99 protein-coding genes and 1 tRNA gene (2 of these 100 running past the window's edge) are annotated in these 115,343 nt (G+C 63.6%); 81 read left to right on the top strand and 19 right to left on the bottom strand.

Features of this window, described 5'->3' with window-relative positions; all coding sequences use genetic code 11:
- From QP415_RS01045 to QP415_RS01035, 3 genes are all read right to left on the bottom strand, one after another.
- On the bottom strand, nucleotides 1–1,181 hold the 5' portion of the coding sequence (locus tag QP415_RS01045; RefSeq protein WP_048677188.1) for an alpha-glucosidase. 589 nt of this gene lie to the left of the window's left edge; the window shows 1,181 of its 1,770 coding nt (coding positions 1–1,181); its start codon is at nucleotides 1,179–1,181; its stop codon lies beyond the left edge, outside the window.
- 19 nt (nucleotides 1,182–1,200) lie between these two features.
- Nucleotides 1,201–1,974, bottom strand: a complete 774-nt coding sequence (locus QP415_RS01040) for a hypothetical protein (RefSeq protein ID WP_048677190.1) — start codon at nucleotides 1,972–1,974, stop codon at nucleotides 1,201–1,203.
- A gap of 107 nt (nucleotides 1,975–2,081) precedes the next feature.
- Complete coding sequence (locus QP415_RS01035; protein ID WP_048677192.1) at nucleotides 2,082–2,804, bottom strand: hypothetical protein; 723 nt, start codon at nucleotides 2,802–2,804, stop codon at nucleotides 2,082–2,084.
- A 71-nt stretch (nucleotides 2,805–2,875) separates the two neighbouring features.
- On the opposite strand from QP415_RS01035, the gene QP415_RS01030 reads away from it, so the two are divergent.
- The 12 genes from QP415_RS01030 (at nucleotide 2,876) to QP415_RS00975 (ending at nucleotide 15,901) form a co-directional block, all read left to right on the top strand.
- Complete coding sequence (locus tag QP415_RS01030) at nucleotides 2,876–4,153, top strand: carboxylate--amine ligase (protein WP_048677194.1); 1,278 nt, start codon at nucleotides 2,876–2,878, stop codon at nucleotides 4,151–4,153.
- Between the two features lie 103 nt (nucleotides 4,154–4,256).
- Nucleotides 4,257–5,282, top strand: coding sequence for a lipid II:glycine glycyltransferase FemX (locus QP415_RS01025; protein ID WP_048677196.1), 1,026 nt, complete (start codon nucleotides 4,257–4,259; stop codon nucleotides 5,280–5,282).
- A gap of 72 nt (nucleotides 5,283–5,354) precedes the next feature.
- Nucleotides 5,355–7,388 (top strand): threonine--tRNA ligase, encoded by a 2,034-nt coding sequence (gene thrS / locus QP415_RS01020; protein ID WP_285098045.1) that lies wholly within the window; start codon nucleotides 5,355–5,357, stop codon nucleotides 7,386–7,388.
- Between the two features lie 5 nt (nucleotides 7,389–7,393).
- Nucleotides 7,394–7,987, top strand: coding sequence for an HIT family protein (locus QP415_RS01015; protein WP_016461783.1), 594 nt, complete (start codon nucleotides 7,394–7,396; stop codon nucleotides 7,985–7,987).
- Nucleotides 7,987–8,613: a phosphatidylinositol phosphate synthase gene (pgsA, locus tag QP415_RS01010; RefSeq protein ID WP_285098040.1), complete on the top strand. Its 627-nt coding sequence runs from the start codon at nucleotides 7,987–7,989 to the stop codon at nucleotides 8,611–8,613. The genes QP415_RS01015 and pgsA overlap by 1 nt, the downstream gene beginning before the upstream one ends.
- The gene (locus QP415_RS01005) at nucleotides 8,610–9,536 is read left to right on the top strand and encodes a phosphatidylinositol mannoside acyltransferase (protein WP_285098038.1); all 927 of its coding nucleotides are present in this window, start codon (nucleotides 8,610–8,612) and stop codon (nucleotides 9,534–9,536) included. Before pgsA ends, QP415_RS01005 begins: the two co-directional genes overlap by 4 nt.
- The gene (locus QP415_RS01000; protein ID WP_285098036.1) at nucleotides 9,533–10,711 is read left to right on the top strand and encodes a glycosyltransferase family 4 protein; all 1,179 of its coding nucleotides are present in this window, start codon (nucleotides 9,533–9,535) and stop codon (nucleotides 10,709–10,711) included. The genes QP415_RS01005 and QP415_RS01000 overlap by 4 nt, the downstream gene beginning before the upstream one ends.
- Nucleotides 10,708–11,331, top strand: coding sequence for a hypothetical protein (locus tag QP415_RS00995; protein WP_285098034.1), 624 nt, complete (start codon nucleotides 10,708–10,710; stop codon nucleotides 11,329–11,331). Before QP415_RS01000 ends, QP415_RS00995 begins: the two co-directional genes overlap by 4 nt.
- Before the next feature lies 1 nt (nucleotide 11,332).
- Nucleotides 11,333–12,628 carry a PrsW family intramembrane metalloprotease gene (locus tag QP415_RS00990; RefSeq protein WP_285098032.1) on the top strand — a complete coding sequence of 432 codons (1,296 nt, stop codon included), beginning with the start codon at nucleotides 11,333–11,335 and terminating at the stop codon, nucleotides 12,626–12,628.
- Nucleotides 12,629–12,643: 15 nt separating this feature from the next.
- Nucleotides 12,644–14,437 carry a PrsW family glutamic-type intramembrane protease gene (locus QP415_RS00985; protein ID WP_285098030.1) on the top strand — a complete coding sequence of 598 codons (1,794 nt, stop codon included), beginning with the start codon at nucleotides 12,644–12,646 and terminating at the stop codon, nucleotides 14,435–14,437.
- A gap of 91 nt (nucleotides 14,438–14,528) precedes the next feature.
- Nucleotides 14,529–15,377 carry a PrsW family intramembrane metalloprotease gene (locus tag QP415_RS00980; protein ID WP_285098028.1) on the top strand — a complete coding sequence of 283 codons (849 nt, stop codon included), beginning with the start codon at nucleotides 14,529–14,531 and terminating at the stop codon, nucleotides 15,375–15,377.
- Nucleotides 15,374–15,901, top strand: coding sequence for an NUDIX hydrolase (locus QP415_RS00975; protein ID WP_048677599.1), 528 nt, complete (start codon nucleotides 15,374–15,376; stop codon nucleotides 15,899–15,901). Before QP415_RS00980 ends, QP415_RS00975 begins: the two co-directional genes overlap by 4 nt.
- A gap of 8 nt (nucleotides 15,902–15,909) precedes the next feature.
- Here QP415_RS00975 and serB read toward each other — a convergent pair whose 3' ends face one another.
- The gene (serB, locus tag QP415_RS00970) at nucleotides 15,910–16,593 is read right to left on the bottom strand and encodes a phosphoserine phosphatase SerB (RefSeq protein WP_034475609.1); all 684 of its coding nucleotides are present in this window, start codon (nucleotides 16,591–16,593) and stop codon (nucleotides 15,910–15,912) included.
- A gap of 2 nt (nucleotides 16,594–16,595) precedes the next feature.
- Nucleotides 16,596–17,831 carry a glucose-1-phosphate adenylyltransferase gene (locus QP415_RS00965; protein WP_016461772.1) on the bottom strand — a complete coding sequence of 412 codons (1,236 nt, stop codon included), beginning with the start codon at nucleotides 17,829–17,831 and terminating at the stop codon, nucleotides 16,596–16,598.
- A gap of 171 nt (nucleotides 17,832–18,002) precedes the next feature.
- On the opposite strand from QP415_RS00965, the gene glgA reads away from it, so the two are divergent.
- The 7 genes from glgA to QP415_RS00930 all read left to right on the top strand — a co-directional run bounded on the left by glgA (nucleotide 18,003) and on the right by QP415_RS00930 (nucleotide 26,554).
- On the top strand, nucleotides 18,003–19,226 hold the full coding sequence (glgA, locus tag QP415_RS00960) for a glycogen synthase (protein WP_285098025.1): 1,224 nt from the start codon (nucleotides 18,003–18,005) through the stop codon (nucleotides 19,224–19,226).
- A 36-nt stretch (nucleotides 19,227–19,262) separates the two neighbouring features.
- Nucleotides 19,263–20,051, top strand: a complete 789-nt coding sequence (locus tag QP415_RS00955) for an ABC transporter ATP-binding protein (RefSeq protein ID WP_285098023.1) — start codon at nucleotides 19,263–19,265, stop codon at nucleotides 20,049–20,051.
- Nucleotides 20,052–20,064: 13 nt separating this feature from the next.
- The gene (locus QP415_RS00950) at nucleotides 20,065–20,538 is read left to right on the top strand and encodes an NfeD family protein (protein WP_016461769.1); all 474 of its coding nucleotides are present in this window, start codon (nucleotides 20,065–20,067) and stop codon (nucleotides 20,536–20,538) included.
- A 44-nt stretch (nucleotides 20,539–20,582) separates the two neighbouring features.
- Entirely contained in the window at nucleotides 20,583–21,542 is a 960-nt protein-coding gene (locus tag QP415_RS00945; protein WP_016461768.1) for an SPFH domain-containing protein, read from the top strand.
- Nucleotides 21,543–21,612: 70 nt separating this feature from the next.
- A complete protein-coding gene (locus tag QP415_RS00940) occupies nucleotides 21,613–22,953 on the top strand; it encodes a glutamine synthetase beta-grasp domain-containing protein (RefSeq protein WP_285098020.1) in 1,341 nt (446 codons plus the stop codon).
- Nucleotides 22,950–25,886, top strand: coding sequence for a bifunctional [glutamine synthetase] adenylyltransferase/[glutamine synthetase]-adenylyl-L-tyrosine phosphorylase (locus tag QP415_RS00935; RefSeq protein WP_048677593.1), 2,937 nt, complete (start codon nucleotides 22,950–22,952; stop codon nucleotides 25,884–25,886). Before QP415_RS00940 ends, QP415_RS00935 begins: the two co-directional genes overlap by 4 nt.
- Entirely contained in the window at nucleotides 25,883–26,554 is a 672-nt protein-coding gene (locus tag QP415_RS00930) for a histidine phosphatase family protein (RefSeq protein WP_285098017.1), read from the top strand. The genes QP415_RS00935 and QP415_RS00930 overlap by 4 nt, the downstream gene beginning before the upstream one ends.
- On the opposite strand, the gene QP415_RS00925 is transcribed toward QP415_RS00930, so the two are convergent.
- Nucleotides 26,542–26,775: a hypothetical protein gene (locus tag QP415_RS00925; protein WP_285098014.1), complete on the bottom strand. Its 234-nt coding sequence runs from the start codon at nucleotides 26,773–26,775 to the stop codon at nucleotides 26,542–26,544. The genes QP415_RS00930 and QP415_RS00925 overlap by 13 nt on opposite strands.
- A gap of 32 nt (nucleotides 26,776–26,807) precedes the next feature.
- Here QP415_RS00925 and QP415_RS00920 point away from each other — a divergent pair, with 32 nt between their 5' ends.
- From QP415_RS00920 to QP415_RS00835, 18 genes are all read left to right on the top strand, one after another.
- Nucleotides 26,808–27,290 (top strand): SixA phosphatase family protein, encoded by a 483-nt coding sequence (locus QP415_RS00920; RefSeq protein ID WP_285098012.1) that lies wholly within the window; start codon nucleotides 26,808–26,810, stop codon nucleotides 27,288–27,290.
- 146 nt (nucleotides 27,291–27,436) lie between these two features.
- Complete coding sequence (locus tag QP415_RS00915; protein ID WP_048677591.1) at nucleotides 27,437–28,198, top strand: YebC/PmpR family DNA-binding transcriptional regulator; 762 nt, start codon at nucleotides 27,437–27,439, stop codon at nucleotides 28,196–28,198.
- Between the two features lie 2 nt (nucleotides 28,199–28,200).
- Complete coding sequence (pdxS, locus tag QP415_RS00910; RefSeq protein ID WP_016461761.1) at nucleotides 28,201–29,103, top strand: pyridoxal 5'-phosphate synthase lyase subunit PdxS; 903 nt, start codon at nucleotides 28,201–28,203, stop codon at nucleotides 29,101–29,103.
- A complete protein-coding gene (pdxT, locus tag QP415_RS00905; protein WP_285098008.1) occupies nucleotides 29,097–29,690 on the top strand; it encodes a pyridoxal 5'-phosphate synthase glutaminase subunit PdxT in 594 nt (197 codons plus the stop codon). Before pdxS ends, pdxT begins: the two co-directional genes overlap by 7 nt.
- Nucleotides 29,690–30,319, top strand: coding sequence for a crossover junction endodeoxyribonuclease RuvC (gene ruvC, locus QP415_RS00900; protein ID WP_016461759.1), 630 nt, complete (start codon nucleotides 29,690–29,692; stop codon nucleotides 30,317–30,319). The genes pdxT and ruvC overlap by 1 nt, the downstream gene beginning before the upstream one ends.
- 53 nt (nucleotides 30,320–30,372) lie before the next feature.
- Nucleotides 30,373–30,978 carry a Holliday junction branch migration protein RuvA gene (ruvA, locus tag QP415_RS00895; RefSeq protein WP_016461758.1) on the top strand — a complete coding sequence of 202 codons (606 nt, stop codon included), beginning with the start codon at nucleotides 30,373–30,375 and terminating at the stop codon, nucleotides 30,976–30,978.
- A gap of 4 nt (nucleotides 30,979–30,982) precedes the next feature.
- Nucleotides 30,983–32,023, top strand: coding sequence for a Holliday junction branch migration DNA helicase RuvB (gene ruvB / locus QP415_RS00890; protein WP_193393968.1), 1,041 nt, complete (start codon nucleotides 30,983–30,985; stop codon nucleotides 32,021–32,023).
- A 179-nt stretch (nucleotides 32,024–32,202) separates the two neighbouring features.
- Nucleotides 32,203–32,616 (top strand): preprotein translocase subunit YajC, encoded by a 414-nt coding sequence (locus QP415_RS00885; protein WP_048677604.1) that lies wholly within the window; start codon nucleotides 32,203–32,205, stop codon nucleotides 32,614–32,616.
- 26 nt (nucleotides 32,617–32,642) lie between these two features.
- Complete coding sequence (gene secD / locus QP415_RS00880; protein ID WP_048677587.1) at nucleotides 32,643–34,595, top strand: protein translocase subunit SecD; 1,953 nt, start codon at nucleotides 32,643–32,645, stop codon at nucleotides 34,593–34,595.
- Between the two features lies 1 nt (nucleotide 34,596).
- Nucleotides 34,597–35,685: a protein translocase subunit SecF gene (gene secF / locus QP415_RS00875; protein ID WP_285097998.1), complete on the top strand. Its 1,089-nt coding sequence runs from the start codon at nucleotides 34,597–34,599 to the stop codon at nucleotides 35,683–35,685.
- Nucleotides 35,682–36,221, top strand: coding sequence for an adenine phosphoribosyltransferase (locus QP415_RS00870; protein ID WP_016461753.1), 540 nt, complete (start codon nucleotides 35,682–35,684; stop codon nucleotides 36,219–36,221). Before secF ends, QP415_RS00870 begins: the two co-directional genes overlap by 4 nt.
- A gap of 77 nt (nucleotides 36,222–36,298) precedes the next feature.
- On the top strand, nucleotides 36,299–38,599 hold the full coding sequence (locus tag QP415_RS00865; protein WP_285097994.1) for a RelA/SpoT family protein: 2,301 nt from the start codon (nucleotides 36,299–36,301) through the stop codon (nucleotides 38,597–38,599).
- 166 nt (nucleotides 38,600–38,765) lie between these two features.
- Entirely contained in the window at nucleotides 38,766–40,100 is a 1,335-nt protein-coding gene (locus QP415_RS00860; RefSeq protein WP_016461751.1) for a DUF349 domain-containing protein, read from the top strand.
- A gap of 1 nt (nucleotide 40,101) precedes the next feature.
- Nucleotides 40,102–40,821, top strand: a complete 720-nt coding sequence (locus QP415_RS00855) for an MBL fold metallo-hydrolase (protein WP_285097989.1) — start codon at nucleotides 40,102–40,104, stop codon at nucleotides 40,819–40,821.
- Between the two features lie 29 nt (nucleotides 40,822–40,850).
- Nucleotides 40,851–42,203: a histidine--tRNA ligase gene (gene hisS, locus QP415_RS00850; RefSeq protein WP_285097988.1), complete on the top strand. Its 1,353-nt coding sequence runs from the start codon at nucleotides 40,851–40,853 to the stop codon at nucleotides 42,201–42,203.
- Nucleotides 42,204–43,856, top strand: a complete 1,653-nt coding sequence (locus tag QP415_RS00845; protein WP_285097985.1) for a dynamin family protein — start codon at nucleotides 42,204–42,206, stop codon at nucleotides 43,854–43,856.
- Complete coding sequence (locus QP415_RS00840; protein WP_285097983.1) at nucleotides 43,853–45,442, top strand: GTPase; 1,590 nt, start codon at nucleotides 43,853–43,855, stop codon at nucleotides 45,440–45,442. The genes QP415_RS00845 and QP415_RS00840 overlap by 4 nt, the downstream gene beginning before the upstream one ends.
- Nucleotides 45,443–45,673: 231 nt before the next feature.
- A complete protein-coding gene (locus QP415_RS00835; RefSeq protein ID WP_285097980.1) occupies nucleotides 45,674–47,854 on the top strand; it encodes a DEAD/DEAH box helicase in 2,181 nt (726 codons plus the stop codon).
- Here QP415_RS00835 and QP415_RS00830 read toward each other — a convergent pair.
- Nucleotides 47,842–49,257: an MFS transporter gene (locus QP415_RS00830; protein ID WP_285097978.1), complete on the bottom strand. Its 1,416-nt coding sequence runs from the start codon at nucleotides 49,255–49,257 to the stop codon at nucleotides 47,842–47,844. The genes QP415_RS00835 and QP415_RS00830 overlap by 13 nt on opposite strands.
- 102 nt (nucleotides 49,258–49,359) lie before the next feature.
- Between QP415_RS00830 and aspS the strand changes: the two genes are divergently transcribed.
- From aspS to QP415_RS00795, 7 genes are all read left to right on the top strand, one after another.
- A complete protein-coding gene (gene aspS / locus QP415_RS00825; RefSeq protein WP_285097975.1) occupies nucleotides 49,360–51,165 on the top strand; it encodes an aspartate--tRNA ligase in 1,806 nt (601 codons plus the stop codon).
- 74 nt (nucleotides 51,166–51,239) lie between these two features.
- Complete coding sequence (locus QP415_RS00820; RefSeq protein WP_285097973.1) at nucleotides 51,240–51,857, top strand: L-threonylcarbamoyladenylate synthase; 618 nt, start codon at nucleotides 51,240–51,242, stop codon at nucleotides 51,855–51,857.
- Between the two features lie 4 nt (nucleotides 51,858–51,861).
- Nucleotides 51,862–53,046 (top strand): enterochelin esterase domain-containing protein, encoded by a 1,185-nt coding sequence (locus QP415_RS00815; protein ID WP_285097971.1) that lies wholly within the window; start codon nucleotides 51,862–51,864, stop codon nucleotides 53,044–53,046.
- 87 nt (nucleotides 53,047–53,133) lie between these two features.
- Complete coding sequence (locus QP415_RS00810) at nucleotides 53,134–54,171, top strand: ABC transporter substrate-binding protein (RefSeq protein ID WP_016461741.1); 1,038 nt, start codon at nucleotides 53,134–53,136, stop codon at nucleotides 54,169–54,171.
- Between the two features lie 36 nt (nucleotides 54,172–54,207).
- Nucleotides 54,208–55,203 (top strand): FecCD family ABC transporter permease, encoded by a 996-nt coding sequence (locus QP415_RS00805; protein WP_285097968.1) that lies wholly within the window; start codon nucleotides 54,208–54,210, stop codon nucleotides 55,201–55,203.
- Nucleotides 55,200–56,249 (top strand): FecCD family ABC transporter permease, encoded by a 1,050-nt coding sequence (locus QP415_RS00800; RefSeq protein ID WP_016461739.1) that lies wholly within the window; start codon nucleotides 55,200–55,202, stop codon nucleotides 56,247–56,249. The genes QP415_RS00805 and QP415_RS00800 overlap by 4 nt, the downstream gene beginning before the upstream one ends.
- Nucleotides 56,246–57,040, top strand: a complete 795-nt coding sequence (locus tag QP415_RS00795) for an ABC transporter ATP-binding protein (protein ID WP_016461738.1) — start codon at nucleotides 56,246–56,248, stop codon at nucleotides 57,038–57,040. Before QP415_RS00800 ends, QP415_RS00795 begins: the two co-directional genes overlap by 4 nt.
- Here QP415_RS00795 and QP415_RS00790 read toward each other — a convergent pair.
- The gene (locus QP415_RS00790; RefSeq protein WP_156824705.1) at nucleotides 57,024–57,179 is read right to left on the bottom strand and encodes a hypothetical protein; all 156 of its coding nucleotides are present in this window, start codon (nucleotides 57,177–57,179) and stop codon (nucleotides 57,024–57,026) included. The two genes, QP415_RS00795 and QP415_RS00790, sit on opposite strands and share 17 nt — an antisense overlap.
- 150 nt (nucleotides 57,180–57,329) lie before the next feature.
- Here QP415_RS00790 and QP415_RS00785 point away from each other — a divergent pair, with 150 nt between their 5' ends.
- The 16 genes from QP415_RS00785 (at nucleotide 57,330) to QP415_RS00710 (ending at nucleotide 75,905) form a co-directional block, all read left to right on the top strand.
- On the top strand, nucleotides 57,330–58,376 hold the full coding sequence (locus tag QP415_RS00785; protein WP_016461737.1) for a hypothetical protein: 1,047 nt from the start codon (nucleotides 57,330–57,332) through the stop codon (nucleotides 58,374–58,376).
- Nucleotides 58,377–58,518: 142 nt separating this feature from the next.
- On the top strand, nucleotides 58,519–59,847 hold the full coding sequence (locus QP415_RS00780; RefSeq protein WP_442953446.1) for a type IV secretion protein Rhs: 1,329 nt from the start codon (nucleotides 58,519–58,521) through the stop codon (nucleotides 59,845–59,847).
- A gap of 10 nt (nucleotides 59,848–59,857) precedes the next feature.
- Nucleotides 59,858–61,201, top strand: a complete 1,344-nt coding sequence (locus QP415_RS00775; protein WP_016461735.1) for a replication-associated recombination protein A — start codon at nucleotides 59,858–59,860, stop codon at nucleotides 61,199–61,201.
- Nucleotides 61,202–61,320: 119 nt separating this feature from the next.
- Nucleotides 61,321–61,944 (top strand): 30S ribosomal protein S4, encoded by a 624-nt coding sequence (rpsD, locus tag QP415_RS00770; RefSeq protein WP_016461734.1) that lies wholly within the window; start codon nucleotides 61,321–61,323, stop codon nucleotides 61,942–61,944.
- Between the two features lie 119 nt (nucleotides 61,945–62,063).
- The gene (gene alaS, locus QP415_RS00765; protein ID WP_285097956.1) at nucleotides 62,064–64,772 is read left to right on the top strand and encodes an alanine--tRNA ligase; all 2,709 of its coding nucleotides are present in this window, start codon (nucleotides 62,064–62,066) and stop codon (nucleotides 64,770–64,772) included.
- Complete coding sequence (gene ruvX / locus QP415_RS00760; protein ID WP_016461732.1) at nucleotides 64,769–65,257, top strand: Holliday junction resolvase RuvX; 489 nt, start codon at nucleotides 64,769–64,771, stop codon at nucleotides 65,255–65,257. The genes alaS and ruvX overlap by 4 nt, the downstream gene beginning before the upstream one ends.
- Nucleotides 65,254–66,702 (top strand): endolytic transglycosylase MltG, encoded by a 1,449-nt coding sequence (mltG, locus tag QP415_RS00755; protein ID WP_285097953.1) that lies wholly within the window; start codon nucleotides 65,254–65,256, stop codon nucleotides 66,700–66,702. Before ruvX ends, mltG begins: the two co-directional genes overlap by 4 nt.
- Entirely contained in the window at nucleotides 66,699–67,559 is an 861-nt protein-coding gene (locus QP415_RS00750) for a shikimate dehydrogenase (protein WP_285097950.1), read from the top strand. Before mltG ends, QP415_RS00750 begins: the two co-directional genes overlap by 4 nt.
- Complete coding sequence (locus QP415_RS00745) at nucleotides 67,556–68,248, top strand: prepilin peptidase (RefSeq protein WP_285097948.1); 693 nt, start codon at nucleotides 67,556–67,558, stop codon at nucleotides 68,246–68,248. Before QP415_RS00750 ends, QP415_RS00745 begins: the two co-directional genes overlap by 4 nt.
- Nucleotides 68,249–68,351: 103 nt before the next feature.
- Complete coding sequence (locus QP415_RS00740) at nucleotides 68,352–69,881, top strand: chorismate-binding protein (protein ID WP_285098106.1); 1,530 nt, start codon at nucleotides 68,352–68,354, stop codon at nucleotides 69,879–69,881.
- Between the two features lie 88 nt (nucleotides 69,882–69,969).
- Nucleotides 69,970–70,818 carry an indole-3-glycerol phosphate synthase TrpC gene (gene trpC / locus QP415_RS00735; protein ID WP_285097945.1) on the top strand — a complete coding sequence of 283 codons (849 nt, stop codon included), beginning with the start codon at nucleotides 69,970–69,972 and terminating at the stop codon, nucleotides 70,816–70,818.
- Complete coding sequence (gene trpB / locus QP415_RS00730; protein WP_016461726.1) at nucleotides 70,818–72,113, top strand: tryptophan synthase subunit beta; 1,296 nt, start codon at nucleotides 70,818–70,820, stop codon at nucleotides 72,111–72,113. The genes trpC and trpB overlap by 1 nt, the downstream gene beginning before the upstream one ends.
- Before the next feature lies 1 nt (nucleotide 72,114).
- The gene (gene trpA / locus QP415_RS00725) at nucleotides 72,115–72,924 is read left to right on the top strand and encodes a tryptophan synthase subunit alpha (RefSeq protein ID WP_016461725.1); all 810 of its coding nucleotides are present in this window, start codon (nucleotides 72,115–72,117) and stop codon (nucleotides 72,922–72,924) included.
- On the top strand, nucleotides 72,921–73,880 hold the full coding sequence (lgt, locus tag QP415_RS00720; protein WP_016461724.1) for a prolipoprotein diacylglyceryl transferase: 960 nt from the start codon (nucleotides 72,921–72,923) through the stop codon (nucleotides 73,878–73,880). Before trpA ends, lgt begins: the two co-directional genes overlap by 4 nt.
- A gap of 124 nt (nucleotides 73,881–74,004) precedes the next feature.
- A complete protein-coding gene (gene pyk, locus QP415_RS00715) occupies nucleotides 74,005–75,450 on the top strand; it encodes a pyruvate kinase (protein ID WP_082157768.1) in 1,446 nt (481 codons plus the stop codon).
- Nucleotides 75,451–75,689: 239 nt separating this feature from the next.
- Nucleotides 75,690–75,905 (top strand): hypothetical protein, encoded by a 216-nt coding sequence (locus QP415_RS00710; protein ID WP_016461722.1) that lies wholly within the window; start codon nucleotides 75,690–75,692, stop codon nucleotides 75,903–75,905.
- A 131-nt stretch (nucleotides 75,906–76,036) separates the two neighbouring features.
- On the opposite strand, the gene QP415_RS00705 is transcribed toward QP415_RS00710, so the two are convergent.
- Nucleotides 76,037–76,110 (bottom strand) — tRNA-Leu (locus tag QP415_RS00705).
- A gap of 63 nt (nucleotides 76,111–76,173) precedes the next feature.
- Between QP415_RS00705 and QP415_RS00700 the strand changes: the two genes are divergently transcribed.
- A complete protein-coding gene (locus QP415_RS00700; RefSeq protein ID WP_007588074.1) occupies nucleotides 76,174–76,764 on the top strand; it encodes an ANTAR domain-containing response regulator in 591 nt (196 codons plus the stop codon).
- Between the two features lie 57 nt (nucleotides 76,765–76,821).
- Here the strand turns inward: QP415_RS00700 and QP415_RS00695 are convergent, their stop codons facing one another.
- Nucleotides 76,822–77,298 carry a hotdog fold thioesterase gene (locus QP415_RS00695; protein WP_016461721.1) on the bottom strand — a complete coding sequence of 159 codons (477 nt, stop codon included), beginning with the start codon at nucleotides 77,296–77,298 and terminating at the stop codon, nucleotides 76,822–76,824.
- Here QP415_RS00695 and polA point away from each other — a divergent pair.
- From polA to QP415_RS00680, 3 genes are all read left to right on the top strand, one after another.
- Nucleotides 77,297–80,023 (top strand): DNA polymerase I, encoded by a 2,727-nt coding sequence (polA, locus tag QP415_RS00690; protein ID WP_285097927.1) that lies wholly within the window; start codon nucleotides 77,297–77,299, stop codon nucleotides 80,021–80,023. The genes QP415_RS00695 and polA overlap by 2 nt on opposite strands.
- 171 nt (nucleotides 80,024–80,194) lie before the next feature.
- A complete protein-coding gene (gene rpsA / locus QP415_RS00685; RefSeq protein WP_016461719.1) occupies nucleotides 80,195–81,631 on the top strand; it encodes a 30S ribosomal protein S1 in 1,437 nt (478 codons plus the stop codon).
- Nucleotides 81,632–81,722: 91 nt separating this feature from the next.
- Nucleotides 81,723–81,938, top strand: coding sequence for a hypothetical protein (locus QP415_RS00680; RefSeq protein WP_148332994.1), 216 nt, complete (start codon nucleotides 81,723–81,725; stop codon nucleotides 81,936–81,938).
- Nucleotides 81,939–82,154: 216 nt separating this feature from the next.
- Here the strand turns inward: QP415_RS00680 and brnQ are convergent, their stop codons facing one another.
- Complete coding sequence (gene brnQ / locus QP415_RS00675) at nucleotides 82,155–83,504, bottom strand: branched-chain amino acid transport system II carrier protein (RefSeq protein WP_285097919.1); 1,350 nt, start codon at nucleotides 83,502–83,504, stop codon at nucleotides 82,155–82,157.
- A gap of 91 nt (nucleotides 83,505–83,595) precedes the next feature.
- Between brnQ and coaE the strand changes: the two genes are divergently transcribed.
- The 5 genes from coaE (at nucleotide 83,596) to QP415_RS00650 (ending at nucleotide 91,154) form a co-directional block, all read left to right on the top strand.
- Entirely contained in the window at nucleotides 83,596–84,288 is a 693-nt protein-coding gene (gene coaE / locus QP415_RS00670) for a dephospho-CoA kinase (protein ID WP_016461717.1), read from the top strand.
- Nucleotides 84,289–84,370: 82 nt separating this feature from the next.
- Nucleotides 84,371–86,455, top strand: a complete 2,085-nt coding sequence (gene uvrB / locus QP415_RS00665) for an excinuclease ABC subunit UvrB (protein WP_016461716.1) — start codon at nucleotides 84,371–84,373, stop codon at nucleotides 86,453–86,455.
- Between the two features lie 281 nt (nucleotides 86,456–86,736).
- Complete coding sequence (locus QP415_RS00660) at nucleotides 86,737–87,744, top strand: TerC family protein (protein WP_285097915.1); 1,008 nt, start codon at nucleotides 86,737–86,739, stop codon at nucleotides 87,742–87,744.
- A 31-nt stretch (nucleotides 87,745–87,775) separates the two neighbouring features.
- Nucleotides 87,776–88,774 carry a TerC/Alx family metal homeostasis membrane protein gene (locus QP415_RS00655; protein ID WP_285097912.1) on the top strand — a complete coding sequence of 333 codons (999 nt, stop codon included), beginning with the start codon at nucleotides 87,776–87,778 and terminating at the stop codon, nucleotides 88,772–88,774.
- Nucleotides 88,764–91,154 (top strand): cation-translocating P-type ATPase, encoded by a 2,391-nt coding sequence (locus tag QP415_RS00650; RefSeq protein ID WP_285097910.1) that lies wholly within the window; start codon nucleotides 88,764–88,766, stop codon nucleotides 91,152–91,154. Before QP415_RS00655 ends, QP415_RS00650 begins: the two co-directional genes overlap by 11 nt.
- A 71-nt stretch (nucleotides 91,155–91,225) precedes the next feature.
- Here QP415_RS00650 and QP415_RS00645 read toward each other — a convergent pair whose 3' ends face one another.
- Nucleotides 91,226–91,507 carry a YciI family protein gene (locus tag QP415_RS00645; RefSeq protein WP_034475661.1) on the bottom strand — a complete coding sequence of 94 codons (282 nt, stop codon included), beginning with the start codon at nucleotides 91,505–91,507 and terminating at the stop codon, nucleotides 91,226–91,228.
- Between the two features lie 57 nt (nucleotides 91,508–91,564).
- Here QP415_RS00645 and uvrA point away from each other — a divergent pair, with 57 nt between their 5' ends.
- The 3 genes from uvrA to QP415_RS00630 all read left to right on the top strand — a co-directional run bounded on the left by uvrA (nucleotide 91,565) and on the right by QP415_RS00630 (nucleotide 95,896).
- Nucleotides 91,565–94,429, top strand: a complete 2,865-nt coding sequence (uvrA, locus tag QP415_RS00640) for an excinuclease ABC subunit UvrA (protein WP_285097904.1) — start codon at nucleotides 91,565–91,567, stop codon at nucleotides 94,427–94,429.
- Nucleotides 94,430–94,443: 14 nt separating this feature from the next.
- The gene (locus QP415_RS00635; RefSeq protein ID WP_285097901.1) at nucleotides 94,444–94,938 is read left to right on the top strand and encodes a polysaccharide transporter; all 495 of its coding nucleotides are present in this window, start codon (nucleotides 94,444–94,446) and stop codon (nucleotides 94,936–94,938) included.
- A 412-nt stretch (nucleotides 94,939–95,350) separates the two neighbouring features.
- Complete coding sequence (locus tag QP415_RS00630) at nucleotides 95,351–95,896, top strand: hypothetical protein (protein ID WP_285097899.1); 546 nt, start codon at nucleotides 95,351–95,353, stop codon at nucleotides 95,894–95,896.
- A gap of 51 nt (nucleotides 95,897–95,947) precedes the next feature.
- On the opposite strand, the gene QP415_RS00625 is transcribed toward QP415_RS00630, so the two are convergent.
- The 3 genes from QP415_RS00625 to glnA all read right to left on the bottom strand — a co-directional run bounded on the left by QP415_RS00625 (nucleotide 95,948) and on the right by glnA (nucleotide 101,316).
- On the bottom strand, nucleotides 95,948–97,864 hold the full coding sequence (locus tag QP415_RS00625; RefSeq protein WP_285097897.1) for an AMP-dependent synthetase/ligase: 1,917 nt from the start codon (nucleotides 97,862–97,864) through the stop codon (nucleotides 95,948–95,950).
- A gap of 46 nt (nucleotides 97,865–97,910) precedes the next feature.
- Entirely contained in the window at nucleotides 97,911–99,776 is a 1,866-nt protein-coding gene (locus QP415_RS00620) for an AMP-dependent synthetase/ligase (RefSeq protein ID WP_285097895.1), read from the bottom strand.
- 115 nt (nucleotides 99,777–99,891) lie between these two features.
- Nucleotides 99,892–101,316, bottom strand: a complete 1,425-nt coding sequence (gene glnA, locus QP415_RS00615) for a type I glutamate--ammonia ligase (protein WP_016461707.1) — start codon at nucleotides 101,314–101,316, stop codon at nucleotides 99,892–99,894.
- A gap of 186 nt (nucleotides 101,317–101,502) precedes the next feature.
- Here glnA and uvrC point away from each other — a divergent pair, with 186 nt between their 5' ends.
- The 9 genes from uvrC (at nucleotide 101,503) to secG (ending at nucleotide 111,510) form a co-directional block, all read left to right on the top strand.
- A complete protein-coding gene (gene uvrC, locus QP415_RS00610) occupies nucleotides 101,503–103,518 on the top strand; it encodes an excinuclease ABC subunit UvrC (RefSeq protein ID WP_016461706.1) in 2,016 nt (671 codons plus the stop codon).
- Nucleotides 103,515–104,738, top strand: coding sequence for a formate-dependent phosphoribosylglycinamide formyltransferase (gene purT, locus QP415_RS00605; RefSeq protein ID WP_285097889.1), 1,224 nt, complete (start codon nucleotides 103,515–103,517; stop codon nucleotides 104,736–104,738). The genes uvrC and purT overlap by 4 nt, the downstream gene beginning before the upstream one ends.
- A gap of 43 nt (nucleotides 104,739–104,781) precedes the next feature.
- Nucleotides 104,782–105,777, top strand: coding sequence for an RNase adapter RapZ (gene rapZ, locus QP415_RS00600; protein WP_016461704.1), 996 nt, complete (start codon nucleotides 104,782–104,784; stop codon nucleotides 105,775–105,777).
- A complete protein-coding gene (locus tag QP415_RS00595; protein WP_016461703.1) occupies nucleotides 105,777–106,781 on the top strand; it encodes a gluconeogenesis factor YvcK family protein in 1,005 nt (334 codons plus the stop codon). The genes rapZ and QP415_RS00595 overlap by 1 nt, the downstream gene beginning before the upstream one ends.
- A 46-nt stretch (nucleotides 106,782–106,827) precedes the next feature.
- The gene (whiA, locus tag QP415_RS00590) at nucleotides 106,828–107,811 is read left to right on the top strand and encodes a DNA-binding protein WhiA (protein ID WP_016461702.1); all 984 of its coding nucleotides are present in this window, start codon (nucleotides 106,828–106,830) and stop codon (nucleotides 107,809–107,811) included.
- A gap of 205 nt (nucleotides 107,812–108,016) precedes the next feature.
- The gene (gap, locus tag QP415_RS00585; protein WP_016461701.1) at nucleotides 108,017–109,024 is read left to right on the top strand and encodes a type I glyceraldehyde-3-phosphate dehydrogenase; all 1,008 of its coding nucleotides are present in this window, start codon (nucleotides 108,017–108,019) and stop codon (nucleotides 109,022–109,024) included.
- 107 nt (nucleotides 109,025–109,131) lie between these two features.
- Nucleotides 109,132–110,322 carry a phosphoglycerate kinase gene (locus QP415_RS00580; protein ID WP_285097886.1) on the top strand — a complete coding sequence of 397 codons (1,191 nt, stop codon included), beginning with the start codon at nucleotides 109,132–109,134 and terminating at the stop codon, nucleotides 110,320–110,322.
- Nucleotides 110,323–110,325: 3 nt separating this feature from the next.
- Complete coding sequence (gene tpiA / locus QP415_RS00575; RefSeq protein WP_016461699.1) at nucleotides 110,326–111,102, top strand: triose-phosphate isomerase; 777 nt, start codon at nucleotides 110,326–110,328, stop codon at nucleotides 111,100–111,102.
- A gap of 162 nt (nucleotides 111,103–111,264) precedes the next feature.
- Entirely contained in the window at nucleotides 111,265–111,510 is a 246-nt protein-coding gene (secG, locus tag QP415_RS00570) for a preprotein translocase subunit SecG (protein ID WP_048674885.1), read from the top strand.
- Between the two features lie 132 nt (nucleotides 111,511–111,642).
- On the opposite strand, the gene pgl is transcribed toward secG, so the two are convergent.
- From pgl to tkt, 4 genes are all read right to left on the bottom strand, one after another.
- A complete protein-coding gene (gene pgl / locus QP415_RS00565; RefSeq protein WP_285097880.1) occupies nucleotides 111,643–112,386 on the bottom strand; it encodes a 6-phosphogluconolactonase in 744 nt (247 codons plus the stop codon).
- A 1-nt stretch (nucleotide 112,387) separates the two neighbouring features.
- Nucleotides 112,388–113,329, bottom strand: a complete 942-nt coding sequence (locus QP415_RS00560; RefSeq protein ID WP_285097877.1) for a glucose-6-phosphate dehydrogenase assembly protein OpcA — start codon at nucleotides 113,327–113,329, stop codon at nucleotides 112,388–112,390.
- Nucleotides 113,326–114,852, bottom strand: coding sequence for a glucose-6-phosphate dehydrogenase (gene zwf / locus QP415_RS00555; protein WP_285097874.1), 1,527 nt, complete (start codon nucleotides 114,850–114,852; stop codon nucleotides 113,326–113,328). The genes QP415_RS00560 and zwf overlap by 4 nt, the downstream gene beginning before the upstream one ends.
- A gap of 166 nt (nucleotides 114,853–115,018) precedes the next feature.
- Nucleotides 115,019–115,343, bottom strand: the final stretch of a protein-coding gene (gene tkt, locus QP415_RS00550; protein WP_285097872.1) for a transketolase. The gene runs 1,760 nt beyond the window's last position; the window shows 325 of its 2,085 coding nt (coding positions 1,761–2,085); its start codon lies off the right edge, out of view — the gene reads right to left on this strand; it ends in the stop codon at nucleotides 115,019–115,021.

The following is a 115,343-nucleotide window of genomic DNA, read 5'->3' as shown; positions in this document are numbered from 1 at the left end:
CCGAGCATCCCTATTTCCTGACCCTGATAGATGAAAGGTGTCCCGCGCTGCAGGAAGTAAGCTGTCGCGAGAGCCGTAGCCGACTCTCGCCAATACGCCTCAGCATCGCCGAATCGGGCGACCGAACGAGGCTGATCGTGGTTCTCCAGATACAGAGCGTTCCAGCCGCGTTGCCCGAGCGTCTCCTGCCAACGAGTGAAGACATCGGCGAGCTCGCCCTCCTGGAGGGGGCGAGGTGAGAACTTCCCGTCTTCGAGCCCCACATTCATGTGTTCAAACTGAATGAGCATGTTGAACTCACCGCGCTCCGGCGCGCAGAACAGCAGCGCGGACTCAGGAGACGCGTTCGAGGCCTCGCCGACCGTGAAGGTACCCGGATGATGGGCGAACGTTCGCGCGTTCATCTCCTGTAAGAACTCGTGCAGGCGAGGGCCATCCGCGTAGAGCTCATGCCCGACACCGAATGGGGCGCGAGCCGGGCCACCATCGGGGAGCCCTGGTGCCTTAGAGATTACGTCGATGGCATCCACTCGGAAACCGTCAACGCCACGGTCCAGCCACCAGTTCATCATCTCGTAGACGGCTTCGCGCACCCGGGGGTTCTCCCAGTTCAGATCGGGCTGCTCGCGGGCAAAAAGGTGCAGGTAATACTGGCCTGATCGAGGGTCGTACTCCCAGGCCGACCCACCAAAAAACGACTCCCAGTTGTTCGGCTGCGCACCGGGTGTTCCCGGCTCCATGCCGGGGCGTGCGTCACGCCAGTAATACCAGTCGCGGCGCGGTGAATGAACGGACGAGGCAGACTCGAGAAACCACGGGTGTTCGATCGACGTGTGGTTGACGACGAGATCCATCACAATGCGCATACCGAGCTCATGCGCGCGTGCGACCAGACGATCAAAGGCCGCGAGGTCCCCGAAGAGTGGATCGATATCTCGATAGTCCGAGATGTCGTAGCCGTTGTCTGCCTGCGGAGATCGATAGATAGGGGAGATCCACACGATGTCGATGCCCAGATCTGCCAGGTAGTCCAGGCGCGAACAGATGCCCTCTAGGTCGCCGATACCGTCGCCATTCGTATCCTGAAACGATCGGGGGTAAACCTGGTAGAGGACGGCGTTCTTCCACCAGGGCGAGGCGCTGGTGTACGTGTCGGGGAGCAGTTCCGGGCGGTGGATCATGAGAACTCGCGGGGGCGACTTACTTCGTATCGAGCGTTGCGTTGGCGATATACCGTCCGTTGCTCAGATCCTGGATGGCGTTGCAGGTGAACGCGAACGTGCCATTCTTGCCGGATGCGATCGTCCCTTCGAAGGTGCCCTTCATGACGTACTGCGGATTGCCCTGGTCGGTCTTACCATCGCGCTGAATCGTCCATTCCGTGAGGTTCCCCGATGCCGCGGACTTACTGAGAGCGCTCTTGCACTCGGCGAGAACACTGGACTCCTCGCTATCGGTGAGTGGGTCGTTCCCGTTCTTGTCTCGAGGCTTGGAAGAGCCGTGCCCGGAGCCGGACGATGATCCCGAAGAGGAGCCGGACGACGAGCCCGAGGAGGACCCAGACGAGGAATCCGTGGGGGATGACGCCGTCGGCGTTCCAGACGCGGGTGCCTGCCCGGATGACCGAGGTCTGTTGCTCGTCGCGACGGCAGCAAAAACGATCATGAGGAGGATGACGAGGACGGCGACGATAATGCCGATGATGAGTCCTGCGTGCGAGTCTTTCCTCGGTGGCATACCACCGCCAGATCCGTAGGAGGGGCCACCGGCGGGCTGCATCTGGGGCAGGACAGGCGGTGCGCCGTAGTAGGCGCCCTGGCCCTGCCCATATCCAGTGCCCATCCCGCCTGCGGACCGAGGCGTAGACGGTGCTCCGTACGTCGCCCCACCCTGCGTGCCGACCGGATACTGGCCGTTCGGCGCCTGAGGGCCGCCCCATTGAGATGACTGGTTGGGGGCGTAGGGGTTGGACATGGGGACTCCCTGATGTCGATGGAGCGAGACGTTCGGAGACTGTGGCCGATCCTCCAGTCGCTGAACGCCTCAGAAAGGTAAGACGAGCAACTGGACGGGTGTTGTTTCTACTGGAAGGTCGTCTCAATCAGACCCGTCGCCGGGTCGTAGTCTGCCTTGCAGTTGAAGTCACCGTCGACGGCCTCGTTGTTTTTGGCTTTCCTGCCGGTCACGTGACCCGTGTACTCGTAGGTTTGCTTACTCGAGGTCGAGGAAACAAGGGTGAGCTGCTGATTCGTGATCGATGCGCCCTTGATTGCCGTGTTGATCTGGCTCTCGCAGGTGGACTTAATCATCTTTTCGACTGCCGGGTCGGATCCGCCATTCGAGCCCTTCGAGGAGCCCGTGCCGGTGCCAGATCCCGACGTCGGTGAAGGCTTGGAGCCGTAGGTGGGCGATGAAGAAGGCTGGCTCGTGGGCTTTGATCCGTATGACGGAGAGCTTGACGATGTGGGCGAGGGGCTTGCTGAACGGTCGTCTTGAGCGGAAGACGAGGCGTATGCGAACACCACATAGATGACTATTGCCACGACGAGGGCAACGACAAAAGAGCCAGCAATGATCGCAATGATCTTTCCGTTGTTGGAGCCCGAAGGCTGCGGGCCCATTGGCCCGCCAGGGTAGGCAGGCTGGCCGTACGGGGAAGCACCGTAGCCGACCTGGGGAGACTGCTGGGGGTAGCCGCCCTGCTGGTTTCCGCCCTGAGGGTAGCCTCCCTGCTGGGGGTATCCGCCTGCGCCCTGCTGAGGCTGGAACGGCTGTTGATTGTGCTGCGAAAATGGCGAACTCATAGCGAACTTTCGTAGAGGTGAGAGAGGTCTCAGGGATAGTTCTGTATCCTACCAGGCGCTAGGCTTGGGGCATGACAATCGACTACCTGACCCGGCCTCGCCCCCTGTCGCCCCGCGACGACATTCTGCCTGTCATCATCGGTGGAGACTTCGGCGTGTATGGAATCGGGCGCTGTTTCAACGAAGCATTTGGTTGCCGATGCATCTGCGTCGGCTCCCAACCCACGGAGTCGATCACGCGGTCACACTTTTTTGATGTCCGGCACGTGAGCGCTCACGCGAGCGATGCGCAGCTCCTCGACGTCCTGATGAGCATCGCCGGTGAGCACGCGGATAAGAAACTCATCCTGATGGCGAACCACGACATCTTCTCCGCGTTCGTCGCCCGCAATATGGAGGCGCTGTCGAGGCACTACGCAGTGCCTTTCCCGACCGAAGAGGTCATGGATCGACTTACCGATAAGGAAGAGTTTGCGCGCGCGTGTGAGCGCGCGGGGATTGACTCGCCGGGCACGGTCGCGGTCGATTTTTCCGACGTTGACGACGAGGCCTGGGTCGCCCCGGACATTCCGTTCAGTTTCCCGGTTGTCGCCAAGTCCGCAAAGGGCGAGCCCTACGACGTTCTCGATTTCGACGGTAAGCGCAAGATCTGGTTCATCGATACGCCCGAGGAGCTGGCGCAACTCTGGAAGACCCTGAAGGATGCAGGATTCCGCGATACTTTCCTGGTCCAGGAGCTGATCCCCGGGGACAACACGGCGATGCGATCGATCACGGCCTATGTCGACTCGCATGGGAAGGTGACGCTCATCGGTTCGGCCCGCGTCCTGCTGGAGGATCACGCCCCCACAATGATCGGCAACCCGGTTGCCATGATCACCGAAGACTTCCCCCAGCTGTGGGCCGACGCATGCACGCTGCTCACCGAGAACGGATATCGCGGATTCGCAAACTTTGACGTGAAGATCGACCCTCGCGACGGTCGTGCCCTCTTCTTCGAGGTCAACCCTCGAATTGGCCGTAACAATTGGTATATGGCCGCTGCCGGTGCGAACCCGATGATCCCGATGGTCGCAGACCTTATCGACGGACAGGAATGTGAGCAGGTTCAGGCCAAGGATGAAATCCTGTATACCCTCGTTCCTGACTCGCTGCTCCTGCACTACATCACCGATCCCGAGCTGCGAACGCGCGTCAAACGCATCATCCGGGAGGGGCGCCGCTTCGACCTGCTCCTGAACCCGACGGAGAAAGATCTGCGACGTAACCTCACCGTGTGGCTCCAGAAGCAGAACCATCGTCGTAAGTTTGCCCGCTACTATCCGGAGCCTACCGAGACGTCCTACTGACGTCACCTCTTTTCCGTGCCTAGCCCCGGCCTCGTCGGCGGGGGAGTAGGCCCTGATAGACTGACCCCCTACGCGACCGATTATTCCGACCAACGAGGACACCATGACGACAACCGCACTCGTGCCCATTTCCAAGGACGATAAGATCGCTGCGGTCTCTGGCTTCCAGGACCGTTCACTTCCCATCGAGCAGACGTGCGTGTGGGAGACGTTCGAGGAGTCCCAGGGACACGGGGTGTGGGGTCGCTACGCGTGGTGCGAGGACGACTCGAAGATCGCGTTCATCACGCTCTACAAGTACTCGGTGCGCGGCGTCCACTACCTGTGGGCCAAGTGGGGACCGGCGTGGGTGAAGGAAGCGACCCCTGAGCGCGAAGCGGCACTGCGTGCCGACCTCCTGCGTGAAATCAAGGCGAAGGATAAGTCGGTCGCCTTTGTGCGCCTGCACGCCATCTACCAGCACCCCGATCTGTGCATGCCGCTGCAGACAATCTCCTACGACCGCACCGTCGTCATCGACACCAGCGGAAAGAGCGAGGAGGCAATCCTCGCCGCCATGCCCAAGGCCGGCAAGCGCTCCATCCGCTCGGGCCTGAAGAAGGGCAAGACCGAGGGCATCACCTTCCACGAGGACACCGCGAACGCCGCCGAGGTCATCGACGAGTACTACGCCGTCATGGAGGAGACCGCCCAGCGAGACGGCTTCCGCCCGCACCCCAAGGACTACTACCTCACGCTCCTGACGATCCTCGGCCCCAAACATGCGCGTATCTTCTCGATGCGCGACGCCGAGGGCAACATCTTGTGCTGGGACTTCTGCCTCGTCGAGGGAATCCGCGCGCAGGCCGAGTACGGCGCCTCCACCGAGGCCGGCCGACGCCTGCGCCAGCCCCCGGTCCTGGACTTCCTGGCCGCCGAATTCCTCGCCCGTGACGGCGTGCGCGAATTCGACCTCATGGGTGCGCACTCGCCGCGCTGCCCTGAGCTCTACAGCGTCGGCAAGTACAAGAGCGCGTTTGCCTCACACTTCACAGACGTTCCCGGCGGATGGGACATGCCGATCAAAAAGGCGACCTATCGTGCCCTCAGCGCGGCGAAAGCCGTCAAGGACTGGCGTGCCCGCTCCTGAAGCGTTCGCGCCACGGGGATAGAATCCCACTAACAACACAATCTCGCGTACCTCATGAAACTAGGAGACACAGTGCCCGATATCTCGCTCGTCATTGACGGACATGAACAGACCGTACCGGCGGGGACCACGGGCACGACGTGGTTCGAGAAGTCTCGCGATGTCGTCGCTATCAAGGTTGACGGAACTCCGCGCGACCTCGAGACTCCCTTCGAGGAGGGCACGACCGTCGAGGCCATCACGCTGGCTAGCGAGGACGGCCTAAACATCCTGCGCCACAGCGCTACGCACGTGCTCGCCCAGGCCGTCCAGGACGTTTTCCCGGACGTGAACCTCGGCATCGGCCCCTTCATCACCGACGGTTTCTACTACGACTTCGGCAACATCGACGCAGTCACCCCCGAGCTGCTGCGCGAGCTCGAGAAGCGCATGAAGCGCATCGTCAAGGAGGGGCAGCGCTTCGTGCGCCGCGAAATCTCCGAAGAGGAAGCAGTCGTCGAGCTCGCCGCTCAGCCCTACAAGCTTGAGCTCGTCACGACCAAGGGTAAGGGCGCAGAGGGCGCTTCCGTCGAGGTTGGCGGCGCCACGCTCACCATGTACGACAACGTCCGACGCGACGGCTCCGTCGCGTGGAAGGACCTGTGCCGCGGTCCCCACCTGCCCTCCACCAAGCTCATCGGTAACGGCTTCGCGCTGACCAAGGCCTCGGCTGCCTACTGGAAGGGCGATCAGTCGAACGATCAGCTCCAGCGCATCTACGGCACCGCGTGGGCCACCAAGGAAGACCTCGTCGCCTACCAGGAGCGCATCAAGGAGGCCGAGCGCCGCGATCACCGTCGCCTCGGCGCCGAGCTGGACCTGTACTCTTTCCCCGAGGAGATCGGCCCCGGCCTCGTTGTCTTCCACCCCAAGGGCGGCATCCTGCGCCACGAGATCGAGTCCTACGTCACCGACCGTCACAAGAAGGCCGGTTTCGACTTCGTGCACACCCCCGAGATCTCCAAGGGTGGTCTCTTCCACACGTCGGGCCACCTGCCCTACTACGCGGACACGATGTTCCCGCCCATGCTCGTCGACGAAGAGCGCGACGAGGACGGCAACGTGACGAAGGCAGGCCAGGAGTACTACCTCAAGGCCATGAACTGCCCGATGCACAACCTCATCTTCCGTTCTCGCGGCCGCTCCTACCGTGAGCTGCCCCTGCGCTTCTACGAGCTGGGCCACGACTACCGCTACGAAAAGAGCGGTGTCGTCCACGGCCTGACCCGCATGCGCGGCTTCACGCAGGACGACTCGCACACCTACTGCACCCCGGAGCAGGCTTCCGAGGAGATCCGCACGCAGATCGAGTTCTTCCTGTCGATCCTGTCCGCCTTCGGTCTGAAGGACTTCTACCTCGAGCTGTCCACGCGCGACGAGGACGGTAAGAAGAAGGACAAGTTCATCGGCTCGGACGAGGATTGGGCTGCCGCCACGAAGGCCCTCGAGGATGCCTGCGCTGCGACCGGTCTCGACCTCGTTCCCGATCCGGGTGGCGCCGCCTTCTACGGTCCCAAGGTCTCCGTGCAGGTCAAGGACGCGATCGGCCGGACCTGGCAGATGTCGACGATCCAGTACGACTTCAACCAGCCTGAGCGCTTCGACCTGGAGTACACGGCGGCCGATGGTAGCCGTCAGCGCCCCGTCATGATCCACTCCGCGAAGCTCGGATCCGTCGAGCGCTTCATCGGCGTTCTCACCGAGCACTACGCGGGTGCGTTCCCGGCGTGGCTGTCTCCCGTCCAGGTGCGTCTCATCCCCGTCGCCGAGGCCTTCGATGACTACGTCAAGGACGTCGCTGCCAAGCTGCGTGAGCGTGGCGTGCGCGTCGAGACCGACCTGTCGGACGACCGTTTCGGTAAGAAGATCCGCAACGCCTCCAAGGACAAGGTTCCCTTCACGCTCATCGCGGGTGGCGAGGACGTCGAGGCTGGCGCCGTGTCCTTCCGCCTGCGTGACGGTTCGCAGCACAACGGTATTGCCGTTGACCGCGCGATCGAGCTGATCGTTCGTCATATCGAGGCACGCAACAACGCGGACCAGATCGACGGCCTCGACGAGGCGTGAGAGACATGAGCCGCGACGCCGGTTCCGACTCGATCGGTACCCCGAACGGCCCGTTGCCCACCGAGGACGCCCGCTCGCTCGCGGGTGTCCCGGACGGCTTCGGTCGTTTCTGGACCCCCTATCGGATGGCCTACATCCGCGGCGAAGGGAAGCCTTCGGATGCCTCGGATGTCGGATGCCCGTTTTGTACGGCACCCGGTAAGGACGACCAGTCGGGCCTGATTGTCTACCGGGGACGCACCTGCTTCGTCCTCATGAATCTGTTTCCCTATAACTCCGGGCACCTGCTCGTGTGCCCGTACCGCCATGTCTCCGACTACACGGAGCTCACCGACGAGGAACGCATCGAGCTGGGTGACCTGACGGCCACCGCCATGCGAGTGACACGTGCCGTCGCTGCCCCGGCAGGCTTCAATCTGGGGATGAACCAGGGTGAGGTCGCTGGGGCCGGTATCGCGGCTCACCTGCACCAGCACGTTGTTCCGCGCTGGCTGGGGGATGCGAATTTCCTGCCGATTATCGCTCAGACGAAGGCCGTCCCCGAGCTGCTTGAGGACGCCCGCGCCCGGCTGGCCGCCGCCTGGCCCAAGGAGAACTGATGCTCGGAAACCACGGACGTTCTATCACGAGGGCTATCTTCACTCCGCTCGCACGCGTCCTAGCGCGCGCGGGGGTGACGCCCAACATGGTGACGGTTGCCGGAACGGTCGCGACCGTCGCAATCGCTGTCATCTGCATCCCGCAGGGGTGGATCTGGCAGGGAGGTATCGCTCTCGCGGTCGTGATGTTCGGCGATTCCGTCGATGGGACGCTTGCACGCATGACGACGGGTGGCACTCGCTTTGGTGCCTTCCTTGATTCGACGCTCGACCGGCTGGGTGACGGCGCCGTGTTTGGCTCCCTGACTGCGTACGCGGTCTTCCAGATGGACAACACGTTCGTGCGCACGTGGTCGATCATTGCCGGCATCTGCTCGATCGTGGGCGCGGCTGCCGTCCCCTATGCTCGCGCGCGTGCGGAATCCGTAGGTGTCGTGGCCAAGTTGGGTGTCGCCGAGCGAACCGACCGGCTCATCATCGGCATGGGAACGGCCATGCTCATGAGTCTCGGCCTGCCGGAGTGGGTGTTCGCGTGCGGCCTGACGTGGGTGGCGTTTGCCTCATTCGTCACGGTGTGCCAGCGCATTTGGTTTACTGCCCGCCACATTGACGAAGGAACCCAGTGAGTTTCTCACCCCTGTCGCTCGCTTTTTCTGTTGCGCCCCGCCTTCCGCTACGCCTCGTCATGCGCATGGCGGATGCGGGTGCATTGATCGCGGCGAGACGTGGGGGAGCCATGATCGAGCGGCTTGCCTCCAACATGGCACGGTTAACCGGAGAAAATCCATCGGATGCTCAGGTACGCGATGCGGTTCGCTCCCATATCCGCAACTATGCCGAACAGCTGATGCTCGGATCGCGTCGCGGTGAACCGTTGCTCGAGGGAGTGTCCTTTGAGGGATTCGAGGCCTTGGCACAGGCGAGTGAGGATGGACCTGTTGTCCTCGCCCTGGGACATTCGGGCAGCTGGGACCGTGCAGGTGCGTGGGTCTGCGCGCACGGCCGTCGCATCGTCACCGTCGCTGAGAAAGTTGAGCCTCCGTCACTCTTTGAGCGCTTCGTTTCTCTGCGCGAAGGACTGGGTATGGAAGTTATCGGCGTCGCGAAGGGTGAGTCTGTCTTCTCGACTCTCGTTGAACGAGTGCGCGGGCGGGGCGTGATTGTGCCGCTTCTGGCGGATCGGGACATTTCCGGCTCGGGTATCGAAGTGGATTTTGGGACGCAGCGGGCACTCGTCGCCGCGGGGCCTGCCGCGCTGGCGACAAAGCTTGAGCGCCCACTGTTCGCGGCGTGCATTACTTACGAGAACGAGAGCCCGACAGGGGCCGATGTGCGTGTGCGTTGCGTCGGACCGATTACGGTGGACGAGGCGGCACTGCAGGGATCCAACCGTATCGAGGCGCTCACGCAGGCGTGGGTGGATCAGTTTGCTGCCATGATGGCGTCGAAGCCTCAGGACTGGCACATGATGCAGCGGGTGTTTGTCGAGGACCTTGACCCCGAACGGCTTGCGCGCGCGAGGGCCGAGCACGAGAGGAAGAATCGATGAAGATCGGGATCGTGAATCCCTACTCCTGGGACGTGCCCGGGGGAGTGGGCTTCCATATTCGTGACCTTGCGTTGAAGTTGCGTTCACGCGGTCACGATGTGCGGGTACTGACCCCTTCGACCTCCGATGACCTGCCCGAGTGGATCACATCCGCTGGGTCATCAGTGTCGATTCCCTTCAACGGGTCGGTGGCGAATATTTCTATCAAGCCCAAGGCCCTTGCGCGCACCCGTCGCTGGCTGGCGGACAACGATTTCGATGTCGTGCACGTCCATGAACCCGTTGTGCCTTCGGTGTCGATGGCTGCTGCGATGCTGTCGAGTGCACCTCTCGTGGGTACGTTCCACGCGGCGCTTGGACGGTCGGTGTCTCGCGCGATTGCGTCGGCTCCGATGCGCCTGTACATGGAACGCATTGGCGTGCGCATCGCCGTCTCTGAGGAGGCTCGACGTACCCTGATTGAGCACCATGGGGGAGATGCCGTCATTATCCCGAACGGCGTGGAAACAGCATCGTTCCGCACGGCTCAGCCCCTCGATCAATGGGTTGCGACGGACGAACGACCGGTTATCGTGTTCCTTGGCCGCCTTGATGAGCCGCGTAAGGGGTTGGGTATTTTCGCCGGTGTGATCGAGCGGGTTCTCGAGGCCATCCCCGGCGCGCGTTTCTTGATCGCGGGGCGCGGAGATGCCCCCGATATTCGCGCGGCTGTGGCGCGTTTCGGTGATTCGGTCTCGTTCCTGGGTGGAATCAGCGATGAGGAGAAGGAATCCCTCCTTGCTGGTGCATCGATCTATGTGGCACCGCAGACTGGTGGAGAGTCTTTCGGTATCGTCCTCGTCGAGGCGATGGCGGCCCGAACCACCGTTGTGGCCTCCGACATTCCGGCCTTCCGAGCCGTTTTGGAGGATGGTCGAGCGGGTGCACTCTTCGACACCGGTAGCAGCGACTCGCTTGCTTCAGCGCTTGTGGAGCTGTTGGGCGACCACGAGCGACTCGATGCCCTCGCGGATGCGGGGCAGCGTGCGTCCGCGCAGTACGACTGGGAGGTCGTGGCGGATAAGGTCTTTGAAGTCTACAAGCTCGCTATCGCCATGGGCAGTCCCGCGGACTCGGGTTCGAGGCGCGCGCGTGACCTGATTCGTGGGCGCGACGACGAGGAGTACCTCCGATGATTCACGTCTCTCCTTGGACCGTCGTTCTGATCTGTGTGAGTCTCGTCGTGGCAGCCCTCGTTGCCGGCGTCGCCATCACGCGTGCGCGTCGACTCGATCGCCTCCATCAGCGCATCCTTGCCACGCGCGACGCGCTTTCACGACTGCTGCTGCGTCGTGCCTCGGAAGCGGAACTGCTGGCTCACGCGGCGGGTCTTGAAAGCGCGGGTGGCCCCAGCCTCGTCGATGCCGCACGCACGTACATCCAAGACGGTGGCGATCAGCTCACGACAGACGGGCTCGACCGGCGTACAAGCGCTCAGCGTCAGGCCGATCGCGTCGAGGTCAGCGCCCGGCTCGAGCGAGCATCGGCGTTGACACGCGCGATCCGAGAGACGCTCACACCCGACGTGCGCGCACGTATTGAAGAGGACCCGCAGGCAAAAGCGAGACTCGAGGCACTCGACGCGACGTGCTACCGTATCGAACTCACTCGAAACGTCCACAACGTCGATGTCACGGGAGTCCGCGCCTTGCGTTCCGCACGAATGGTAAAATTGCTCCGGCTCGCCGGACACGCGCCGGTGCCCGAGCCCATTGACTTTGATGACGACACACATATCGGCGGACGGGGATACTGACATGAACACGACCCACTGGGGAGGGCCGGGAGAAGACTACCGCCTGAAGAAAATCAGCAGCGTCAACGTCGACATGGTGAACGGCATGTCCGCGCCCGCCCCCGACGATGCTGCGCCCGTGTGGCAGACGCCGAAGGCGCGGCATTCGTTTCCGTGGCTTGAGGTCATCATCACGACGGTCAGCACCATCGGTTTCATCGCGCTCGTTATCTTCTGGCTGAGCCCGGCGTCATCGGGTGTCGTATCCCTCGTCCGGACGAGCCTTCTCGCGCTCCTTCCTCTGCTCATCGTCGTCAGCTTCATCCTGTTCATCGACCGCTGGGAGCCTGAGCCGTGGAAGACGAAGGGTGCTCTCTTTCTCTGGGGAGCGGGGGTTGCCACGATCTCTGCCGGTATCCTGAACACGGCCCTTCAGGAAAACATCATCCTCTCGATCGGTGACGTCAATCAATCCAACGCTCTCGCCGCCACCTTTATCGCTCCGCTCATCGAAGAGACCCTCAAGGGGTTGGGTGTTCTCATCGTCGTCATCGTGCGTCGAACCAACATCAATTCGATTATCGATGGCGTCGTCTACGCGGGTTTTTCTGCCTGTGGATTCATGTTCGCCGAGGACATCCTGTACTTCGTCCGGGTCGATGATCCCGCAGACAGCGGTCTCCTGTTTACCTTCATTATGCGAGGAATCGCCAGCCCCTTCGTGCATGCCATGGCGACCTCGATGACAGGTATCGGCCTCGCCCTGGCGCTCATTAAGTTCAAGCGCGGCTGGTCGAAGACCGGCATTGTCCTTGTGTTCTGGTTCTTCGCGATGGTCGTCCACTTTGTGTGGAATGGAACCGCGTCGTTCCTGGGTCGCTACTTCGTCCTGATCTATCTCGGGATCGAAATGCCAGCCTTCGTGGTCTGGGCGGTCACGCTCATCATTTTGTCCCGGAAGGAAGCCGAGAAGATCCGCGTCGGACTCGTCCCGTACGTGCGTACCGGGTGGCTCATTCCCGGCGAGGTCACGATGGCCACGGACAGGCGAGCGCGCAGGGCCGCCCTCAAGTGGGCACGCAGTGGCGGACGCGAGGCCAAGCGAGCCATGCGGTCCTTCCTCGTCAACCTCGCCTCGCTGGGCATGGATCAGCGACTCATGGCCAAGCACGGTCCTGACCGCGCACGCATCGATAACGATGAACGCATGCTGGCCGAGGCCGTCGAGAATAGGCGCGAATTCCTGCGTCTGACGTCTATCGCCGAGCAACAACAGGACGTGACCGACGCCGTGTCCCGCCTCGCACAGGCACGCTAAGAAAGAAGAAGAACTATGAGCAACAATTTCCCGCATTCCATGCCTCCGCAGGGCAATATGCCGCCGAATCAGCAGCAGAACCAGTCGGCTCTGGGCGGTCAGTATGGTGCGCCGGCGGGTTCGGGTTATGCTCCCGTTCCTCAGCCTCAGCAGGGTCAGTTGGCTCCGGGTGGCCAGTATGGTGCGTCGGCGGGTTCGGGCTATGCTCCCGTTCCTCAGCCTCAGCAGGGTCAGTCGGCTCCGGGTGGCCAGTATGGTGCGTCGGCGGGTTCGGGTTATGCTCCCGTTCCTCAGCCTCAGCAGGGTCAGTCGGCTCCTGGCGGGCGCTACGGTGCGCCTGCAGCCTCTGCCTACGCCCCGGAGTCGCAGGCGGGCAATGGGCCTCGTCCTGAGACAGGCGGCCAGCAGTTCTCCGCCGTTCCTCAGCCGGGCAGCTCGGATGTCCCACAGCCTCAGGGGTCGAGCGTTGCGCAGCCGCAGTCTGCGCGAAGCTACGCACCTGCTGCTCCAACCGGACAGTCTCTCGGAACCTCGGCACAGATGCCCGCTCCGGACCCGATGACACGATTCGAACCCGAGGCACAATTCACCTCCTCTTTCCAGTCGTTCGTCAATACCGCGCCGGCCATGCCTGGGCCGAGCGCCGCTCAGTATCCGCAGGCAGCACCGCAGCAGGTGCAGGCGTGGGCTATGCCCACGCCTGCCAAGAAGGCGCCGGTTTTCGAGGCCGTCGTGATCGGCGTCGGCGCGGCACTGATGCTCGTGGGTACGAGCAGTTTCCTGTTAGTCAGCGGCCCCTTTTTGAGCCTCTTCCTCGCCTTCTTCTGCCTCGTTCCCCTCGCTATCATCCTGGCATTCCTCCAGTTCGTGGATCGCTTCGAGCCCGAGCCTTGGTGGACGAAGATTGCGGCGCTCCTGTGGGGTGGCGGCGTGGCGATCTTCTTTGCGATGATTTCGAACGAGGTCGCCGGTAACTCCGTTGCGAGCGCAACCGGTAGCGGTGCTGCGGGAGAGATTTTCTCCGTTGTGGTTGCCGCTCCCGTTGGCGAGGAATTCCTCAAGGCGCTCGGCGTGCTCGTGATTGTCATGATGCGGCGTAACAGCATTTCCTCCCCGCTCGATGGCCTCGTCTACGCCGGTTACTCAGCGGCGGGGTTCCTCGTCGTTGAAGACTTCACATACTTCGTTAATAGCTTCTACGACGGGGGGTTCGCCCAGACTTTCGTGATGCGCGTCTTCCTGGGTGTCTTCGGGCATGTTATGTATACGACGTGCACCGGCTGGGCGATTGGATGGGCTGCGACGCGCACCCGTTCGCTGGGTGTCGGCATCGGTGTGAGCCTCCTCGGCTACCTGATCGGCGTGACGATGCACGGCGTGTGGAATGGATCCTCGGTGATCTCAGGCAGCCGCGGTGGCTTCCTCGTGCTCTACTTCATCATTCAGGTTCCCCTGTTCTGTGGCTGGCTGTTCTTCGTGTCCCGTGCGATGCGTCGAGAGCGGCGCGATATCGCTGCCGGTCTCATGCCCTACGTCAACCAGGGCTGGATTCTGCCGAGCGAGGTCCAGATGGTGTGTGATCCCGCTGCCCGCCGCAACGCGCTCTCCTGGGTGGCGAGCGGTGGCCCTGAAGCAAAGCGGGCGATGAAGTCCTTCATGAACAACTTGGCGTCCCTCGGCCTTGACCAGGTCATCATGAACGTGCGCGGTCCCGAAAAGGGCCGCATTGAGGACACTCAGGAGAAGGTGCGGGAGGCGACAAATCAGCGTCAGAAGTTCCAGGCGCTCATGGGCATTCGCCCCATGTGAGCGTTTTGATTCACACGGTCGTCGCATGGCGTTTTCATAGGTCACGCATAGGTTGATGTCGCACGATGGTGGGGATAGAAAGGAAACAAACGTGACTTACGCTCATTCTGCCCGCCCTTCGTCGCGGGCCCTCACCGTGTGCTCGATCGTCTTGATCGTCATCGGCATCCCGGCACTAGCCCACGAGGTGCGTGGTGCGATTGATGGTGCCAGCAGCTCCGCCGCGGCGCTCGCTGTGAGTGCATCGTGTGTCAGCGCTGTCGTCGGCCTCCTTTTCTTGGCCTGGGTGGCGCGATTCGCTCCGTCGGTCCTGTCGTGGATTGCCGCATTTGCGTGGGGCACCGGTGGTGCGCTCATGATCGCAGGTATCGGTAACGGCCTCATCGACGCCGCGGTGGAATCGACCAGCATGAGCGATTCTGCGGTTGATTTTGTGACCTCCGTTGTGACGGGTCCCGTTGTGGAGGAAACCGCGAAAGGTATCGGCGTGCTCATTCTGATCCTCGCCGCCCGTAAACTGCTGACCCATCCGTCTCAGGGCGCTGTCCTGGGTGTCCTTGTCGGCCTTGGTTTCGCCTGGGGCGAGGATATGGGTTACTACGTGAGTGCCCTCGAGGACGGTATGGGCGGACTGTGGGAATCGTTCCTGGCGCGCGCGATCCTGGGTGGCTACGGGCACGCGATCTTCACGGGTGTCTTCGGCTACGCTCTCGCGTGGGCTGCACTGCGCGCGAAGAATGTGTTTGCCGGCATCCTCGTTGCTGTCGGTGGGTTCATCGCGGCCCTCGTGCTTCATGGGCAGGCCAACGGCGTTGGCTTCCTTGCGCCCGAGGACTCATGGAACCTCACCTACGGAGCTATCGAGCTTCCCCTCCTGCTTGTCAGCGTTGCGCTCCTCGTGTGGGGCCTGCGTCGCCATCGGGCTACCCTGGAGGCATGAGCGCACTCGACTGGCCTGTGGACGCGGACGGTTATCCCCATCGGGAGGCCGCCCGCGTCCTCTTGTTTGATGACGAGGGACGTGTCCTGTTGGCCAAGGGCCACGACGAGGATCAGCCAGAGCGATTCTGGTGGTTCACGATTGGTGGTGGCATCGAGGACGGCGAAGATCCCCGCAGCGCAGCTGTGCGTGAGGTCTTCGAAGAAACGGGCATCGAGCTGGCTCCTGACGATTTGGTTGGTCCCGTTCTCTACCGGACCGCTGAGTTCGACTTTCTGGCCGTCACTGCCCGGCAGGACGAATGGTTTTTCCTCGCTCACGCGCCTTCTACCGCGCTGAGTCGCGATGGGTGGACGGATCTGGAGCGATCCGTCATCGACGCGCAGGCCTGGTGGGACATCGATGAGGCAGAGGCTCAGATCGACGCAGACATCTACCCCGCGCAGATCCTCGAGTACGCCCGTTCGTGGCGGCATGGTTGGGATGGGCGCATGATCCGCCTCACGGACACGCGCGAGCCCTGACGTCGGCGCTAGGCGAGTCCGAGGGGAGCGATCGCTAGGGAAAGATCTGGCGTGTTGAGCTGGACCGCTACCCGTTCGCGCACGGCGGGCTTCGCGCAGAACGCGATACCGACTCCGGCCTCGTGCATCATGGGGACGTCGTTCGCCCCGTCGCCGATCGCAACCGTGCGTTCGCGGGGGACACCCAGGGACGAGGCCCACGAACGCAGGCAGTCGACTTTCACCTGGGAGGTGACGATACGGCCCAGCACTCGTCCTGTTAAGAATCCGCCCTCGACCTCAAGGCGATTAGCGGCGTAGAAATCGATGCCGAGGGAGGCCGCCAGGGGAGCGACCACCTCCTCGAAACCGCCTGATACGACGCCGAAATGCCCGCCCGCTCGGTGGGTCGCCTCAATGAGTTCGCGTGCTCCCTTCGTGGGAGTGATGGAGGTTAGGACATCGCCGAACACAGATTCCGGGACGCCCGCGAGGGTCGCGACCCGCTCCCGCAGCGACTGCGCGAAATCGAGCTCGCCGTTCATGGCGCGGGAGGTAATCTCGGCGACCCGCTCTCGCGTACCCGCGGCCTCGGCGAGCTCCTCGATGACCTCCTGACTAATCAACGTCGAATCGACGTCAGTGACGACGAGGCCGGGTGCCCCGCTGACACACAGCAGCGGAGCACCCGGCTCATCGAGATGGAGCATCATACTCACTTGTGGACGACCGTACCCTTGGGGACGACCGTAATGCCCGACTCTGTGACGGTGAACCCGCGCTCGAGGTCGTGCTCAAGATCAACGCCGACGACGGCGCCTTCCTCGACGATGACGTTCTTGTCCAGAATCGTCTTCACGACCCGCGAGGAACGGCCGATGCGCGAACCGTGCATGATGACCGAATCCTCGATCTTCGCCCACGAATGGACGTAGGTGTGCGGGGAGACGATCGAACGCGTGATCTCGCCACCGGAGACGATGACGCCGGGGGAGACGAACGAGTCGATCGCATGACCCAGGCGGTCCTCATCGCCGTAGACGAACTTTGCCGGCGGCAGGGAACCATCGATCATCGTCATGGTCGGCCACTCGCGGTTGTACAGGTTAAACACCGGGTGCACCGAGATGAGGTCCATGTTCGCCTCGTAGTAGGCGTCCAGCGTACCAACGTCGCGCCAGTAATCGCGGTCACGGTCGGTCGAACCCGGCACGTCGTTGTCCTGGAAGTCATAGACGCCGCACTCGCCGCGCTCGACAAACCACGGGATGATGTTGCCGCCCATGTCGTGCTTCGAATCGGGGTTGGCCGCATCCTCGCGCAGTGCGTTGACCAGATCCTTCGTGGTGAAGACGTAGTTGCCCATCGAGGCGAGGACCTTGGTCGGATCGTCGGGCAGACCGACGGCATGCTTGGGCTTCTCGAGGAAGTTCTTCACGACGCCGCCCTCGCCATCGATGACGCCGAGTGCGGGAGCCAGCTCGATCGGCTGGCGAATGCCGGCCACCGTCGCAGGAAGACCCGAATCGATATGGTGCTGGACCATCTGCGAGAAGTCCATGCGGTAGATGTTGTCGGCACCGATGATGACGATGTATTCCGGTGCCTCGTCATCAACGATGTTGAGGGACTGGTAGATAGCATCGGCGCTACCCAGGTACCAGTGCGGCCCGCGACGCTGCTGGGCCGGCACAGGGGCAATGAAGTTGCCGAGCAGGGGAGATGTGTACCAGGTCTTCGTGACGTGGCGGTCGAGGGAATGGGACTTGTACTGCGTCAAGACAACAATCTTGAGGTATCCGGAATTCACGATGTTCGACAGTGCGAAATCGATCAGCCGGAAGTGACCACCGAACGGAACGGCCGGCTTTGCGCGGTCCTCCGTCAGGGGCATCAGTCGCTTACCCTCACCGCCCGCGAGAACGATTGCCAGGACGTGGTTCTTTGCCATGTGGCACCTCTTCGTTGGTCGAGTGGACCCGCATCGGCGCGAATCCGTGGGAGTGGTCACACTGTATTACAAATGTCTATCGATTGCTACATCGTCTCGTTTTCTATCAGCAGTGACGTGAGATCGGATACGATGTGTGCTACGCGTCGCTACTGTCGGAAGGACCCCATCATGCGCGTCGATCTGCTTACCCGCGAATACCCGCCCCACGTCTACGGAGGTGCTGGCGTTCACGTCCTTGAACTAGCAAAGGTCCTGCGTGGGCTGGTCGATGACCTGCGGGTGCAGGCGTTTGACGGTCCGCGCGAGCCGGGCACCGATGGTGCCGACCCGGGAGTGACCGGACATGCCGACCTGCCCCAGCTGGCCGGAGCGAACGCGGCCCTGCGGACCTTGGGCGTCGACCTCGAGATCGCCGCGGCGTGTGAGGGGTCGGACCTCGTGCACTCGCACACGTGGTACGCGAACTTCGCTGGCCACGTGGCCTCGCTGCTGGGCGACATTCCCCATGTCATCTCCGCCCACTCGCTCGAGCCGCTGCGCCCCTGGAAGGCTGAGCAGCTCGGCGGTGGCTACCGCCTGTCCTCCTACGTGGAGAAAACCGCCTATGAGGCCGCCAGCGCGATTGTCGCGGTGTCGAACGGTATGCGCGACGATATCCTGCGCTGCTACCCCGGCGTTGATCCCGACCGAGTGCACGTCATCCACAACGGCATCGACCTGAACAAGTGGCACGCGCCCGAAGGCGAAGCGGGAGAGGAACTGCGTGCCCGCGTGCTCGCCGAGCACGGTATTGACCCGTCGCGTCGCACGGTCGTCTTCGTCGGCCGTATTACCCGTCAGAAGGGCCTGCCGTACTTCCTGCGCGCTGCCCAGCTCCTGCCCGAGGATGTCCAGCTGGTCCTGTGCGCTGGCGCCCCCGATACTCCGGAAATTGCTGCCGAGGTTGAGGGCCTCGTCGCCGAGCTGCGTGCCCGACGCTCCGGCGTTGTCCTCATCTCCGAGATGCTCCCGCAGCCTGAGGTTGCTGCGATCCTGTCCTCGGCTCAGGTGTTCATTACTCCTTCCGTCTACGAGCCCCTCGGTATTGTGAACCTGGAGGCAATGGCGCTCGGTCTGCCCGTTGTTGGTACCGCAACCGGCGGCATCCCCGACGTGATCGTCGACGGAGAGACGGGCTACCTCGTGCCGATCGAGCAGATGCAGGATGGGACGGGAACACCGCTGGATCCGCGCGCATTCGAGGAAGCGATGGCCGACCGCCTGATTCGTGTTCTCGACGATCCCGAGCTGGGTCGCCGCATGGGCGAGGTCGGCCTTGCACGCGCCCGCGATCACTTCTCGTGGGAAGCGATCGGCATCAAGACCGCCGAGCTGTATCGCTCGCTCGTTTAGGGCGCACGCCACCCTATAGACGACTAGGCTGGATACATGACTTACGTCCTGAATCTTTCTCACGTGTCCGTCCAACGAGGGGATACGCAAATCCTGTCCGATGTCTCATGGTCAACGCGTCCGCGTCAGCACTGGGTCATTGTTGGTCCAAACGGTGCGGGCAAGACCACGCTGGCGCGCGTGGCATCTGGTCGCATTGCGCCGGATGCCGGTGAGGTGACTGTCTCGGACACGGATTTGGCACAGGCGGATCCCGCGGAGGTAGCCACTCGTGTCGGGTTGGCCTCCGCTGCGGTGGCTGCCAAGATCGTGCCGACGCAGTCGGTTCTCGACACTGTTCGCAGCGCTGCCTGGGGTTTGGCTGTCGCTCACGACGAGGAATACGAGCAGGTCGATGATGAGCGTGCTCGTGCGCTCATGGAGATCTTCGGCATCGACCACCTCGGCCAGCGTGAGTTCGCAACCCTGTCGGAGGGTGAGGCACAGCGCGTGCTCCTCGCCCGCGCGCTCATGACGGACCCGGAGGTCCTCGTCTTGGATGAGCCGACGTCTGGGCTCGATCTGGGCGCTCGCGAGTTGCTGATCGCCGCTCTTTCTGAGATCATGAAAGATTCCAAGTCTCCGCAGATCGTCTTGGTGACCCACCAGATCGAGGAGATTCCTGATGGCGTGACGCATTGCGCGATCATGTCACAGGGGCAGATTGCCCATCAGGGGCCGATTGAGGATGTTCTGACGGGCGTGAATCTGTCGCAGGTTTATGGCATGCCGCTGCTCGCCGGTCGCACCGATGGTCGCTGGTGGGCGCGCGGTGTGACCGAGTAAGAGAGGCAGGGCGATGAGTACCTGGTGGCTGTGGATTCTAGCGGCACTCGTGTGCGGCATTGTCGAGGTCATGAGCGTGAGCTTCGTGTTCTTGATGTTCGCGATTGGAGCTCTTGCCGCCGGTATCGCGGGAGCGTGTGGCGCGAGTCTGACGGTCCAGGTGATCGTCTTCATCGTCGTATCCATCGCTCTCTTGGTTCTGTTGCGTCCGTTCCTGAAAGGACGGATTGAACGATCGAGCAATTATGTTCCCAGCAATACGGACCGCCTGATCGGCAAGAGTGGCTACGTCACCGAGGCAGTGGGTGAGCGTCACGGACGTATCCAGTTTTCTGGCGGTGAATGGAGCGCGCGGACCGAAGGACCGGAGCTGCCCGTTGGTGCCGAGGTGCGCGTTGATCGTATCGATGGTGCGACCGCCATTGTCAGTGCTCTCAACCTGGCGCAGCCTCCTGCCAGTCAGCCATCTGCAGGTTCGGCCTCCTGATAGGCCCGATTTGTTGACTTTGAAGTAAGAAAGGAAAGACGTCAGTGAGCTCAGTAGAACTCTTTGGCAACGTCGCGTTCATCGTGATCCTTGCCCTCGTCATCTTTGTCGTCGTGTCGCTTGTTCGTGCGGTCCGCATCGTTCCGCAGTCGCAGGCGTACGTCGTCGAGCGTCTGGGACGTTTCCAGGCCGTGATGCAGGGTGGTTTCCACCTTCTCGTCCCTTTTGTGGATCGCGTCGCCGCCCGTATTGACCTGCGCGAGCAGGTTGCGAACTTCCCGCCTCAGCCTGTCATCACCGCCGACCAGGCGATGGTGTCGATCGACTCCGTTATCTACTTCCAGATCACGGATCCGCGCAGTGCTACCTACGAGGTGGCCAACTTCCTGCAGGCGATTGAGCAGCTGACCGCGACGACCCTGCGTAACCTGATTGGTTCTCTCGACCTTGAGCAGACCCAGACGTCGCGCGAGTCGATCAACAAGCAGCTGCGCGGTGTCCTTGATGAGGCCACGGGCCCGTGGGGTATTCGCGTCACCCGCGTGGAACTCAAGTCGATTGAGCCGCCGCCGCGAGTGCTGGCAGCCATGGAGCAGCAGATCACGGCTGAGCGTACCAAGCGTGCGACGATTCTGACGGCCGAGGCTGAGCGTGAGGCGCAGATCAAGAAGGCTGAGGGTGCTAAGCAGGCCGCAGTGCTGGCGGCTTCTGCTCAGCAGGAGGCGCAGGTCCTTCAGGCCAAGGGCCAGAGGGAAGCACTGATCCTGCAGGCCGAAGGTGCACGTCAGGCGCAGATCCTGCGTGCGCAGGGCGAGTCCGAGGCTATCCAGACGGTCTTTGCGGCCATCAACGCCGGCAAGGCCACGCCCGAGCTCCTGTCCTACAAGTACCTTGAAATGTTGCCGAAGATCGCCGATGGTCAGGCGTCCAAGCTGTGGATGCTTCCTTCTGATCTCACCGGCGCACTGGAATCCATCTCGAAGGGTTTCAACCTGGGCAAGTAGACTGAAGCCATGCCGGGCCGACCGCAGTCCCTGCGGTCGGCCCGTTCATTTTCTCGACGGGAGGACATCGGTGGATTCGCATCAGGAATATGTGCTGCGTGAGGTGGCACAGAAGAATATTCGTTTTATTCGTTTGTGGTTCACGGATGTCGCGGGCGTCTTGAAGTCAATTTCGATCGACCCGGGCGAGCTTGAAGAAGCGTTCGCCGAGGGCATTGGTTTCGACGGGTCTGCGGTCGAGGGCTTGACGCGCGTCTACGAGTCGGACATGCTCCTGAAGCCGGATGCCTCGACGTTCCAATTGCTCCCGTGGCGTTCCAACGATGACCCGGTCGCGCGCATGTTCTGCGATGTCCTCATGCCTGACGGGCGGCCCGCGCCGTCCGATCCTCGAGGCGTTCTCGAGCGCACCGTCCAGCGGGCCGCGGATGCGGGTTTCCGCGTCATGATCCACCCTGAGATCGAGTTTTATCTCCTGCGTCAGCCCGTCACCCCCGACCGTATGATTCCGGTCGACCAGGCCGGCTACTTTGACCACGTCGCACGCGGGGATTCGAATGACTTCCGTCGTCGTGCGGTGCGGATGCTGGAGGATATGGCGATCCCAGTCGAGTTCTCCCACCACGAGGGCGGGCCCGGACAAAACGAGATCGACCTGCGCGCCGTGGATCCCGTGCGCGCTGCGGACAACATCATGACCGCACGTACCCTCATCGAAGAGGTCGCGCTGCGCGAGGAACTCGTCGCCACGTTCATGCCCAAGCCCTTTATCGAGCATCCGGGCTCGGGCATGCACACGCACCTGTCGCTGTTCGAAGGTGAAGAGAACGCGTTTTTCTCCCCGGCGGGTCAGTATCGTCTGTCGACGACGGGGCGCCAGTTCATCGCGGGCCTGCTCGCGCACGCCGAGGAGATCGCGGCGATCACGAACCAGCACGTGAATTCCTACAAGCGTCTGTGGGGCGGGGGAGAAGCTCCTTCCTACGTGTGCTGGGGTCACTTGAATCGTTCTGCGCTCGTGCGCGTCCCGCTGTACAAGCCGAAGAAGGCCGCTGCCGCGCGCATCGAATATCGCGCGCCCGACCCGAGCGCGAACCCCTACCTCGCCTTCGCTGTCCTTATTGCGGCGGGCCTTGAGGGCATCGAGAAGAAGATGGAGCTCATGCCCGAGGCCGAGGATAACGTGTGGGACCTGTCGGATCGTGAACGCCAGGTGATGGGTATTCGCGCGCTGCCGGCATCCCTGGCTGACGCCGTGCGCTCCATGAAGAGCTCCGATCTGGTGGCTTCTACCCTCGGTGAGCAGGTGTTCGACTACGTTATTCGTAACAAGCGCAAGGAATGGACGGAATATCGTCAGCAGATCACTCGCCAGGAGCTTGAGCAATTCCTGAAGGTCGTTCCGCGGTGACGCCGGACGAGCTTCGGATTGCCGGATTCCTGGACCCGCGCCGCGCGCTCAGCTTTTTCGAGGAGCTGCCGGGCGGTGCCGAGGCGTGGGAGCGTGACCTGAGCGCGAGCGCCGATCCCGACCAGGCGCTCCTGGCCGCGATCCGTCTGCACGAAGCGGACCCCGGCCTCGTGCGCGCTCTCGTGGACAAGCCCGACGCCCGGCGCCGCGTGTGCGCCGTGCTGGGCGGCAGCCAGTGGCTGGGGGACTACGTCATCGCTGATCCCACCCGCGCTGTGGCGATCTGGGAGAATCCCGGCCGCAGCGAGCAGGTGCTCCTGGCTTCCGTGGGCGCAACTCGGACTGAGGGGGGAGCCTATGTGGCCGCAGAGGGGGCGCGCGCGGACGACCTGCGCGCAGCCTACCGACGCGTTCTCCTGTCTGTGGCCGCCGATGATCTGACAAGTGAGGATCCCGGCGCTCTTATGCCCGAGGTCGGAAGGCGCATCGCGGACCTCGTGGATGCGACGCTCGAGGCTGGTCTCGCACTCGCCCGTCGCGATATCGATCCGCGGGGAGAGACCCCGTTCGCAATCATCGCGATGGGTAAGACGGGGGCACGCGAACTCAACTACATCTCCGACGTTGATGTCGTCTACGTTGCTGAAGCCGGGGTGGATCAGGACGAGCGTGTGGCCCTCGAGGTCGCCACGCGACTCGCGGCAGCAACGGCTTCTGCGTGCTCGGGTCCCGGCACTGAGGCACCTCTGTGGACCGTCGATGCCAACCTCCGCCCAGAGGGACGTAACGGAGCGCTGGTGCGTACCGTCGAGTCCTATCGTCAGTACTGGGACAAATGGGCGCAGACGTGGGAGTTTCAGGCGCTGCTGAAGGCCCGTGCCTGCGCGGGAGACGAGGTCATCGGCCGGGCCTTCGAGGATGCCGCGCAGCCCTACGTGTGGAGCGCCGCGACGCGTGAGGGCTTCGTCGAGGCCGCGCGCGCGATGCGCCGACGGGTCGAGGACAATATCTCGCGTTCGCATGCGTCGCGAGAGCTCAAGCTCGGCCGCGGCGGCCTGCGTGACGTCGAGTTTACGGTCCAGCTGCTCCAGCTCGTCCACGGCCGAACGGACGCTTTCCTACGCGTGCGCTCGACGTTGGAGGCGATCGAGGCGCTGCGGGACGGCGGCTATATCGCTCGCAGTGATGCTGATCAGCTCGCATCGTGCTATCGCTTCCTGCGCGCCGTCGAGCACCGAACCCAGTTGCCTCGTATGCGCCGCACCCACCTGATCCCGGACAAGGAGCGGGAGCTGCGTGTTCTCGGGCGGGCGATGGACCGCTCGCGCTTCCCCGACGCGCAGTCGATGAGCGCTGCGATCGACGAGGTTCGCGCACGGGTGAGGGCCCTCCACGAGGATGTCTTCTATCGGCCGATCATCGCCGCAACGGCTTCGCTGAGCGAGGACGAGGTGTCACTGCACGCGGATGGCGCGCGTGACCGCCTCGCGGCGATCGGCTACCGTGATCCGGCGGGTGCCCTCACGCATATTGCGGCTCTGACGCAGGGAACCAGCAGACGCGCGGCAATTCAGCGCCACCTGCTCCCGGTGTTTATCTCGTGGCTTGCGGCGGGGGCCGACCCCGACATGGGACTGCTGAATTTCCGGATCCTGTCCGAGGACATCGGTGACTCGCATTGGTACCTCGCTCTCCTGCGTGACTCGGGTGTGGCCGCCCGCAGGCTGACCACGATGCTCCCGAACTCCAGGTGGATCGCCGAGGCACTCGCTAAGCGTCCCGAGGCCGTGGCTTGGCTCGATGATGATGACGAGCTGGCACCGCGCGAACCGCATCGGCTAGCTCGGGAAGTTGCGGCCCTCATTGACCGTCACGAGGACGCTGCCGAGGCGGCCGCTCGAGTCCGAGCCGTCCGTACCCGTGAGCTGACGCGTTGCGCGATGAACGACCTCCTGGAAGGTGTCAATCCTCGCGGCAACGCGATCGCAGATGCCACGGATGCCGCAATCCTCGGTGCCCTCGCCATCGCCCAGCGGGAGGAAATCGAGCGCTGGGGCGAGGAGCGTGCAAACCTTGTCTTTGTCGCGATGGGACGCTACGGGGGCCGCGAGTGCTCCTATGCATCCGATGCGGATGTGATCGCCGTGCATGAGGCGGTCGGCGGTGCCTCTGATGCCGAGGCTGCGGCCAGCGCGACGGCCATCGTGAACCGTGTGAAGAGCCTTCTTGGTTCGGCCACCAGCCAGCTGGGTATCGTCGTCGACCTTGACCTGCGCCCCGAGGGCAAGAACGGCCCGATGAGTCGCACGATCGAGTCGCATCGTGAGTATGCGCAGCGCTGGGCTTCCACGTGGGAGCGGCAAGCAGCGGTGCGTGCGCGTCCGATTGGGGAGGGGAAGCTTGCCGATCGGGCGCGAGAGCTCTTCGCGGAGCTCGCCTACGGGGGAGTGAGTGAGTCGGACGTGCGTGACATCCGCCTGCTGAAGGCCCGCATGGAAAACGAACGCCTGCCGCGCGGTATCGAGGCGGCTCGTCATGTCAAGCTGGGACCCGGCGGGCTCTCCGATGTCGAGTGGACGATCCAGCTCATTCAGATGCGTGCCGGAAAGAACGACTCCGAGCTACGGACTTCGTCGACGACGCAGGCGATTCAGGGTGCTCGGGATCATGACCTGATGAGCGCCGAGGACGCGCAGATTCTCCTTCACGCCTGGGACATGGCGACCCGTATCCGCGCTGCGAATACACTGGCGACAGGCCGTATGAGCGGTGTGAAACTCGACGTTTTACCCCGTGATAGTGCGGAGCTGCGTGCCCTCGCGGCGATCCTCGGGTACGGTAGCGGCGGGCTGAACGCCCTCGAAGAAGACTGGCTCCGCGCCGGACGCAAGGCGCGCGCCGTGATGGAACGACTTTTCTGGGAGCAGCAGTGAAGATTGTGCTGGTACGGCACGGACAGACCCCCGCGAATCGCCTCGGCGCGCTCGACACCGTGCGCCCCGGCCTCGGGCTGACCCCTGAAGGGCTCCTGCAGGCCCAGCGCCTCGCGGATCGGTGGGAGGCCGAGGTCGCGCCTCCTCCGAGTGTCATCGCGCTGTCCGGCCTGCACCGCACGCGCCTGACGGCGGCACCGCTGGCGAGCCGGTACGGGCTGACCCCGCAGGTGCAGCCCGGCATCCGAGAGCTGCGTTCCGGTGACCTTGAGATGGCTGCGGACCCGGCGTCTCAGTCCCTCTACGTGCGCACAACCCTGTCGTGGTGCGCGGGTGACCTGGACAACCGGATGCCGGGCGGCGAGAACGGGCGCGAGGCCCTGGCTCGCTCGCTGGAGACTGTGCGCCGCGTGGGCCTGGCCGCCCGCGAGCAAGCGGGGGACGAGGCCGTCGCGGTCTTCGTCATCCACGGTGCGCTCACGCGCCTGCTGGCCACGTGGCTGTCCACAGAGATCGACGAGGAGCTGGTCTCCCAGCACTTCATGTCGAACACGGGTACCTCGACCTTCGAGTGGGCGCCCGACTTCACTCCAGCATCTGCCGACGAACTCGCGAAGCGGCTCCACGCCCTGACCTGGAACGACCGTCCCCTCGATCAGTGGTCCTGAGACGGCTCCTGATCGGACGCCACGAAGGCTGAGACCTCGAAGGGGAACGAACGGTATTTGAAATAGTTCTCCAGGTAGGACAGGTGTTCCTCGCACGCCAGCCATGTCTTCGTACGGGCGCGGTGAATCGCAGGATTGCGCCAGTCGATCCGATAGATTGCGGCGTTCGTGCATTCGCGTGCCGAGCAGATGCCCGAGGCGCTTTCGAGACCCAGAGCCATGGTGTCCTCCCCGTGCGGTTACGCTTGGAAGTATGCCAACCCTCGTTCTCGTTCGCCACGCGCAGGCCGCATACTCCTACCCCGATCACGCGCGTTCCCTCACGCAAGCAGGCCTCGACCAGGCGGCGCGCCTCGGCGGCGTCCTCGCCCGTGAGATCGGGAGCTTCGATGTGGCCGTGTGCTCGGATGCGAGACGTGCCCAACAGACATTTGAACAGATCAACCAGCGTGTCCAGATCGGTGACAGCTGGTACGACCGCGGTGTCTACAACGCCGACGAGGAAGACATCCTGACCCTGGCGCGTACTTTCGTGGGGGACAGCGCCCTCATCGTCGGCCACGAGCCCACCATCTCTGGCGCCGGTTACGTGCTGGCCCGCGAGAACGATCGGGGAGAGGTCGCTCAAGGTGTTCCCACCGCGACCGCGGTCATCCTTACGTTCGACGGAAGCTGGGAGAACCTGACCCCCTCGAGCTGTGCCCTGCGTGTCCTGCTGACGCCGCTTACCCGGTAGGTCCAGGCCCGCGCACGTGCCCCGGCCTCGTCCATTGTCCCTGTGACTGTGTTTACGTTTGTCCACGTGGGGCCCGCCCGGATGCGGATGGGGGCCGCAGACGCGTTAGAATGTGGCGGTATCTATCCACCCAACAGGGAGAAGTGATGTCGGGACACTCTAAGTGGGCGACCACCAAGCACAAGAAGGCCGCCATTGACGCCAAGCGCGGCAAGCTCTTCGCGCGCCTCATCAAGAACATTGAGGTTGCAGCTCGCACGGGCGGCGGCGACCCCGCTGGCAACCCGACCCTGTACGACGCCATTCAGAAGGCGAAGAAGAACTCCGTCCCCGCCGACAACATCGACCGCGCCGTCAAGCGTGGCTCCGGTGCCGAGGCCGGTGGCGCTAACTACGAGACCATCATGTATGAGGGTTACGGCCCCAACGGTGTCGCCTTCCTCGTGGAGTGTCTGACGGATAACCGTAACCGTGCGGCTTCCGACGTTCGCCTGGGCTTCACCCGTCACGGCGGCTCGCTGGCCGACCCGGGTTCGGTGTCCTACCTGTTCTCGCGTCGTGGCATCGTCGAGGTGCCCGCTGCCGACGGTGTGGATGAGGAATCCATCATGATGGCCGTCCTGGACGCGGGTGCTGAAGAAGTCGAGGACGCCGGCGAGCTCTTCGTCATCGAGTCCGACCCCAAGGACGTCGTCGCCGTGCGTACCGCCCTGCAGGAAGCCGGCATCGATTACGACTCCGCCGAAGTCCAGTTCGTCGCCTCCACCGAGGTCGAGCTCGATCTCGAGGGTGCCCTCAAGGTCAACAAGCTCATCGACGCCCTCGAGGACTCCGACGATGTGCAGAACATCTACACGAACATGTCCCTGTCGGACGAGGTTCGTGCCCAGCTGGAAGAGCAGGAGTGAACATGAGCGATTCGACCGCTAAGCGCGAGGTCGGCACCCCGCAGGTCAAGCGCGGTATGGCCCAGATGCTCAAGGGTGGCGTCATCATGGACGTCGTCACCCCCGAGCAGGCGAAGATCGCCGAGGACGCGGGCGCCGTGGCCGTCATGGCTCTCGAGCGCGTCCCCGCCGACATCCGCGCGCAGGGTGGCGTGGCCCGCATGTCTGACCCGGATCTGATCGAAGGCATCATCGACGCCGTGTCGATCCCGGTGATGGCCAAGGCCCGCATCGGTCACTTCGTCGAGGCGCAGGTCCTGCAGTCCCTCGGCGTCGACTACATCGACGAGTCCGAGGTCCTCACCCCCGCCGACTACAGCCACCACATCGACAAGTGGAACTTCACCGTCCCCTTCGTGTGCGGTGCAACCAACCTCGGTGAGGCGCTGCGCCGCATCAACGAGGGCGCGGCTATGATCCGCTCCAAGGGCGAGGCCGGCACCGGCGACGTCTCCAACGCGACCACGCACATGCGTAAGATTCGCGACGAGATCCGCCACCTGACCTCCCTGCCCGAGGACGAGCTGTACGTCGCGGCCAAGGAACTGCAGGCCCCCTACGAGCTCGTCGCCGAGGTCGCCCGCGAGGGGCGCCTCCCCGTCGTGCTGTTCACGGCCGGTGGCATCGCCACCCCCGCCGATGCTGCCATGATGATGCAGCTCGGCGCCGAGGGCGTGTTCGTCGGCTCGGGCATCTTCAAGTCCGGTGACCCCGCCAAGCGCGCGGCCGCCATCGTCAAGGCCACGACCTTCTACGACGACCCGTCCGTCATCGCCGAGGTCTCCCGCGGTCTGGGCGAGGCCATGGTCGGCATTAACGTCGACGACCTTCCCGTCGATCACCGTCTCGCGGAGCGCGGATGGTGACCATCGGCGTTCTCGCCCTTCAGGGCGACGTCGCAGAGCATGTGCGGGCGCTGGAAAACTCCGGCGCCCGCGCGCTGCTTGTGCGAAGGGTTTGCGAACTGGAGCAGGTTGACGGCCTGGTCATCCCGGGCGGTGAGTCGACGACCATGTCGAATCTCCTCCTGTCTTTTGGGCTGTTTGACACGTTGACTGAACGCATCGGCTCCGGCATGCCCGTGTACGGGACGTGTGCGGGCATGATCATGCTCGCCTCGTCGATCCTGGACGGTCGAGCGGACCAGCGTTCTTTCGGTGCGCTCGACATGGTTGTGCGCCGCAATGCCTTCGGTCGCCAGGTCGACTCCTACGAGGAAGACCTGGATGTCGTGGGTCTTGAGGGTGGTCCGTTCCATGCCGTCTTTATCCGCGCTCCGTGGGTTGAGTCTGTGGGTGAGGGCGTCGAGGTGATCGCGCGTGCCGGCAACAGCGCTGACGGTCCAATCGTCGCGGTGCGACGCGGCAACGTGATGGCGACGTCTTTCCATCCCGAGGTGGGTGGGGACGACCGTATTCACGCGATGTTCGTCGATATGGTGAAGCGCGCCTGATGCGCGTCATGGGCATCGACCCGGGCCTGACGCGGTGCGGCCTCGGCGTCGTCGACGTCGATGCGTCGCGGCGCGCCTCGCTCGTGTACGTCGGGGTTGCCCGCACCGATAAGGACTTGGCGACGCACTTTCGCCTCCGTACCATCGCGGACGCGATCGATAGCGTCATCGAACGCTACGAGCCGGAGGTCGTTGCTATTGAGCGCGTCTTTGCACAGGATAACTTGCAGTCGGTCACGACCACGATGCAGGTCATGGGGGCAGCGATGACCTGCGTCGGTCGCGCCGGACTGCCGATGGCAGTGCATACGCCCTCCGAGGTGAAGTCTGCTGTTTCGGGAAATGGCAACGCTGATAAAGCGCAGGTGCAGGCGATGGTCGCGCGCATCCTCGGGCTCGCGAAAGCTCCCAAACCTGCCGACGCCGCCGATGCGCTGGCCATTGCGATTACGCACGCGTGGCGGGGGACAGGGCTCCTCGGTGCTCCCGAGGACTCGTCGGTGGCCGTTTCGATCTCGGGTCGCCTGACTGCTCGTGGATCGATGACGCCCGCTCAACGGGCGTGGGCCGAGGCCCAGGCCGCGCAACGCCGAACGGGTGCCGTCGATCCGAGGCGTAGGCGCGGCTAGAATCGTACATATGTTCGCCCGTGTGTGGGCGATCCATGAACGAAAGGAACGCAGTGATCTCCATTCTGCGCGGCACTGTCGCGAGCGTCGGCCTCGACCACATCGATATCCTCGTCGGTGGCATTGGTTTCCGCGTGCATGTGACGCCGGCTTTCGCGCAGGGTGCTTCCCGCGACGCGGAGATGACGGTGTTTACGTCCATGATCGTGCGCGAGGACTCAATGACCCTGTACGGCTTCGAGTCCGCGGATGAGCGCGACGTGTTCACGAAGCTCCTGTCGGTCTCGGGTATCGGCCCGAAGATCGCGCTGGCAGCCCTGGCGGTCTTGCGTCCCGATGACCTGCGCCGCGCCGTGCGTGACCAGGATCTGGCGGCTCTCCAGCGTATTCCCGGTGTGGGTAAGAAATCGGCCCAGCGCATGGCGCTCGAGATCGGCGATAAGCTTGGAACCCCTGCGGCCCTGCCGGGCGGAGAAACCGCCGCTGCTCCCGCGCCCACTGAGGATGCGGTGGCCTCCGAAGTGAGCGCCGCCCTGGTTGGTCTCGGATGGTCCGAGGCTCAGGCCGCCAAGGCGATCGAGAAGCTGGCGGGCAGTGGCCTCGGTGCTTCGGACATGCTGCGCGCCGCTCTCGTGAGCTTGGGAGGCGGACGTGGCTGATCAGATGGATTCGGGTTTCGACGTCGATGCGATGCGCATCGTCGCTCCCGACGCGGGGGAGCTGGAACGTGCGGCCGAGGCCGCGCTGCGCCCCAAGAAGCTCTCAGAGTTCGTGGGGCAGCGGGTCGTGCGAGGACAGCTCCAGCTGGTTCTCGATGCCGCGCGTATGCGTTCAGCCAGCCCCGACCATGTCCTGCTTGCGGGCCCTCCGGGGCTGGGCAAAACGACGCTCGCCATGATCATCGCCGCCGAAATGGGAACCTCCCTGCGCCTGACCTCCGGACCGGCGATCCAGCATGCGGGCGACTTGGCGGCGATCCTGTCTGGCCTCCAAGAAGGCGACATCCTGTTCATCGATGAGATCCACCGTCTCGCGCGCACAGCCGAGGAAATGCTCTACCTCGCAATGGAAGACTTCCGCGTCGATGTCGTCGTGGGCAAGGGGCCCGGAGCGACGTCGATTCCGCTGACGCTCCCGCCCTTCACGGTCGTCGGTGCGACAACGCGCTCTGGCCTGTTGCCCGCCCCGCTGCGTGACCGCTTTGGCTTTACGGCCCACCTTGAGTTCTACGAGACCGACGAGCTTCAGTCCGTCGTGACCCGTTCCGCTTCGCTGCTCGGATCGCCCATCGATGCGCAAGCCGCGCACGAGATCGCGTCGCGTTCGCGCGGCACTCCCCGTATCGCGAACCGTCTCCTGCGTCGCGTCGTTGACTACGCCCAGGTGCACGGTGACGGGCAGCTGACCCTCGAGGCCGCGCGTGGCGCTCTTGAGCTTTTCGAGGTCGATCCGTCAGGCCTTGATCGCCTCGACCGAGCCGTCCTCGACGCGATCTGCCGCCGTTTTGCGGGAGGCCCAGTTGGCCTCACGACCCTGTCCGTCACGATCGGCGAGGAAGCAGAAACGGTCGAAACGGTCGCAGAACCCTACCTCGTACGCGAAGGGTTCCTCGTCCGTACCAACCGAGGACGCATGGCAACCCCCAAGGCGTGGGCGCACCTCGGGCTCAACCCGCCCGCGCCGGACGGGGCGCTCTTCGACTAGGGGAGTGGGCCTCGTACTCATCGTGGCTGGCCACAGCCGCACCTGGCGGTGTCAAAGAGGCTCGGGTGATACGCGCGCCGCGCCACTCCTTGATCACTTAGGCTAAAACCCTCCTCGGGCATTAGACTGGCAAGGTGCGCTTCAAGCGCCTGACCGTCATCGAAAGTGAATCAGCCTTTATGAACAACTACACCCTCGTGATCCTGATCGTCGTCATGGTCGCTTTTATGTGGTGGACATCTTCCTCCCGCAAGAAGCAGATGGCGAAGATGGAGCAGGAAAAGCGCGACCAGCTTGCCGCCGTGAAGCCCGGAGAATGGGTTCGTACCCGCGTCGGCTTCTGGGGTCGTTTTGTTGACCTTGACGGCGACATCATCGTCCTGGAGACCACCGACGGGCACGAGATGTACTGGGAGCGTGAAATGATCGCCGAAATCGGCGGTCAGCCACCCCTCGCCGACACAGAGCAGAAGGACACGCTCGAGACCGCTGGTGCGGACGAGACGACGGACGAGGACGAGACGGTCCTTGGCCTCGACGAGCCGACCAACGATGATTTCTTCAACAACGAGCCCGACGAGCAGCAGAAGTAAGTCAAGGCTGAACGGAAAGTAGAACCGTGGCATCACATAAGCGACGCCCCGTGCGCGCGCTCGTGACCCTCACCGTCTCCATCGTGGCGGCGTGTGCGGCACTTGCGATCGGGCACTTCACTGAGGGCGTGTCTCCGTATCCCGATCTCGCCCTCGATCTGAAGGGCGGTACTCAGCTCATCCTGACCCCGACCGTGACGGGCGACGGGCAGCGCGAGATTACCGAAGAGGACATCACCCAGGCGATCTCGATTATTCGTAACCGTATCGACGCCTCCGGCGTGTCCGAGTCCGAGATTACTTCGATGGGTAACTCGAACATCATGGTGTCGATCCCCGGCACGCCCTCTCAGGAGCAGCTGGACCTGATTCGTTCGTCCTCGCAGATGAACTTCCGTCCTGTCCTGCGCATCGGCGCAGCCCAGGGCGTCATCCAGAACCAGCAGCCATCGCAGACGGGCACGCCGCAGTCCGGCGAACAGTCGGGTGCTCAGTCCGGTGAGCAGTCGGGTGCCCAGTCTGGTGCCCCGGCGACCGAAGCAGCCCAGTCTGGCGTGCAGTCCACCGCCCTGGATGCGTCGACCGCGATGGGCATTGCTGACACCAACCATGACGGTGTCCTGTCCGATACTCCTGCGACGACCCCGGAGAACGCGTCCGATCTGGCGTGGATCACCGAACAGGTCATGTACGACTTCCTGACGCTTGACTGCTCGGCTGCGGCCGACGTGAAGCACGTCGAGGGAGCGTCCGACAAGCCCTATGCCGCCTGCGACGAGTCCGGCCAGATCAAGTACATCCTGGGCCCCGTGGCGGTGCCGGGTTCGGATCTGAAGACTGCGACGGCCGGCCTTGCGCGCAACAGCAACGGACAGACCACCGGCCAGTGGGCGGTCTCCTTGCAGTTCAACGACGCGGGCACGGAGAAGTTCAAGGAAACCTCCACCATCCTCTACGGATTCCACGAGTCTGACCCCTCGGGTTCCTCGTTCTACCAGGGCCGTCCCGACCGTAACTCCTTCGCGGTCGTCCTCGACGGTACGGTTATCACGGCCCCCTCGATGAACGCGATCATCCCCAACGGACAGGCTGAGATCACCGGTAACTTCACCGCTCAGTCGGCGTCCACCCTCGCGAATCAGCTGAGTTTCGGTTCGCTGCCGCTGAACTTCGAGGTCGAGTCCGAACAGCAGATCTCGGCGACAATCGGTACCGATCACCTGACGGTTGGCCTGTGGGCAGCCCTCATCGGCTTCCTGCTCGTCATCCTCTACCTGATTTGGCAGTACCGCGGCCTGGCAATCATCTCGGCGGGCTCCCTGGTGGTGGCCTCGGTTATCACCTACCTGGTGATTACGCTGCTGTCGTGGGCGATGGGCTATCGCCTGTCGCTGGCGGGTGTCGCTGGTCTGATTATGGCAATCGGCGTGACGACTGACTCCTTTATTGTGTACTTCGAACGTGTTCGCGATGAAGTGCGTGATGGCCGACCGCTGCAGGCTGCTGTCGAAGAGGGTTGGGATCGCGCCAAGCGCACCATCCTCGTCTCCGACGCTGTCAACCTGGTCGCTGCCGTGGTCCTCTACCTGCTTGCTGTGGGTGGCGTTCAGGGCTTCGCCTTCACGCTCGGTGTCACGACGATCATCGATATTGCGGTGATCTTCCTGTTCACTCACCCGATGATGGAGCTGCTGATCCGTACTCGCTTCTTCGGCGAAGGTCACAAGTTCTCTGGCCTGGACCCCGAACACCTGGGTGCGAAGAGCTCCCTCGTGTACGCGGGCCGTGGGCGCGTGGTCGCTCGTGGCGATTCCGCCTCCAAGAACAAGGATGACGAGGCCGGGGACGGGCTGTCCATCGCCGAGCGCCGCCGTGCGGCGCGCCTTGCTGCCGCGAAGGCGCAGGAAGAGGCAGAGGAAGCCTCGTCGAGTGAATCGACAGATGACGCGACGGTCGCGACCGAGGAAGAGGAGAACTGACATGATGAGTTTTGCTCAGTGGGGCAACGCCCTGTACTCGGGCGACAAGTCCTACGCTGTCATTCCCAAGCGCAAGATCTTCGTTGGTCTGGCCGCGGGCGTGATCGTCGTGGGTTTCGCGCTCGTCGCGATCCTTGGCCTCAACCGTTCGATCGAGTTCACCGGTGGTTCCCAGTTCGACGTCGCTCACGTGAGCGACCAGAGCGAGTCCTTCGCACTGCGTGCGGTCAGCTCGAGCGGCCTCGTTGAGGGCAGCCCGAAGGTGACGCGCGTGGGTTCTGACTCCGTGCGCATTCAGACCACCTCTCTCGACTCCGCGCAGACCGCGCAGATGCGTGAGGCCCTGGCCGGCGCCTACGGCGTCGATGCCTCCGAGGTTCAGTCCTCCTCGATCGGTCCCTCCTGGGGCTCGTCGGTCACCACCAAGGCCGCGCAGTCGCTCGCGATCTTCATGGCCCTCGTTGCCCTGCTGATGACCGTCTACTTCCGTTCGTGGCGCATGGCTGCCTCCGCGCTCCTGGCGCTGCTGCACGATATCGCTGTCACCGTGGGCGTCTTCGCGATCCTCCAGGTTGAGGTTTCGCCCGCGACTGTCATCGGCTTCCTGACGATTCTGGGCTACTCGCTCTATGACACCGTCGTCGTCTTCGACAAGGTGCGCGAGCTGACCTCGGACGTTTACGACCAGAAGCACTACACCTTCGCCGAGTACGTGAACCTTGCGGTCAACCAGACGATGGTTCGCTCGATCAACACATCGGTTGTGGCGCTTCTCCCCGTCGGTGCGATCCTTATTATCGGTTCCGTGGCCCTGGGCCCCGGTACCCTGGTGGATATCTCGTTGGCTCTGTTCGTCGGCATGATCGCCGGTACCTACTCGTCGATCTTCATCGCGTCGCCGCTCCTGGTGACTTTCCAGGAGCTCTCGAACAAGACCCGCGAGCACAACGCGGCGGTCGCACATGAGCGCGACTACCGCACCGCCGCCGGCGAGGCTTCCACTCCGAAGTCCGTCAAGGTGGCTCCGATCAAGCCCGGACAGCGTCTGGGTAATGAGAACCAGCCCCACAGGAAGAAGAATCATCGATGATCGGTGAGCTTGGCGACCGCGTCGCCGCCCTGGTGCGTAGTAACCTTCTGGAGATTCCGGACTTCCCAGAGCCCGGTGTCCTGTTCCGTGACATTACCGAGCTGTTCGCGAACGGTCCGGCATTCAAGGAACTGGTCGAGCTGATCGGTGCGCGCTACGAGGGCCGTATCGACGCCGTCGCGGGCCTGGAATCGCGCGGTTTCATCCTCGGCGCCCCCGTGGCAGCCGAACTCGGACTCGGCATGCTGACGATCCGTAAGGCCGGCAAGCTGCCCGGCCACGTAATCGGCGTCGATTATGAGCTCGAGTACGGCACGGCCCGCATGGAAATGCATCCGGAGTCCGTCCACGAGGGCCAGCGTGTCCTCATTATTGACGACGTGCTCGCCACTGGTGGTACCGCAAACGCAGCGGTCAGGCTGCTGCGTCAGTGCGGTGCGTCCGTCGAGGCCGTCGCCGTTCTGCTGGAACTCGACGCGCTGGGCGGTCGCTCGGTGCTGTCGGACGTGACGGTGGAGAGCGCGCTTCACCTCTGAGTGTCGCTTCTTGACAATGAGCGGGTCCGGGGATCGTCTGATCCCCGGACCCGCTCGTTCGTCGCTATCATGGGGCCATGAGCAGCGACGACATGACAACAGGCTCCGCGCTTCCGGCGGCTGGTTCCCGGGTGCGCTCCGGCCTCGTGTGGTTTGGCTCGCGAGGGCGTGCCACGATCCCTGAGATTGAGCCGCTTGTGCGTGCGCTGCGCGCAAATCATCCGAAGGCGGATATCAGCGTCGTTGAGCGTGCGTACCGCACCGCTGAGGAACATCATCGCGGACAGATGCGCAAGTCTGGCGAGCCTTATATCACCCATCCGGTTGCTGTCGCGACCATCCTCGCAGAGATGGGTATGACGACGCCGACGCTGGTCGCCGCGCTGCTGCATGACACAGTCGAGGATACGGACTACACCCTCGAACAGCTGGCTGCCGAGTACGGAGAAGCCATTGCCAACCTCGTGGATGGTGTCACCAAGCTCGACAAGGTGCACTACGGGGCTGCTGCACAGTCCGAGACCCTGCGCAAGATGCTTGTCGCGATGAGTCGCGACATCCGTGTCCTCCTCATCAAGTTGGCGGACCGCCTGCACAACGCCCGGACGTGGCGCTTCGTACCTGCGAAGTCGGCGGCGAAGAAGGCCCAGGAGACCCTCGAAATTTACGCGCCGCTCGCTCACCGGCTCGGCATGAACATGGTGAAGTGGGAGCTTGAGGAGCTGTCCTTTAAGACACTGTATCCGGAGATTTACGAGGAGATCGACCGCCTTGTCACCGAGCGCGCTCCGCAGCGTGAGGAGTACTTGCGCGACATCATCGACCAGATCGAGGAGGATCTGCGGCGCTCGGGTACGAAGGGGACGGTGAGTGGTCGCCCGAAGAGCCACTACTCGATCTACCAGAAGATGATCGTGCGTGGGAAGGCATTCGACGAGGTCTTTGACCTGGTTGCGGTCCGGGTCCTCGTAGAGTCGATCAAGGACTGCTATGGAGTCCTGGGGTCGTTGCATGGGCGCTGGAATCCGATCCCGGGTCGCTTTAAAGACTACATCGCGATGCCGAAGTTCAATCTGTACCAGTCCCTGCATACGACGGTGATCGGTCCGGGTGGCAAGCCTGTGGAGATCCAGATCCGCACGTTCGACATGCACGAGCGCGCCGAGCATGGCGTAGCGGCGCACTGGAAGTACAAGCAGAACCCGAATGCTACCGGTGGCGATTCCGATCGGATGAGCTCGGACGAGCAGGCGAACTGGTTGCGTGCTCTGGTGGAGATGGAACGCGAGACGGGTGACCCCGAAGAGTTCCTGGATTCGCTGCGCTATGAGATTGCCGGCGACGAGGTGTACGTCTTTACGCCGAAGGGACAGGTCATCGTCCTGCCCGCGCGCGCGACTCCCGTTGATTTTGCCTACGCCGTGCACACGGAGGTCGGGCACCGCACCGTGGGCGCGAAGGTGAACGGACGTCTTGTCTCGCTCGATACGCGCCTGGAGTCGGGTGAGACGGTCGAGGTCGTGACGTCGAAGTCGGACAAGTCGGGTCCGTCTCGCGATTGGCTTGCTTTCGTTGCATCCCCGCGTGCGCGTTCCAAGATCAAGGCGTGGTTCTCGAAGGAGCGCCGCGAGGAAGCCATCGAGGCGGGCAAGGAAGCGTTGGCTCGCACGATGCGCAAGCAGAACCTGCCTCTTCAGCGCCTGATGAATCACGACTCGATTCTGTCGGTAGCGACGTCGTTCGGATATCCGGACGTATCCGGACTGTACGCGGCTGTCGGGGAAGGACATATTTCCGCGCAAAACGTTGTGACCCGCCTCGTCGACAACCTGGGTGGGGGAGACGGTACGGAGGAGACGCTTGCCGAGGGAGTGACGCCGGGCACGCAGAAGCCTCGCTCGGAGCATAGCGGCGATGCGGCGATTACGGTCGCCGGACTGAGTCCTAACGACATCTGGGTGAAGCTCGCCAAGTGCTGCACTCCTGTTCCCGGGGATGACATCGTCGGCTTCATCACCCGCGGCCAGGGCGTGTCGGTGCACCGCTCCACGTGCGCGAACGCGGTGCGTTTGGGCCAGCTGCAGCCTGAGCGTTTCGTTGATGTGTCGTGGAACGAGAAGGGGCTCGGGGCTCCTTTCCGCGTTCAGATCGAGGTACGTGCGCTCGATCGCGGCGGCCTGCTGTCCGATCTGACGCGCGTCCTGTCCGACTATCGCGTCAATATCCTCGCGGCCGCACTCAAGACCGACGGGGATCAGGTTGCTTCGGGAAACTTCTCCTTCGAGCTGGCTGATCTCGGTCATCTCAATGCAGTCCTCTCCGCCCTGCGTCGGGTCGACGGCGTCTTCGAGGCGGTGCGCATCGGCGCCGACTCATAGACGAGGCGGGGGTGGCCTGCGCCGGTCAGCGGGAAAAGGGTGTTACATCCGTCCCCTTTTCGGGTGATGCACTTTCCCCTCCTCGTTAGATGTGACACACTAGAAGCGTGTGTCACATCGGCACACACCCGCGCCGGGCGTAAGCCCTCGTCTTAGAAGGAATATCGTGACCACGACGCCGATTCCGAATAACGAAACTGCTCCCGAAGCTGCTCCCTCGACGCCTGAGGATGTTGCCTCCTCGACGACGATCGCAGCGTCCGAGGTGCCCGATCATCCCTTCGCCCGTATTGGCGAGGATGGGACCGTCTATGTCAAGGATGGAGACGAGGAGCGCGTCATCGGCGGCTTCCCCGAGGGCATTCCCGCTTCTCCCTACGCTCTCTACGAGCGCCGTTACGCCGACCTTGCAGCGACGATCAAGCTTTTCGAGGATCGGCTGGCGAGCCTGAGCCCGCGCGACATCGACCAGACCCTCGCGACGCTGCGCGAGCAGGTCGCCTCTCCGAACGTCATCGGTGATATCCAGGCGCTGCGCGAGCGCGTTGCGGCCGTCGAGAAGGCTGCCGAGGAGCGCAAGGAGGTGGCCCGCGAGGAACGTAAGGCTGCCAAGGCCCAGGCTCTTGCCGAACGCACCGCGGTGGTTGAGCGTGCCGAGGCGATTGTTGCGCAGGATCCCGCGAAGACGCACTGGAAGCAGTCCGGCCAGACGCTGCGTGACCTCCTTGAAGAGTGGAAGACCCTTCAGCGCCGCGGCCCCCGCCTGGAGAAGGCCGTGGAGGACGAGCTCTGGAAGCGCTTCTCCTCTGCGCGTACCCAGTTTGACCGTCACCGCCGTCAGTTCTTCTCCCAGCTTGACCAGGCTCAGTCTGAAGCAAAGCGTGTGAAGGAGGCTCTGATCGCCGAGGCCGAGGCCCTGTCTTCCTCCGAGGATTGGTCGCGTACCTCCGGCGCCTACCGCGAGCTGATGAACCGTTGGAAGGCTGCCCCGCGCGCCTCCCGCAAGGAAGACGATGCGCTGTGGGCCCGCTTCCGCGCCGCTCAGCAGGTTTTCTTCGACGCCCGTCGCGCCAAGGATGAGGCCACGGATGCTGAGTACCGCGAGAACCTCGTGGCCAAGGAAGCCATCCTCGTGGACGCAGAGGCGATCCTGCCGGTGACCGACATTGAACGAGCCAAGGCACAGCTGCGCCAGATTCAGGACCGTTGGGAAGAGGTGGGTCGCGTGCCTTCCTCCGACCTGCACCGCGTCGAGGGTCGCCTGCGCGCTGTCGAGGCCGCCGTGCGCGAAGCGGAAGAAAAGGAATGGCGTCGCACGAACCCGGAGACCCGCGCCCGTGCCGCCGGCATGGTTGGTCAGCTTGAGGAACAGATCGCTCAGCTCGAGCGGTCCCTCGCCGATGCCGAGTCCAAGGGTGATGAGAAGGCCGCGCAGAGCGTTCGTGAAGCCCTTGAGACCAAGCGGTCGTGGCTCGCGCAAATCTCCTCGTCCATGGAGTGACATGCGTCTTCACGTTATTCCGTCGCCCTTCTACGCGGCGAATGGGCTTGTGCTCGTCCCTTCCGGGGCGGGCACAGCCCTTGTCGTCGATCCGTCGGCCGGTATCCAGCACCTGATTCGTGAGGTCCTTGAGCGTGAGGGTGTGAGCGTGGGCGCGGTTCTGCTCACCCACGGCCATCCCGACCACGTCTGGGATGCCGCTGCGGTGTCCTCGTGGGGCCCTGATTGTTCGAGCGTGCCGGTCTACCTGCCGGGCCCCGACATGTACCGCATGGATGACCCGGCCTCGTTCCTTCCCATGCCGTTGCCGGATTTCGTTGGGCAGTGGGTCAAGCCCACCGACCTACGTGAGGCGTCCACCGATTCCTTCGAAGTGGTGCCCGGCGTGTGGCTGCGCATGGTCCCTGCTCCCGGCCATACCGAGGGATCCGCGGTCTTCCTGGGTGAGAGCCCGCTGGATATCCGCGTGAATAATCAATCCTTCTATTCCTCGACGGAGACGGTCCCGTGGGCGTTGAGCGCCGACGTCCTCTTCAAAGACAGCGTCGGACGTACCGATCTGCCCGGTGGTGATGAAACGCAAATGCGTCATTCGTTGCGTACGATTTCCAACGCTCTTGACCCACGCACGGTCCTTGTGCCCGGACACGGTCCGGCCACGACGCTGGCGGATGAGATAACCTCGAATCAATATCTGATTCGCGCACGCCGTATCGGCTAACGCCTCCTCCCTCACAGAAAGAAAGCTTCATGGCTCGCACGTCCCTGTCAGGTTTCCCCGAATGGCTCCCGGAGGGCCGCATCATTGAGATGCATGTCCTTGACGAGCTGCGGCGCGTGTTTGAATTGCACGGGTTTGCGGGTATCGAAACCCGGGCGGTCGAGACCTTGGAGCAGCTGGAAGCCAAGGGTGAGACCTCCAAGGAGATCTATGTTCTGGATCGACTGCAGGCGCTGAAGGCCGCGGCTTCGGGTGCTCGTGCACCCAAGGACAAAGGCATGGGTCTGCACTTCGACCTGACCGTTCCCTTCGCCCGCTACGTGGTGGAGAACGCGAACGAACTGGACTTCCCGTTCAAGCGCTATCAGATCCAGAAGGTGTGGCGCGGCGAGCGTCCTCAGGATGGTCGCTTCCGTGAATTCACGCAGGCGGATATCGACGTCGTTGGCAACGGAGAGCTGCCCTTCCACTTCGAGGTCGATCTGCCGCTGGTGATGGCCGAGGCCCTGAACAACCTGCCGATCCCGCCTGTGCGCGTGCTCGTCAACAACCGCAAGGTCGTCCAGGGCGTGTGCGAGTCCCTTGGCGTGACGGACGTTGAGGCTGCTCTGCGCGGCCTGGATAAGATCGACAAGATCGGCCCGGAGGGCGTGGCCGCTGAGCTCGCCCAGTCTGGCATCGATGGCGATCAGGCGAACGTGCTGCTGCAGATGGCGCAGATTCGTACGTCCGATTCTGCTGAGATCCGGGATCGCTTGGCTGGCCTCGGCGTGGGTGGGGAACTGCTCGAAGAAGGCCTGCGTGAGTTGACCGAGCTGCTGGACACCGCGAATAAGCGGATGCCCGGCGCAGTCGTCGCCGACCTGAAGATCGCGCGCGGCCTCGACTACTACACGGGCAGCGTCTACGAGTCTGAAATCGAAGGTCACGAGGACCTCGGCTCGATCTGCTCGGGTGGTCGCTACGATTCGCTTGCGAAGGATGGCAAGCGCACGTACCCGGGCGTTGGCCTGTCGATCGGCGTCTCGCGGCTCGTGTCTCGAATGATCTCGGCACCGATGGTCAAGGCCTCTCGCAAGGTGCCCACGGCCGTTGTCGTCGCGGTTATCACCGAGGAGCAGCGTGAGCGTTCCGAGGCGATTGCGGCTGTGCTGCGTTCGCGCGGTATCTCGACGGATGTCGCTCCCAGCGCCGCGAAGTTCGGCAAGCAGATCAAGTTCGCCGATAAGCGCGGCATCCCCTTCGTCTGGTTCCCGGGCGACGAGGGCGAATCGGACACGGTGAAGGACATTCGCAGCGGCGAGCAGGTGGAAGCTGATCCCGCGACCTGGACGATCCCGGCGGCGGATGCGGTTCCCTCGGTCGAGAAAGTGATGGACTGAGTGCCGCTCACGTCGGTGGAGGCAGCCCGCGTGTGGGCGGGTGCCCTCGAACAGTCCTTGGAGGCTATGCCCCAGGGGAGCCGTGGTGACGCGCAACGTGCACTGCGCCGTCTGCAGGACGTTGTTCTGCCTCGGCTCGAGGACGCCGACGCGCCGCTGCTGATCGTCGTCGGTGGGTCGACTGGGTCGGGTAAATCCACGCTCGTGAATTCGCTGCTGGGCCGCAATGTGAGTCGAGCAGGAGCGGTGCGTCCGACGACGCGTCGCCCCGTGTTGATCTGCTCCCCGCAGCAGCGCGATTGGTTCATGTCGGATCGTGTACTGCCGCGCCTGGCCAAGAGCGAGGGCTCGGGCGGGGACAGCCTCGATGCGATCACAATCGCGGTCGAGGAGACTCTGTGGCCGACAGTGGGCATCGTCGATGCTCCAGATATCGATTCCGTCGAGGACGGAAATCGGCGCTTGGCCTCAGAACTGCTCGATGGCGCCGACCTGTGGGTGTTTGTGACCACTGCGGCTCGTTACGCGGATGCGGTGGCTTGGAAACACTTGGAAGAAGCCGGGAGCCGCGGACTGCGCGTCGCGATCGTACTCAACCGCGTGCCCGTCGGGGCCGCAGAGGAGGTTCGCGAAGACCTGGCGTCCCTGGCGCGCCAGCGTGGCCTGGGCGAGGTCATGATCGTGACGGTCGAGGAGCAGCCGCTGACGGATGGACGCCTTCCTGCTGCAGCAATTGCGCCGATCGGTGCATACCTGGAGTCGATTGGGCGAGACGCGCAAGAGCGTGCGGCCATCGTGCGTCGTTCGCTCTCGGGTGCGGTATCTTCATCGTTGCAGGAAACGGCTCACGCGCTTGAGGCTGCGAGAGAACGCAACCGTGAGTTTGAGGCTGCGAGTGAGGACGTGCGCCAGCTCATCTCCTCCTACGCTCGGGAAGCATCCTCCTCGTCGAGTGATGACGTACTGCGTGGGGAGGTTAGTGCTCGCATTGCTGAGGTCCTCGGATCATGGGACATGACCAAGACCGTCTCGCGTGTCTTTTCCGGATTGAGCTCACGCCTCATGGGTGCTATTCGCGGCCAGGCTGCCCCGGACGTGCAGGTTCAGCGTGACCTGACGGGGGGCCTTGCTCAGCGGCTCGCTGATCAGTACCACCGCGCGTGGCAGGAGTCTGTTCGCAGGGCGCGTTCGCTCGTTGATACATCATCGTTCGACGAGTTTCTCGACGTCGATGCGGTGGCTCAGCGTGCGCGTCGCGTGGCTCAAGAGTGGACGAGCGAGGTTACGGAGCTCATTCGCGCGCAGGCGGAGTCCTCGCGTGTTAGCGGGCGCATGCTCGCTGGCGGCATCAACGTTGTCACTGTCTCGCTCATGGTGGCAGCTTTTACGATGACCGGCGGTCTTACTGGTGTTGAGGTTGGTATCGCGGGCGCATCGGCGGCTTTGTCACAGACGGTCCTGGAGGCATATTTCGGTGAGCGAACTGTCCGCTCTCTGGCTGAGCAGGCTCGCGATGCGCTGGAGCGGCTCGCGGCTGCGTCCCTGAGTGATGTGGTGGAGCCCGTGTCCGCACTGTTGGATCGCTCCGACGAGGGCGTGCGGTTGGATGCGCTGGAGCAAGCGCTGGGGGATGCTCGGGAGGTCCTGGCATGAGGCGTTCGAAGGGCACTGTTGCGTCGGCGGCCTCAGAGCTTGATCACATTTGCACGCTGGCTTCTCCGGATATCGATGAGGCCACACTCTCCAAGATTCGTCAGTTGATCGACATTACCTCCGAGCGCAGCGAGATCGATCCGACGTGGTGCGTGATCGGTATGCTGGGCGGGACGGGTGCGGGTAAGTCGTCGCTGGTGAATGCTCTGAGCGGGGGAGAGGTCGTGACCGCTGGCGTTCGACGTCCGACCACGAACGAGCCGTGCGCTGTACTTCCGCGTGGCCGTGAGCCGCAGGAATTGCTCGGGTGGCTGGGAATTGCCCGGCGGGTGGAGGCTCCCCGCGCTCTGCCTGGAGACACGGTTGTTATCGATATGCCCGATATTGATTCGATCGAGACCGGGCATGCGGATATCGCGGAGCGCCTCGCCTTGCGCGTTGATGCGCTCGTGGTTGTCGTGAACCCACAGAAGTATGCGGACGCAAGGCTGCATGACGAGTGGCTCGCCCGGCTGCGCTCCTCCCATGCGTCGGTGACTGTCGTGCTGACGCACATTGATACCGTCGGCGCCCCCGAGCGTGAGGCGATCGAGCGAGACCTGCGGCGTCTCCTCTCCGAGCGGGGAATGGAAGACGCGACGGTCCTGTCCGTTGCGTCAACGACCGGCGAGGGGATGCCTGCGCTCGTGAAGCATCTGTCGAAAGAGACGGAACGCGTGTCGCGCCAGGCCGCTCGGGCACGCCAGGGGCTCCGCGAGGCTGCGGTGCTGATTCGAGACGCTGTGGGGATCGACGGAACCGTCCGCGGCATTGAGACCGATGGCATGGCGTCGGACCTGTGTTCCGCTGCTGCGGACCTGGCGGGTGCGCCGATCATCGCCGAGGCAGTGGCCGCCTCCACGATGCGTGCGGGTCGGCGAGCGGGTGGTTGGCTTCCGCTTCGCTGGATTGCGCGTCTGGGCGCTGATCCGTTGCGTCGCCTCCACCTGGATGAGGACTCTCGTGTAGAGGGGGCGACGACGCCGACACTGCCCACACGTTCCCCGTCGGATGAGGCCGCGTTTGTTAATGCTGTGCGTCGCGAGGTAGGGGAGCGCTCTTCTGGACGTCCCCCGGCATGGCGCGCTCGGCTGGTGGAGCGGGCACTGGAGGGTGCGCGCGATGTTCCGGCTGCTGCTCACCGTGAGGTCGCGGATAACATGCAGGTGGCAACGGGGGCTCCTGCGGCCGCTCGTTTCCTCGGTGGGTTGCAGATGCTGGCCTGGGTCGTGTGTCTCGTCGGCGCCGCCTGGATCGGCCTCGTTCACCTGGGGCGCGCCGTGCTCATCGACTGGCAGGTTCCGGCGCTCGGTCCCGTTCCCGCTCCCACGGCGCTCGTTGGCGTGTCGCTTCTCGTGACCGTGATTCTCGCGGGTATTAATCGAGGAGTGGCTCGGTGGGCTGCGGGTCGCCGCCGACGGGCAGTCATTCGCGATCTGAGGGGACTGTGCCGTGATGAGGTGGAGCGTGCGGTCGTCGCACCGGTGCGCGCCGAAGATAGCCGGCAGGTGATGATCGCTTCCTTTATCGCGCGTTTGCACCTGTGAGTCGCGGGGTGCTCGCTGTCGTCTGACAGCAGTAGAACAGTGAATTGGCCGACCACGCGCTCCGTCGCGCCTGTCTGGCGAGTAAGCTAAACGTAGCGATGAGGCGCTGCCCCTTGTTATGGTGCCCGCGGGATGCGGGATTTGTTGTTATGGGTGAGGCCGCGCTGAGGAGCCGAGATGGCCCGCCCCGATGGTTTTGCTGACACCGATTGCACGACGCAAGGATGAATTATGCCCTCTGACGATTTCAAGGACCGCGCTGACGCCGAGCGCGAAATGACGGAGATTGCCGATCACATCGATGATTTCGATGACGATAGTACTCTCGACGATGACCGTGTTGATGAGCATACGGACGAGGAAGAGAAGAACACCGTGACCTTCGCGAGCCTCGGTCTGCCCGAGGAAATTCTTGCTGCGGTCACCGACATGGGATTCCGCGTCCCCACCCCGATTCAGGCAGCTGCCATCCCGCCGCTGCTGGAGCTGCGTGACGTCGTCGGCATTGCCCAGACTGGTACCGGTAAGACCGCGGCTTTCGGCCTGCCACTGCTGGCAATTGTCGATGCCGACGAGCGCGACGTGCAGGCTCTCGTTCTGGCTCCCACCCGTGAGCTCGCCATGCAGAGCGCCCAGGCGATTGAGGATTTTGCTGCTCGTACTGCCCGCCTCGACGTTGTTCCCGTGTACGGCGGCTCGCCCTACGGCCCCCAGATCGGTGCGCTCAAGCGCGGCGCTCAGGTCGTCGTTGGCACGCCGGGTCGCGTCATCGACCTTATCGAGAAGGGCGCGCTGGATCTGTCGCACGTGCGCATGCTGGTCCTCGACGAGGCCGATGAGATGCTGCGCATGGGCTTTGCCGAGGACGTCGAGACGATCGCGTCGAGTGCCCCGGATGATCGCCTGACCGCGTTGTTTAGCGCGACGATGCCCGCCGCGATTGAGAAGGTTGCGCGTGAGCATCTGAAGGATCCGGTGAAGGTTGCGGTCTCCACCGAGTCCTCCACGGTGGATACGATCCATCAGACGTATGCCGTTGTGCCTTACAAGCACAAGATTGGGGCGCTTTCTCGTGTGCTTGCCACGCGCGCTCAGCACATTAAGGAAGGCCAGGAAGAGGCCGACGCCGCCATCGTGTTCGTGCGCACCCGCGCCGACGTCGAAGAGGTCTCACTGGAGCTCTCGGGTCGCGGATTCCGCGCGGCTGGCATTTCCGGTGACGTCGCCCAGACCGAGCGCGAGCGCATGGTTGAGCGTCTGAAGAACGGTTCCCTGGACGTGCTGGTTGCGACCGACGTGGCTGCCCGAGGCCTCGACGTCGAACGAATCTCACTCGTCGTTAACTTTGATGTTCCTCGTGAGCCCGAGGCCTACGTGCACCGCATCGGCCGCACCGGCCGCGCGGGTCGTGAGGGCCGAGCACTCACGTTCTTCACTCCGCGGGAGCACGGTCGCCTGCGCCGCATCGAGAAGCTGACGGGCACTGAGATGGAAGAGGTCGAGATTCCCTCACCCGCAGCCGTCTCCGAATTCCGCGCCAGCCGCCTCCTTGAGGGCCTCTCAGCGCGCATCGAGCGCGGTCGCCTCGACATGTACAAGCGCCTGCTGGCCGAACTCGGCGATGAGGTCTCCGTCGAAGACGTCGCTGCGGCGCTGATGGCCACCGCTGTCGGAGACGAGGGCCCGGCACCGCGTGTCGAGAAGGATCGGCGCGGTAACGGCAAGATTCGCCGCGAGGAACAGCTGGACGAGTCCGGCGAGTTCGTCGGCGCAACTTTCGAGGCCGGCCGCGATAAGGATCGTCCGATCAAGGGCGGTGCCAATGGCGCTCGTCGTCGTGGGGGCGGTCGCCTGGCACCCGGTTCCGGTACGCGTTACCGCATCGAGGTCGGCAAGAAGGACCGAGTGAAGCCCGGTTCCATCGTCGGCGCGATTGCAGGCGAGGGTGGTATCGATGGTCGCGATATCGGCAATATCGAGATCTACCCAACCTTCTCGCTGGTCGACATCACGGCGGACCTGTCCGGCGAGCAGCTCTCTCGTATCTCCAAGGGATACGTGTCGGGCCGCCAGCTGCGCATCCGCGTGGACGAGGGCCCCGGCGGGCGCTCCCATGGCGATCATGACGGTTTCGAGCGCCGCGACCGCCGTGACTATGATCGCGATAACCGTGGTCGCGGTGGCTATGGCGACCGCGAGGGGCGTTTTGGGGACCGCGACGAGAAACGTCCGCACCGCTTCGAAAAGGGCGACGGGTCGCGTCCTCGTCGCAGCGTTCGCACCGAGCGCTGGGAGAAAGACATCAAGCGTGCTCGCCGTGAACGCGAGGGTGGCCGCGACGGCGGTTGGGACCGCGACGGAGGCCGCGAGGGCGGACGCCGCCACTTCGGCAAGCGTCGTTACGACGACTGAGTGCTAGCTGCCTCATCCGTGGAGCATCCCGGTGCGGGACGCAGCCGCGTCACGGCGACCACGGTGAGGATCGCAAGCACAGCAGCAATTACCCAGTAGGGAGCGTAGGCCGCCCCGCCCACCGTGGCGGTGGCGGCCCACGCGCTCATGGCTACTGAGACGAGGGCGAGTTCGAGTGCGGGTCCTGCTGAATCCGCGACCTGTAGCCACGATGAGACGCGCCCGTGCTTGGCCTCGGGCGTCACCTCGAGCGCCATGACGGACAGGGGAGCGTGAACGAGACCGACGCCCAGGCCGACGAGAAGCCAGCCGACGAGGGCCACCCACACCAGAATTGACGGAAGAAGCAGAGCACCCACGGGGATCGCTCCGACCGCCATCATTGCGCCGCCGACGACCGGGAGTCGGCGTCGCAGCTGCGGATCGTGAACGCGCGCTTGGCCGACCGCGCCGATGGCCCATGTGATCGATCCGAGGGTAACCCACCAGGCAGAAGAGGCCTCGGACCACCCGTGTACCCGCTGCAGAATCAGCGGAATCATGACTGCGAGACCCACCTGGGAAGCCATTGCGCACAGCCTTGCGAGGATTGCCGACGGCATACCCCGACGGGATCGGAACGTGCCGCGCGGGAGGAGTCGAGGCAGTGCCCACACCGTGATGCACGCGCCGAGGGCGAAGACCGCGAACTGTGCCAATCGCGAGGTAAGCGCACCCGCCAGCTGGAGCGCCATGACGCCGACTCCCACCAAACCGGCGTCACGCGAGAGCGCCGCAAGGACAGGGGAGCGCTGTCCTTGGGCAGTCGGCAGGGAGCGGAGAACGTAGGCGATGGGCACAGCAGCGATCGCAACAAACAGTGGAACGACACCGAACACGTAACGCCAACCCCATACTTCGGTGACGTGTCCTGCGATCGCGGGGCCAACCAGAGACGGCAGGACCCATGCCAAGGAGAACGACGCGAAGAACGAAGGGCGATGACGGGCAGACGCAACCGCTCCAACAAGAACATAGAGCGGAACGATCAGGAGGCCGCCTCCTAGTCCTTGGAGGGCGCGCCCAATGACGAAAACCGTGACGTGGGAGCTGAACGCGCACACCACAAGACCAACGGCAAAGAGGGCCAGGCCCGCGAGCAACACCGGACGCGGTCCCTTCCAGTCAGCGAGGGCCCCTGCGACGACGGTCGCGCTGAGCTGCGTCGCCAAGGCGGCTCCCGAGGCGATCGGATACCACGCAGCGGCGTCGAAAGAGGCGACGACCGTGGGCATAATCGTTGTGGCTGCGAGTTCCTCGAAAGCAACGAGTGTGATGAGGAGAACCGAGCCGATTGCCAGTCCGATTTCAGCTGGAGTCCAGGTGGCGCGGGTAGTGGAAGGGGAAGAATCGTCGGCGGGCATGGTGACTATCCTACTCGCGGCACGCGCGACTCTTCGGTGGGCAGGCGTACAATAACAATGCCGCCGCCTGTCTCGCGGATGGTAACAACGAAAGGAATCACAGTGCTTCGCACTCACAACATTGGAACCCTCGGCACCGACCTGGTCGGTCAAACCGTGACGCTCACCGGCTGGGTGGATCGTCGTCGTGACCACGGTGGCGTGGCGTTCATCGACCTGCGCGACGCGTCCGGCATCGCCCAGGTTGTCGTCCGCGACGAGCGTGTCGCCCACGAGCTGCGCTCCGAGTTCGTCCTCAAGGTCACCGGCGAGGTCTGCGCTCGCCCCGAGGGCAATGAGAACCCGCACCTGGCCACCGGCGCCATCGAGGTCATGGGTGACGACATCGAAATCCTGAACACCAGTGCGCCTCTGCCGTTCCAGGTGTCCTCCAATGCTGAAGATTCCGGCAACGTCGGCGAGGAAACGCGCCTGAAGTACCGCTACCTCGACCTGCGTCGTGAGCCTGAGCAGTACGCGATCCGTCTGCGCTCGAAGGTTTCCCGCGCCGCCCGCGAGGCACTCTACGCCCGCGATTTCGTCGAGATCGAGACCCCGACCCTGACCCGTTCGACCCCCGAGGGTGCCCGTGACTTCATCGTTCCGGCCCGCCTCTCCCCGGGTTCGTGGTACGCTCTGCCCCAGTCGCCTCAGCTCTTCAAGCAGCTGCTCATGGTGGCCGGCATGGAACGCTACTTCCAGATTGCTCGCTGCTACCGCGACGAGGACTTCCGTGCGGACCGTCAGCCCGAGTTCACCCAGCTCGATATCGAGATGAGCTTCGTGGACCAGGACGACGTTATCGAGGTCGCCGAGGACGTCCTGAAGAACGTGTGGGCCCTGATCGGATACGACCTGACCACGCCGATTCCCCGCATGACCTACAAGGATGCGATGGAGCGTTACGGTTCGGACAAGCCTGACCTGCGCTTCGGCCTGGAGCTGACCGAGCTCACCGAGTACTTCAAGGACACGACTTTCCGCGTGTTCCAGGCCCCCTACGTTGGTGCTGTCGTCATGCCCGGTGGTGGCTCGCAGCCGCGCCGTACGTTCGACAAGTGGCAGGAATGGGCCAAGGCGCGCGGCGCCAAGGGCCTGGCCTACGTCACGATCGCCGAGGATGGCACGCTGGGTGGCCCCGTTGCGAAGAACATCACCGAGGCTGAGCGTGAGGGCCTTGCTGCCGCTACCGGTGCCAAGCCTGGTGACTGCATCTTCTTCGCAGCTGGCAAGCCGACCCCGTCGCGTGAGCTGCTCGGCGCTGCTCGCCTTGAGATCGGCAAGCGCTGCAACCTCATCGATCCCGATGCCTGGGCGTTCACCTGGGTTGTCGACGCGCCGCTCTTCAAGCCCACCGGTGATGCCGAGGCCGAGGGCGACGTCGCACTGGGCCACAGTGCCTGGACGGCCGTCCACCACGCGTTCACCTCGCCCAAGCCCGAGTGGATCGACTCCTTCGACAAGGATCCGGGTAACGCGCTGGCTTACGCCTACGACATCGTCTGCAATGGCAACGAGATCGGCGGCGGCTCGATCCGTATCCACCGTCGCGACATTCAGAACCGCGTGTTTAACGTCATGGGTATCGGTGAGGAAGAGGCTCAGGCACAGTTCGGCTTCCTGCTCGATGCCTTCAAGTTCGGCGCTCCGCCGCATGGTGGCGTGGCCTTTGGTTGGGACCGTATCGTCTCGCTGCTGACGAAGTCCGAGTCGATCCGCGACGTCATCGCTTTCCCGAAGTCCGGCGGCGGCTTCGACCCGCTGACTGAGGCTCCGGCGCCGATTACGCCCGCGCAGCGTAAGGAAGCCGGCGTCGATGCGAAGCCGAAGAAGCGCGGCGAGGAAGCATCCGAGGAATCCGAGAAGTAATTCTCGAGCCGTGACCTTGTCCACGGAACCCCCATTGGTCACCGACCGGTGGGGGTTTCGTGCACAATAGGGGTATGTCGTACGTCGAGATGCACCCGGTTAATCCGCAGGCACGTTTGGTCAACACGGTCGTTGATCTGCTGGAGCGCGGCGGCACGATTGCGCTGCCCACTGACTCCGGTTATGCGATCGCAACAAAGGTCGGCAACAAGGCGGGCATGGATACGATCCGATCGATCCGTAAGCTCGATGACAAGCATAATTTTTCGCTGCTGTGCCACTCGTTTGCGCAGCTGGGCGAGCTCGTGATCATCGACAACCACGAGTTCCGGACTATGAAGGCGCTCACCCCCGGACCCTACACGTTCATCCTGCGGGGGACCAAGGAGGTCCCGCGCATCATGTTGAACAAGAAGAAGCACACGGTGGGCGTGCGTATTCCGGATCATGTCATCACGCAGGCGATCGTCGAGGCGCTGGGCGAGCCCCTGGCGTGTTCGACGCTGATTATGCCGGGTGAGGATGAGCCGCTGACGGACGGCTTCGAAGTGGATGAGCGCATCGGGCACCAGGTCGATCTGGTGGTTGTGGGCCCCGTGGGCGTCGCCGAGCCGACCACGGTGATCGACTTCGCGGGTGGGGATGCCGTCGTCGCGCGCGTTGGCGCGGGTGACATTTCGCTGTTCGACTGATCGCGTGGCATTCGACGCATCGGCTTTTTCGCGCACCGGTTTTTGTCGGCTGCGCTGGGAGGCGTCAGACGGAATTTATCGCTACGCCGACGGGCTCCCGATCGTCGGGCCTCGGCTCGTCGTCGATGGAGTTGACGCCGTACGTGTGACCTTCCAGTGGGGGGCTCAGGCCGCAGCTGACTGCTACGTCGTCCTGAACACGATCACGGATCGGGCGCGCGAGCACCTCGACGACTTTTGCATGTCGATGGGGCCTGGGCACGGGGATGCTCGGGCGCTCGTATGCGCACTTCCTTCGGATGCGATCCTCAGCTACCAGAAGGTGATTGTGGGGCCGTGGGGCCTCGACCCCAGCGTGGGTACGGACATGGGGGAGTGGATCCGCTTCCTGGACGATGCTCGCCCGGATTCATCGAATCCGCTCACGGTTGTGAATGGGCGAGGGCAGTTGGCTTCGCTCTTCGTTGGGCCCGACGCGCGGGTGGTGTGGCCATCGGAGGATCTGACGTCGCCCGAGATGCGTGCGGCGCGTGAGGAAGATGTCGCGGCGAATGTCAGCGCGCGGCTCGGAGTTGCGTGTGAGCGCAGAATGATCGTCCATGATGGCGAGCAAGAACCAACATGCGCCCTGATCCTCTTCGACGGTGAGATCTGGCGGGGCAATGGCGTGGGCTGGTTGACTCGGCGCTATCCCGGCCTGCGCGTCGTGACAATCGACGCGGGAGATCTGGACGAGCGCGAGGCGGAGTTGACCGACGTGGACAGTGTCGTGGCGCTGCTACGCGCAGTGTGCGACGAGGCTGGGGCGGGCCCTGTGATGGTCGCAGGCCAGTCCTACGGCGGTCTGGCTGTGTTGGAAGCGGCGCTGCGCAGTGATCTTCCCCTCGATTGTGCGGTCGCCCAGTCTCCGTCCCTGTGGTGGGGAGGAACGCGGCGAGGCATCGGCGAAGGGACGCTGATGGGTGACCTGCGTGCGGGGTCGGTGAGGCCGCGCCAGGATGTGCAGCTACGGCTGCAGGTGGGCACGCTGGAACAGACCATGCGTCCGGTGGTGGACGACTGCGTCGAGCTCCTGCGGAGCCAGGGCGCTGCCGTGGAGCTCGACCATTATTGCAGTGGGCATGACGTGGCATGGTGGCGCGAAGGCCTCGTCCGCGCCCTTGATGGATGGGACCCTCTCACATGCTGACCAGCAGTGAGACAGAGTGAGTCACCAGCTCATCTATAGGTTAGGCTTACCTACGCACCTAACAAGAACGACTGAATTGAGACACCTGTGCACCTGTCGACGCGAATTCGCGCCATCGTCGGCGTCGCTCTGACCGCTCTCGCTCTGGGAGCATGCTCGTCCAACCAGCCCGCCCCGGCCTCGTCCCCCGAGGCATCCGCGACGTCCGAGACGTCTGCGACGCGCACCGTCACCGATGCGTCCGGCCAGGAGGTGACACTCCCGTCGCACCCCAGCCGCGTTGTCACGCTCTCCGAGCCGACCACTGACAATGCCCTCGCGCTCGGCGTGACCCCGATCGGCGTCGTGTCCGGCCGTGGTCAGCAGACCGTCCCGAACTACCTGATCGATCGTGCCGGAGACATTCCGATCCTTGGATCGATTGGTACCCCGAACCTCGAGGCTATCGGTGCAGCCCATCCCGATCTCATCCTCGTCGACGGTACCTCTGTGAAGAATAACGACACGGAAACCCTGACTGCGCTTTCTCAGATCGCACCCGTCTTCTTCACCACTCAGTCCGGTGGTGACTGGCGGCAGACCTTCACGCTCACCGCGGATGCGCTGGGTCTGGCCGACCAGGCCGAGACCAAGCTTGCGGAGTTCGACCAGCATGTCGCATCGGTGAGCGCCCGCCTGAAGGACGCCGGCTACCTCGATCAGACGTACTCGGTCGTGCGTTGGCAGGGCGATAGCGCTGGCCTGATCCTCAAGGAACTCCCCGCCGGACAGGCTCTGACCGCACTCGGCATGAAGCGCCCCGCGAACCAGGACCGTGACGGCGAAGGCCACTCCGAGCCCGTCTCCCTGGAGAACATTGACCAGATCGATGCGGACTGGATCTTCTTTGGCACGCTCGGCAAGTCTTCGGTGAACAACCCGTCCGCCGGTGGCAACACGGGCGTCGAGGCCTCTGCCGCAGCCCTCGAAGAGGCGAAGAACACCGTCGGTTTCGACTCGCTCGGCGCCGTCAAGGCGAACCACGTCATCCCCGTCGACGGTTCCCTGTGGACCTCGACCGGTGGCTACCTCCTGATGGACGGCATCGTCTCGAGCATCGAGGCCCAGTTCGTCCCGGCTTCCTGAGCCCGATAGTCGGACGATTCGGGTCGCTGACCTGACATGACGACACGTCGTATCGCCAGCGTCGCCATTGCTTGTGCAGTGGCGACGCTGGTGCTTGTCCTCGTCGCGATGGCCTCGCTCGCCCTGGGTTCCCGTTCCATCGCTCCCGATGTTGTGTGGGATGCTTTGGTTCGTGGTGGGGCGAGTCAGGATGCGCAAGTCGTCACCCAGCTGCGGGTGCCGCGCACGATTGCCGCGCTCATGATCGGCGGGGCGCTCGGTGTGGCTGGCTCCATCATGCAAGCGATGACTCGCAATCCGCTTGCGGATCCGGGTGTGCTTGGCATCAACGCAGGCGCTGCGTTCGTCGTCGTATCCGTCACAGCTGTGTCTGGGGTTGTGACGCGCGCCGGGACGCTCGGCGCTTCGTTCGTTGGCGCGGGGGTGGCTGCCGCTCTCGTATTTGCGATGTCGGGCCGCGGTGGCGGGTCTCGCTCCCGTCTCGCTCTTGCGGGCATTGCCGTGTCCGCTGCTCTCGCGTCCCTCACGCAGGCAGTCCTGGCGGCCAATCAGTTTGCTTTCAACGAGTTCCGTTACTGGGCCTCCGGATCGTTGGAGGGGGTCGATATGGGCTCGGTGGTCGCAGCGGGAATAGTTATCGTCTGCGGGGGTGTCCTCGCTGCTCTCATCTCGTCAGCTCTCGGCGTTCTCGCCATCGGTGAGGATACTGCCGTGAGTCTTGGCGTGCGTGTGCGACTCATTCGGGCTTTGGGAATTCTTGCCGTGACGGCTCTTGCTGGTGGAGCAACAGCGCTGGGTGGTCCGCTGACATTCGTCGGCTTGGCGGTGCCTCTCATGGTGCGACGTATCGTCGGTGCGAAGCAGGGAGCGGTTGCGATCTGGTCGATGGTCGCAGGCGCCGTGTGGGTGTGCATTGCCGATATTGCGTCACGTCTCTTCCTCGCGCCTTCCGAGGTGCCCGTGGGCGTCGTTGTCGCCCTGATCGGCGCCCCCTTCTTCATTATTGCTGCGCGCGGAAGGGGTATGTCATGACGCGAGATGGTCAGCGGTATATCACTGTGTCGCGAGCCGGTTTCTCCGTCCGTATTCATCGACGCAGCGCGGTGGTGGTCGTGTGTGGCCTCCTTCTTGTGCTCGGATTGTCCGTCTATTCGCTGACGCTCGGCGACTATGGGCTCAGTGCCGCGGACTCCTTCCGGCGCCTGCTGGGTGACGGCGGTCCTCGTGACGACTTCCTGGGGGTCTATTTCGTTCAGTCTGTGCGGCTGCCGCGGATGCTGGCCGCTGTTGCGGTCGGGTGCGCGCTCGGCATTTCGGGGCGTATCTTCCAGACGATCTCGGGTAATCCTCTGGGAAGCCCGGACATCGTGGGGCTGTCAACGGGGTGTGCCACCGGCGCGCTGATAGCGATTATTGTGCTGGGGTCGAGTCCGGCGGTGACCGGCCTCGGGGCCTTGGTCGGTGGCCTCGTCTCAGGTGCAGCGATCCTCGCCTGCGCAGGCGGTATGCGCGTGACGGGAATGCGTGTTGTCCTGGTCGGTATTGGTTGCTCTGCTGCGCTGCGCGCTATCAATTCGCTGCTGATTGTCAAGGCGCCGCTGGAGGCAGCGCAGCGAGCGCAACTGTGGAGTGCTGGGTCATTTTCGGGGGTTACGTTCGCTCGACTGACACCTCTCCTGATCGTGCTCGGCGTTGTCGCATGTGCGTGCGTCGCTGCTGCAGTTCCGCTGGGGCTTGTGGCGATGGGGGACGACGTTGCGACCGGGCTCGGCGTGCGCGTGCGCCGCATTCGTCTTCTGTCGATCGCTGTCGCCATCCTGCTCGTTGCCTGCGCCACGGCCGTCGCTGGTCCGGTCGCGTTCGTCGCATTGTCCGCCCCGCATATTGCGCATCGCCTGTGCGGTGGCGGGGGAGTGGGTTTTGCTTCGTCCGCGCTCGTGGGGGCGTTGCTGGTGTTGGCATCTGACGTGTGTGCTCAGCGTTTGATCGCGCCCGCTGAGCTTCCCGTGGGTGTTGTGACGGGTGTCGTGGGAGGCTTGTACCTCCTGTGGTTGTTGATTCGTGAGGTGAGGTCATGACTGGGGTAGGGACGAGGCCGGGGCTGGGTGCCCGCGATATCGTCGTCGGCTACGGGAAGAACGCTCCCATTCTGGATGGGTTGTCGCTGGATGTCCTCAACGGTGAGTTGACCGTCATCGTTGGCCCCAACGCGTGTGGGAAGTCGACCCTCTTGCGGTCGTTGGCTCGCGTGCTTGACGTTCGTAGCGGAGTGGTGGAATTGGACGGGCGCAGCGTTGCCGATATGAATCAGAAGGCGCTTGCACGCAGACTGGGATTGCTCGCGCAGTCGTCTGTGGCTCCGGGCGATATGCTCGTGGAAGATTTGGTTGCGAGGGGGCGTTACCCCTACCAGTCCCTTCTGCGTCAGTGGAGTCGTGAGGACGATGAAGCGCTCGCCCGTGCGATGGAGGATGCGGGTGTCGCGTCCCTTGTCGGTCGGCGTGTTGGTGAGCTTTCCGGTGGTCAGCGTCAGCGTGTCTGGATTGCGATGGCTTTGGCGCAGTCGACTGAGATCTTGCTGCTCGATGAACCGACGACCTATCTCGATCTCAATCATCAGCTGGAGGTGCTTCGTCTTGCCGAGCGGTTGCAGCGCGCGGGTACGACTGTTGTTGCCGTGCTGCACGATCTGCATCTTGCGTTCCGGTATGCCACCCACCTCGTCTTTATGAAGGACGGGCAGATCCTCGCTCAGGGTGAGCCTGCCCAGGTGGTCACGCCTGAGCTTGTGGAGCGCGTATTCGCAGTGCCCTGTCGCATCATCGAGGATCCGGAGACGGGGGCTCCTCTCGTCATCCCGCGTCGTTGACCGACGTTGTCTTTCTCAGCATCTCAAATGCTGACCAGCGGGTCACCAGCAGGTATGATTGCTCGATAATATTGCTCACAGTAATTGTGGCAAAATCGCGTAAATCCAGGTAAAATAAGGTTTTGAGCAGGTGTGCCATGAATTTGCTTGTTGCTCGCAATTACATCTCGCAAGCCAGGCAATAGTATGGTGCTGGTATCGAGTGGTTACTCAGGCACTGACATGCTTATTCTGAGCGTGACAGTGTCGATTGGTTGAGGCTATCCCAGACAGAAGGAAACGAATACGCATGACGACACAGGTGCGCTCGCAGAGCCGGGGCCTTCGCATGTCCCTGCTTGCACTGACCGCGTCTGCCTCCGTCGTCGGTGGAATGTTCGTGTCGGTCGCTCCCGCCTACAGTGCGGATGGCATTGGCGATCAGCCGGGGCAGTGTGTGACCGCTTCTGAAGAAGGGGCGTCGATCATAGCGTCGTCGGTCGTAGCAACCGGGGTGCCGCTGCATCTGGAAGGCTCTGGGTGGGGTCCGTCTTCCGAGGATGCCCTCGGTTTCGTGATTGTGACGCTCGATGATGGCCAGGAAAAGCGCTCTGATGACATGGTCCTCCCCACGTGGGTTCCGTCCTCGGTTGCACGTAATAGGTCTGCATGGGCGGTTGCGAAAGTTGGTGCGGACGGCACTTTCACGGCTGATATTGACCTGCCGGCTTTGTGGACGGCTGGGACGAAGCACCAGGTCATGATCGGTGACGGGGTGACGGGCAACTATGTTCAGGTTGAGGTGACGGTCGTCGAATCGGCAGCCGAGGCGCGCTCCTGTTCGCTGGCACCGACCGAACCGTCAGCGACCGATGGTACTGATCCGGTGACGGATGACAGTGCTGCCCCGACTCACGATCCTGGCTCCGATAGCACCTCCGTGAGCCCTACCGACGCCCCCTCTGTGCCAAGTGAGTCGTCGACCAGTGCGTCTGGACAGAATCGGACGTCCGAACGAACGCAGGCTGATGATGTGACATCTTCTGCGTCGACTCCGTCTCCCAGTTCGTCGTCTGCTAGTGGGGGATCGTCGACACAGTCGTCTACTTCGTCTGGTGGATCAGGTAACAGCGCGGATCCCACTCCGGAGCCTTCGACCTCATCCACTCAGCAAAGCGTGTCCGCATCGCAGATTGGTCCCAAAGCTCACTCGGAGCAGCAGGCCTCGAATCAGGCCGCCCGCGAGGAAGAGTCGCGGCTGAATGGTTGGATTCTCGCTGGTGGCGGTGCTCTTGCGTTGCTCGGTGCCATCGTGACGGTCAGTATTGTCCGCCGCTCCCACGGATTGGCGCGCTAATCACCTTTCATCTGGGCTAGCGCTCTGAGAAAATGTGCATTAACCGATTGGTGTGCGTTGGAATTTAGCATTCGCGCGCCACGCCTGTTACTCTAGTTTCAGAACAAATGCTTCTGAGGATTAAGTCACTAAGGAGAACGGTATGCAGCACGCACGGGCCGCTTCTGCCCTTGCCGCGCGCGGCCTCGGAGGGCGCAGTCGATTGATGAGCCTCCTGATGGCCCTGTGCCTGTTCGCTGCCATCGCGCTTGCGATCCCCGGATTTGCTGCTCGCGCAGACGGTAACGACGGGGCCATCCCCGTCCCGACCACCGCATTCACTGTTCGAATCGAACAGGGCTCCTCTTTTGAGAAGCAGTACGGGGATAAGGGCTACTGGGGCGTGATGCTCGACTCGGGTCGCGTGACGCCTGTTGAGCAGCCGACGTATGAGCGTGATGGCGAAACGGTACCCGTGACCGCTGATGATGTGTGGGTTGCCACCAGTCCGCACAACTACACCCTGAAGGTCCCTGTGCCCAATGGACAGAACAATGTCGAGGGCATCACGTGGGAGCCTGGAACGAGGCACACCGTCACGGTGCTCATGTTCAAGGAAGGGCGAGATCTCGTTGAGGGTGAGCCTGTGACCTACACCGTGAGCGTGTATCAGCCTGTTGGTAACGACGACACGCGCAGACCTGAACCGACGACGGACCCGACGGCCGATCCCGCGCCTCAGCCCACGGCCGAGCCGACGACCGATCCTGCACCGGAACCGACTTCCGATCCCGCGCCCGCACCGACGAGCGAGCCCAGTGCCGATCCCGCGCCTGCTCCCACCACTGAGCAGCCCGCGCCTGCGCCCGATGATCCACAGCTCCCCGCCGTCCGTCCGACCCCGACGCCTTCCGAGGCGCCGAGTCCGACACCATCTGCGAGTGCTTCTGCTGCATCCGCGCAGCCTTCCGACACCCCGGTGTCGCCTATTTCTGACGTGTCGCAGCTGACTGATGCGAACAAGGGTGGCGTGAGCGCAGCTTTCACCGGCGGACAGCTGACGATTAACGTTCCTTCGGATAAGGCCGTTGCTGGCGACTGGGTGAGCGCGAATATCATGCAGACCGGTGAGGCCCGCTGGCTTCAGGTCGAAGACTCCAATCAGGTGTCGATGGACGTTACGGGCCTTCCGATGGGCGACTACAAGGTCGTCGTCGCGAACCGTCAGCATGAACTGGTCGGTTGGGCTGAGTTCAAGGTCGCTTCGACGGTTGCCGCAGCCGGTGCTGGGTCGTCTGTTGACGCCTCGGGCGGCGTGAAGCTGCACGCTGAAATGCTGTCTTCCTCCCTGTCCGGTAATGAGTCTGAAGGACTGAATGGCTATCTCCTGGGTGCCGGTGCCTGCATGCTGATCCTCGGAGGCCTCGTGGTCGTCCAGGTTCTCTCCGGTCCCAAGATTCGCTCTTCCTCGAATGGAGTCACATTGTCCTAAGCTAGGGCTCATGGATCTGTTTGATTCTGAATCTATCGACGAGTCGGGCGTGCCTGCATTCAATGCGGGCGCGCCCCTCGCCGTTCGTATGCGTCCTACGACACTTGCACAGGTCGTTGGACAGTCGCACCTGCTCGGTGAGGGGGCGCCGTTGCGGCGCCTTCTCTCGCCTGGAGCCAGCGACGGTGTTGCAGTGTCCTCCGTTGTGCTCTGGGGTCCTCCGGGTACTGGTAAGACGACGCTCGCGTATTTGATCGCGCGCGCATCCGGACGGCGGTTTATCGAGCTCTCCGCCGTTTCCTCGGGCGTCAGTGACGTGCGGCGTGTTGTCGATGATGCGCGTCGAACTCTCGCCAGCGGGGGAGAAGAAACCATTCTGTTCGTCGACGAGGTGCATCGCTTCTCGAAGTCGCAGCAGGACTCGCTCCTTCCTGCCGTCGAGAATCGGTGGGTCGTCCTCGTTGCAGCGACGACTGAAAATCCATCGTTCTCGGTGATTTCTCCGCTCCTGTCGCGCTCGCTCCTCTTAACCCTGCGTCCTCTTGACGCGGATGCAATCGAGGGGCTCATTCGCCGTGCGCTGGCGGATGAGCGCGGCCTTGGTGGGCGTTTTTCTATTACGGACGAGGCCGTGGCCGGACTTGTGCGCCTGGCGGGCTCGGATGCTCGTAAGTCTTTGACGCTCCTCGAAGCAGCTGCGGGTGTTGCCAGCGATGATGGATCCGGTGAGATTACGGTCGCGAGCGTTGAGGCGGCGGCCAATCAGGCCCTCGTTCGCTGGAGTAAAGATCAGCACTACGATGTGGCAAGCGCGTTTATTAAGTCGATGCGCGGTTCTGATGTGGACGCAGCTCTTCACTACCTCGCCCGTATGATCGAGGCCGGTGAGGACCCGCGTTTTATCGCGCGACGCATCATGATCGCCGCTTCGGAGGAAGTGGGAATGGCCGCTCCCGAGGTGCTGACGACCTGCGTGAGCGTCGCCCAGGGAGTCGCGCTGATCGGTATGCCCGAGGCGCGCCTGCTCCTCGCTCAGGCAGTCGTTGCCGTGGCGACAGCCCCGAAGTCGAATGCGACGTACCTGGCGATCGATCGTGCGATCGCCGATGTGCGCGCCGGGCGTGGGGGAGCGGTGCCCGAGCATCTGCGCGATGCGCACTATTCCGGCGCCAAGTCTCTGGGACACGGTGACGGGTACCTGTACGCGCACGATCATCCGCACCACGTCGCGGCGCAGCAGTACCTGCCGGACGACCTCGAAGGTACGCATTACTATGAGCCCACGGAAAACGGCCATGAGGCGATGCTCACGAAGCGGCTCGGTGTGATTCGCAATTTGCTGAAAAGACGCTAGGATGGAACAGTTGTCCGCATCAGCGGGCACCTGGGGCCTTAGCCGACGGGTCGATGTGATCCTGGAGTTGGCCCCATGCCGGGATCTCCGGCATGACACGAGAAACAGGAAGAAGAAACATGGCAACGAATCGTTCCCGCAAGCAGGTGCGCGAGTCCCGCGCCCTCGGTCTGGCCCTGACCCCCAAGGCTGTTCGCTACTTCGAGAAGCGTCCCTACGGCCCCGGTGAGCACGGCCGTACCCGCCGCCGCCAGGATTCCGACTACGCCGTTCGTCTGAAGGAAAAGCAGCGTCTGCGCGCCCAGTACGGCATCCGTGAGTCGCAGCTGCGCCGCGCCTTCGAAGAGGCTCGTCGTACCGCTGGCCTGACCGGTGAGAACCTGGTTGAGCTGCTCGAGATGCGTCTGGACGCCCTCGTCCTGCGCGCCGGCTTCGCCCGCACCATCCAGCAGGCTCGTCAGTTCGTCGTTCACCGTCACATCCTCGTTGACGGCAAGATCGTCGATCGCCCCTCGTTCCGCGTGAAGCCCGGCCAGACCCTGCAGGTCAAGCCCAAGTCGCAGACCACGGTTCCCTTCGAGATCGCTGCCGAGGGTATCCACCGCGACGTGCTGCCCGCCGTCCCCGAGTACCTGGACGTTGACCTGGCTCGCCTGAAGGCGACCCTGGTGCGTCGCCCGAAGCGCGCTGAGGTCCCCGTGACCGTCGACGTTCAGATGGTCGTTGAGCACTACTCGCGCTGACACAAGTCATTCCCGCGCCCCCGAGCCATGCTCGGGGGCGCGGTTTTTCTTTTATCCCACTGTCCGCTTGCGCGTGCCGACGTGCCGCGACCGGCGCAGAGCGTCTAACATGGGGGACTATGCGTACGTCTGAAATCCGCACCCGCTGGCTCGAATACTTCAAGAAGCAGGGGCATGAGATTCGTCCTTCCGTTTCTCTCGTCTCCCCGGAGCCCTCGATTCTGTTCACGATCGCGGGCATGGTTCCGTTTATCCCCTACATCACGGGTGTTGAGCCCGCGCCGTGGCCTCGTGCCGCGTCGGTGCAGAAGTGTATTCGCACGAACGACATCGATAACGTCGGTAAGACGACCCGTCACGGCACGTTCTTCCAGATGAACGGCAACTTCTCGTTCGGCGACTACTTCAAGGAAGGCGCGATCAACTACGCCTGGGAGCTGCTGACGGGTTCGCGCGACGAGGGCATGTATGGCCTTGACGGTGATCGCTTCTGGGTGACCCTGTGGGACCAGGACGAGGAAGCCTTCAACGTCCTCACCAAGCAGATCGGCATGGATCCCAAGCACATCGTGCGCCTGCCTCGCGAGGAGAACTTCTGGGACACCGGCCAGCCGGGTCCCGCCGGCCCCTGTGCCGAGTGGCACTATGATCGCGGCCCCGAGTACGGCCCCGAGGCCGTGGGCGGCACCGTCGACCCGGGTGGCGACCGCTACCTCGAGGTCTGGAACCTGGTCTTCGACCAGTACATGCGCGGTGAGGGTTCCGGCAAGGACTACCCGCTGCTGGGCGAGCTCGACAAGAAGGCGATCGATACGGGCGCAGGCCTCGAACGTCTGGCCTTCGTCATGCAGGACAAGCCCAACATGTACGAGATCGACGAGGTGTTCCCCGTCATCGACGCTGCCATGCAGATGAGTGGCAAGCGCTACGGTCTGGGCGCCGCGGGCCCCGAGGCCGGTGCCGCCTATGACGATGACGTGCGCATGCGTGTCGTGGCCGACCACGTGCGTTCCTCTCTCATGCTGATCGGTGATGGCGTGCGTCCCGGTAACGATGGCCGCGGCTACGTGCTGCGTCGTCTGATCCGTCGTGCTGTTCGCTCCATGCGCCTGCTGGGCGTCGACGAGGCAACCATGCCGACCCTGCTCACCGCTTCCAAGGACGCGATGAAGGCGTCGTACCCCGAGCTCGAGACCAACTGGAAGACGATTTCGGAGGTCGCCTACGCGGAGGAAGACGCTTTCCGTCGCACGCTGAGCGCCGGTACGACGATCCTGGACGCTGCGGTTGCCAGCGCGAAGGAGTCGAAGGGCGCCCCCGTTATTTCCGGCGCCTCTGCGTTCTCGCTGCACGACACCTACGGATTCCCGATTGATCTGACCCTCGAGATGGCTGCCGAACAGGGCGTGTCCGTCGACGAGGAGGGCTTCCGCAGCCTCATGGCCGAGCAGAAGGAACGCGCACGCGCCGACGCCCGTTCGAAGAAGACTGGACACACTGACGTCCGTGTCTTCCACGAGATTGAGAAGGCGATGGGTGGTGGCTCGACGTTCCTGGGCTACACGGAGCAGGCCGCCGAGGCCACTGTCGAAGCGCTGCTCGTTGACGGTGTTGCGGCACCCGCTGCAAGCGCACCCGCGGAGGTCGAGGTGATCCTTGATCGCACGCCTTTCTACGCTGAAATGGGTGGCCAGCTGGCCGACCACGGTACGATCCGTCTCGCTGGCGGTGGCGTTGTTGAGGTTCACGATGTGCAGGCACCGATCCGTGGCCTGAGCGTTCACCGCGGCACTCTCACCGAGGGCGGCATGACGGTGGGCGAGAAGGCATACGCCGAGATTGATGGCGAGCGCCGTCTGGCGATCGCTCGTGCCCACACTGCCACGCACATGGTGTACGCGGGCCTGCGCAACGTCGTGTCGAAGGATGCGACGCAGGCCGGTTCTGAGAACTCGCCGTCGCGACTGCGCTTCGACTTCCGTCACGGTGCGGCGCTTGACGGCTCTCAGATCAATGATATTGAGGCGCTCGTCAACGAGAAGCTCGCCCAGGATCTGGCCGTGACGACCGAGGTGATGAGCCTCGACGAGGCAAAGGCCGCCGGCGCCATCGCGCTGTTCGGCGAAAAGTACGGATCGGAGGTCCGCGTCGTCACGATTGGCGATGGCTTCGACCGTGAGTTGTGCGGTGGTACCCATGTGCCGACGACCGGACACATCGGTCGCATTACGGTGCTCAGCGAAGGCTCCGTTGGATCCGGCGTGCGCCGCATTGACGCGCTCGTCGGCGACGGTGCATACGAGTTCCAGGCCAAGGAGCATGCGCTCGTTGCTCAGCTGTCTCAGCTCGTTGGTGGCCGTGCGGATGAGCTGCCCGATCGCATTGAGTCCCTCCTGTCCAAGCTGCGCGAGTCCGAGAAGGAACTGGAGAAGATGCGCACCGCTCAGGCTCTCAGCCGCGGTGCCGATCTTGCGGCTTCCGCCTCGGCTATTGGCGCCGTCAGCGTCGTGGCTGCCGCCGTTGGCGACATGCCCTCGGCCGACGCCCTGCGTACCCTTGCGCTCGACGTCCGCGACCGCCTCGGTAATGAGCGCGGCGTCGTCGTTGCCCTCGGTGGTCTCGTTGGCGGTAAGCCCTCGCTTGTTGTTGCGACGAACGAGGCCGCGCGTGAGCACTCGGTAAAGGCAGGCGCCCTTGTGCGCGCCGTTGGCAAGTACATGGGCGGTGGCGGCGGTGGCCGCGATGACATCGCTCAGGGTGGCGGCACGAAGCCCGAGGGCATCGCGGACGCGATCGACGCGATCCGCAAGGAAATCGAGGCTCTGTGAGTATTCGTCGGGGTATTCGCATCGGCGTGGACGTCGGCACCGTGCGTGTCGGCGTCAGCCGGTGCGACCCCGACGGTATTCTCACGATGCCCGTCGAAACCCTTCACAGGGCCCCTGACCTGTCTGATCTCGATCGTCTCGCCGACATTGTCCGTCGTCATGACGCGATCGAAGTGATCGTTGGGCTGCCTCGTCATCTGCGCGGGGGAGAGGGCGTTTCTGCGAAGGGAGCGCGCAAGTATGCGCGCCGCATCAAGAAGCTTGTTCCCGGTGTTCGGGTCGCGATGGTCGATGAGCGTATGACGTCCAACCAGGCGCATGCGCGGCTACGTGCCTCCGGTATCCCGGAAATCGACCATCGCAGTGTCATCGATCAGGTGGCCGCCCAGATCATCTTGGAGCAGGCGCTCGAGCTTGAACGCATGGGCGGTCGAGCTCCCGGTGAGGAGATCATCCTCGAACCCAACGAAGGAGTACACACGTGAGTACGCCTCCCCCTTACCCCTTCCGTTCTCGCCGTGAGATTCACTCCGGTGAACCCAAGGTCTACTCCGACGCTCCACGTGATAACTCCAGCGTCGAGTCCCCGAAGGACTCCGCGTCGACCCCGCTTCACGGCACACCTGCGGTGGCCCCGGCCTCGGCCGACACAGAGGCTGTACCCGCGCGTGGTGCGAGTCGTCGTCAGCGCTCGGCGTCGCTCCCGTCCTTCGACGAGGTGACTGACAGCGGTGCGGCACCGCGTGTGTCCGCTTCGACTGCCCGTGCAAGCAGTGTTGCGACGGTCGTTGAGACGGCGTCTGAAACGACAGGTATGCGCTCGCGCAGGCTCGCCAGCGAACGCCGCGCAGCCCGTAAACGCAAGCGTCGTCGTCGCATTCGTTCGTTCTTCATCATCGTTCTCGTGCTCGGCTTAGTCGCCGGTGCAAGCTACGTTGCCTACGATCAGCTCTTCAACTCATCGACGACCTCGTCGGATGACTATCCGGGCCCCGGTTCCGGCTCGGTCGAGGTGACCATTGATGAGGAGGCCTCGGGCCGTGCGATCGGCCAGACCCTGGTGGAAGCGGGCGTCGTGAAGTCCGTGGGTGCTTTCGTGCGCCAGTTCGAGAAGACTTCGGCGGCAATGTCGATTCGCCCTGGTACGTACCGTTTGAAGCAACAGATGAGCGCCTCTGCAGCGCTCGCCGCTTTGCTGGACGAGACGAATCGTGTGGACTCGACGGTGACTATCGGTTCCGGCCAGAAGCTGTCGGAAGTGAAGCAACGCATCATCGATATCATGGGCGTTTCCGAGGCCGACGTCGATGCGGCATTCGCCGATACCGAGGCTATCGGTCTGCCCTCTGAGGCCGGCGGCAACGCCGAAGGATGGCTCCTTCCCGGCTCCTATGAGGTCGGCGAAACAGACACGCCGACCACCCTTATCGCGCGCATGGTCAAGGGCACGATCGATGAACTCGACCGTCTGGGTGTTGCTCCCGCAGACCGCGAAACCGTCCTCATCAAGGCGTCTATCGTTGATGGTGAGATGAACATCGACAGGTATATGCCGATGGTCGCCCGCGTGATCGATAACCGTCTGGCGGATACAAACGGTGAAACGAAGGGCATGCTGGGCATGGACTCGACGGTCCTGTACGGCGTTGGGAAGACCAGCGGTGTGCCCGATCAGGCGGATCTCGATAATGACAACCCGTATAACACGCGCCTGCACCCGGGACTGCCACCCACTCCGATTGGCCAGCCGAGCGAAAAGGCCATCAAGGCCGTGCTGAATCCGGCCGATGGAACATGGCTGTACTTCGTGACGGTCAACCTGGACACAGGCGAGACTCTGTTCGCCTCCACTCTGGAAGAACAGGAGAAGAACCGCGAGAAGTTCAAGGCGTACTGCGCTGCGAATCCGAAGGTCTGCACGGCATCATGACGTGGGCCGCCGTGATCGGCTCGCCGATCGAGCATTCTCTGTCGCCGGTCATTCACCGCGCGGCATGGGCGCAGCTTGGCATCGAGGGGTGGGAGTACCGTCGGCTTGAGCAAGACCGCGAGTCACTTCCCGGTTTCGTTGGTGGCCTGGGTGCTGACTGCGCGGGCTTGTCGGTGACAATGCCCTGCAAACAGGCGGTGATGCCGCTCCTGGATGCGATTGATCCGTTAGCGAGTGCGGTTGGCGCGGTCAATACGGTTGTTCCGTCCTCGGGCGTTCTTGCGGGTTTCAATACCGACGTGACGGGTATCGCGTCGGCCGTCCGCCGCGCATGTTCGATTCAGGGGCGCTCGCTTCCTTCGAGTGCTCTGATCCTCGGTGCCCGCGCCACGGCTTCGTCTGCCCTCGCCGCGCTTGGCGAGCTGGGGATGACGACGTCGACTGTCGCTGCGCGCCGCTTCGGCGGTCCCGGATCGGTTGTTGCTGCTGCCTCGCGTCTGGGCGTGACCATCGAACAGGTTCTGTGGTCCGACGTCGAGGCCGTGTCGAAGGCGGCGCGCGAGGCTGACCTCGTCATCTCAACCCTGCCCGCCGGTGTTGCGGATCCGCTCGCGCAGTGTCTCGATGTGCGCGACGGGCAGGTCCTCCTTGATGTTGTTTATTCCCCGCGGCATACGGCGTTGCGCGCCGCCTATGAGGCAGGCGGCGGAATTGTTGCTGAGGGCACGGATATGCTGGTCTATCAGGCAGGAGCACAGGTTCAGCTGATGACCGGGCGCAGCCCCGATATCGACGTGATGCGCGGGGCTCTTGAGGAGGAGCTGGAACGGCGCTCACAGGAAGGCGCGGCGTCGTGATCGTCGGTTGGCTTCCCCAGCGCATCAGTGCGGATCTGTCGCTCGTCTCGGGATTCCTCACATGGATCATCGTGCTGGTGTGGCTGTGGAGGTCCGGGTGGAAGATCCAGCGGCGGTATTTCATTGAAGCGACTCGTACCCCGCTGACGCGCAACGCGATTGTGTGGAGTTCTGCGATCGTTGGGGCGATCCTATTCGTGGCGGCGCAGATGCGTCCCGGCATGCCCTCGGTCATGACGGTTGCGATGATCGGGGCGCTGAGCGCCTACGTTGACGCTCAGACTCATCGTCTGCCTAACGCGTATACAGTGGCGATGGGTATCGGCGTGACGGTGGGCGTTGTTGTCGGCGTCATCATTTCGCCCCTGTGGCAGCAGCGCCTCATCGGATGCGTTGCTGGGGCTCTCATCTGGACGATTCCGATCGCACTGCTCAACCGTCTGCCCGGCGGTATGGGTGGGGGAGACGTGAAGCTCGCACCCGTTCTGGGCGCGATGGCAGGATCCGTCGGTATCGAGGCTGCGGTCTCCTCCCTGGCTTTGTCGTTTGTGTTGGCCGGGTTTGCTGCGCTCTGGAAAATCGTGATCGGCTCGGCCGGGACGAAGTCACGTGTGCCGATGGGGCCTTGGATGATCGGATCCGCACTGATGGCTGCGATTGCCTGGGGTGTCGTTCCGGACTGGCTGTAGCACTATTGTTCGGTCTCATTGTGGACCCCACTGGGACGAGTCCGCTTCCGGATGGGACAATGGACTGGTGACTATTTCGACGCCTTCGTATCAGTGTGAGCCTGTGAGCCTCGAGTGGGGCCAGACCTGGCCCCCGCGCGACGTCTTTGTCGATCTTGCAGCCTCACGGCGCGTGATCCCCGTCGTTCGGCGAGTGCTCGCTGATGAGCTGAGTGCGGTGGGCGTCTACCGACAGCTCGCCCATGGCAACTACGGCAGCTTCATTCTTGAGTCTGCGGAGCACGGTGGTTCGTGGGGGCGCTGGTCTTTTGTGGGAGCGTCGAGTGCCGGTGCCATCGTCGCACGCGACGGCCATGCACGATGGATCGGTTCCCACCCGGAAGGTGCTCGTGAGGAGGGAACGTTCCTGGAGGTCGTTCACTCCGCTCTCGAGGAGCTGGCTGCGCCGCCGATTCAAGGCTTGCCTCCGCTGACGGGCGCTCTCGTTGGTTCTCTCGGTTGGGGCATCATTCCTGAGTGGGAGTCGACGCTCGCCGCGACAGCCCCGAAGGAGTCGGATATTCCGGACGCGACGCTCGTCTTGGCGACGGAGGTAGCGGCTCTCGACCACGCGACGGGCTCGGTGTACCTGATGGCGATCGCCTGGAACCTCAACGGTTCGGCGGACGGCGTTGACGGCGCGTACGACCGTGCGATTGAGCGTCTCGATGCGATGACGCAACAGCTCGCAACCCAGATCGCGCCGGCGGTCCTGGGTACCAGCGACGCGACGCCGCCTCAGGTACGTCAACGGACGACCCGTGCTGATTTCGAGTCTTCCGTCCATGCAGCCAAACGCGCCATTGAAGACGGTGATGCGTTCCAGATCGTGGTGTCGCAGCGCCTTGATGTGTCGACGTCGGCCAGTGGTATCGACGTCTACCGCGTTTTGCGTACGGTCAATCCGTCGCCCTACATGTATTTCCTGGACCTACCCGATGAAAAGGGAGGCCATTTCGAGGTTGTTGGTTCGTCTCCGGAGACCCTCGTCAAGAGTGAGCGACGCCGCGTCTGGACGTATCCGATCGCCGGTTCGCGTCCCCGTGGTGCGGATTCTGCCGAGGATCACCGACTGGCTGCTGAGCTGCTCGAGGACCCCAAGGAACTGTCGGAGCACGTGATGCTCGTTGACCTGGCACGCAACGATCTGTCGAAGGTGTGTGATCCCGCGTCGGTTGAGGTCTCGACGCTGATGGAGCTGAAGCGTTTCTCGCACATCCAGCACATTTCGTCCACGGTAACGGGGGTGCTGCGCCCGGATGCTGATGCTCTTGATGCCCTGGTTGCGACGTTCCCCGCGGGTACCCTGTCGGGTGCGCCCAAGCCTCGTGCCATCCAGCTGATCGATGACTTCGAGCCCGCTGCGCGAGGCGTGTACGGTGGCGTCGTCGGCTACTTCGACCTGTCCGGTGACGCTGATCTGGCGATCGCTATTCGTACGGCATCGCTGAAGGATGGTGTTGCCTCGGTGCAGGCGGGTGCGGGGCTCGTTGCTGATTCGGTCCCGGCGCTTGAGTACGAGGAGTCTCGTAACAAGGCCGCTGCCGCAGTCGAGTCCGTCGTGCGGGCATCGACCCTGGTCCCCCTGTCCTGACCCGTCCTGCGGGATGCCTCACCCGCCGTCGGCCATTTTTCGCTAGCCTAGGTGAGGAATGATCGTTTCTGCCTGAAAGGGGAGCGTCGTGAGCGTTCTCGATGACATTATCGCCGGGGTCCGGCAGGACCTGAAGGAGCGTGAAGACCGCGTCCCTTTGGCTCGGATCAAGGAGATGGAGACTCAGGTTCCGGAGGCGAAGGATGCGCTTGGTGCTCTGCGGGGCCGAGACGGCGCCGTCAAGATCATCTCCGAGGTGAAGCGCTCGTCGCCGTCGAAGGGCGCGCTGGCGGCGATCCCGGATCCGGCCGCGCTCGCCTCAACGTACGAGGCTGGGGGAGCCTCGGTCATTTCGGTGCTCACTGAGCAGCGTCGCTTTCACGGTTCGCTCGCCGATCTTGATGCGGTACGCGCAGCCGTTGACATTCCGATCCTTCGCAAGGACTTCATCGTGACGCCCTATCAGATTCACGAGGCGCGTGCTCACGGCGCTGATCTCGTGCTCCTGATCGTTGCGGCGCTTGAACAGAACGTGCTCGTGTCCCTGCTGGAGCGTACCCGCTCGCTGGGTATGGAAGCCCTGGTGGAGACGCACTCGCGCCTTGAAGCCCTCCGTGCGATGGAGGCAGGTGCCTCGATTATCGGTGTGAACGCGCGCAATCTGAAGACGCTGGAAGTTGACCGCTCGACCGTTGAGCAGGTCATCGACGTGATTCCCCAGGATGTTGTCGCTGTCGCCGAGTCTGGCGTCGCCAGCGCCCACGACGTCTTTGAATACGCCAAGTGGGGTGCGGATGCGGTGCTCGTTGGCGAGGCCCTCGTGACCTCGGGCGATCCCATGGCGAGCATTCAGGACATGGTGAGTGCCGGACAGCATCCCGCTCTGCGGACGGATCGTAAGGCTCGCGTCGCTGCGGCGCGTCAGGAAGGACAGTGATGGCATCCGATAACTTTGTGGAGGGACCGTACTTCGGTGATTTTGGCGGCCGCTTCGTTGCCGAGTCCCTCATGGGTCCCCTCGAGGAGGTTGAGGCAGCGTGGAAGCGCCTGTGGCGTGACCGGTCGTTCCAGCGCCGCCTGCGCGATCTGTTCCTGAACTACGCGGGACGTCCCTCCTTGTTGACGGAGGCTCCCCGTTTTGCTGCCGACTTGGGTGGCGTGCGTGTCTTCCTCAAGCGCGAGGACCTGAACCATACGGGCTCGCACAAGATTAACAACGTGCTTGGGCAGGCGTTGCTCACCAAGGAGCTGGGAAAGACTCGTGTCATTGCGGAGACCGGCGCGGGACAGCACGGCGTGGCCACGGCGACGGCCGCGGCGCTTCTTGGCCTGGATTGCACGATCTACATGGGCCGCGAGGACACGGAGCGCCAGGCCCTGAACGTCGCACGCATGCAGATGCTTGGCGCCGAGGTCATCGCTGTCACTGCGGGTTCCGCGACCCTCAAGGATGCGATCAACGAGGCTTTCCGTGACTGGGTGACGAACGTCGAGACGACCAACTACATCTTCGGTACCGCCGCGGGTCCGCACCCGTTCCCTGAACTCGTGCGTGACCTCCAGCGTGTTATTGGCGATGAGGCGCGTGCTCAGCTGCTCGCCGCTGAGGGACGCCTGCCCGACGTGGTGGTCGCTTGCGTGGGTGGTGGCTCCAACGCCATTGGCTCGTTCACCGCGTTCATCGATGATCCGAGTGTCGAGCTCCTTGGCTGCGAGGCTGCGGGCGATGGTTTTGAAACGGGGCGTCATGCCGCTTCTATCACGGCCGACGAGGTGGGCGTGCTTCACGGCGCGCGTACGTTCGTCCTCCAGGAGCGCGACGGCCAGACGAAGGCCTCGCACTCGATTTCCGCCGGCCTCGACTACCCGGGTGTCGGCCCGGAGCACGCCTGGTTGGCGCGGACGGGGCGCGCCTCGTACATGCCGATTTCTGACGCCGAGGCGATGGAGGCGTTCCTGCATCTGTCCCGCACCGAGGGCATCATTCCCGCCATCGAGTCCTCCCATGCCCTTGCTGGTGTCCGCAAGTGGGCGTTGGCCAAGGTCGAAGCGGAAGGACCCTTTGAACCGGGGGAGGAGCCAATCGTCATCGTGACCGTGTCTGGGCGCGGCGACAAGGACGTGGATACCGCATCGCGGTGGTTCGGCTACGGACAAGCGAAGCTGCAGGTCATCGACCCCAGTGCCGGGCCGTCGGGCGTCGCCGTCCTGGATCAAAACGAGGAGAAGTGACATGACGCGTGCACCCCATTCAGCCGTTGCCATTGATGCTGCCCGTCAGCGTGGCGACGCGGCTCTCATCGGCTACCTTCCCGTCGGCTTCCCGTCTGTTGAGGATTCGATTCGCGCGGGCAAAGTTCTGGCGGATTGCGGCGTTGACGTCATCGAACTCGGCTTCCCCTACTCGGATCCCGGAATGGATGGCCCGACGATCCAGCGAGCGACCGTTGCTGCTCTCGAGCGTGGTACCCACCTCGAGGACCTCTTCCACGCGGTGGACGAGCTGACCTCGTACGGAATTTCGACCTGCTCGATGACCTACTGGAATCCGGTTGAGTGGTGGGGCGTTGAGCGTTTCGCGAAGGATTTTGCTGCCGTGGGCGGTTCCGGCCTCATTACCCCCGACCTGCCGCCCGAAGAGGGCGCACAGTGGGAGGCCGCGTCGGATAAGTATGACCTGGAACGCATCTACCTGAGCGCCCCCTCCTCTCCCGAGCACCGCCTCAAGCTGATCGCCGAGCATTCGCGTGGCTGGGTGTATGCAGCCTCGTCGATGGGCGTCACGGGCGCGCGTGCGGCTGTTGGCGCGCATGTCGCTGACGTTGTCGCGCGTACTCGCGCCGCTGGCGCCGAGCGCGTGTGTGTGGGCCTGGGCGTCTCCAATGGCGCGCAGGCCCGTGAGATCGGCGCATATGCGGACGGAGTCATCGTCGGTTCCGCGCTGGTGAAGACGCTCTTCGACGACTCGATCGACCGTGGTCTGAAGGCTCTCGGTGAGCTTGCCACCGAACTGAAGGCCGGCGTTAGCGGGGCCCGCGCGTGAACACCCTCGTCGCTGTCGGCATCCCATCGCCTTCGCAGGGCGTCTGGCACCTCGGCCCGATCCCGCTGCGCGCCTACGGCATCATTATTGCCGTCGGCATGATCATCGGCGTCTGGTGGACCGCTCGCCGTTACCGTGCTCGCGGAGGAAATCCTGACACGCTCTACGACGTGGCCCTCTGGGCGATTCCGCTCGGAGTTGTGGGTGCGCGGATTTATCACGTCGTCACGTCCCCGGATGCCTACTTTGGCCCGGGTGGTGATCCGATGCTCGCCTTCCAGATTTGGCGCGGTGGCCTCGGAATTTGGGGTGGCGTCGCCTTCGGTGCGCTGGGTGCATTTATTGCCGTCAAGCGTGCAGGAGTGCGCTTCGGCCCGATTGCTGATTCTTTGGCCCCGGCGCTGCTCGTTGCGCAGGCCATCGGGCGGTGGGGAAACTGGTTTAACCAAGAGCTCTTCGGCGCTCCGACAACAATGCCGTGGGGACTTCAGATCGACGTAGCCCACATGCCCGCCGGGTATCCGGCGGGAACCTTATTCCACCCGACGTTCCTCTACGAGTGCCTGTGGAACCTTGCCGCAGCCGCCATTATCGTGTGGCTCGATCGTCGTCACCGCTTCGCCGGTGGCCAGGTGTTCGGTCTGTACCTGATGGCGTACACAGCGGGACGCAGCTGGATCGAAATGCTGCGCATCGATGATGCGCACCGAGTTCTCGGTCTGCGCCTCAACGTGTGGACGTCCCTGCTCGTGTTCGTGCTCGGTGTGCTTGTGTTCGTCGTCGCTGGTCGGCTGGGACGCCCGACGACCGTCGATGCACACGACGCCGAATCCGCGGCGGATGACGAGCAAGCGGAGGACCAGGCTGCCCCCGAAGACAGTGACGCTGACGATATCGTCGGTGCTGGGGTGAGTGAAGAAAAGTCCGCTAACGAGAGCACTCTCGAGTCGTTCTGATCCCGAGCTTCGTCGTTTTTCTCCGCGCGGAGGTCCTACCACAGGCGGATTCATGGGAATGATCACGTCGACCCGGAGCGGATCCTCCTCGTTTCAACTGTGATTGGGCGGTAAACTCTTATCTATGCGTCGAGCTAAGATTGTCTGCACTATTGGACCTGCTACTGATTCTCCTGAGCAGCTCCAGGCACTGGTGGACGCCGGCATGGATGTCGCGCGTATTAACCGGTCGCATGGAAAGGCTGAGGAACACGAGGCCGTTATTGAGCGCGTGAGGAAGGCGTCTGCGACGTCCGGTCGCGCGGTCGCTGTCCTGGTTGACCTCCAGGGCCCCAAGATCCGCCTGGAAACCTTCCAGGATGGCCCCCAGGAGCTCAAGATCGGTGACACGTTCACCATCACCACCCGTGATGTTCCCGGCACGAAGGAACTGGTCGGGACGACCTTCAAGGGGCTTCCCGGCGACTGCGCTCCCGGTGACCGCTTGCTGATCGACGACGGCAACGTCGCGGTCCGCGTCGTCGAGGTGACGGATACTGACGTCGTGACCCGCGTCGAGGTTCCCGGCATGGTCTCGGACCACAAGGGCCTCAACCTTCCCGGCGTTGCCGTGTCCGTCCCCGCCCTGTCTGAAAAGGATAAGGAAGACCTGCGCTGGGGCATTGAGCAGGATGCCGACTTCATCGCGCTGTCCTTCGTGCGTTCCGCGCAGGACATCAAAGACGTCCACGAGATCATGGACGAGATGGGCAAGCGCATCCCGGTCATCGCCAAGATCGAAAAGCCGCAGGCCGTTGAGGCGCTGGAAGAGATCGTCGAGGCATTTGACGGCATCATGGTCGCCCGCGGTGACCTCGGTGTTGAGATGCCCCTGGAAGCCGTGCCGCTGGTTCAGAAGCGCGCGATTGAGCTTGCTCGTATCGCCGCCAAGCCGGTCATCGTCGCGACGCAGGTTATGGACTCGATGATCAAGAACCCGCGCCCCACGCGTGCCGAGGCCTCCGACTGCGCGAACGCCATCCTTGATGGCGCCGATGCGGTCATGCTGTCCGGTGAGACGTCGGTCGGTGCTTTCCCGATTGAGACCGTCCGTACGATGGCCGCCATCATCGAGTCGACGGAAGAAAACGGTGGTGAGCGCATCGCCTCGATCCCCGGTTTCTACGCTGATCGTGCGGGTGTTATCTGCGAAGCTGCCGCTCGTATCGCCGAGCACCTGGATGCCCGTTACCTGGTGACGTTTAGCCAGTCCGGCACGTCGGCGCGTCTGCTCTCACGCATGCGCCGTCCGATCCCGATGCTGGCGTTCACGCCGCTCGAGTCGACGCGTCGTCGCCTCGCGCTGTCCTGGGGTATTCAGACCTACCGTGTTCCCGAGGTACAACACACGGACGACATGGTGTGGCAGCTCGATCAGGTCGTGCAGTCCTCGCACCTGGCGGACATCGGTGATCAGCTCGTGATCGTTGCCGGTATGCCGCCGGGCATCGCTGGCTCCTCGAACATGCTGCGTATCCACGAAGTCGGAGATGAAGCCGACTATGCGATTGGCGGTCTGCGCCACGCGTGAGATGCGTGAGTAGTGGGGGCCCTGGCGATGAGCCAGGGCCCCCACTGTTTTTGTTTCGTCACGTGGACAAAACGGGATTCGTGGAATAAAGTACACGGATACACGTTGAGACACGTGGACGCCGCACCAACGACGGCGCGGCACACGCAGCAAAGTGCTGCTCGGCGTGCTCAGAAATGCCTGTGCGATCAAAGCATGTTTTCTGGGGCGCCCGAAGAGAAGAAGATGGAGGAAGAAAAATGAATACGAACATCCGGACCGTGTCGGTCCACGACACTCTGTTTGGTCGTGTGGCCAACAACCTGGAGGTCGGCCAGCTCTCGCGCGCCGTTGAGCCCTGGTTTGCTGACTTCCACGATTCGAGGGTCAAGCAGGCTATCGCCGATCTTGACGAGCCGGCCCGCAGGGGCGCGGCTGCCGAATACCTCGGTCTCGAACTGAGCGTCGTGGCCTGAGTCGACAGGGGCCGACAAGCATTGCTTGTCGGCCCCTTTTCCGTCTGCGGTTTTGATGTATCAATTGTGGTGCGCACGTCGCATATGCGCTGAAATGCCGGTACCATTAGGAGCACGTACTCCACTGGCGGTACCCCGAGTGGGATTCGAACCCACAACAAGCCGGGTTTGAGCCGACCGCCTCTGCCAGTTGGGCTATCGGGGCTTCGCGTGTGCGAGACCCACAATAGAGCAGCTGAGCAAACCGATCAAACTGAGGAATATGACAATGAGTGAAGAGCAGGCTGAACCGCGTCGCGTCCTCGTCGCAGAAGACGAGGGGCTGATTCGTCTCGATATCGTTGAGACGCTCACCCAGGCGGGGTTCGAGGTCGTCGGCGAGGCCGCCGACGGTGAGGAAGCTGTCGAGCTGGCACTCGAGCTCGAACCCGATCTGTGTGTGATGGATGTCAAGATGCCGAAGATGGATGGCATCACAGCAGCGGAAAAGATCTTGCAGGAACTGTCGTGCGCCGTCGTCATGCTCACCGCCTTCTCGCAGACGGAGCTTGTCGAGCGCGCGCGTGACGCCGGTGCGATGGCTTACGTCGTGAAGCCGTTTAGCCCGGCCGACCTGATTCCCGCCGTTGAGATTGCTCTGTCGCGTCACGCTGAGATCGAGTCGCTTGAGGACCAAATCGCCGATCTGTCTGATCGCTTCGAGACTCGTAAGCGCGTTGACCGCGCCAAGGGCCTGCTGATGAAGAACATGGGAATGAGCGAGCCTGAGGCCTTCCGCTGGATCCAGAAGACGTCGATGGATCGTCGTCTGTCGATGCGTGAGGTCGCTGACGCGGTCATCAACCAGGTTGACGACTGAGAGTCGCGCATGCGAATGGGGAGGGTCATGACCCTCCCCATTGCTGTTTCTTGACCCTCAGTCGTGGCTAGAGCGCACGAGGATTCGGTTAGTGACGCGTGCGACTGAGATAAGGCGGTCGGCCTCGTCCCTGATCTCCACAGTGTGGACGGTTGACGAGCGCCCCAGGTGGACGGCGGTTGCGGTCGCGGTGATGATCCCTTCCCGTCCAGCGCTGATATGCGATGCGTTGAGTTCGGTGCCGACGGCGTAGGCCTGCTTGCCGGGGTTTGTCTCGCGCGCATGAATCTGGGCCGCGAAGGATGCAGCCGTCTCGGCAAGTGCTGCGGAAGCACCTCCGTGCAGAATGCCAGCGCTCTGGCGGTTTCCGTCGATCGGCATCGAGATGACGGTGCGCACAGCACTGTGCTCGACAACCTCCATGCCGGTGGCTTCCATGAGGGTTCCGGGCCAGTGTGCACCGACCCAGCCACCGCGGGCGAGGGGATCGGGTGAGGAAGACTGCGTGTGTTTCGTCTGGTGATCATGTGTCATGGCATCTAGGGTGGCATGTGTGAGTGACACTGTGCTGATTATTGATGGCCATTCCATGGCGTTTCGCGCCTTCTATGCGCTCCCGCCGGATAACTTTGTGACGGCCACTGGCCAGCACACGAACGCTGTTTATGGCTTCGTTTCAATGCTGACGCGCCTGTTGGAGACCGAGCGGCCGACGCATATCGCGGTCGCTTTCGATGTGTCGAGGCACTCATTCCGTACTGAGGAGTACCCGGAGTACAAGGGCACGCGTGACGCGACGCCCGAAGAATTTAAGGGGCAGGTGGAGCTCATCCGCGAGGTGCTTGATGCGATGGGTATCGTGTCTCTGTCCCGTGAGGGTTTTGAGGCCGACGATATCCTTGCGACTCTCGCGTATCGCGCAGGTCACGAGGGATCGACTGTTCTGGTGGTGTCCGGTGATCGTGACTCGTTCCAGACGGTGACCGACAACGTGACTGTGCTCTATCCCGGTACGGGGCCTGGTGATCTGCGCCGTATGACTCCGCAGGCAGTCGAAGACAAGTACGGCGTACCGCCGCATCGTTACCCCGAGATCGCTGCAATCGTGGGGGAGACGTCGGATAACCTGCCTGGTGTGCCAGGTGTGGGACCGAAGACCGCCGCGCAGTGGATCAACAAGTTTGACGGTCTCGATAACCTGCTGGCGCGTGCCGATGAGATCGGTGGAAAGCGCGGCGCTGCACTGCGTGAACACATGGACGACGTGGCGCGCAATCGTCGTCTCAATCGTCTGCTCACCGACATGGACCTTGAGGTGTCGCTGAGCGATCTCGCGCGTCGTCCAACGGATATTGCCGCCGTCGACCGTCTCTTCGACTCTCTCGAGTTTGGGCGTCTGCGCCAGAAGGTGCGCGAGGTCGCCGGTGTCGGCATGGGGGAGGGGCGCGTCGACGAGGCGCCCGAGGCTGTGGCCGAGGTGGAGATCTCGGTGTCCCTCGCGGATGCTTCCTGCGACATCGCCCAGTGGGCTCGCGCCCACTCGACGCTCGCTGTGCTCGTTGAAGGCGACATGCGGCCGACTCGTGGCGACGTCACCCGTCTTGTCCTCGCCTCTGACAACGAGGCGCTCGTGATCGACCCCGTCGAACTGAGTCCCAAGCAGGAGGAAGCGCTCGGTGACGTTCTTGCCACGGCCTCGTCCCTGATCGTGCATGACGCGAAGGGCACACGTCATGCGCTCGCTTCGCGCGGCTGGACTCTCGGCGGCGTCGCGTTCGACACCATGCTGGCTGCCTATCTCGCGCATCCCGATCAGCGCTCCCACAAGCTCGAAGATGTTCTGTCGCGTGTCCTCGGCGTCGTGATCGAGGAAGAGAAAGGTGACTCTGAGGCTCTCTTCGATCTCGGCGACATGGGAGCTGGCCCGAGCGCAGCCCAGGTGCGCGCTGGGAAGTTGGCCGCCCACCTGCACCCGCTTGCCTCCACTCTCAGCTCGCGTCTGGAGGAAAGCTCCGAAGCCTCTCTTCTCACCGACATGGAGATGCCCCTGTCGATCTTGCTCGGTCAGATGGAAGACATCGGCATTGCCGCAGACACGTCCGTGCTCGATGGGCTCTCCGACGAGCTCGGCAAGGCCGTCGATGCCGCGCGCGAGGGAGCGTGGGCCGCGGCGGGACGCGAGGTCAACCTATCGAGCCCCAAGCAGCTCCAGGAGCTTCTCTTCGATCACTTCGGTCTGCCCAAGACGAAGAAGACGAAGACCGGGTACACGACGAACGCCGAGGCCCTGGCTGACCTGCACGCGAAGACCGCGGACGAGGGGGGAGCGGGGCACGACTTCCTCGGGTTCCTGCTCACCCACCGCGACCGCATCAAGCTCAAGCAGATGGTCGACTCCCTGTCCGCCACCGTCGCCTCCGACGGACGCATCCACACGACCTTCTCCCAGGTCGCCGCGGCCACGGGTCGCCTGGCGTCCTCCGACCCGAACTTGCAGAACATCCCCGCGCGCAGCGCCGACGGTATGCGTATCCGTGGCGCCTTCGTTGCAGGTGAAGGCTTTGAGTCACTGATGAGCGCGGACTACTCGCAGATCGAAATGCGCCTGATGGCGCACCTGTCCGGAGATGAGGCGCTCATTGAGGCGTTCAACTCCGGTGAGGACCTGCATCGGACCATGGCGTCAATGGTGTTCGGCACTCCAGTCGCCGAGGTGACAGGTGAGGAACGCTCGCGTATCAAGGCCACCTCATACGGACTGGCCTATGGTCTATCCTCCTACGGCCTCGCCGCCCAGCTCGGTATTCCCGTGCCCGAGGCCGCCGCCCTGCGTGATCGCTACTTCGAACGCTTTGGGAAAGTCCGCGACTACCTCGAAGGACTCGTTGCGCAGGCGCGAGCTGACGGATACACCCAGACCATGTTTGGCCGGCGCCGCTACCTACCCGACCTGCGCTCCTCGAACCGCCAGCGTCGTGAGATGGCTGAGCGTGCCGCCCTGAATGCACCCATTCAAGGCAGCGCGGCAGACATCGTGAAGATCGCGATGATGAACGTTGCGACCGCATTGGCCGAGGCGGGACTCGCGTCGCGGCTCCTCGTCCAGATTCACGACGAATTGCTCCTCGAAGTCGCTCCTGGTGAGGCAGCCCACGTCGAGAGCATCGTCCGAGACAAGATGGCCACCCCCGTCGAGCTTTCCGTGCCGCTCGATGTCGCCATTGGGATCGGCGCGTCTTGGCAGCTCGCGGCGCACTGACGGTCAAGACGACGCGACGCACGCCACGGAAAGTGTCGCCAAATTCGTCACATTTGCCCGTCAAAGGCTGCTAAACTAAACCCCAGTGTCTGGGGACAGGTGCATCCGCATCGGTCTTCAGGCGCTGGAACTGTCCATCTACTATCCAGTCCGTTTCGGAGAAACTACTACATGACCACCAACACGCCGCAGGTCGCTATCAACGACATTGGTTCGGAAGCAGACCTGATCGCAGCCATCGACGAGACCATCAAGTACTTCAACGATGGTGACATCGTCGAGGGCACTGTCGTCAAGGTCGACCACGACGAGGTCCTCCTCGACATCGGCTACAAGACCGAGGGTGTCATCCTCTCTCGCGAGCTGTCCATCAAGCACGACGTCAACCCCGACGACGTTGTCGCCGTGGGCGACCAGATCGAGGCGCTCGTCCTCCAGAAGGAAGACAAGGAAGGCCGCCTCCTCCTGTCGAAGAAGCGTGCGCAGTACGAGCGCGCGTGGGGCCAGATCGAGAAGATCAAGGAAGAGGACGGCGTCGTTACCGGCACCGTCATCGAGGTCGTCAAGGGCGGCCTGATCCTCGACATCGGCCTGCGCGGCTTCCTGCCCGCCTCCCTCGTCGAGATGCGTCGCGTCCGCGACCTCGCCCCCTACATCGGTCGCGAGATCGAAGCGAAGATCATCGAGCTCGACAAGAACCGCAACAACGTGGTCCTGTCCCGCCGCGCATGGCTCGAGCAGACCCAGTCCGAGGTCCGCACGAACTTCCTGCACACCCTCCAGAAGGGCCAGGTGCGCACCGGCGTCGTCTCCTCCATCGTCAACTTCGGCGCATTCGTCGATCTCGGTGGTGTCGACGGCCTGGTTCACGTCTCCGAGCTGTCCTGGAAGCACATCGACCACCCGTCCGAGGTCGTCGAGGTTGGCCAGGAAGTCACCGTCGAGGTTCTCGACGTCGACATGGATCGCGAGCGCGTCTCCCTGTCGCTCAAGGCCACCCAGGAAGATCCGTGGCAGGCATTCGCCCGCACCCACGCCATCGGCCAGGTTGTGCCCGGCAAGGTCACCAAGCTGGTCCCCTTCGGCGCGTTCGTGCGCGTCGAGGACGGCATCGAGGGCCTCGTCCACATCTCCGAGCTGGCTCAGCGTCACGTCGAGCTGCCCGACCAGGTCGTCAAGGTCGGCGAAGAGGTCTTCGTCAAGGTCATCGACATCGACCTCGAGCGTCGCCGCATCTCCCTGTCCCTCAAGCAGGCCAACGAGGGCGTGGACCCGAACTCTGAAGAGTTCGATCCCTCGCTCTACGGTATGGCCGCCGAGTACGACGAGAACGGCAACTACAAGTACCCCGAGGGCTTCGATCCGGAGACCCAGGAGTGGATGGAAGGCTTCGACGCTCAGCGCGAGGCTTGGGAAGCCCAGTACGCCGAGGCTCAGGCCCGCTGGGAGGCCCACAAGGCTCAGGTCCGCAAGGCCCTCGAAGAGGACGCCGAAGCGGCTCCCTCCATCGAGGAGCAGGCCTCCTACTCGACCCCGGTCGACAACGAGGGCACCCTTGCTTCCGACGAGGCCCTGGCCGCGCTGCGTGAGAAGCTGACGAACAACTGAACCAGTCTTTGTGACTGACCTTCAACTCGTCAGTTCACGTTTGTGAACACATAGGTGGTGGCCCCCGGGTTTTCCTGGGGGCCACCACTTTTTGTCTAATTTTGGCCGCCGCCAGATCTCCGACCGCCGCGAGGCCTGCCCGCCCGCTCGCCGTCCGCGCCGCGAGCTTCGCTCGGCGCGTCGTCTCGAAGCCCGGCCGGGCCCCGCAGTCCTCGCGGCGGCCTCCAATCGGGCGGCGCTAGGCATGCTCTGGCCAGGCCCCGCCGCGGCCCACGTGCGCCGCAGCCAGGCCCCCTCGGTCTTGTGATGACGGGTTACTCAACAATGTCGCACGTAATTCCCTTGCGTGTCTTTCACACGTTGAAGTTGCATCGTTGGAATTGCAACGTTTTGAGAGGGGCTTGAAAACTGACCGTTGGAAATTATGTGCGACTTTTGTTCTGGCTGACGTCGTGGCCTCGTCGCACAGACAACGAGACCCCGCTCAACAATGATGCTGTGTGGGGTCTGGCGCTGACAGTGATCAGGTCGCCGAGCGCTTCATCACTGCCAGGTCCACGCACGCGCCGATCATTGCCGCGACGACGGTGGGGAGGATCCAACCGAGCTGATTTGCTTGAAGCGGGCTCACCATGAGCACGGAGTTGAAAGCGTCTGTCGCTACGCCGACATGTGCCAGCGTCGTTGCCGCAGACCAAGCCGCTGCCATCCATGCGCTCAGACGGAACGTCCACAGTGCCGACGTTGCGAGGCGCATGGGGTGAGTGATGATCGTGACGAACACGACCGTGATCGCGACGGGGTAGAGGAACGTGATGATGGGGACCGCGATTGCGAGTACAGAGCTGAGGCCTGCAGAGGACAGTGCGAAGGAAATAATCGTAAAGACGATCATCCATGCGCGGTAGGAGACCTGCGGGAGGAGGCGGTGGAAGAACTCCGATGTCGCGGCGATCAAGCCGACAGCCGTCGTCATGCAGGCCGTCAGAACGATCAGGCCGAAGACAATCTGCCCGGGCCACCCCATCGTCATCTGGGCAGCATCGGCGAGCAGGGTTGCACCGTCGCTGTAGCTTTGAGCATTCGGGATCACGTGGCCGATGAGGCCCAGCCCCACGTAGACGACGCCGAGCAGCGAACCTGCGATAATCGCCGCCGTCGATGTACGACGAACGACCTTCGCGCCGATGCCTCCACCCGTATGTCCCAGCGACGTGACGACGATGATGCCGAAGGCCAGAGCGGCGATCGAGTCCATCGTCATGTAGCCTTCCAGGAGACCCGCGGCAAGGGGAGACGCCGTGTACTCCCCGGTCGGCGCATCGTGCGAGGCTGGCAGGGAAGCCAGGCAGAGGAACACCAGGAGCACAAGGAGCCCGAGCAGAATCGGTGTGAGCACTTTGCCGAGCGCATCGATGATGTGGCCGGGATTCCAGCACAGATAGAAGGCGATGGCGAAGAAAATAAAACTGAAGATGATTGACGCGGTGAGAGACTTCGTCCCAATAATGGGCGCGACAGCCGTTGAGAAAGACACGGCACCCGTACGGGGCAGCGCGTAGAAAGCGCCGATCGACAGATACACCATGACGGAGAAGACGAGTCCGAAGGGCTTTCCCGCACGACTGACAAGATCGCGGATATCCGTCCCGGACAGGGCAATCGTAATGATCGAGATGACGGGCAGAGCGACTCCGCCGATGAGGAAGCCGATCATCGCGGGGGTTAAGTTGGTGCCGGCCGACGCGCCCATGATCGGCGGGAAGATCAGGTTGCCTGCACCGAAGAACATGGAGAAGAGCGTCAGGGAGGTCGCGATGAGGACCGCGATGCCTGAACGCTCAGTGGAATCGTCGTTGACTGTCTGCGTCACTGCTACTCACTTGATGATGTGGGTTCTCTAACAGCTCCAATTCTTGCATGGGGGCATATAAGCGCAACCGCAGGAGCGATAGGCTGGGCGAGTGAACACTGCTCTTCGCTCCGGGTCTTGTACGGCCGCGCTCATCCGTCCGCCCGCCGCGCCTCGCAGTCAAGGACCACGCCGCATCATCGCGGTCAGTGGTGGCATCGGCTCTGGCAAGTCAACGGTGACGCGCGTCTTCGCGTCCAAGGGAGCTGTCATCGCCGACGCCGATGCCATTGCGCGACAGATACTCGAGCCGGGAGAACCAGCGCTTGCCGAGGTCGCACGGGCTTTTGGGGATGACCTCATCGGGGACGACGGCAGCTTGGACCGGGCGCTCCTGGCAGCTCGGGTATTTGGAGGCGAAGGGGCCGACGAACGGGTCGCCCGGCTGAATGCCATCACGCACCCCGTTATCGAGGCCCGAGCGTGGTCAATCCTGCGTGGAGCCCCTGAGGGCACCCTCGCGGTCTACGACATTCCGCTCCTCATCGAAGGAGACCAGGCGGATCGCTTCGACGCGGTTGTCATTGTGGATGCGCCCATCGAGGCGCGCATCAAGCGACTGGAGGGCAGGGGAGTGGCCCCCGAGGATGCGCGTGCACGTATCCGCGCCCAGGCCTCGTCGCAGGAGCGCCGTGCCATCGCGTCCATCTGGATCGACAACGAGGGCAGCGCCGACGACCTCGAGAAGGTTGCAGGCCTCGTCTACGAGTACTGGCTGACCCCGGACGTTCCCGTCACTGATTGACGAGGCCGGGGCGCTCCACGCTCCTCGCGAACCCATGTGCTTTGTGCGCGCAGCTCCAGTGCCTGGACGGTAGCGTAGGAGGGTGAGCGAAACCCCCGTCATCCGCCAAGACAAGCCTTTCGAGGTCATCTCCCCCTACACGCCGTCGGGTGACCAGCCCAAGGCGATCCGAGAGCTGGCTGCGCGCATTCGCGACGGCGAGCAGGACGTCGTCCTCATGGGTGCGACGGGCACGGGCAAGAGCGCGACCACGGCGTGGCTCATCGAGGAACTGCAACGCCCCGCGCTGGTCCTCGAGCCCAACAAGACCCTCGCCGCCCAGCTCGCCGCCGAGTTCCGCGAGCTGCTGCCCAATAACGCGGTCGAGTACTTCGTGTCCTACTACGACTACTACCAGCCCGAGGCCTACGTCCCCCAGACGGACACGTTCATCGAGAAGGATTCCTCGATCAACGACGAGGTCGAGCGCCTGCGGCACAGCGCCACGAACTCCCTGCTCACGCGGCGTGATACCGTCGTCGTCTCCTCCGTGTCCTGCATCTACGGCCTCGGTACTCCCGAGGAATACGTGGCCCGTATGATCGAGCTCGAGCGGGGCATGATTATCGACCGTGACGCGCTGCTGCGTCGCTTCGTCGCCATGCAGTACGTGCGTAACGACATGGCGTTCACGCGCGGCACCTTCCGCGTGCGCGGCGACACGATCGAAATCATCCCGGTGTATGAGGAGCTCGCGATTCGCATCGAGATGTTCGGCGACGAGATCGATTCTCTCGCGGTGCTGCACCCGCTGACCGGCGACGTGATCGACCAGGTCGACCACACCTACCTGTTCCCCGCCTCGCACTATGTGGCGGGTGAGGAGCGCATGAAGAAGGCGATCGCCTCGATCGAGGACGAGCTTGACGACCGTCTCGCATGGTTCCGGGCGCAGAACAAGCTCCTCGAGGAGCAACGCCTGCGCATGCGCACGACCTTCGACCTGGAGATGCTCAAGGAAATCGGCTCCTGCTCGGGCGTCGAGAACTACTCGCGCCACATCGACGGGCGAGGCCCGGGCACACCCCCGCACACGCTCCTGGATTACTTTCCCGACGACTTCCTGCTCATCATCGATGAGTCCCACGTGACCGTCCCACAGATCGGCGCGATGTTCGAGGGCGACATGTCGCGCAAGCGAACCCTTGTCGACTACGGATTCCGCCTGCCCTCGGCGATGGACAACCGCCCGCTCAAATGGGATGAGTTCACGCAGCGCATCGGCCAGACCGTCTACCTCTCCGCGACCCCCGGCCCCTATGAGCTTGAGCGCTCGGACGGCGTGGTCGAGCAGATCATTCGTCCGACGGGCCTCGTCGATCCGCTCGTTGTCGTCAAACCCACCGAGGGACAGATCGATGATCTCCTCGAACAGGTGCGTCTGCGCGTTGAACGCGACGAGCGCGTCCTCGTCACCACCCTCACCAAGAAGATGGCCGAGGAGCTCACGACCTACCTGGCCGAGCGTGGCGTCAAAGTCGAGTACCTGCACTCCGATGTCGACACGCTGCGCCGCGTCGAACTGCTGCGCGAGCTGCGCCTGGGTACCTTCGACGTGCTCGTCGGCATCAACCTGCTGCGCGAGGGCCTGGACCTGCCCGAGGTCTCCCTCGTCTCCATCCTCGACGCCGACAAGGAAGGCTTCCTGCGTTCCACCCGTTCCCTCATTCAGACGATCGGCCGCGCCGCCCGAAACGTGTCCGGCGAGGTCCACATGTACGCCGACAACATGACGGATTCGATGAACGAGGCCATCTCCGAGACCATGCGTCGTCGCGAAATCCAGATCGCGTACAACAAGGAACACGGCATCGACCCCCAGCCACTGCGCAAGAAGATCTCCGACGTCACCGACATGCTGGCACGCGAGCAGGTTGACACGCAGACGTTGCTCGAGGGCGGATACCGCAAGGAGAAGAGCAAGCGGGAGCGCACTGACGCGACCGGTGGCGGTCGCGCCGTGACGTCGGGCCAGCGTGCCGAAGCTGAGCTCGCTGAACTCATCGAGGAGCTATCTGCCCAGATGATGACCGCCGCCCAGCACCTCCAATTCGAGGTCGCTGCTCGCTTGCGCGACGAAATCGAAGACCTCAAGAAGGAACTGCGTGCCATGAAGCGAGCACACTGAGCGTGCTTTTCGCCCGGCATGGTGAGACGTCGAAGGTAGCCCCGACCTCGTCTTGTGGGAGCAGTGCGCATCGTCAAGGCGACGGACGCCACTTGTCATGAATCACCGGACAGAGGCTGTGTCCGACTAGGATAGAGCTGTAAGCGGAGGGGAGTACTCCCACCAACAGTGGCGTCGTCATCACGACGGCCCGCCCACGCGGCGCGGCCTCCGGTGTCACTGGCCAGGTATTTCTGGCGGGAAGAGACCTCCGGTACCCGACTCGTACCGGAGGCACCCGTATGCACGTGCACGCGCTCGCCTGGATCGTCCTGGCGGCCATCATCCTCACCATGATCGGTGTCGACATCGTCGGCCACGTCCGTACCCCCCACGAACCCACTCTGAAGGAAGCGGCCTGGTGGTCGCTCGCCTACATCGCCATTGCCCTGATCTTTGGTGGCATTGTCTGGGCCTTGTGGGGGTCGGAATACGGCCAGGAATACCTCGGCGGTTACATCACCGAGAAAGCGCTCAGTATTGACAACCTCTTCGTGTTTGTCATCATCCTCTCCTCTTTCCGCGTGCCGCGTAAGAACCAACAGGAGGTCCTGCTGGCGGGCATCGTCATCGCCCTCGTGTTGCGGCTTCTTTTCATCCTGGCGGGCGCCGCGCTCATCGAAAACTTCTCGTGGGTCTTCTACCTTTTCGGCGCATGGCTGCTGTGGACTGCGATCAGCCAGGTCCGTGAAGGATCTGGCGACGATGATGATGAGGAGTATCGTCCGCCGTCGATCGTGCGCTGGGTGTCGAAGATTGTTCCGGTCACCGATGGGTTCATCGGTTCGCGTATGCTCTACCGTCACGGGGGTCGCACCTACATCACACCGATGCTCCTGTGCGTGATCGCGATCGGCACCGCCGACGTCATGTTTGCCGTCGACTCGATCCCCGCGATCTACTCGCTGACCTCCGAGGCCTACCTTGTCTTTGCCGCTAACGCGTTCTCGCTGCTCGGCCTGCGTCAGCTCTACTTCCTCATCGACGGCCTGCTGGATCGTATCGTCTTCCTCCACTATGGCCTCGCCGCGATTCTCGGCTTCATCGGTTTCAAGCTCATCAACCACGCTCTGCACACGAACGAGCTGCCCTTCATTAACGGCGGTCACGAGGTTTCTGCCATCCCCGAGCCATCGATCGCGTTCTCGCTCGGCTTTATCGTGGTGACAATTCTCGTCACGGTCGTTGCCTCTCTCGCGGTTTCTCGCAAACGGCGTGCGCGAGAAGAGCTTAGCTCGGCAGAGCGCTAAAATTTCCTCGTTAGATAGTTAAGAGGTACTCATGGTTGTTCATCCGTGGGCGTGGGGCATTCTCGCCCTCGTTGCCATCGGTTTGGTTGTGCTCGATTTCCTCGGGCATGCGCGTAATCCACACCCGCCCACGGCTGGCGAGGCCGCTCGCTGGACCCTGTTCTACGTTGGTTTGGCCGGCATTTTTGGTGTTGGCATCTGGCTGACCAACGGGTGGCTCTACGCCCAGGAGTTCTACGCGGGTTGGGCGATGGAATGGTCGCTGTCAGTCGATAACTTGTTTGTGTTTATCCTGATTCTGAAGGCCTTCCGGGTTCTGCGCGAGAATCAGCAAAAGGCGCTGCTGTTCGGCATTGTGATTGCGCTGCTGCTGCGCCTCGTGTTTATCCTGCTGGGCGCAGCCCTCGTTGCGCGCTTCTCGTGGGTCTTCTTCCTCTTCGGACTGTGGCTCCTGTGGACGGCGTTTTCCCAGATCAAGGAGACCATTACCGGTGGGGAAGACGATGAGGAGTACGAGGAGAATGCGTTCATTCGTATCGTGCGTCGCGTCCTGCCGATCACGGATGGTTTCATCGGCAACCGCATGCTGTATCGCCACGGTGGACACACTTATCTGACGCCGCTGTTCGTGGTTGTCTTGGCGCTCGGTTCTGCGGATCTGATGTTCGCCTTCGACTCTATTCCCGCGATTTTTGGCATCACCTCGCAGGCTTTCCTGGTGTTCGCGTGCAACGTGTTCGCGCTGATGGGCCTGCGCCAGCTCTTCTTCCTCGTGGATGCGCTGCTGGGCAAGCTCGTGTATCTGGGCTACGGCCTCGGTGTGATCCTGAGCTTCATCGGCATCAAGCTGATTCTCGAGGCTTTGCACACCAACACGATCCCGTTTATCAACGGTGGCCGGGGATTCGAGTGGGCGCCCGAGATTTCCGTGTCGGTGTCGCTGGGCGTCATCGTTGTCACCTTGGCGATCACAGTCGTCGCCTCGCTGGTGCGTACTGCCATGGATGAGGGGAGCGGCGGTGACCGTTGAGAACGTGAACATCGATGAGCGCGGCCTGAGTGCCGCTGAGGTGGCCGAACGTGTTGCGCGCGGCGCTGTCAACCGCGTGAAGGACCGCACCTCTCGGTCGGTGGCATCGATTATCCGTGAGAATGTGCTGACGTTGTTCAACGCGATCATCGTCGCGGCGTCGGTCATCGTTCTGCTCTTCGGAGACCTGCGCGACGGCATTTTCGGCGGCGTCATGATTATCAACGCCGTGATCGGTATCGTCTCTGAGCTGCGTGCGAAGCGCACCCTGGATTCCCTCGCGATCGTCGATGCCCCGCAGGCGACGGTTCTGCGCGACGGCACGCTGCACGTTGTCCCGGCGCGAGACGTTGTTCTCGACGACGTCATCGATCTGACGCTTGGTGACCAGGTGAGCGTGGATGGTACGGTGCTCTCCTCGGCAGGCCTTGAGATCGACGAGTCGCTGCTGACTGGCGAATCGCGCCCCGTCAAGAAGAAGCAGGGCGATCAGCTGCTGGCGGGCACGAGCGTCGTCGCGGGTTCGGGACGTATGGTTGCCACGGCGGTCGGCGAGCGGGTCTATGCTCAGGGTTTGTCTGAGCAGGCGCGCGCCTTTACGCGTACGGTCTCCGAGATCCAGACCTCGATCAACCGGGTGCTGCAGGTTGTCTCGGTGATGCTGCTCCCGATTGTCGTCCTCACGTTCTACTCGCAGAATCGCATTGCTGGCGGTCACGGGGGAGACTGGCGCGAGGCGCTCGTGCTGTCGGTTGCCTCGGTGATCGGCATGATTCCGCAGGGGCTCGTGCTGCTGACGTCCATGAACTTCGCGATCGGCTCGGCGACGCTGGCCCGCCGTGGCGTGCTCGTTCAGGAACTCCCGGCGGTTGAGGTACTCGCGCGCGTGGACTGCCTGTGCCTGGACAAGACGGGCACGCTCACCACCGGCGGTATCCGCGTGCATCGCGTCGAGGTCGTCTCTGGCGACGAGGCCGTGGTCCTTCGTGCGCTGGCGAGCGCCGCGAGCGACCGCACGAATGCGACCGCCGAAGCGATCTGGCAGCACCTGGGAGAAGCCGAGCAGGCCGGCGCCACCGAGCGCATCGAGTGGGCCGTCCCCTTCTCGTCGGCCCGTAAGTGGAGCGCGTGGGGGAGCGAGGACGCATCCTGGATCCTCGGTGCTCCCGAGTTCGTTATTGACGAGGCCTCGGATGACAACGCGCAGCTCCTGGCCACGGTGCGTGGCATCGCGCAGGAGGGCTCCCGCGTCGTCGCGCTGGTTCGCGCTGATGCGGCCGTCGTCAATGATGAGCTACCCGCCAACCGTGCGGTGGCTGCCCTTGTCGTGCTCGAGGAGGACCTGCGCCCCGACGCCGCTGAAACACTGGAGTATTTCCGTTCGCAGGACGTGCATGTGCGCGTCATCTCGGGTGACAATCCGACGACGGTCGGGGCGCTGGCCGCGCAGGCTGGCCTGACCGCCCCCGACGGGTCGCCCGCTCGCCTCATGGATGCGCGCGATCTGCCCGAGGACCTCACCTCCGAGGCGTTCATCGACGCGATCGAAAACCACGATGTGTTCGGGCGCGTGACGCCCGAACAGAAGCGTGCGATGGTCGGTGCCCTGCAGGCTCGTGATCACTGCGTCGCGATGACGGGCGATGGCGTCAACGACGCCCTTGCGCTCAAGGATGCCGACCTCGGTATCGCAATGGGCAACGGAACACAGGCCACGAAGGCGGTCGCCCAGATCGTCCTCGTCGACTCGAAGTTTTCCGTCCTGCCGGGTGTCCTGTCCGAGGGACGCCGCATCATCGCGAACATGGAGCGCGTGTCGTCGCTGTTCCTGGCGAAGACCACGTACGCGGCCGTGCTGGTCATCGTGACGGCTCTGGTCGGCTGGCGCTACCCGTTCCTGCCGCGTCAGTTCAGCTACATCGATTCGCTGACGATTGGTATCCCCGCGTTCTTCCTGGCCCTGTGGCCGAACCCGCGTCGCTACGTGCCGGGATTCCTCAAGCGCACGCTGTCGCTCGCGATGCCCACGGGCGTGATTCTTGCGGCGGCCGCCCTCACTGCCTTCGGCATTGTTGACGGCCCGCCGCAGTCGCGCGAGTCGACGGCCGCGATCCTCTCGCTCATGCTGGGTGCGATCTGGCTCCTCGTCATTACCTCACGACCGCTGTCGACCTGGAAGTGGATCCTGCTGGCGTGCGTCATCTCGGCTACGGTCGGTGGCGTTTTCATTCCACAGGTTCGTGGTTTCTTCTCGATGGTTGCACCCACCGGCCACGAGTGGCTCGTCATCGTGTGCGTCGGTGCCTGCGCCGCCCTCCTCATCGAGGTTGCTCAGCGCATTTTCTACGCGCACCAATTCAAGCGTTCCCTGGAGGGCTAAGCCAGAGTCGATACGAGTCGAGGCCGGTGTCGGGTGATAGACCCGGCCCCGGCCTCGTTCGTCTGTATTAGTCAGAACGCCCGGATCACGGGGTTCCACTCGCGGATGAGGCGCGCCTGGATGACCTCGGCGACGTAGAAGGGATCCTCGTTGAGGATGCGCTCAACGTCGGCCTCGCTCTCGGCGTTGATAAGGAGAAGTGCGCCGGGGATTTCGCCGACGAGGGGACCGGACGCGATGTTGATCCCCTGCTCGAGCAGGCCGGACAGGAACGCGCGGTGCGTCGGACGAACCTCGTCCATGGTCTCGGTCATCGACGGGTTGTAGACGTATTCAACTGCATAGTAAGCCATACGCATAACACTAGACCTGATCCCGGCATTTGCCTAGATGGCGGATAGTATCGAATGGTGCATGACAAGCTAATTATCCAGGGTGCTCGCGAACACAACCTCAAGGACGTCAGCCTTGAGCTGCCCCGCGACTCCATGATCGTCTTCACCGGCCTGTCCGGCTCGGGTAAATCATCCCTCGCCTTCGATACGATTTTTGCCGAGGGACAGCGCCGCTACGTCGAATCCCTGTCCTCCTACGCGCGCCAGTTCCTCGGGCAGATGGACAAACCCGACGTCGACTTCATCGAGGGTCTGTCACCCGCCGTCTCCATCGACCAGAAGTCGACGTCGCGCAACCCGCGCTCGACCGTCGGCACGATCACGGAGATCCACGATTACCTGCGTCTGCTCTACGCCCGCGCCGGTGTGGCTCACTGCCCTGAGTGTGGGGCGCGCATTCAGGCGCAGACTCCTCAGCAGATCGTCGACCGCGTGCGCACGATGGACGAGGGCACGCGCTTCCAGGTGCTCTCCCCGGTCGTGCGCGGCCGTAAGGGCGAGTATCAGGACCTCATCGACGAGCTGCGCTCCGAGGGCTATACGCGCGCGATCATCGACGGTGAGATGGTCCGCCTCGAAAACGCCCCTAAGCTGGAGAAGAAGCTCAAGCACACAATCGAGGTTGTTGTTGACCGCCTCGTCGTGCGCGAGGGCATGCGCCAGCGCCTGACCGATTCCGTCGAGACCGCGCTGCGGCTCTCCGACGGCCTCGTCGTCATCGACTGTGTTGACCTGGACGCCGATGATCCGGAGCGCCGTCGCCGCTTCTCCGAGAAGCGTGCCTGCCCCAACGACCACCCGCTGATGCTCGACGAGATCGAGCCGCGTACCTTCTCTTTCAACGCACCCTATGGTGCCTGCCCGGATTGCTCGGGCCTCGGCTTCCGCCTGGAGGTTGACCCGGAGCTGGTCGTGCCCGACGAGGAGCTCTCCCTCGCCGACGGCGCGGTCATCCCCTGGAACTCGAACTTCAAGTACCACAAGAAGCTTCTCGAATCCCTCTCCAAGGAGCTGGGCTTCGCGATGGGGACGCCCTGGAAGTCGCTGCCGAAGAAGGTCAAGGACGCTGTCCTCTACGGCAAGGACTACGAGGTCACGGTGAAGTTCCGCAACCGCTGGGGGCGCGAGCGCTCCTACACGACCGGCTTCGAGGGCGCGGTCAACTACATCGAGCGCAAGCGCGAGGAGACCGAGTCGGCTGCCGTGTCCGAGAAGCTCGACTCCTACATGCGTGAGATTCCGTGCCCGACGTGTCACGGGGCCCGTCTGCGCCCCGAGGTCCTAGCCGTTCGCATCGGGGATAAGTCGATCGCCGAGCTCTCCGACATGTCGATCTCTGATGCCCGCGAATTCCTCGCGAACGTCGAGCTCGAGCAGCGAGCACGTTCGATCGCCGCGCCCATCCTCACCGAGATTGAGGCGCGCCTGGCCTTCCTCGTGGACGTTGGTCTGACCTACCTGACGCTCTCCCGCGGTGCTGGCACGCTGTCGGGTGGCGAGGCGCAGCGAATCCGTCTGGCGACGCAGATCGGCTCCGGCCTCGTCGGCGTCCTGTACGTGCTCGATGAACCGTCGATCGGCCTGCACCAGCGAGACAACCGCAAGCTCATCGCGACGCTTGAGCGCCTGCGCGATCTCGGCAACACGCTCATCGTCGTCGAACACGACGAGGAGACGATGGAGGCGGCCGACTGGATTGTCGACATCGGTCCCGGCGCGGGCGAAACCGGCGGCTGGGTCGTCCACTCGGGCCCGCTGGCCGAGCTCCTGAAGAACCGCAAGTCGCTGACCGGCCAGTACCTGTCGGGTAAGCGCCGTATTCTCCTGCCGCCAACGCGACGTCCGGTCGACAAGAAGCGCGTCGTGACCGTCAAGGGGGCGCGTGAAAACAACCTGAAGAACGTCGATGTGTCCTTCCCTCTCGGTGTCCTGACTGCCGTGACCGGTGTGTCCGGTTCCGGTAAATCGACGTTGGTCAACGGCATCCTGTACCGCACCCTGGCCTCGCGCCTCAACGGTGCGCGCATGGTGCCCGGCCGCCACCGAACGATCACGGGCATCGAACAGCTCGACAAGGTCGTGCACGTGGACCAGAGCCCGATCGGCCGTACGCCGCGTTCGAACCCGGCGACCTACACGGGCGTGTGGGACCAGATCCGCAAGCTGTTCGCCGAGACGCAAGAGGCGAAGGTGCGCGGCTACGGTCCCGGTCGATTCTCCTTCAACGTCAAGGGCGGCCGCTGCGAGTCCTGTAAGGGCGACGGCACCCTGAAGATCGAAATGAATTTCCTGCCCGACGTGTACGTGCCCTGCGAAGTGTGCCATGGCGCCCGCTACAATCGCGAGACCCTCGAGGTCGAGTACAAGGGCAAGACCGTCGCCGACGTGCTCGACATGCCGATCGCGGAGGCCGCTCAGTTCTTCGCGCCGATCTCGCGCATTGCCCGCCACCTCAACACGCTCGTCGAGGTGGGCCTGGGCTACGTGCGCCTCGGCCAGAGCGCCACGACCCTGTCGGGCGGCGAGGCCCAGCGCGTGAAGCTGGCCTCCGAGCTGCAGCGACGCTCGACCGGCCGCACGGTGTACGTGCTCGATGAGCCCACGACGGGCCTGCACTCCGAGGACATTCGTAAGCTCCTCTTGGTGCTGCAATCCCTGGCCGACAAGGGCAACACGGTGATTGTCATCGAGCACAACCTGGATGTCATCAAGAGTGCCGACTGGATCATCGACATGGGTCCGGAGGGCGGCGCTGGAGGCGGCACGGTCGTCGCGCAGGGCACGCCCGAAGAGGTCGCGACGGTCGAGGAATCCTTCACCGGCCAGTACCTCGCCGAGGTTCTCGCGAAGGAGGCCGCGCGCGACGCAGCTGCCCAGTAGCCAGAGCGGTTAGGATGGGCCTTATGCTTCCCGGTTACCGCTATTTCGGCCACATGTACTACTGGCCAGCATGGGTCCACCTCATCGTCATTGCGCTCATGGGCGTCGCTGCGGCGCTCACTATCGCCGCGCTCATGGCACGCGGGGTCGGTCGATCGCGAGTCTTCGGCCTAAGCTGTGGCTTCGTGGCGGGTATCGGAAACCTGAGCCTGTGCGTTCTCGTGCAGGCGGAGGCCCGGCACACGTGGCATATGGGTATCGTGGGCGCGCTCTATACGGTCGCGTTCGTCTTCTTACTGATGACCCTCGTGTCTCTGTGGAGCGGCGGTTCGAGCGGTTTCCTGTGGTCGCGAGCCTTCCACCTGTTCCTGGCGGTCGCGATGGCGATCGCCGGCATCATGGAGTTTGCCTACCGTCTGGCGTACTGGATTCCGCTGCCCGTCGCGGGCGTCGCTGTCCTGCTTGCTCTCTTCTGCGCATTCGTCGCCGGTCGCAACAGCCGGGATTAGGAGGCGTCAACGCACGAAGTGGCCCCGACCTCGTCTATGAACGAGGCCGGGGCCGATCTCTCCTCATAAATGCTTGTAGTTTCTTTGTTGGTAGTGAGCAACTAGTAATAGGGGAGCGTTGGTGTCTAGTGCAGATACTGCGATGCAGTTGTTGCCATGTTTACTTGGTGTCAAATGTTAAAAATCTGCTCATGCTACTGTCGGCAGCCTCGTAGTTTGCTTAGTTTTAAGAGAAAAACTACAAGTCCGTTTTGGACTGATGTTTGTTAGTTGTGGTCCAATTTGGGACTGTGAAGGATCTTGTCTGTGGATAGCAGAAGGTGATGTAGTTGGCATTGAAGATGAGTGTAAACATGTGACACGCCGAGAGGTTCGGTGCTTGACTTCTGCCGCGGATCGTACGCTGGGGGAGATGGTCGAACATCCGTTCGACTATTTCTTCACCGAAAGGAACAGAACAATGTCCGAAGTTCATTCATCAATCAGTGGTCCAGGCGTAGGAATCGCCTGGATCTTTCTACTAGGGTCCATCGGCGCGTTCTTTGCGTACGCGCCGAAGAGTCAGGCGGATGTTGATTGGCGCCCTGGACTAGTCTTGCTCAATCCGATGATAGGAGCGATCAGCGCCATCTCTCTCGGCTATCGTATGCAGGCTGGGTGGTGGGTTCCGATTCTCCTCGCTGCAGTTTCTGCATGCCTTGCAGCCATTGTGCTTTGGGGCAATGAGTACCGCTGCGCATCGGTATGGACCTGGTTCATCGCTTTTTTCAACATTACGTCAATCTATCGGATTGCCTTCGAGAAGCAAGCTTGGCTTCTGTGGCTTCTGGGGGTCAGCGCTCAGATTGTGGTGTTTGTATGGCTGTGCATCGCTGTCTACCTAAGTTACAGAGAGACTGTTGCTACCTGGCTTCGAGAAGTCTTCTTTGAATTCATGCGGCCCCGACCTCGTCTATGAACGAGGCCGGGGCCGCTTTGTTGGTTCAGAATCCCCAGGTGAGTGGCCGGTTTACTCCTGGTTCTTCGCGGCCTCGCCCGACGCGTAGAGGGCGTCGACCTCGTCGGCGTAGTCGGCCAGGACGCGGCGGCGCTTGAGCTTGAGGGAGGGCGTCATGTAGCCGTTCTCCACGGTGAAGGCAGCGTTGACGATGCGGTAGCGGCGGATCGACTCGGCGCGAGAGACCGCCTGGTTGGCGCGGGCGATCGCCTTCTCCAGCGATTCTCGTACCTCGGGTAGGTTCGCGGCCTGCGCGGCATCCACGACGGGCAGGCCGTGTGTTGCCAGCCACTCGGGCAGCATCTCCGTGTCCAGGGCGATGAGCGCGCCGATGTACGGGCGGTTGTCGCCGACCACGATGATGTTCGCGATGAGCGGGTGCGTCGACAGGGACTCTTCGAGGACCTCGGGGGAGACGTTCTTGCCACCCGCGGTGACGATGAGCTCCTTCTTGCGGCCCGTGATCCGCAGGTGCCCGCGGTCGTCGATGGAGGCGAGGTCGCCGGTCTTGAACCAGCCGTCGACGTATGCCTCGGCCGTGGCCTCGGGCAGGTGGTGGTAGCCCTTCGACACGGAGATGCCCTGGACGAGGAGCTCGCCGTCGGGAGCGATCTTCATGCGGTTGCCGGGCCAGGGGAAGCCCACCGAGTCCGGCGGGAAGTCCTGCGGCGTCTCCACGGAGATCGGGCCGGTCGTCTCGGACAAACCGTAGCCCTGCAGGAGCGTGATGCCCAGGCCGCGATAGAAGTTTGCGAGGTCGAGGGCCAGGGGAGCGCCACCCGAGATGATCGTGTGCAGGTTCGGGCCCAGGATCGCGCGGACCTTCGACAGGACGAGCGCGTCGGCGACGCGTCCGCGCAGCTTGAGCGCGGTCGACGGGCCGGGGGACGGCATCGCCGAAGCATCGGGAATGGGTGTCGTGTCGGGGCTGGGACCAGCGACTGCAGACTCGGGCAGGGGAGAATCGACGTAGGCGGTGGCCTTGGACAGGGCGCGCGCCTGCTTGGCAGCCCACGCGAACATCCGGCCCTTCATGCCGCCGCCGGCCTTCGCGGCCGCGGCGTTGTAGACCTTCTCCATGACCCGCGGAACCACGAGGAGCATCGTCGGCTTGAAGGTCGCGATGTCGTTGACGAGGTTGCGTGTGTCGGGGGAGAACGCGGTGACGCCCTGGCCCGCAAGCAGGCAGTACATAACGAAACGCGCGAGCACGTGGGCGACCGGCAGGAAGAGCAGAGAGCGCGACTTCGGGTCGTTGATGAGGAGAGGCAGGAAGTCGTAGGCCTGCAGCATCGGCGAGATGAAGTTGCCGTGCGTGAGCACGACGCCCTTGGGCATGCCGGTCGTGCCGGAGGTATAGATGACCGTCGCCTCGTCGCTCAGCTTCACGGCGTCGGTGCGCTCACGCACCTGCTCGACGCTCACGCCCTGAGCGGCGGCCGTCAGGACGCGCTCGGCACCCCGGTCCAGGGAGAGGATATGGCGGACACCCTCGGTGCGCACGGATTCGACCAGCTCGGCCTGCTGCGTGGTGGCAGTAATGACGATACGCACGTCGGCGTCGGCCAAGATGTGCGCGATCTGCGAAGCCGAGTCCGTCTCGTAGATGGGTACGGTGATGGCGCCGCACGACAGCGCGGCCACGTCAATGAGTGCCCACTCGTAGGAGGTGGGGGCCAGGATCGCCAGGTGCTCGCCGGCCTCGAGGCCGATACCGATGAGGCCACGCGCAAGCGAGTCGGCCTCGCCTAGGAAGGTTTCCATCGTGACCGGGCGCCACGCGCCGACATTGGAGCGGCGCTCGATCGCGACCTGCCCGGGGTGAGACGCCACTCGCTGGTGGAGCATTTTCGGCAGGTTCATGTCCTCGGTGGCTTCTCGCGTTGCGATCGACTCCCAAGAGCCGTCGGCGAGCCTGCGTACCGTCATTGCGGTCCTTTCGTGGGGTGGGCGTTGTGCGCCCTGCGTGGTGGGATCAGTTCTTCTTGCCGCGGCCGAAAAGTCCGCGCTTCTTGGGTGCCTCGGTGGAGACCGGGCCGCCGTACAGGGCGTCGATCTCATGGGCGTAGTCGGTGATGACCTTGCGGCGGCGTAGCTTCATCGACGGTGTGACGTAGCCATTTGCGACCGTAAAGGTGGCGTCGATGATGCGGAACTTACGGATCGACTCGGCGCGGGAGACGGCCTTGTTGGCGCGCTCGACGGCCTTCTCGAGAGACTCGCGGACGGCGGGCAGCTCGGCGGCCTCGGTAGGTGAACACTGCGGCAGGCCGTGCTTGGCCAGCCAGTCGGGCAGCATGTCGGCGTCGAGGGTGAAGAGTGCGCCGACGTAGGGGCGCTGATCGCCGACGACGATGACGTTCGCGATGAGCGGGTGCGTGGCCAGGGAATCCTCGAGGACCTCGGGGGAGACGTTCTTGCCGCCCGCGGTGACGATGAGTTCCTTCTTGCGGCCCGTGATGGTTAGCTGGCCCTTGCGGTCGACCGAGCCCAGGTCACCCGTGTGGAACCACTTGCCGTCGGGCATGACCTCGGCGGTCTGCTCGGGCAGGTGGTAGTAGCCGGGCATGACGGACTGGCCGCGTACCAGGATCTCACCGTCCTTGGCGATCTTGATGAAGTTGCCGGGCAGGGGCAGGCCGACGCCGCCGACGGGGTTCTTGCCGATGTGCTGGACGGCGATTGGGCCGGTCGTCTCGGACAGGCCGTAGCCCTGGATGAGGGTGATGCCCATGCCGGCGTAGAAGTGGGCGAGGTCGGTGGCCAGGGGTGCGCCGCCGGAGACGATGTAGCGCAGGTTGGGTCCCAGGACCGAGCGGATTTTCTTGAGGACGAGCGCGTCGGCGATGCCGTGGCGCATCTTCTTGAACAGGCCGGGGCCGAAGGTCTTCTCGGAGGCCATGGAGAAGGTGCGTGCCTGCTTGGCGCTCCACGCGAACATGCGGCCCTTGATGCCGCCGCCCGCCTTGGAGGAGGCTGCGTTGTAGACCTTCTCGAGGACGCGGGGGACGACGAGGAGCACGGACGGCTTGAAAGCCTGGATGTCCGGCAGCAGGTTCTTGATACTGGGAGAGAACCCGAGCACACCCTGGCCGGACAGGATGACGTGCATGACGAGGCGGGCGAGCACATGGGCGACGGGGAGGAAGAGGAGCAGGCGTGTCTCGGGGGAGTCAATCACCTCGCCAAGGACCTGGCGCGCACCTTGCGCAGTGGCCACGAAATTCGCGTGCGTGAGGGCGACGCCCTTGGGGTTACCGGTCGTCCCCGAGGTGTAGATGATGGTCGCGATATCCGAAGACGAGATGGTGGCGCGGCGCTGCTCGACGTTCTCGATGGTGATGCCGGTGGCGGCGCGGGCGATCATGCGCTGTGCGCCGCGATCGAAGGAATCGATGGCAACGGTGTGTCCGGGGGCAACCGAGTGCACGAGCTCGGCCTGCTGCGTCGTGGCCGTAAAGACGCGGGTCACGTGTGCGTCGGTGAGGATGTGCTCGATCTGGGCGGCTGAGTCGGATTCGTAGATCGGGACGGTGATCGCGCCGATCGAGAGCAGCGCGAGATCGAGGAGGAGCCACTCGTACGAGGTCGGGGCCAGGATTGCGACCGCGTCACCTGCCTGCACGCCGAGGCCGATGAGGCCACAGGCGGTGTACTCGACCTGACGCTGGAGCTCGCCGGCGGTCAGAGAACGGGTGGAGCCGACGGAGGAACGCTGCTCGACGCACACCTGGTGCGGGTGGGTGAGGGCCCGCTTGGCCAGCATGTCGGGCACGATGTCATGGTCGCCGACCTTGTACGTCGGCTTGATCGTGTACGAGCCATCGCGCATGCGCTTCATCGTGTCCTCCCGGGTATCGGTTCAAAGACTGAACAACAGGTCCGTTGTGAGTCTACTGGGTATGGCGCGGCCCCCGCCCCATAATCGGGGCGGGGGCCGCTGAGTGACGATTAGATCACAGGTCGTAGTAGAGCTGGTACTCGAAGGGGTGCGGGTAGGCACGCATCGGGGCGACCTCGTTGGTCTCCTTGTATTCGAGCCAGGTGTCGATGAGGTCCTGCGTGAAGACGTCGCCCTCGGTGAGGAACTCGTGGTCCTCGCGCAGTGCGTCGAGGGCGGCCTCGAGGGAGCTCGGCAGCTTCGCGATGTCCTGGTACTCGGCCGGGGGCAGCTCGTACAGGTCCTTGTCGATCGGCGCGGCCGGCTCGATGCGGCGCTTGATGCCGTCGATGCCCGCCATGAGGCACGCGGAGAACGCCAGGTAGGGGTTCGCGCTCGGGTCCGGCACGCGGTACTCCACGCGCTTGGCCTTGGGGGATGTGCCCGTGACGGGGATGCGGATGCACGCGGAGCGGTTGCGCGCCGAGTACACGAGGTTGATCGGAGCCTCAAAACCGGGAACCAGGCGTCGGAAGGAGTTCACCGACGGGTTCGTGAAGGCGAGGAGCGCGGGCGCGTGCTCGAGCAGACCGCCGATGAACCAGCGGGCCGTGTCGGACAGGGAACCGTAACCGCGCTCGTCGTAGAAGAGGGGCTCGCCATTCTTCCACAGCGACATGTGGGTGTGCATACCCGAGCCATTGTCACCGAACAGCGGCTTGGGCATGAAGGTCGCGGAATGGCCGAACTCAAGGGCGGCGTTCTTAATGACGTACTTGAACTTCATCATGTCGTCGGCCGCAGTCTGCAGCGTCGCGAAGCGGTAGTTGATCTCCTGCTGGCCGCCCGAGCCGACCTCGTGGTGGGCGCGCTCAATCGTCAGGCCGACCTCCTCAAGGAGGCGGCTCATCTCGTCGCGCACGTCGGCGTACTTGTCGGCGGGGGAGACGGGGAAGTAACCGCCCTTGACGGCCACTTTGTAGCCCATGTTGCCGCCCTCTTCGACGCGACCGGTGTTCCAGTACGCCTCGGGCGAGTCGACGGAGAAGAAGGTGTTGTTCGGGGTGACCTGGTAGCGCACGTCGTCGAAGAGGTAGAACTCTGCCTCGGCGCCGATGAAGCACTCGTCCGCGATCCCGGTCGAGCGCAGGTAGGCCTCGGCCTTCGCGGCCACCTGACGCGGGTCGCGAGAGAAGGGCTCGTCAGTGAAGGGGTCGACGATCGAGAAGTTGACGACCAGGGTCTTGCGATCGCGGAACGGGTCCACGAACGCGGAGGAGATGTCCGGGATGAGCTTCATGTCGGACTCGTGAATCGCGGTAAAGCCGCGCACCGAGGAGCCGTCGAACATCAGGCCGTCCGACAATGCGGCGTCCAAGAATTCGCTCACGGGGATCGTAAAGTGCTGCTGAACCCCGGGGACGTCGCAGAAGCGCACGTCGACGAGTTCAATGTTCTGCTCGGAGATAAAGTCTGCGACCTCTTGAGTGGAGGTGAACATGAACGTCCTTCTTAGTGGGAGAGCTGTACTCATTGGTCAAGAATGGGTCAATTCGTAACCAAGACCAGTATATGCCTACAGGTGGCGAGCGCGCGTATTGGTTTCAATATTCAAAGGTTTCATGACATAGAGCACGCCCGCGGTGGGCATCGGGCGCACCCAGCCCCGGCCTCGTACCCTGGGAGCGTGGCTGATCCTTCGACGTACCGACCCCGCACGGGAGATATTCCGACCTCGCCGGGCGTCTACCGATTCTCCGACCCGCAGGGCCGCGTCATCTACGTCGGCAAGGCCAAGAACCTGCGCAATCGCCTGACGAACTACTTCCAGGACCTGGCGAATCTGCATCCGCGCACCCAGCAGATGGTGACAACCGCGAGCGCCGTCCAGTGGACCGTTGTGCGCTCCGAGGTGGAGGCGCTCACGCTGGAGTTCACGTGGATTAAGGAATTCAATCCGCGCTTCAACGTCATGTTTAAGGACGACAAGTCCTACCCGTACCTGGCGGTGTCGATGGGGGAGCGTTTCCCCCGGGTGCAGGTCACGCGTGAACGCAAGCGCGCGGTGTCGCGCTACTTTGGTCCGTACACGCAGGTGTGGGCGATTCGCGAAACGATCGATCAACTCCTGCGAGTGTTTCCGATGCGCTCATGCTCGGCGGGCGTGTTCCAGCGGGCGAAGGCGCAGGGACGTCCGTGCCTGCTCGGCTACATCGATAAGTGTGCGGCGCCGTGCGTGGGCCGTATTTCGATGGAGGAGCATCGCGAGCTCGCCGAAGGGTTGTGTCAGTTCATGGAGGGTCGTACGGGGCCCGTCATCCGTGACCTGGAGGAGCAGATGCGCCAGGCGTCGGCGGAGCTGAACTTCGAGCGTGCGGCGAAGCTGCGCGATGACGTCAAGGCGCTGCGCACGGTGCTGGAGCGCAACGCGGTCGTGCTGGATGATGGCTCTGACGCGGACGTATTCTCCCTCGTCAGCGACGACCTGGACGCGGCGGTACACGTCTTCCACGTGCGCGGTGGGCGCATCCGAGGCACGCGCGGCTGGGTGATTGAGCGCGTGGACGGTGCGGACGATGCCGCGCTCATGGCTCGCCTCCTCGAGCAGGTGTACTCGTCGGCGTCGACAGACGAGGCCGGGGCCGGGAAGGCCGCCAAGGTAGCGGCCGTGAGCGTGGACGATGTCGCGCACACGCCCACATCGGCGATTCCGCGCGAGGTGCTCGTTTCCGTCGAGCCCGAGGAGAAGGAGACGATTGCGCGCTGGCTGAGGGAGGTGCGCGGCGCGTCCGTGTCCGTGCACGTTCCCAAGCGCGGTCCAAAGGCTCAGCTCATGGAGACGGTGACCGAGAATGCCCGGCAGGCCCTGGCTCTGCACCGCACGAAGCGGGCGGGCGACATTACGGCGCGCTCGAAGGCACTCGAACAGCTCGCCGAGAACCTTGATCTGCCGGCGGCACCTCTGCGCATCGAGTGCTACGACGTGTCGCACACAGGCGGTGAGAACCAGGTTGCGTCGATGGTGGTTTTCGAGGACGGTATGCCTCGCAAAGACGCCTACCGCACCTACAACATCCGCGGCGAGGACGGCAGTGGGACGCCAGATGATACGAGCGCGATGAACGAAGTCCTCACCCGACGCTTCTCGCGACTGCTGGCCGAGGAAGCGGGCGTCGAAGGCGAAGACGAGGACGGCGTCGCCTATGCGTCCGGTCCCATCGACGCGACGACGGGGCGCCCCAAGCGCTTCTCCTACCGCCCCGATCTGGTTGTGGTCGATGGTGGCCTCCCGCAGGTGAATGCCGCGCGAGCCGCTCTGGACGCCGTGGGTGCGGACGTGCCCGTCGTCGGGTTGGCAAAGCGCCTGGAGGAGGTATGGATCCCAGGTGACGAGTTCCCTCTCATCCTGCCGCGCACGTCGGAGGCCCTCTACCTTCTGCAGTACCTGCGCGACGAGTCCCACCGCTTCGCAATCACGAAGCACCGCAAGCGCCGTTCGAAGGCCCAGCGTCGCTCGGTCCTCGATTCCGTCCCAGGGCTTGGACCTGCCCGTCAGGCCGCGCTCCTGAAACATTTCGGCTCCGTTAAGCGGATCCGCGAGGCATCCGTGGAGGACATTGCCGAGGTCAAGGGCGTGGGACTCGGTCTCGCGCGCACGATTCGCGATAGGCTTGCGACATCGTCGAGGGAGGACACACCATGACATTGACGCTTCCCGTGCCGCTGCCGGCGCGCGTGCTGCTGCTTGGATCGGGCGAACTCGGTAAGGAAGTGACGATCGCTCTGAAGCGCTACGGATGCACCGTCATCGCATGTGACTCCTACCCGAATGCCCCCGCCATGCAGGTTGCGGACGAGTCGCGCGTTGTCGATATGAGTGACCCCGAGGCCTTGCGTGACGTGCTCAACGGCGTCGATGTCGACCTTATCGTTCCCGAAGTGGAGGCCATCGCGACGGACGAACTGAGTGCATGTGAGGATCGCGGCGTGCGCGTCGTTCCCAACGCTTTCGCCGTCCAGGCCACGATGGACCGCCAGCGCATCCGCACGCTCGCTGCGTCCCTGTCCGGCGTGCGCACCTCCGCATTCCGATTCGCACGCAGCGAGGCCGAGCTGGCTACCGCCCTCGACGAGGTCGGATACCCCGCCTTCGTCAAGCCGACGATGTCCTCCTCAGGGCACGGCCAGTCCCGCGTGACAGGACCCGAGCAAGCCGCCTCCGCCTGGGCCCACGCAGAGGAAGATGCCCGCGCGACGACGGGCGTCGTCATCGTCGAAGAAGGCGTCGACTTCGACTACGAGATCACGCTGCTCACCGTGCGCTCCTGGGACGCGGCATCGGGCACGGTGACGACCAGCTTCTGCGCGCCCATCGGGCACCGCCAGGAGGGCGGTGACTACGTCGAATCCTGGCAGCCCATGGCCATGAGTGAGGCCGCCCACGACGCCGCCCGTTCGATGGCCAAGGCCGTCACAGACGCCCTCGCCGAGGCCGGAAACGGCCCGTGCCTGGGCATCTTCGGCGTCGAGTTCTTCGTGCGCGGCGATGAGGTCTGGTTCTCCGAGCTCTCGCCCCGACCCCATGACACCGGCATGGTGACGATGGTGACGCAAGCACAGTCCGAGTTTGAACTGCACGCCCGCGCGATCCTGGGCCTGCCCGTCTCGACGACGCAGAAGACGCCCGGTGCCTCTGCCGTCGTCAAGTCGACCAGCGCCATCGACGTCCCCGTCTACAACGGCGTGGCCGACGCCCTGGCCACCGCCGACATCGTACGTATCTTCGGCAAGCCGATCAGCCGCGCCGGCAGGCGCGTCGGCGTGGTCGCCGCCACCGCAAGCACGCCGAAGGAAGCACGAGTCATCGCCAGACGCGCCGCCGCAGGTATCTCCATCGACGAGGCCCCCGCGCCTTGCGCGTAACCGCTCCCACCCACCAGCCCAGCCCACCCGTCAGGAGGACGCCATGCCCGACCACACACCCACGGACGACCTCGATGAACGCCAAGCCCAGGCCTCGTCGATGAACGAGGAGAACCCTCCCACGGTTCCCGAGGGCATCGCCGTGCGCGACATGATGCGGGTGAAGTACGAGCCGCGCGCCTCGAACGAAGTCCTCATCATCACCGGCTACTCGGGAGCGGGCCGGACCGGTGCCGCTCGCGCGCTTGAGGATCTGGACTGGTACGTCGTCGACAACCTGCCGCCGACTATGCTGCCCGCTCTCGTCGGCATGATGTCGAATGACCCCGCGGCCGGCGTGCACCGCCTGGCGGTCGGCGTAGACGTTCGCTCGCGCACCTTCTTCCGCACACTGGACGCCACACTCGAGCAGCTCAAGGGCGCTGGCATCGCCTACCGCATTATCTTCCTCGAGGCCAACCCCGAGACCCTCGTGCGCCGCTACGAATCCAACCGTCGTCCCCATCCCCTCCAGGGTGCCGGCACGCTCATGGACGGCATCAAGGCCGAGATGCGTCTCCTCGCGCCCCTGCGCCGCGCCGCCGATGAGGTCATCGACACGTCCACCATGAGTGTCCACGATTTGACCCGGCGCATCCGTGACATCGTGGCGGGGGAGGAGCACCCCCTGCAGGTGACCGTCGAGTCTTTCGGTTTCAAGCACGGCCTCCCACTCGACGCCGATCACGTCGTTGACGTGCGTTTTCTCAAGAACCCGTACTGGGTGGACGAGCTGCGTCACCTCACCGGCAAGGACCAGGCCGTCGCCGACTACGTGCTCTCCCAGCCGGGTGCGCGCGATTTTGCTCTCGGATATGCCGACCTACTGGCCCCCATGCTGAGCGGGTATCTGGCAGAATTGAAGCCATTCGTCACGATCGCCGTCGGATGCACGGGCGGAAAGCACCGCTCGGTTGCTTGCTCCGAGGCGATCGCCAAGCGCCTGCGCACACACGGATACACGGTTCGCGTGATGCACCGTGACATTGGGAGAGACTAATGCCCTATCTTGATGCAGCCGGCTGGGTTCAACGTGGAGAATCCGGCCAGAACATCGTCGCCCTCGGTGGCGGACACGGCCTGTCCGCCACCCTGCGCGCACTGCGCCACATCACCCGAGCGCTCACGGCAGTCGTGACCGTCGCCGATGACGGTGGTAGCTCCGGCCGTCTGCGCCAGGAGATGCCGATCCTGCCCCCCGGTGACCTTCGAATGGCCCTTGCATCCCTGTGCGAGGAGTCCGAGTGGGGACTGACCTGGCGAGACGTCATGCAGCTACGCTTGGATACGAGCGGGCCACTCAACGGCCATGCGCTCGGCAACCTGCTGATCTCTGGCCTGTGGCAGCTCCTCGACGATCCGGTTGAGGGCCTCGACTGGGTCGGGCGTCTCCTTGGCGCGCAGGGCCGCGTCCTGCCCATGTCGACGACGCCCATTGACATCGAGGCAGACATGAACGACGGGGGACGCCGCTACGTCGTGTCCGGTCAATCGAAGGTCGCCGTCGCCCCCGGCACCGTCGAGCACGTGCGCATCACGCCTGAAGCCCCCGAGGTCCCCTCTGCGGTCACCGACGCCATCTCCGAGGCCGACTGGGTCGTGCTGGGTCCTGGCTCCTGGTACACGTCGGTTATTCCGCACCTCCTGGTCCCCGACATCAACCGCGCGCTCGCGACGACGGACGCGCACCGCGCGCTCGTACTCAACCTGGCACGCCAGCGCGGCGAAACCGACCTCATGTCAACCGCCGATCACGTGCGTGTTCTGCGCGAGTACGCGCCCATGCTCAAGCTTGACGTCGTTGTGGCAGACCCCACGGCCTGTGATGACATTGACGAGCTCATCGTTGCAGCCGAGGAGCTCGGCGCGCGCGTTCTTCTGCGCCAGGTTCGTACGGGAGACGGTGCCCCGCATCATGACCCGTTGCGCCTCGCCGCCGCCCTGCGTGACGCATTCGACGGCTTCCTTGGTGAGGTCGGACAGCCCGAAACGTGGTTACCTTAGAACCTGTTGCCTGTTGACAAACGACATCACACCCGAGGAAGAATCCGTGTCTCTGACATCTGACATGAAGGACGAGCTGGCGCGCGCCGTCATCACGACGCCGTCCGAGGTGGCCGCCGAGGTGAGCGCGACACTGCGTTTTGCGGGTGGCCTGCACCTCGTGGGCGGTCGCATCCTCGTCGAGGCCGAGCTCGACTCACCCGTCGCTGCGCGACGCCTGCGCACCTATCTGCAGGCGCTGTACAACGCCGAGTCCTCCGTCGTCGTGGTGTCCGGATCGTCTCTGCGGCGAGGCAAGCGCTACGTTGTGCGTGTCGTTCACAAGGCCGACGAGCTCGCTCGCTTAACTGGTCTCGTCGATTCACTGCGCCGTCCTGTGCGTGGCCTGCCACCCGTTCTTGTCGCCTCGGGTACCGCAGAGGCCGCGGCGATTTGGCGCGGTGCGTTCCTTGCCCGCGGCTCGCTCATGGAACCCGGACGTTCCTCGTCGCTCGAAATCACGTGCCCCGGCCCCGAGGTGGCTCTCGCGATGGTGGGCTGTGCGCGCAAGCTGGGAGCAGCAGCGCGATCGAAGGAGGTGCGCGGCACCGACCGCGTGTCCGTCCGCGACTCTGATGCGATCGGTACCCTGATTTCCGCGATGGGTGCACCCCAGACCTTCGAGGCCTGGCAGGAGAGACGCGAACGCCGCGAGGCGCGGGGCAGCGCCAACCGACTGGCTAACTTTGACGATGCGAATCTACGCCGTTCCGCTCGCGCTGCGGTCGCCGCCGGTGCCCGCGTTGAGCGAGCCTTTGAGATTCTTGGGGACGACGTACCGGCTCACCTGCTCGAGGCAGGTACCCTGCGGCTGAAGTACAAGCAGGCGTCCCTCGAAGAGCTCGGCAAGCACACGAATCCGCCGCTCACCAAGGATGCCGTCGCCGGGCGCATCCGCCGACTCCTGGCGCTTGCCGACAAGGTCGCACACGAACGAGGCATTCCCGATACGGAATCCGCGCTCACCCTCGACATGCTCGATGAGGACTGAGGTCCCTGGTTCCTGCCACAACGTCTCGATTCAAACGAGAATTACCCCACGTGCAGATTTTCAAATTGGATTGTGACAGAGCACGCTCTGGGGTGTAGATTAGGAACTGCTGGAACCGCAGACATCTGCGGGCCGGGCTGGCAACCCGCACGCCCGGTTGCATCGAATACCGTGCCCCGCGAGGGGCACGAGCAGGAGGAACATAGTGACCACCCGCGTTGGCATCAACGGCTTCGGCCGCATCGGCCGCAACTTCTTCCGCGCTGCTCTCGAGCAGGGCGCGGACATCGAGATCGTCGCCGTTAACGACCTCACCGACAACAAGACCCTCGCTCACCTGCTGAAGTACGACTCGATCACGGGTCGCTTCCAGGGCGAGGTCTCCTACGATGACGAGGGCATCGTCGTCGACGGCAAGCACATCAAGGTGCTCGCACAGCGTAACCCCGCCGACCTGCCCTGGGGCGAGCTCGGCGTTGAGGTTGTCGTTGAGTCCACCGGCTTCTTCACCGACGGCGAGAAGGCCAAGGCTCACCTGGACGCTGGCGCCAAGAAGGTCGTCATCTCCGCTCCCGCGAAGAACGTCGACGGCACCTTCGTCATGGGCGTGAACGAGGACAAGTACGATGGCGCCACGATGAACATCGTGTCGAACGCCTCCTGCACGACCAACTGCCTCGCCCCCCTGGCCAAGGTTCTCGAGGAGAACTTCGGCATCGAGCGCGGCATCATGACCACCATCCACTCCTACACGGGTGACCAGCGCGTCCTCGACGCTCCTCACAAGGACCTGCGTCGCGCCCGCGCCGCGGCCCTGAACATGATCCCCACCAAGACCGGTGCTGCCCAGGCCGTCGCCCTGGTCCTGCCCGAGCTTGAGGGTAAGTTCGATGGCCTCGCCGTCCGCGTCCCCACCCCGACCGGCTCCCTGACCGACCTCACCTTCATCGCGAAGAAGGAGGTCTCCGTCGAGGCCGTTAAGGCTGCCGTCAAGGCCGCTGCCGAGGGTGAGCTCAAGGGTGTTCTCGAGTACACCGAGGATCCGATCGTGTCCTCCGACATCGTGGGCGACCCGCACACCTCGATCTTCGACGCCACCGAGACCAAGGTCATCGGCAACCTCGTCAAGGTCCTGTCCTGGTACGACAACGAGTGGGGCTACTCGAACGCTCTCGTTCGCCTCACCGCCCTCGTCGGCTCCAAGCTCGCCTGAGCACACAGCTGATACACCAGCCATGAGCTGATCAGCGAGATGCCCGTGCACCCTCGTGCACGGGCATCTCCTACATCGCCACCGCCTTCAGACCGAAAGGACTCCTCGTGAGGACCATCTCCACCCTGGGCGACCTGCGCGGCAAGCGCGTCCTCGTCCGCTCCGACTTCAACGTTCCGCTCAAGGACGGCGTCATCACCGATGATGGCCGTATCCGCGCGGCCCTGCCGACCCTCAAGACCCTCACCGACGCTGGTGCCAAGGTCGTTATCATGGCCCACCTCGGCCGCCCCAAGGGCAAGGTCGACCCCGCCTTCTCGCTGGCCCCCGTCGCCAAGCGCCTCGCTGAGCTTTCCGGCGTGAAGGTCACGCTGGCCTCCGACGTCGTTGGCCCCTCCGCTGCCGAGACGGTCGCCGCTCTGGGTGATGGTGAGATCGCCCTGCTCGAAAACGTCCGGTTCGATCCCCGTGAGACCTCCAAGGTCGACGAGGAGCGCGAAGAGCTCGCCCGCGAGTACGCCAAGCTCGGCGACGCGTTCGTCTCCGACGGCTTCGGCGTCGTCCACCGCAAGCAGGCGTCCGTCTACGACATCGCCAAGCTGCTGCCCTCGGCCGCCGGCCTGCTCGTCCTCAAGGAGATCGAGTCCCTGTCCAAGGTGACCGGCGACCCCGAGCGCCCCTACGGCGTCGTCCTCGGCGGCTCCAAGGTCTCCGACAAGCTCGGCGTCATCGCCAACCTGCTGAAGAAGGCCGATATGCTCTTCATCGGCGGCGGCATGGTCTTCACCTTCCTCGCCGCTCAGGGCTACTCGGTGGGCAAGTCTCTCCTTGAGGAAGACCAGATCGACACCGTTAAGGGCTACATCGCCGAGGCCGCCGAGCGCGGCGTCGACCTCGTCCTGCCCGTCGACGTCATCGTCGCCCCCGAGTTCGCGGCCGACGCGCCCGCGACCGTCGTCAAGGTCGACGCTATTCCTGATGACCAGATGGGTCTGGACATCGGCCCCGAGTCCGCGAAGCTCTTCGCTGACAAGCTCGCGACCGCCAAGACGGTGGCCTGGAACGGCCCCATGGGCGTCTTCGAATTCGACGCGTTCGCCGGCGGCACCCGCGCCGTCGCCGAAGCCCTGTCCAAGGGCTCCATGTTCTCCGTCATCGGCGGCGGCGACTCCGCCGCAGCCGTGCGCCTGCTCGGCTTCGACGAGAAGACCTTCTCCCACATTTCCACTGGTGGTGGCGCCTCCCTCGAGCTCCTCGAGGGCAAGGTTCTGCCCGGTATCGCAGTTCTGGAGGACTGACTCATGGCACGCACCCCCCTGATGGCCGGCAACTGGAAGATGAACCTCGATCACCTCGAGGCCAACCACCTTGTCCAGGGCCTGGCGATGGCTTTGTCCGATGCTGGCCACGACTACTCCAAGTGCGAGGTCCTCGTGATCCCGCCGTTCACCGACATCCGCACCGTTCAGACCATCGTCGACGCCGATGATCTCCAGATCAAGTACGGCGCCCAGGACGTCTCCATCCACGACAATGGCGCCTACACCGGTGAAATCTCCACCGAGATGCTCACCAAGCTCGGCGTCACCTACGTGGTCATGGGCCACTCCGAGCGCCGCGAGTACCACGGTGAGTCCGACGAGCTCGTCGGCGCCAAGGCCCGCAAGGTCTTCGACGCTGGCATGACCCCGATCCTGTGCTGCGGCGAGGCCCTCGAGATCCGCAAGGCTGGCACCTACGTCGACTTCGTGCTCGGCCAGATCCGCGCCGCCCTCGCCGGCTGGAAGGCCGAAGAGGTCGCCAAGATCGTCATCGCTTACGAGCCCATCTGGGCCATCGGCACCGGCGAGACGGCATCCGCCGAGGATGCTCAGGAAGTGTGCGGTGCCATTCGCGCCGCCCTGGCCGAGGACTTCGGCGCCGAGACCGCCGAGTCCACCCGCATCCTCTACGGCGGCTCCGCCAAGCCCGGCAACATCAAGGAGCTCATGGCTCAGCCCGACGTCGACGGCGGTCTCGTCGGCGGCGCGTCGCTGAAGGCTGACTCCTTCGCCGCCATGGCGAACTTCTACGCCTGAGCAACGCTCGCGCGCCCGTACCATCCGGCCACCTGAGCCGGGTCGGAGCGGACGCGAGGTGGGGCCAACCGGTGTGCCGGTTGGCCCCACCGGCATTCTCGGATAAGATAGGGCTATATGTGCCTCGAGTCGGGGCGACCTGCGATAGAAACTGGATTGATTGTGACCATTCTGAACAATGTGCTGATCGTGCTGATCTTCCTGACCAGCATCCTGCTGACCCTGACCATCCTCATGCACAAGGGACAGGGCGGCGGCCTCTCGGACATGTTCGGTGGCGGTATTTCCTCGTCGGCAGGCTCCTCCGGTGTCGCCGAGCGTAACCTGAACCGCATTACGATGGGTACGCTGTTCATTTGGCTGGCATGCATCATCGGATACGTGCTTCTCACGAAGTTCGCTGGCTGATGGGTCGTCATTGACATCGCCCTGTGGCTCTCCGCTCGTGAGCGGGGAGCCATTTTATACCCCTGGAAAGCGTTAGAAAGTGGGGCCGTCTTCTGTAAGAAGACGGCCCCACAACGTCATGGTGTGGTGTCTCTACGCGAGGTTTAATCGCGAGGCCGCTGCCTCGTCCACGTAGACACGAGTCGACGGGGAGAGAATTCCCGCAACGGGCACGTCGAGCGCAGAGGCGTCGGCAAAGGCGCGCCCAAGCGCGTCGGCCTTTGCTTCACCGGTGGTCGTGAGCCATACCTCGCCGCACGCGCGCATGACAGGCATCGACACTGTGATGCGCTCGGGCGGGGGCTTGGGCGAATTGCGAATCGCCAGAATAGGGGAGGCCTCGTCCATGTCGATGCGCCCCGGGAAGAGCGAGCAGATGTGCCCGTCGGGACCCATTCCGATCAGTGCGATGTCGAAGGATCCCTGACCCATGAGAGCGAGCCAGGTGTTAGCAAACGCCCTGGTCGCATCGTCAAGCGATCCAGCGCCAGGCGCGGACTCATCCGATGTCGGCATGCGTATGAACTCTACGCCGGTGGCGGCATGGAGGAAGCCATCCCAGGCCTGATCGTCGTTACGGTCCGCATCCCCGGCCGGAACGTAGCGTTCATCGACCAGCCACACGCGAACGCGCGACCAGTCAACCTCATCGACATGCGGCGCCAGCGAGGGGAGAAGAGACGTGGTGATGGCTCCGCCGGAAATGGCAACGTTGACCCGCACATCGGTGTCGGCCTCGTCAATGAGCGCGCGCAGACGCGCGAAAAATGCGCGACCAACGGCGGTATTCAGCTCGTCGATAGTTGGAAAGACCTCGAGCGTGTGAACAGAAACCATGTCACTCGCCTTCAGAGGACAGAGCTAGGCGCGGCAGCTCCTCGGTGAGGAGCTCTCCGTAGTAGACGTCCGGATCGAGACGGCGCAGGTCTTCCATGAGCGAGTCCTGAACGGAGCGGCGTGCCAGGTTGACGCTTCGATCCTCGAGGCCCGGGCGTGAGAGGCGCGCCACCGACGAGGAGGCACTGCGCGACAGGGACACGGTCGTGTCATCATCAAAGAAGAACGTGATGTCTGTGATCGTGAGGGCTTCGGGATCGACGACGCGCTCGACGGGAACGCCCAGCTGGTGGTGCAGCCACGCAGCGACGAGGAACGGCGAGGGGTGCGTCGCGTTACCCGCGACGCGGATCGAGGATGGCAGGCGATCAAAGTCTTCGGCGATGGCGGCTAGCAGCGCACGCCACAGCGTCACACCGGCCCACGCGAGATCGATGTCGCCGGGGGTGTACACGGCCGACAGCGCGGACAGCGTCGCCATCGGGCATTCGGTCGCACGCGAATCGGTGATGCGCTTGACCGCGAGGCGGCCGAGTGGGTGCGTACCAGGATTTTGCGGCGGAGCCACCGGCCAGTAGGTGACGACAGGAGTGTCCGACTGGAGCAGTGGCATGACGAGCGAGTCAATGTTCGATGCTGCCTCGCCGCGCGGTTCCAGGATGATGATGTCGGACAATCCCGCTGCATCGCCGACGCGAATCTGAGCGTTGAGGCGTGCGGTTCCTTCGGTGGACTCGGGTTCGACGATGACGATGACGCGGCAGGGATGCTCGCGTGACACCGCGTCGGATACATCGATCGCGTTGTCGACATCGATCAGGTCGGGCACGCAGATGAGCAGCGTGAGGACGCGGCTGAGGGCGGCCGATCCGCGCTCGTCACGCAGCTCCACGATGCGGGAGGCAACCTCGGCGGACGTGGTGTTCTTCAGGGTGATGATCACGGGAGCCTCCAGAAACGGCCGTCGCGGGCCAACATGTCGTGCGCGGATTGGGGACCCCAGGTGCCGGGGGCGTAGGGCTCGGGCTGCCCCTGGGTTTCCCAGAAGGACAGGATCGGGTCGAGGATCTTCCACGAGGCCTCGACCTCGTGCTGGTGCGGGAACAGGGGAGCGGAACCGACGAGTGCGTCAAGGATGAGCCGCTCGTACGCCTCGGGGGAGTCCTCGGTGAACGCGTGACCGTAGGCGAAGTCCATGGTGACGTCGCGCACCTGCATCGAAGTGCCCGGAACCTTGGCGCCTAGCTTGAGGGTCAGGCCTTCGTCCGGTTGGACGCGGATAACGAGCGCGTTCTGTGCGGATTCGCTGAGGGCCGAGCTGCCGAATGGCACGTGTGCCGAGCGCTTGAAGATCACCGCGATTTCGGTGACGCGCTTGCCGAGGCGCTTGCCTGCACGTAGATAGAAGGGCACGCCCGCCCAGCGGCGTGTATCGACGAAAAGCTTGATCGCTGCAAAGGTTTCGGTGGTTGAGTCGGCGGGGATGCCGTCCTCCTCGAGGTAACCGCGTACGCGATCTCCTCCTTGCCAACCGCTGGCGTACTGGCCGCGTGCGGTGTCGATGGCTAGGTCATCGGGCAGGCGTACTGCGGAGAGAACTTTCTCCTTCTCGGCTCGGATTTCCTCGGGCGTGAAGCGCACGGGTTCCTCCATGGCGGTCAGTGCCATGAGCTGCAGCAGGTGGTTCTGAATGATGTCGCGGGCTGCGCCGATGCCGTCGTAGTAACCAGCGCGCGTGCCGATGCCGATGTCCTCCGCCATCGTGATCTGCACGGAGTCGACGTAGTTTGCCTTCCACAGAGGCTCGAACATGGCGTTCGCGAAGCGCATGGCCATGATGTTCTGGACGGTTTCCTTGCCCAGGTAGTGGTCGATGCGGAAGACGTCCTTCTCGTCGAAGATCTGCGAGATCACGTCGGAAAGCTCGCGCGCCGACTCGAGATCGTGTCCGAAGGGCTTCTCGATGATGACGCGTCGCCATTCGCGGCCCTGTCGCTTGTTGAGGCCGGTGTCCGACAGGTGCTTGGCGACGACCGGGAAGTACGACGGAGGAATGGACAGATAGAAGGCGTGGTTGCCGCCGGTGCCGCGTGAGTGGTCGAGTTCGGCGACGGTCTCGGCGAGGCGACGGTAGGCTTCCGGATCGTCGAAGGTACCGGAGACGAAGCGCAGTCCGGAGCGCAGCTGGTTCCACGTGCCCTCGTTAAATCCGGTGCGGGTGTGCGCCTCGATGGACGCGCGCACGTATTCCTCGAAATCCTGCGGGCTCCAGTCGCGGCGCGCAAAGCCGGTCAGAGAAAACGCGGGGTGGAGGAGACCTCGGTTGGCGAGATCGTAGATCGCGGGGAGCAACTTCTTGCGGGCGAGGTCACCGGTGATACCGAAGATGACAAGGCCGCAGGGCGGTGAGATACGCGGAAGCCTGCGGTCCTGGGGGTCGCGCAGGGTGGGGATCTCGTTGGTCACGAGTAGTCTCCGTTCGCAGAAGGGTTGGGACGAGGCCGGGGCCCGGACGCGTCATCCTTGGGGTGAGCGCAGCGGGACCGAGGACCCACACATGTTTACGAGAATAGGGCTGCTGGCACGCCCTCGCGCGCCAGCAGCCCTATGTTCAGTTCAGTTGACTAAAAAGTCACGAACGAGCGGCCTCGATGGATTCCTTCGCAGCGGCGGCCACGTGCTCGGCATCGATGCCATACTCCTTGAAGAGGAGTTCGCCCGGCGCGGAGGCGCCGAAGTGCTCGATGGAGACGGCGCGGCCGGCGTCGCCGATCCAGCGGTACCACGGCAGAGCGATGCCGGCCTCGACAGAGACGCGGGCGCGCACCGACGGGGGCAGGACGGAGTCGCGGTATTCGCGGTCCTGGGCCTCGAACCAGTCGAGGCAGGGGACGGACACGACGCGGGCGGCCACGCCCTCGGCTGCCAGGGCCTCGCGTGCCTCAAGGGCGACGGAA

Source organism: Pauljensenia sp. UMB3104 (assembly GCF_030217285.1).
Taxonomy (GTDB): Bacteria; Actinomycetota; Actinomycetes; order Actinomycetales; family Actinomycetaceae; genus Pauljensenia.
Note: the sequence above shows the minus strand (reverse complement) of the source record. Positions and strands in the feature narration are given on the sequence as shown.

Excerpts from the sequence above, each read along its gene's own strand:
- QP415_RS01040 (WP_048677190.1), bottom strand. The coding sequence starts at position 1,974 with ATGTCCAACCCCTACGCCCCCAACCAGTCATCTCAATGGGGCGGCCCT.
- QP415_RS01035 (WP_048677192.1), bottom strand. The coding sequence starts at position 2,804 with ATGAGTTCGCCATTTTCGCAGCACAATCAACAGCCGTTCCAGCCTCAG.
- QP415_RS01030 (WP_048677194.1), top strand. The coding sequence starts at position 2,876 with ATGACAATCGACTACCTGACCCGGCCTCGCCCCCTGTCGCCCCGCGAC.
- QP415_RS01025 (WP_048677196.1), top strand. The coding sequence starts at position 4,257 with ATGACGACAACCGCACTCGTGCCCATTTCCAAGGACGATAAGATCGCT.
- QP415_RS01015 (WP_016461783.1), top strand. The coding sequence starts at position 7,394 with ATGAGCCGCGACGCCGGTTCCGACTCGATCGGTACCCCGAACGGCCCG.
- pgsA (WP_285098040.1), top strand. The coding sequence starts at position 7,987 with ATGCTCGGAAACCACGGACGTTCTATCACGAGGGCTATCTTCACTCCG.
- QP415_RS01000 (WP_285098036.1), top strand. The coding sequence starts at position 9,533 with ATGAAGATCGGGATCGTGAATCCCTACTCCTGGGACGTGCCCGGGGGA.
- QP415_RS00995 (WP_285098034.1), top strand. The coding sequence starts at position 10,708 with ATGATTCACGTCTCTCCTTGGACCGTCGTTCTGATCTGTGTGAGTCTC.
- QP415_RS00990 (WP_285098032.1), top strand. The coding sequence starts at position 11,333 with ATGAACACGACCCACTGGGGAGGGCCGGGAGAAGACTACCGCCTGAAG.
- QP415_RS00985 (WP_285098030.1), top strand. The coding sequence starts at position 12,644 with ATGAGCAACAATTTCCCGCATTCCATGCCTCCGCAGGGCAATATGCCG.
- QP415_RS00975 (WP_048677599.1), top strand. The coding sequence starts at position 15,374 with ATGAGCGCACTCGACTGGCCTGTGGACGCGGACGGTTATCCCCATCGG.
- serB (WP_034475609.1), bottom strand. The coding sequence starts at position 16,593 with ATGATGCTCCATCTCGATGAGCCGGGTGCTCCGCTGCTGTGTGTCAGC.
- QP415_RS00965 (WP_016461772.1), bottom strand. The coding sequence starts at position 17,831 with ATGGCAAAGAACCACGTCCTGGCAATCGTTCTCGCGGGCGGTGAGGGT.
- glgA (WP_285098025.1), top strand. The coding sequence starts at position 18,003 with ATGCGCGTCGATCTGCTTACCCGCGAATACCCGCCCCACGTCTACGGA.
- QP415_RS00955 (WP_285098023.1), top strand. The coding sequence starts at position 19,263 with ATGACTTACGTCCTGAATCTTTCTCACGTGTCCGTCCAACGAGGGGAT.
- QP415_RS00950 (WP_016461769.1), top strand. The coding sequence starts at position 20,065 with ATGAGTACCTGGTGGCTGTGGATTCTAGCGGCACTCGTGTGCGGCATT.
- QP415_RS00925 (WP_285098014.1), bottom strand. The coding sequence starts at position 26,775 with ATGGCTCTGGGTCTCGAAAGCGCCTCGGGCATCTGCTCGGCACGCGAA.
- QP415_RS00920 (WP_285098012.1), top strand. The coding sequence starts at position 26,808 with ATGCCAACCCTCGTTCTCGTTCGCCACGCGCAGGCCGCATACTCCTAC.
- QP415_RS00915 (WP_048677591.1), top strand. The coding sequence starts at position 27,437 with ATGTCGGGACACTCTAAGTGGGCGACCACCAAGCACAAGAAGGCCGCC.
- pdxS (WP_016461761.1), top strand. The coding sequence starts at position 28,201 with ATGAGCGATTCGACCGCTAAGCGCGAGGTCGGCACCCCGCAGGTCAAG.
- pdxT (WP_285098008.1), top strand. The coding sequence starts at position 29,097 with ATGGTGACCATCGGCGTTCTCGCCCTTCAGGGCGACGTCGCAGAGCAT.
- ruvC (WP_016461759.1), top strand. The coding sequence starts at position 29,690 with ATGCGCGTCATGGGCATCGACCCGGGCCTGACGCGGTGCGGCCTCGGC.
- ruvB (WP_193393968.1), top strand. The coding sequence starts at position 30,983 with ATGGATTCGGGTTTCGACGTCGATGCGATGCGCATCGTCGCTCCCGAC.
- QP415_RS00885 (WP_048677604.1), top strand. The coding sequence starts at position 32,203 with ATGAACAACTACACCCTCGTGATCCTGATCGTCGTCATGGTCGCTTTT.
- secF (WP_285097998.1), top strand. The coding sequence starts at position 34,597 with ATGATGAGTTTTGCTCAGTGGGGCAACGCCCTGTACTCGGGCGACAAG.
- QP415_RS00870 (WP_016461753.1), top strand. The coding sequence starts at position 35,682 with ATGATCGGTGAGCTTGGCGACCGCGTCGCCGCCCTGGTGCGTAGTAAC.
- QP415_RS00865 (WP_285097994.1), top strand. The coding sequence starts at position 36,299 with ATGAGCAGCGACGACATGACAACAGGCTCCGCGCTTCCGGCGGCTGGT.
- QP415_RS00855 (WP_285097989.1), top strand. The coding sequence starts at position 40,102 with ATGCGTCTTCACGTTATTCCGTCGCCCTTCTACGCGGCGAATGGGCTT.
- hisS (WP_285097988.1), top strand. The coding sequence starts at position 40,851 with ATGGCTCGCACGTCCCTGTCAGGTTTCCCCGAATGGCTCCCGGAGGGC.
- QP415_RS00840 (WP_285097983.1), top strand. The coding sequence starts at position 43,853 with ATGAGGCGTTCGAAGGGCACTGTTGCGTCGGCGGCCTCAGAGCTTGAT.
- QP415_RS00835 (WP_285097980.1), top strand. The coding sequence starts at position 45,674 with ATGCCCTCTGACGATTTCAAGGACCGCGCTGACGCCGAGCGCGAAATG.
- QP415_RS00830 (WP_285097978.1), bottom strand. The coding sequence starts at position 49,257 with ATGCCCGCCGACGATTCTTCCCCTTCCACTACCCGCGCCACCTGGACT.
- QP415_RS00820 (WP_285097973.1), top strand. The coding sequence starts at position 51,240 with ATGTCGTACGTCGAGATGCACCCGGTTAATCCGCAGGCACGTTTGGTC.
- QP415_RS00805 (WP_285097968.1), top strand. The coding sequence starts at position 54,208 with ATGACGACACGTCGTATCGCCAGCGTCGCCATTGCTTGTGCAGTGGCG.
- QP415_RS00800 (WP_016461739.1), top strand. The coding sequence starts at position 55,200 with ATGACGCGAGATGGTCAGCGGTATATCACTGTGTCGCGAGCCGGTTTC.
- QP415_RS00795 (WP_016461738.1), top strand. The coding sequence starts at position 56,246 with ATGACTGGGGTAGGGACGAGGCCGGGGCTGGGTGCCCGCGATATCGTC.
- QP415_RS00790 (WP_156824705.1), bottom strand. The coding sequence starts at position 57,179 with ATGGCACACCTGCTCAAAACCTTATTTTACCTGGATTTACGCGATTTT.
- QP415_RS00785 (WP_016461737.1), top strand. The coding sequence starts at position 57,330 with ATGACGACACAGGTGCGCTCGCAGAGCCGGGGCCTTCGCATGTCCCTG.
- QP415_RS00780 (WP_442953446.1), top strand. The coding sequence starts at position 58,519 with ATGCAGCACGCACGGGCCGCTTCTGCCCTTGCCGCGCGCGGCCTCGGA.
- QP415_RS00775 (WP_016461735.1), top strand. The coding sequence starts at position 59,858 with ATGGATCTGTTTGATTCTGAATCTATCGACGAGTCGGGCGTGCCTGCA.
- rpsD (WP_016461734.1), top strand. The coding sequence starts at position 61,321 with ATGGCAACGAATCGTTCCCGCAAGCAGGTGCGCGAGTCCCGCGCCCTC.
- alaS (WP_285097956.1), top strand. The coding sequence starts at position 62,064 with ATGCGTACGTCTGAAATCCGCACCCGCTGGCTCGAATACTTCAAGAAG.
- QP415_RS00750 (WP_285097950.1), top strand. The coding sequence starts at position 66,699 with ATGACGTGGGCCGCCGTGATCGGCTCGCCGATCGAGCATTCTCTGTCG.
- trpB (WP_016461726.1), top strand. The coding sequence starts at position 70,818 with ATGGCATCCGATAACTTTGTGGAGGGACCGTACTTCGGTGATTTTGGC.
- trpA (WP_016461725.1), top strand. The coding sequence starts at position 72,115 with ATGACGCGTGCACCCCATTCAGCCGTTGCCATTGATGCTGCCCGTCAG.
- pyk (WP_082157768.1), top strand. The coding sequence starts at position 74,005 with ATGCGTCGAGCTAAGATTGTCTGCACTATTGGACCTGCTACTGATTCT.
- QP415_RS00710 (WP_016461722.1), top strand. The coding sequence starts at position 75,690 with ATGAATACGAACATCCGGACCGTGTCGGTCCACGACACTCTGTTTGGT.
- QP415_RS00700 (WP_007588074.1), top strand. The coding sequence starts at position 76,174 with ATGAGTGAAGAGCAGGCTGAACCGCGTCGCGTCCTCGTCGCAGAAGAC.
- polA (WP_285097927.1), top strand. The coding sequence starts at position 77,297 with ATGGCATCTAGGGTGGCATGTGTGAGTGACACTGTGCTGATTATTGAT.
- QP415_RS00695 (WP_016461721.1), bottom strand. The coding sequence starts at position 77,298 with ATGACACATGATCACCAGACGAAACACACGCAGTCTTCCTCACCCGAT.
- rpsA (WP_016461719.1), top strand. The coding sequence starts at position 80,195 with ATGACCACCAACACGCCGCAGGTCGCTATCAACGACATTGGTTCGGAA.
- QP415_RS00660 (WP_285097915.1), top strand. The coding sequence starts at position 86,737 with ATGCACGTGCACGCGCTCGCCTGGATCGTCCTGGCGGCCATCATCCTC.
- QP415_RS00655 (WP_285097912.1), top strand. The coding sequence starts at position 87,776 with ATGGTTGTTCATCCGTGGGCGTGGGGCATTCTCGCCCTCGTTGCCATC.
- QP415_RS00645 (WP_034475661.1), bottom strand. The coding sequence starts at position 91,507 with ATGGCTTACTATGCAGTTGAATACGTCTACAACCCGTCGATGACCGAG.
- QP415_RS00635 (WP_285097901.1), top strand. The coding sequence starts at position 94,444 with ATGGGCCTTATGCTTCCCGGTTACCGCTATTTCGGCCACATGTACTAC.
- QP415_RS00630 (WP_285097899.1), top strand. The coding sequence starts at position 95,351 with ATGGTCGAACATCCGTTCGACTATTTCTTCACCGAAAGGAACAGAACA.
- QP415_RS00625 (WP_285097897.1), bottom strand. The coding sequence starts at position 97,864 with ATGACGGTACGCAGGCTCGCCGACGGCTCTTGGGAGTCGATCGCAACG.
- QP415_RS00620 (WP_285097895.1), bottom strand. The coding sequence starts at position 99,776 with ATGAAGCGCATGCGCGATGGCTCGTACACGATCAAGCCGACGTACAAG.
- glnA (WP_016461707.1), bottom strand. The coding sequence starts at position 101,316 with ATGTTCACCTCCACTCAAGAGGTCGCAGACTTTATCTCCGAGCAGAAC.
- purT (WP_285097889.1), top strand. The coding sequence starts at position 103,515 with ATGACATTGACGCTTCCCGTGCCGCTGCCGGCGCGCGTGCTGCTGCTT.
- rapZ (WP_016461704.1), top strand. The coding sequence starts at position 104,782 with ATGCCCGACCACACACCCACGGACGACCTCGATGAACGCCAAGCCCAG.
- QP415_RS00595 (WP_016461703.1), top strand. The coding sequence starts at position 105,777 with ATGCCCTATCTTGATGCAGCCGGCTGGGTTCAACGTGGAGAATCCGGC.
- tpiA (WP_016461699.1), top strand. The coding sequence starts at position 110,326 with ATGGCACGCACCCCCCTGATGGCCGGCAACTGGAAGATGAACCTCGAT.
- pgl (WP_285097880.1), bottom strand. The coding sequence starts at position 112,386 with ATGGTTTCTGTTCACACGCTCGAGGTCTTTCCAACTATCGACGAGCTG.